Annotated in this window: 94 protein-coding genes, 1 tRNA gene and 4 pseudogenes (2 of these 99 running past the window's edge); 59 read left to right on the top strand and 40 right to left on the bottom strand. The window is 48.4% G+C overall.

The features are described from left to right. A protein-coding gene (gene ilvN / locus IX31_RS07905) for an acetolactate synthase small subunit (RefSeq protein WP_034456867.1) crosses the window boundary here: on the top strand, positions 1–90 show its end. 192 nt of this gene lie to the left of the window's left edge; 90 of the gene's 282 nt are visible here — the last part of the coding sequence; its start codon lies off the left edge, out of view; its stop codon occupies positions 88–90. Positions 91–301: 211 nt separating this feature from the next. Further along, positions 302–496 carry a hypothetical protein gene (locus tag IX31_RS07900; protein ID WP_051880606.1) on the top strand — a complete coding sequence of 65 codons (195 nt, stop codon included), beginning with the start codon at positions 302–304 and terminating at the stop codon, positions 494–496. Here the strand turns inward: IX31_RS07900 and IX31_RS07895 are convergent. The 3 genes from IX31_RS07895 to IX31_RS07885 form a co-directional block, all read right to left on the bottom strand. Next, on the bottom strand, positions 486–1,238 hold the full coding sequence (locus tag IX31_RS07895) for an anti-sigma factor family protein (RefSeq protein WP_034456866.1): 753 nt from the start codon (positions 1,236–1,238) through the stop codon (positions 486–488). The two genes, IX31_RS07900 and IX31_RS07895, sit on opposite strands and share 11 nt — an antisense overlap. After that, positions 1,235–1,684, bottom strand: a complete 450-nt coding sequence (locus IX31_RS07890; protein WP_232864287.1) for an RNA polymerase sigma factor — start codon at positions 1,682–1,684, stop codon at positions 1,235–1,237. The genes IX31_RS07895 and IX31_RS07890 overlap by 4 nt, the downstream gene beginning before the upstream one ends. Positions 1,685–1,771: 87 nt before the next feature. Continuing rightward, on the bottom strand, positions 1,772–2,305 hold the full coding sequence (locus tag IX31_RS07885; RefSeq protein ID WP_034456865.1) for a tetratricopeptide repeat protein: 534 nt from the start codon (positions 2,303–2,305) through the stop codon (positions 1,772–1,774). Positions 2,306–2,461: 156 nt separating this feature from the next. Between IX31_RS07885 and IX31_RS07880 the strand changes: the two genes are divergently transcribed. The 3 genes from IX31_RS07880 (at position 2,462) to IX31_RS07870 (ending at position 3,725) form a co-directional block, all read left to right on the top strand. After that, positions 2,462–2,890 carry an OsmC family protein gene (locus IX31_RS07880; protein ID WP_034456864.1) on the top strand — a complete coding sequence of 143 codons (429 nt, stop codon included), beginning with the start codon at positions 2,462–2,464 and terminating at the stop codon, positions 2,888–2,890. 213 nt (positions 2,891–3,103) lie between these two features. Next, positions 3,104–3,433, top strand: coding sequence for a type II toxin-antitoxin system RelE/ParE family toxin (locus tag IX31_RS07875; protein WP_034456863.1), 330 nt, complete (start codon positions 3,104–3,106; stop codon positions 3,431–3,433). Continuing rightward, a complete protein-coding gene (locus IX31_RS07870) occupies positions 3,423–3,725 on the top strand; it encodes a helix-turn-helix domain-containing transcriptional regulator (RefSeq protein ID WP_034456862.1) in 303 nt (100 codons plus the stop codon). Before IX31_RS07875 ends, IX31_RS07870 begins: the two co-directional genes overlap by 11 nt. A 43-nt stretch (positions 3,726–3,768) precedes the next feature. Here the strand turns inward: IX31_RS07870 and lldD are convergent, their stop codons facing one another. From lldD to IX31_RS07835, 7 genes and pseudogenes are all read right to left on the bottom strand, one after another. Next, positions 3,769–4,950: an FMN-dependent L-lactate dehydrogenase LldD gene (gene lldD / locus IX31_RS07865; protein WP_034456861.1), complete on the bottom strand. Its 1,182-nt coding sequence runs from the start codon at positions 4,948–4,950 to the stop codon at positions 3,769–3,771. Continuing rightward, on the bottom strand, positions 4,947–5,732 hold the full coding sequence (gene lldR / locus IX31_RS07860; RefSeq protein WP_034456860.1) for a transcriptional regulator LldR: 786 nt from the start codon (positions 5,730–5,732) through the stop codon (positions 4,947–4,949). The genes lldD and lldR overlap by 4 nt, the downstream gene beginning before the upstream one ends. Next, a complete protein-coding gene (gene lldP / locus IX31_RS07855; RefSeq protein ID WP_034456859.1) occupies positions 5,732–7,387 on the bottom strand; it encodes an L-lactate permease in 1,656 nt (551 codons plus the stop codon). Before lldP ends, lldR begins: the two co-directional genes overlap by 1 nt. 274 nt (positions 7,388–7,661) lie before the next feature. Then, a pseudogene (locus IX31_RS07850) lies at positions 7,662–9,014 on the bottom strand (PepSY-associated TM helix domain-containing protein); the annotation flags it as partial. A 41-nt stretch (positions 9,015–9,055) separates the two neighbouring features. Next, positions 9,056–9,475: a DUF2946 domain-containing protein gene (locus IX31_RS07845; protein WP_034456857.1), complete on the bottom strand. Its 420-nt coding sequence runs from the start codon at positions 9,473–9,475 to the stop codon at positions 9,056–9,058. Positions 9,476–9,573: 98 nt separating this feature from the next. Continuing rightward, positions 9,574–10,629, bottom strand: coding sequence for an NAD(P)-dependent alcohol dehydrogenase (locus tag IX31_RS07840; protein WP_034456855.1), 1,056 nt, complete (start codon positions 10,627–10,629; stop codon positions 9,574–9,576). A gap of 19 nt (positions 10,630–10,648) precedes the next feature. Continuing rightward, on the bottom strand, positions 10,649–11,071 hold the full coding sequence (locus tag IX31_RS07835) for a (R)-mandelonitrile lyase (protein WP_034456853.1): 423 nt from the start codon (positions 11,069–11,071) through the stop codon (positions 10,649–10,651). A 256-nt stretch (positions 11,072–11,327) separates the two neighbouring features. On the opposite strand from IX31_RS07835, the gene IX31_RS07830 reads away from it, so the two are divergent. Continuing rightward, positions 11,328–12,221: a LysR family transcriptional regulator gene (locus tag IX31_RS07830; protein ID WP_034456851.1), complete on the top strand. Its 894-nt coding sequence runs from the start codon at positions 11,328–11,330 to the stop codon at positions 12,219–12,221. A gap of 117 nt (positions 12,222–12,338) precedes the next feature. Here the strand turns inward: IX31_RS07830 and IX31_RS07825 are convergent, their stop codons facing one another. Then, positions 12,339–13,457: a YbdK family carboxylate-amine ligase gene (locus IX31_RS07825; protein WP_034456849.1), complete on the bottom strand. Its 1,119-nt coding sequence runs from the start codon at positions 13,455–13,457 to the stop codon at positions 12,339–12,341. A 226-nt stretch (positions 13,458–13,683) separates the two neighbouring features. Between IX31_RS07825 and IX31_RS07820 the strand changes: the two genes are divergently transcribed. After that, positions 13,684–14,967 carry a mechanosensitive ion channel family protein gene (locus IX31_RS07820; protein WP_051880603.1) on the top strand — a complete coding sequence of 428 codons (1,284 nt, stop codon included), beginning with the start codon at positions 13,684–13,686 and terminating at the stop codon, positions 14,965–14,967. A 496-nt stretch (positions 14,968–15,463) separates the two neighbouring features. On the opposite strand, the gene IX31_RS07815 is transcribed toward IX31_RS07820, so the two are convergent. From IX31_RS07815 to fdnG, 4 genes are all read right to left on the bottom strand, one after another. After that, positions 15,464–15,718 (bottom strand): DUF1158 domain-containing protein, encoded by a 255-nt coding sequence (locus IX31_RS07815; RefSeq protein WP_034456847.1) that lies wholly within the window; start codon positions 15,716–15,718, stop codon positions 15,464–15,466. 115 nt (positions 15,719–15,833) lie between these two features. Continuing rightward, a complete protein-coding gene (gene fdnI, locus IX31_RS07810) occupies positions 15,834–16,490 on the bottom strand; it encodes a formate dehydrogenase-N subunit gamma (protein ID WP_034456845.1) in 657 nt (218 codons plus the stop codon). Then, positions 16,483–17,367, bottom strand: coding sequence for a formate dehydrogenase subunit beta (gene fdxH, locus IX31_RS07805; protein ID WP_034456843.1), 885 nt, complete (start codon positions 17,365–17,367; stop codon positions 16,483–16,485). The genes fdnI and fdxH overlap by 8 nt, the downstream gene beginning before the upstream one ends. 11 nt (positions 17,368–17,378) lie before the next feature. Continuing rightward, a complete protein-coding gene (fdnG, locus tag IX31_RS07800; RefSeq protein WP_157837363.1) occupies positions 17,379–20,429 on the bottom strand; it encodes a formate dehydrogenase-N subunit alpha in 3,051 nt (1,016 codons plus the stop codon). A gap of 305 nt (positions 20,430–20,734) precedes the next feature. Between fdnG and IX31_RS07790 the strand changes: the two genes are divergently transcribed. Next, positions 20,735–21,634 (top strand): acetamidase/formamidase family protein, encoded by a 900-nt coding sequence (locus IX31_RS07790; RefSeq protein WP_034456836.1) that lies wholly within the window; start codon positions 20,735–20,737, stop codon positions 21,632–21,634. Positions 21,635–21,695: 61 nt separating this feature from the next. Here the strand turns inward: IX31_RS07790 and IX31_RS07785 are convergent, their stop codons facing one another. Continuing rightward, positions 21,696–22,625: a LysR substrate-binding domain-containing protein gene (locus tag IX31_RS07785; protein WP_034456834.1), complete on the bottom strand. Its 930-nt coding sequence runs from the start codon at positions 22,623–22,625 to the stop codon at positions 21,696–21,698. Positions 22,626–23,019: 394 nt separating this feature from the next. Here IX31_RS07785 and IX31_RS07780 point away from each other — a divergent pair, with 394 nt between their 5' ends. The 7 genes from IX31_RS07780 (at position 23,020) to IX31_RS07750 (ending at position 31,510) form a co-directional block, all read left to right on the top strand. Further along, positions 23,020–23,625 (top strand): ankyrin repeat domain-containing protein, encoded by a 606-nt coding sequence (locus IX31_RS07780; protein ID WP_034456832.1) that lies wholly within the window; start codon positions 23,020–23,022, stop codon positions 23,623–23,625. A gap of 131 nt (positions 23,626–23,756) precedes the next feature. Continuing rightward, positions 23,757–24,560 carry an oxamate carbamoyltransferase subunit AllH family protein gene (locus IX31_RS07775; protein WP_034457248.1) on the top strand — a complete coding sequence of 268 codons (804 nt, stop codon included), beginning with the start codon at positions 23,757–23,759 and terminating at the stop codon, positions 24,558–24,560. Continuing rightward, positions 24,538–26,088 carry an acyl-CoA synthetase FdrA gene (fdrA, locus tag IX31_RS07770; RefSeq protein ID WP_034456830.1) on the top strand — a complete coding sequence of 517 codons (1,551 nt, stop codon included), beginning with the start codon at positions 24,538–24,540 and terminating at the stop codon, positions 26,086–26,088. Before IX31_RS07775 ends, fdrA begins: the two co-directional genes overlap by 23 nt. Then, complete coding sequence (locus tag IX31_RS07765) at positions 26,085–27,497, top strand: YlbE family protein (RefSeq protein WP_034456829.1); 1,413 nt, start codon at positions 26,085–26,087, stop codon at positions 27,495–27,497. Before fdrA ends, IX31_RS07765 begins: the two co-directional genes overlap by 4 nt. An 11-nt stretch (positions 27,498–27,508) precedes the next feature. After that, positions 27,509–29,047: a xanthine permease gene (locus IX31_RS07760; RefSeq protein WP_034456827.1), complete on the top strand. Its 1,539-nt coding sequence runs from the start codon at positions 27,509–27,511 to the stop codon at positions 29,045–29,047. Between the two features lie 108 nt (positions 29,048–29,155). Beyond that, positions 29,156–30,106 (top strand): carbamate kinase family protein, encoded by a 951-nt coding sequence (locus tag IX31_RS07755; RefSeq protein ID WP_034456825.1) that lies wholly within the window; start codon positions 29,156–29,158, stop codon positions 30,104–30,106. Positions 30,107–30,121: 15 nt separating this feature from the next. Beyond that, positions 30,122–31,510: an amidohydrolase family protein gene (locus tag IX31_RS07750; protein WP_034456823.1), complete on the top strand. Its 1,389-nt coding sequence runs from the start codon at positions 30,122–30,124 to the stop codon at positions 31,508–31,510. Here the strand turns inward: IX31_RS07750 and IX31_RS07745 are convergent. The 8 genes from IX31_RS07745 to IX31_RS07710 all read right to left on the bottom strand — a co-directional run bounded on the left by IX31_RS07745 (position 31,500) and on the right by IX31_RS07710 (position 41,962). After that, positions 31,500–32,492 carry a helix-turn-helix transcriptional regulator gene (locus tag IX31_RS07745; RefSeq protein WP_051880595.1) on the bottom strand — a complete coding sequence of 331 codons (993 nt, stop codon included), beginning with the start codon at positions 32,490–32,492 and terminating at the stop codon, positions 31,500–31,502. The two genes, IX31_RS07750 and IX31_RS07745, sit on opposite strands and share 11 nt — an antisense overlap. Before the next feature lie 74 nt (positions 32,493–32,566). Further along, entirely contained in the window at positions 32,567–34,915 is a 2,349-nt protein-coding gene (locus IX31_RS07740; protein WP_034456822.1) for a glycoside hydrolase family 3 C-terminal domain-containing protein, read from the bottom strand. 17 nt (positions 34,916–34,932) lie between these two features. After that, positions 34,933–36,297 (bottom strand): MFS transporter, encoded by a 1,365-nt coding sequence (locus tag IX31_RS07735; protein ID WP_034456820.1) that lies wholly within the window; start codon positions 36,295–36,297, stop codon positions 34,933–34,935. 372 nt (positions 36,298–36,669) lie between these two features. After that, positions 36,670–38,130: a TrkH family potassium uptake protein gene (locus tag IX31_RS07730; protein ID WP_034456818.1), complete on the bottom strand. Its 1,461-nt coding sequence runs from the start codon at positions 38,128–38,130 to the stop codon at positions 36,670–36,672. Positions 38,131–38,409: 279 nt separating this feature from the next. Further along, entirely contained in the window at positions 38,410–38,688 is a 279-nt protein-coding gene (gene yahO, locus IX31_RS07725) for a DUF1471 family periplasmic protein YahO (protein ID WP_034456816.1), read from the bottom strand. A 217-nt stretch (positions 38,689–38,905) separates the two neighbouring features. Further along, on the bottom strand, positions 38,906–40,264 hold the full coding sequence (gene celB, locus IX31_RS07720) for a PTS cellobiose transporter subunit IIC (protein ID WP_034457245.1): 1,359 nt from the start codon (positions 40,262–40,264) through the stop codon (positions 38,906–38,908). Positions 40,265–40,337: 73 nt separating this feature from the next. After that, positions 40,338–41,639 (bottom strand): 6-phospho-beta-glucosidase, encoded by a 1,302-nt coding sequence (locus IX31_RS07715; protein WP_034456814.1) that lies wholly within the window; start codon positions 41,637–41,639, stop codon positions 40,338–40,340. A 17-nt stretch (positions 41,640–41,656) separates the two neighbouring features. Continuing rightward, positions 41,657–41,962: a PTS sugar transporter subunit IIB gene (locus IX31_RS07710; RefSeq protein ID WP_034456812.1), complete on the bottom strand. Its 306-nt coding sequence runs from the start codon at positions 41,960–41,962 to the stop codon at positions 41,657–41,659. A 272-nt stretch (positions 41,963–42,234) separates the two neighbouring features. Between IX31_RS07710 and IX31_RS07705 the strand changes: the two genes are divergently transcribed. Then, positions 42,235–43,320: a MurR/RpiR family transcriptional regulator gene (locus tag IX31_RS07705; RefSeq protein ID WP_051880592.1), complete on the top strand. Its 1,086-nt coding sequence runs from the start codon at positions 42,235–42,237 to the stop codon at positions 43,318–43,320. Between the two features lie 845 nt (positions 43,321–44,165). On the opposite strand, the gene IX31_RS07700 is transcribed toward IX31_RS07705, so the two are convergent. Further along, the gene (locus IX31_RS07700; RefSeq protein ID WP_034456810.1) at positions 44,166–45,386 is read right to left on the bottom strand and encodes an amino acid deaminase; all 1,221 of its coding nucleotides are present in this window, start codon (positions 45,384–45,386) and stop codon (positions 44,166–44,168) included. Positions 45,387–45,588: 202 nt separating this feature from the next. On the opposite strand from IX31_RS07700, the gene IX31_RS07695 reads away from it, so the two are divergent. The 5 genes from IX31_RS07695 to IX31_RS07675 all read left to right on the top strand — a co-directional run bounded on the left by IX31_RS07695 (position 45,589) and on the right by IX31_RS07675 (position 50,501). Beyond that, positions 45,589–47,019 (top strand): N-acyl-D-amino-acid deacylase family protein, encoded by a 1,431-nt coding sequence (locus tag IX31_RS07695; RefSeq protein WP_034456808.1) that lies wholly within the window; start codon positions 45,589–45,591, stop codon positions 47,017–47,019. 18 nt (positions 47,020–47,037) lie between these two features. Continuing rightward, positions 47,038–47,433 carry a RidA family protein gene (locus tag IX31_RS07690; RefSeq protein ID WP_034456806.1) on the top strand — a complete coding sequence of 132 codons (396 nt, stop codon included), beginning with the start codon at positions 47,038–47,040 and terminating at the stop codon, positions 47,431–47,433. A 146-nt stretch (positions 47,434–47,579) separates the two neighbouring features. After that, positions 47,580–49,070, top strand: a complete 1,491-nt coding sequence (locus IX31_RS07685) for a sodium:solute symporter family protein (RefSeq protein WP_034456804.1) — start codon at positions 47,580–47,582, stop codon at positions 49,068–49,070. Next, positions 49,067–49,921, top strand: coding sequence for a 2-dehydro-3-deoxygalactonokinase (locus tag IX31_RS07680; protein WP_034456802.1), 855 nt, complete (start codon positions 49,067–49,069; stop codon positions 49,919–49,921). Before IX31_RS07685 ends, IX31_RS07680 begins: the two co-directional genes overlap by 4 nt. After that, entirely contained in the window at positions 49,908–50,501 is a 594-nt protein-coding gene (locus IX31_RS07675; RefSeq protein WP_034456800.1) for a 2-dehydro-3-deoxy-6-phosphogalactonate aldolase, read from the top strand. Before IX31_RS07680 ends, IX31_RS07675 begins: the two co-directional genes overlap by 14 nt. A gap of 809 nt (positions 50,502–51,310) precedes the next feature. Here IX31_RS07675 and IX31_RS07670 read toward each other — a convergent pair. Further along, entirely contained in the window at positions 51,311–52,174 is an 864-nt protein-coding gene (locus IX31_RS07670) for a MurR/RpiR family transcriptional regulator (protein WP_034456798.1), read from the bottom strand. A gap of 820 nt (positions 52,175–52,994) precedes the next feature. Here IX31_RS07670 and IX31_RS07665 point away from each other — a divergent pair. From IX31_RS07665 to IX31_RS07640, 6 genes are all read left to right on the top strand, one after another. Beyond that, positions 52,995–54,107 (top strand): AI-2E family transporter, encoded by a 1,113-nt coding sequence (locus tag IX31_RS07665; protein ID WP_034456797.1) that lies wholly within the window; start codon positions 52,995–52,997, stop codon positions 54,105–54,107. Then, positions 54,097–55,620 (top strand): efflux transporter outer membrane subunit, encoded by a 1,524-nt coding sequence (locus IX31_RS07660; protein ID WP_034456795.1) that lies wholly within the window; start codon positions 54,097–54,099, stop codon positions 55,618–55,620. Before IX31_RS07665 ends, IX31_RS07660 begins: the two co-directional genes overlap by 11 nt. Then, the gene (locus IX31_RS07655) at positions 55,617–56,711 is read left to right on the top strand and encodes an HlyD family secretion protein (RefSeq protein ID WP_034456793.1); all 1,095 of its coding nucleotides are present in this window, start codon (positions 55,617–55,619) and stop codon (positions 56,709–56,711) included. Before IX31_RS07660 ends, IX31_RS07655 begins: the two co-directional genes overlap by 4 nt. Before the next feature lie 8 nt (positions 56,712–56,719). Further along, a complete protein-coding gene (locus IX31_RS07650) occupies positions 56,720–57,733 on the top strand; it encodes a DUF2955 domain-containing protein (protein WP_034456791.1) in 1,014 nt (337 codons plus the stop codon). 10 nt (positions 57,734–57,743) lie between these two features. Beyond that, positions 57,744–58,169 carry an ion channel gene (locus IX31_RS07645; RefSeq protein ID WP_034456788.1) on the top strand — a complete coding sequence of 142 codons (426 nt, stop codon included), beginning with the start codon at positions 57,744–57,746 and terminating at the stop codon, positions 58,167–58,169. Positions 58,170–58,405: 236 nt separating this feature from the next. Beyond that, a complete protein-coding gene (locus tag IX31_RS07640; protein WP_034456786.1) occupies positions 58,406–59,809 on the top strand; it encodes a diguanylate cyclase in 1,404 nt (467 codons plus the stop codon). 60 nt (positions 59,810–59,869) lie between these two features. On the opposite strand, the gene IX31_RS07635 is transcribed toward IX31_RS07640, so the two are convergent. Continuing rightward, on the bottom strand, positions 59,870–61,294 hold the full coding sequence (locus IX31_RS07635; RefSeq protein ID WP_034456784.1) for a sugar porter family MFS transporter: 1,425 nt from the start codon (positions 61,292–61,294) through the stop codon (positions 59,870–59,872). 407 nt (positions 61,295–61,701) lie between these two features. On the opposite strand from IX31_RS07635, the gene IX31_RS07630 reads away from it, so the two are divergent. The 5 genes from IX31_RS07630 to IX31_RS07610 all read left to right on the top strand — a co-directional run bounded on the left by IX31_RS07630 (position 61,702) and on the right by IX31_RS07610 (position 69,797). Next, positions 61,702–62,283, top strand: coding sequence for a sugar O-acetyltransferase (locus IX31_RS07630; RefSeq protein ID WP_034456779.1), 582 nt, complete (start codon positions 61,702–61,704; stop codon positions 62,281–62,283). A 54-nt stretch (positions 62,284–62,337) separates the two neighbouring features. Further along, the gene (locus IX31_RS07625) at positions 62,338–63,948 is read left to right on the top strand and encodes an FAD-NAD(P)-binding protein (RefSeq protein WP_034456777.1); all 1,611 of its coding nucleotides are present in this window, start codon (positions 62,338–62,340) and stop codon (positions 63,946–63,948) included. An 803-nt stretch (positions 63,949–64,751) separates the two neighbouring features. Continuing rightward, complete coding sequence (locus tag IX31_RS07620; protein ID WP_034456774.1) at positions 64,752–66,887, top strand: EAL domain-containing protein; 2,136 nt, start codon at positions 64,752–64,754, stop codon at positions 66,885–66,887. A gap of 57 nt (positions 66,888–66,944) precedes the next feature. Beyond that, the gene (locus tag IX31_RS07615; protein WP_051880590.1) at positions 66,945–69,155 is read left to right on the top strand and encodes a sensor domain-containing phosphodiesterase; all 2,211 of its coding nucleotides are present in this window, start codon (positions 66,945–66,947) and stop codon (positions 69,153–69,155) included. A 30-nt stretch (positions 69,156–69,185) separates the two neighbouring features. Then, entirely contained in the window at positions 69,186–69,797 is a 612-nt protein-coding gene (locus tag IX31_RS07610; protein WP_034456772.1) for a helix-turn-helix domain-containing protein, read from the top strand. 66 nt (positions 69,798–69,863) lie between these two features. Here the strand turns inward: IX31_RS07610 and IX31_RS07605 are convergent, their stop codons facing one another. Then, positions 69,864–70,535, bottom strand: a complete 672-nt coding sequence (locus tag IX31_RS07605) for a class I SAM-dependent methyltransferase (RefSeq protein WP_338390762.1) — start codon at positions 70,533–70,535, stop codon at positions 69,864–69,866. Positions 70,536–70,936: 401 nt separating this feature from the next. Here IX31_RS07605 and yedE point away from each other — a divergent pair, with 401 nt between their 5' ends. The 12 genes and pseudogenes from yedE to IX31_RS23585 form a co-directional block, all read left to right on the top strand. Next, positions 70,937–72,148 carry a selenium metabolism membrane protein YedE/FdhT gene (gene yedE, locus IX31_RS07600; RefSeq protein WP_034456770.1) on the top strand — a complete coding sequence of 404 codons (1,212 nt, stop codon included), beginning with the start codon at positions 70,937–70,939 and terminating at the stop codon, positions 72,146–72,148. Further along, positions 72,145–72,381, top strand: coding sequence for a sulfurtransferase-like selenium metabolism protein YedF (gene yedF / locus IX31_RS07595; RefSeq protein WP_034456769.1), 237 nt, complete (start codon positions 72,145–72,147; stop codon positions 72,379–72,381). The genes yedE and yedF overlap by 4 nt, the downstream gene beginning before the upstream one ends. A gap of 842 nt (positions 72,382–73,223) precedes the next feature. Continuing rightward, positions 73,224–73,760: a fimbrial protein gene (locus IX31_RS07590; protein WP_034456767.1), complete on the top strand. Its 537-nt coding sequence runs from the start codon at positions 73,224–73,226 to the stop codon at positions 73,758–73,760. 69 nt (positions 73,761–73,829) lie between these two features. Then, complete coding sequence (locus tag IX31_RS07585; protein WP_034456765.1) at positions 73,830–74,372, top strand: fimbrial protein; 543 nt, start codon at positions 73,830–73,832, stop codon at positions 74,370–74,372. A 70-nt stretch (positions 74,373–74,442) separates the two neighbouring features. After that, positions 74,443–76,908, top strand: a complete 2,466-nt coding sequence (locus IX31_RS07580; protein ID WP_034457241.1) for a fimbria/pilus outer membrane usher protein — start codon at positions 74,443–74,445, stop codon at positions 76,906–76,908. A gap of 15 nt (positions 76,909–76,923) precedes the next feature. Further along, positions 76,924–77,685, top strand: coding sequence for a fimbrial biogenesis chaperone (locus tag IX31_RS07575; protein ID WP_034456763.1), 762 nt, complete (start codon positions 76,924–76,926; stop codon positions 77,683–77,685). A gap of 108 nt (positions 77,686–77,793) precedes the next feature. Beyond that, positions 77,794–78,864 carry a fimbrial protein gene (locus IX31_RS07570; protein ID WP_051880589.1) on the top strand — a complete coding sequence of 357 codons (1,071 nt, stop codon included), beginning with the start codon at positions 77,794–77,796 and terminating at the stop codon, positions 78,862–78,864. A gap of 8 nt (positions 78,865–78,872) precedes the next feature. Beyond that, positions 78,873–79,421, top strand: a complete 549-nt coding sequence (locus tag IX31_RS07565; protein WP_034456761.1) for a fimbrial protein — start codon at positions 78,873–78,875, stop codon at positions 79,419–79,421. After that, the gene (locus IX31_RS07560; protein WP_198528557.1) at positions 79,375–81,099 is read left to right on the top strand and encodes an O-antigen ligase family protein; all 1,725 of its coding nucleotides are present in this window, start codon (positions 79,375–79,377) and stop codon (positions 81,097–81,099) included. Before IX31_RS07565 ends, IX31_RS07560 begins: the two co-directional genes overlap by 47 nt. Before the next feature lie 77 nt (positions 81,100–81,176). Further along, complete coding sequence (locus IX31_RS07555; protein WP_122973991.1) at positions 81,177–81,470, top strand: hypothetical protein; 294 nt, start codon at positions 81,177–81,179, stop codon at positions 81,468–81,470. Between the two features lie 333 nt (positions 81,471–81,803). Further along, the gene (locus tag IX31_RS07550) at positions 81,804–82,187 is read left to right on the top strand and encodes a hypothetical protein (protein WP_034456758.1); all 384 of its coding nucleotides are present in this window, start codon (positions 81,804–81,806) and stop codon (positions 82,185–82,187) included. Between the two features lie 70 nt (positions 82,188–82,257). Next, positions 82,258–82,391 (top strand): annotated as a pseudogene (locus tag IX31_RS23585) (DUF4942 domain-containing protein); the annotation flags it as partial. 83 nt (positions 82,392–82,474) lie between these two features. Here IX31_RS23585 and IX31_RS23780 read toward each other — a convergent pair. From IX31_RS23780 to IX31_RS07535, 4 genes and pseudogenes are all read right to left on the bottom strand, one after another. Next, positions 82,475–82,617: pseudogene (locus tag IX31_RS23780) on the bottom strand (IS3 family transposase); the annotation flags it as partial. A gap of 106 nt (positions 82,618–82,723) precedes the next feature. After that, the gene (locus tag IX31_RS07545) at positions 82,724–83,686 is read right to left on the bottom strand and encodes a hypothetical protein (RefSeq protein WP_051880587.1); all 963 of its coding nucleotides are present in this window, start codon (positions 83,684–83,686) and stop codon (positions 82,724–82,726) included. Positions 83,687–83,859: 173 nt separating this feature from the next. Next, entirely contained in the window at positions 83,860–93,516 is a 9,657-nt protein-coding gene (locus IX31_RS07540) for an autotransporter-associated beta strand repeat-containing protein (RefSeq protein WP_072009416.1), read from the bottom strand. Positions 93,517–93,584: 68 nt separating this feature from the next. Next, the gene (locus IX31_RS07535; protein WP_034456757.1) at positions 93,585–94,373 is read right to left on the bottom strand and encodes a bestrophin-like domain; all 789 of its coding nucleotides are present in this window, start codon (positions 94,371–94,373) and stop codon (positions 93,585–93,587) included. Between the two features lie 372 nt (positions 94,374–94,745). Here IX31_RS07535 and IX31_RS07530 point away from each other — a divergent pair, with 372 nt between their 5' ends. The 3 genes and pseudogenes from IX31_RS07530 to yahO (IX31_RS07520) all read left to right on the top strand — a co-directional run bounded on the left by IX31_RS07530 (position 94,746) and on the right by yahO (IX31_RS07520) (position 97,787). After that, on the top strand, positions 94,746–96,725 hold the full coding sequence (locus tag IX31_RS07530) for an alkyl/aryl-sulfatase (RefSeq protein WP_479682198.1): 1,980 nt from the start codon (positions 94,746–94,748) through the stop codon (positions 96,723–96,725). 36 nt (positions 96,726–96,761) lie between these two features. Then, a pseudogene (locus tag IX31_RS07525) lies at positions 96,762–97,415 on the top strand (mechanosensitive ion channel family protein); the annotation flags it as partial. Positions 97,416–97,517: 102 nt separating this feature from the next. Further along, the gene (gene yahO, locus IX31_RS07520; protein WP_034456756.1) at positions 97,518–97,787 is read left to right on the top strand and encodes a DUF1471 family periplasmic protein YahO; all 270 of its coding nucleotides are present in this window, start codon (positions 97,518–97,520) and stop codon (positions 97,785–97,787) included. 311 nt (positions 97,788–98,098) lie between these two features. Here yahO (IX31_RS07520) and IX31_RS07515 read toward each other — a convergent pair. Then, positions 98,099–98,175, bottom strand: a tRNA-Arg gene (locus IX31_RS07515). Positions 98,176–98,362: 187 nt separating this feature from the next. Between IX31_RS07515 and folD the strand changes: the two genes are divergently transcribed. The 5 genes from folD to malI all read left to right on the top strand — a co-directional run bounded on the left by folD (position 98,363) and on the right by malI (position 102,872). Continuing rightward, on the top strand, positions 98,363–99,229 hold the full coding sequence (gene folD / locus IX31_RS07510) for a bifunctional methylenetetrahydrofolate dehydrogenase/methenyltetrahydrofolate cyclohydrolase FolD (RefSeq protein ID WP_034456755.1): 867 nt from the start codon (positions 98,363–98,365) through the stop codon (positions 99,227–99,229). 1 nt (position 99,230) lies between these two features. Continuing rightward, the gene (ybcJ, locus tag IX31_RS07505; RefSeq protein ID WP_034456754.1) at positions 99,231–99,443 is read left to right on the top strand and encodes a ribosome-associated protein YbcJ; all 213 of its coding nucleotides are present in this window, start codon (positions 99,231–99,233) and stop codon (positions 99,441–99,443) included. Positions 99,444–99,532: 89 nt separating this feature from the next. Next, positions 99,533–100,060 (top strand): metal-dependent hydrolase, encoded by a 528-nt coding sequence (locus IX31_RS07500; protein WP_034456752.1) that lies wholly within the window; start codon positions 99,533–99,535, stop codon positions 100,058–100,060. 206 nt (positions 100,061–100,266) lie between these two features. Continuing rightward, positions 100,267–101,766 (top strand): PTS transporter subunit EIIC, encoded by a 1,500-nt coding sequence (locus tag IX31_RS07495; RefSeq protein ID WP_034456750.1) that lies wholly within the window; start codon positions 100,267–100,269, stop codon positions 101,764–101,766. Positions 101,767–101,855: 89 nt separating this feature from the next. Next, a complete protein-coding gene (gene malI / locus IX31_RS07490) occupies positions 101,856–102,872 on the top strand; it encodes a Mal regulon transcriptional regulator MalI (protein ID WP_034456748.1) in 1,017 nt (338 codons plus the stop codon). A 39-nt stretch (positions 102,873–102,911) separates the two neighbouring features. Here malI and rnk read toward each other — a convergent pair whose 3' ends face one another. Beyond that, positions 102,912–103,322, bottom strand: a complete 411-nt coding sequence (gene rnk / locus IX31_RS07485; RefSeq protein ID WP_034456746.1) for a nucleoside diphosphate kinase regulator — start codon at positions 103,320–103,322, stop codon at positions 102,912–102,914. Between the two features lie 149 nt (positions 103,323–103,471). Then, positions 103,472–104,848 carry a GntP family permease gene (locus IX31_RS07480; RefSeq protein WP_034457231.1) on the bottom strand — a complete coding sequence of 459 codons (1,377 nt, stop codon included), beginning with the start codon at positions 104,846–104,848 and terminating at the stop codon, positions 103,472–103,474. A 290-nt stretch (positions 104,849–105,138) separates the two neighbouring features. On the opposite strand from IX31_RS07480, the gene IX31_RS07475 reads away from it, so the two are divergent. Continuing rightward, positions 105,139–105,969: an alpha/beta fold hydrolase gene (locus IX31_RS07475; protein WP_034456744.1), complete on the top strand. Its 831-nt coding sequence runs from the start codon at positions 105,139–105,141 to the stop codon at positions 105,967–105,969. Positions 105,970–106,012: 43 nt separating this feature from the next. On the opposite strand, the gene IX31_RS23485 is transcribed toward IX31_RS07475, so the two are convergent. The 3 genes from IX31_RS23485 to idnO all read right to left on the bottom strand — a co-directional run bounded on the left by IX31_RS23485 (position 106,013) and on the right by idnO (position 107,509). Beyond that, complete coding sequence (locus IX31_RS23485; RefSeq protein WP_167350259.1) at positions 106,013–106,162, bottom strand: hypothetical protein; 150 nt, start codon at positions 106,160–106,162, stop codon at positions 106,013–106,015. 98 nt (positions 106,163–106,260) lie between these two features. Continuing rightward, entirely contained in the window at positions 106,261–106,734 is a 474-nt protein-coding gene (locus tag IX31_RS07470) for a NanQ anomerase/TabA/YiaL family protein (protein ID WP_034456742.1), read from the bottom strand. A 10-nt stretch (positions 106,735–106,744) separates the two neighbouring features. Beyond that, positions 106,745–107,509, bottom strand: coding sequence for a gluconate 5-dehydrogenase (idnO, locus tag IX31_RS07465; RefSeq protein WP_034456740.1), 765 nt, complete (start codon positions 107,507–107,509; stop codon positions 106,745–106,747). A 193-nt stretch (positions 107,510–107,702) separates the two neighbouring features. On the opposite strand from idnO, the gene IX31_RS07460 reads away from it, so the two are divergent. From IX31_RS07460 to IX31_RS07450, 3 genes are all read left to right on the top strand, one after another. After that, positions 107,703–108,695, top strand: coding sequence for a LacI family DNA-binding transcriptional regulator (locus IX31_RS07460; protein WP_034456738.1), 993 nt, complete (start codon positions 107,703–107,705; stop codon positions 108,693–108,695). Between the two features lie 144 nt (positions 108,696–108,839). Next, positions 108,840–109,787, top strand: coding sequence for a 2-hydroxyacid dehydrogenase (locus IX31_RS07455; RefSeq protein ID WP_034456736.1), 948 nt, complete (start codon positions 108,840–108,842; stop codon positions 109,785–109,787). 56 nt (positions 109,788–109,843) lie between these two features. Beyond that, positions 109,844–111,157, top strand: a complete 1,314-nt coding sequence (locus tag IX31_RS07450; RefSeq protein ID WP_034456734.1) for an MFS transporter — start codon at positions 109,844–109,846, stop codon at positions 111,155–111,157. Between the two features lie 3 nt (positions 111,158–111,160). Here the strand turns inward: IX31_RS07450 and rna are convergent, their stop codons facing one another. Together rna and dcuC are read right to left on the bottom strand one after the other, a co-directional pair. Beyond that, the gene (rna, locus tag IX31_RS07445) at positions 111,161–111,967 is read right to left on the bottom strand and encodes a ribonuclease I (protein ID WP_034456732.1); all 807 of its coding nucleotides are present in this window, start codon (positions 111,965–111,967) and stop codon (positions 111,161–111,163) included. An 85-nt stretch (positions 111,968–112,052) separates the two neighbouring features. Then, positions 112,053–113,429 (bottom strand): anaerobic C4-dicarboxylate transporter DcuC, encoded by a 1,377-nt coding sequence (dcuC, locus tag IX31_RS07440; protein WP_034456731.1) that lies wholly within the window; start codon positions 113,427–113,429, stop codon positions 112,053–112,055. A 471-nt stretch (positions 113,430–113,900) separates the two neighbouring features. Between dcuC and IX31_RS07435 the strand changes: the two genes are divergently transcribed. The 3 genes from IX31_RS07435 to IX31_RS07425 form a co-directional block, all read left to right on the top strand. Further along, a complete protein-coding gene (locus IX31_RS07435; RefSeq protein ID WP_051880584.1) occupies positions 113,901–114,254 on the top strand; it encodes a hypothetical protein in 354 nt (117 codons plus the stop codon). Positions 114,255–114,382: 128 nt separating this feature from the next. After that, the gene (locus IX31_RS07430) at positions 114,383–114,730 is read left to right on the top strand and encodes a copper-binding protein (RefSeq protein ID WP_051880582.1); all 348 of its coding nucleotides are present in this window, start codon (positions 114,383–114,385) and stop codon (positions 114,728–114,730) included. Between the two features lie 11 nt (positions 114,731–114,741). Continuing rightward, positions 114,742–115,343, top strand: the 5' portion of a protein-coding gene (locus IX31_RS07425; protein ID WP_034456729.1) for a TolC family protein. 655 nt of this gene lie beyond the right edge of the window; the window shows 602 of its 1,257 coding nt (coding positions 1–602); it begins with the start codon at positions 114,742–114,744; its stop codon lies off the right edge, out of view.

Raw genomic sequence — 115,343 nt, 5'->3', positions numbered from 1 at the left:
CAGATCGACAAGCTTGAAGATGTGGTGCAAATCAGGCGTGATGCCGATGGCGCAGGTGTATTTGGCAAGCTGACTGCTTTAGTTCAGTAGCATTTAAGGGTGGGTAAACGGTTAGTTTATCCACCTCATTTTTAATGTCAGATGCTTTTTTACTGCAACGTTTCTTCATTTTTTCACAATCCTGAAAGCATCTCGCAAAACAATAATTTGCCTGAAAAAAAGACATACCATATTCAGGAACCCAGGGTAGATTTGGTTTTATAGATACAGTATTGATAAACGTAAGGATAAGGAGATCAACATGATTCTTGAAAAACTTCCAGCAGAACCAGAAAGTTGGGATAACGTTCTTGCTCTAGTGAAGAAAGCAAAAGTACCGGGCACATTCCTTGATGAACAAGAGCGTAATCAAGGCATTGTGCAAAAAGATCTTTTTGCAACGATGGATTTACCACCTACAAGCAGTGACTATCTTTTCCGTCAAACTAAACGCTAAAACTTCGCTGCAATCGCCCGGCAATCTCATTCATCTGCGCCTCAGAACCATGCCCAATGACCATAAACTGATGGTTCGCACTTGCCCAATAAACAATATTCATGCCGAGCCGTTGTTCGTTCTTTTTTTGCATCCCGCGGCCTGTATTTTTTGTAATACATAACGCCATTGGGCCGTGTACTTCATCAAGCCAGGTAATTTGCGCAATTTGCTGGTCGTCATAAGCCAGTATTCGCGCGTTCTTTAATACAGCACCAGGTAAGGACAGACTCGAAGAGGAAAGAACAAGGCCTAACTGCTCGCCAGCTGTGCGCAGTTGCGCATCCATAGACTGGTTCGATGGCGTTTCCGCCAGCGTCTCCGGCGTATAAAGCGCCATATATTGCGCCACTAATTCGCGCCAGTTATCTTCGGGTTGTGTTAAGTAAATAATCACCCGGTCACCCATTACGCCAAGTGCCAGAAAACTGACGGCGGCAGCAATCAGATGCCGTCGTGATACTGCAGGTGTTTGGTGAGTGTTGGGATAAAGGGTCTGCTGTAAGCGTTCAATTGGGGCCATCTGCAGCAGCGGTTCAAAAGCCTTTTTAAATGGCAGATTGCTACGCTCAAGTAGCGCCAGACGCTGAGCCAGAGCGTCGTCCTCAAGCAGCCTGCTTTCCAGAACGTTGCGCTGTTCTTCACTCAACTCATTATCCAGATACGCCACCAGCATTTCGTCCGAACCGAGGGGAAGTCTCATGATTTCTCTCCTTTGATTTGCGGCGAATTTGGCTGGAGTGCGCTGTCCCTTGCAAGCGTGAGACGCGCCGTGGAAAGGCGGCTCATTACCGTTCCAACAGGCACATTCAGCACTACTGCTGCTTCCTGGTATGACAACTCTTCCACATATACCAAAAAAACGGTATTCCGCTGTGCTTCGGGTAGGCGATTAACGCGTTTCATCACATCGTTTGACCAAATAGGGTCATCACTGTTTTCAGTTCCGGGCAACTCATCAACATCGACAAAACCTTGCCCACGGCGAATCTGCTGGGCCCGAACTTCGTTAATCCAGATCGAATGCAAAATAGAGAACAGCCAGCGGTCCATACGACTGCCAGCAACATATTGCGAAGCGCGTTCCAGTGCCCGCACACAAGTAGCCTGAACGAGATCGTCCGCCACATCCCGTTTATGTGAAAGCACCAGGGCGTAACGCCACAAACGGGAGAGGTAGTGGGCAATTTCGTTGCGTATTGTCTCGCTGCTGATTTTTGCCTCCAGAGGCGAATATCAGGATTCCGGATGACCGTCGATGGCTGCCGCAAGGTCACGATATTCTTCGCAACCGACACCGCACAGCGTTTTGATAGTCGCTAGCTGTTCGCGTGCTAAATCAGGACGATTTTTGATCATGTAGGCTTCGCCCAGATATTCACGAACCTTTGGATATTTGGGATCAAGCGCCACAGATTTTAAATAATAGCTGATGCCTTCATCGGTGCGGCCAAGCTTGCGAGTGGCGTAACCCCGATAGTTCAGCGCTTCGGCAGTGTTGGGATCTTTTAGCGTGTTGAGCATGTCCAGAGCTTCTTGATAACGGCCTGCTTTTGCCAGTGCGTAGGCGTAATCGGTACGCGCTTCATCGCCAATCATCCCGCTTTTATCGACCATACAGGTTTTGGTTTTTGAGTCATAAATTTGCCCTTTCGGGCAGGTTGGCGGAACGGGTTCATCATTGCTGCCACCCATTGCCTGCGCATAGCCTGAAAGTAATAAGAAGCTGCTCGCAACGGCAGGTAACAACCAGGGAGAGAAACGGTTCATGGTAAAGCCCTCGTGGTGTTCGGTATGCAGTGAACAGTTGAGGGTGAGGATTTATTCGATTTATTTTTATGCGTTAAGGATTGCTCTTAGTTACCAGGCAGACCTGCATTCAACTTCTATACTTATGCTTTGCATAAATAAAACAGGAGCACAAAGATGACGATTCATAAGAAAGGGCAAGCTCACTGGGAAGGTGATATTAAACGCGGTAAAGGCACCGTTTCTACAGAGAGCGGGGCATTGAAAGAACAGCCATATGGTTTTAATACCCGCTTTGAAGGGGCCGCCGGGACCAATCCAGAAGAGTTAATTGGTGCTGCGCACGCTGCCTGTTTCTCGATGGCGCTCTCGCTGATGCTTGGTGAAGAGGGCTACACAGCAGAAAGTATTGATACGGTAGCCGATGTTTCACTGGATAAAACCGATGGTGGTTTTGCCATCACCAAAATAGCGTTAACCAGCACGGTAAAAGTGCCGAATGCTGATAGCGCGAAGTTCGACAAAATTATTCAGAAAGCCAAAGCCGGTTGTCCGGTTTCACAATTGATGAAAGCTGAAATTACCCTCGATTACAAACTCAATTAACGTTCTACAAACGCTGTCCCGATGAATTTCGGCGGCAGCGTTGCTCCATTCATTTCCATGCTGGAAGGCATGCCGCAAAGCTGAAACACTTTCCAGAACAACCCTGCCAATTTTCTTTTCTATGCCATAGTCTGCACCCACAAGAGATTATTTTGCTCAAAATAAAGTCATTGACTGATGTGGTATAAAAGCTACAATTGTGGGGTTTCAAGGATGAATATTATTAAGTACTTCAAACTGCAAAACGGTAAGACCCCTTTTAACGAGTGGTTAAGAGCATTAAAGGATGCGCGGGCAAAATTTAAAATTGTGCGGCGCATTGACCAGTTAGCGCTCAATAACCCTGGTGACCATAAGTCTTGCAGGCAAGGTGTATGGGAAATGCGAATTGATGAAGGTCCTGGTTACCGGATTTATTACGCGCATGAAGGCAAGAATACTTACCTATTATTGCTCGGTGGCGATAAACGCAAGCAGCAAGCGGATATCCGCCAGGCAGCAGCGTGGTGGCAAGAACATCTGGAGTTAAAAAATGAAATTTAATGAGTTCGACCAAACTGTTATTGAAATGCTTCAGGAAGATCCCGCCTTTGCCGTTGAATATATAAAAGGGGCATTTGCGGGTCTGGATGAAGAAAACGGTGAGGTGTTATTCCTGCTCGCATTACGTCGTCTCGTTGAAGCTCGAGGCGGGTTTAGCAAAATTGCCGCCGAAACCAAACTGAACCGTGAAACGCTCTACAGAACGCTTTCCGAACGCGGTAACCCGACCATCAGCACCACTAAAAAAATAATTAATGCTGCTGGTATCAGTTTTGCGGAGCTGACGAATTAAGTGAAAATGCTCGCCACTTACATCCTGGCGAGCATCAGTTTCTTTAAAACCCAACAGCCATGCCTTGTGGGGAAAGAATATCTTTCAGCCCTTCGCGCACCAGCAATTCAGGGCTGATTTCAGAGATAGATTTAGCACCAGTTAGCGTCATCGCTACACGCATCTCTTTCTCGATTAAGGTCAGCAAGTTGGTGACACCTGCCTGGCCGTGGGTTGCCAGCGCATACAGATAAGCGCGGCCTAACAGGCAAGTATCGGCTCCGAGCGCAATCATGCGCACCACGTCCAGCCCGCTGCGGATACCGCTATCGGCAAGAATCGCGATATCGCCTTTGACAGCATCAGCAATGGCCGGCAGGGCGCGGCACGATGAAAGCACGCCGTCGAGCTGGCGGCCACCGTGGTTTGATACAACAATCCCATCGGCCCCGAAACGTACCGCATCTTTGGCATCCTGCGGGTCGAGAATGCCCTTGATGATCATCGGGCCATCCCAGAACTCACGAATCCACTCCAGGTCACTCCAGGAAATTGAAGGGTCGAAGTTATTTGCAAGCCAGCCAATATAATCTTCAAGCCCGGTCGGTTTGCCCAGATAAGTTGAGATATTGCCCAAATCATGCGGGCGACCGTTCAGGCCTACATCCCACGCCCATTGCGGATGCGTAACGGCCTGCCAGTATCGGCGCAGTGCGGCATGTTGCCCGCTCATACCGGAATGCGCATCGCGATAACGCGCGCCTGGGGTCGGCATATCAACGGTAAACACCAGCGTCGAACAACCTGCGGCTTTGGCGCGCTCCAGCGCATTGCGCATAAAACCACGGTCTTTTAAAACATACAGCTGGAACCACATTGGCCGGTCAATCGCAGGTGCCACCTCTTCAATCGGGCAGACAGAAACGGTGGAAAGTGTAAACGGAATGCCTTTTGCGGCTGCCGCTTTTGCCGCCTGCACTTCACCACGGCGGGCATACATTCCGCACAAACCAACTGGCGCGAGCGCTACCGGCATTGATAGGGTTTCATTAAACAGTTTGGTCTCAAGGCTCAATGCCGACATGTTTTTCAATACGCGCTGCTTTAACGCCACCTGTGCCAGGTCATCAACGTTGCGACGTAGCGTATGTTCGGCATACGCGCCGCCGTCAATATAATGGAACAGGAATGGCGGCAGAATACGTTTTGCCGCGGCGCGGTAGTCTGATGCAGCTGAAATAATCATGGATTTTCGTCCCTTGTTACGTCGGTATCTTCATCGGGCAGGCGGGTGATTCGCGCCTGTCGGGCTTCATCTTCATGCAGGGTTTTAATCGTGGTATGGACAAACCCAAGGTGTGTTTTTGCGGCAAGGCGCGCACGTTCCGGGTCGCCTGCCAGAATGGCCTGCAACAGTTCGTTATGTTGTTCGGTAAGCCCGGCAAAAATTGCCGGTACGGTGTACATGCGCTGGCGGCTATGCATCACAGATGATTGCAGCAGGTCAAAAAAACCGCGCATGGTCTGGAGCAGCACGATATTGTGCGAGGCTTCGGCAATTGCCAGGTGAAAGCGCACGTCGGCCTGGGCTGCCAGATCCGGGTCATCGCTCTCTTTAAATTTCACCGTCGCATCAAAGCAGGCAATGAGCTTCTCTTTGTCGGCAGGGGTGGCACGCTGAGCTGCGTACCACGCAGTGCTGGCTTCTATCGCGTGGCGCGCTTCTAAAATGTCGTAACGGTAATTCGGGTCATCTTCCACCAGAGTTTTTAGTGGTTGTACGATGCGTTGTTCAGACCATGCCTGAACTTCATAGCGCACAAAGGTGCCGCCGCCGCGACGGCTAATCAGAATGCCTTCGCTAATCAGCTTTTGAATCGCCTCGCGAATCGATGAGCGTGATACGCCCATTTCAGCTGCAAGCTGGCGTTCGGCGGGCAACCGCATACCCGCCTCCAGATTACGTTCGCTAATCAGTGCTTTTACGCACTCGACCAGATGGTCGGCCAGGCGCAGGTGCGTCGTCATTAAGGGATCATCCAGGTTAAGACATAAGCCTGTAGTGTAGTAATGACGCCAACCATGCAGGTGAAAATCAGGCTGTGTTTAACGGTAAAGCGGAACAGGTCCGACTCTCTACCCACAAGCCCTACGGCTGCACAGGCGATGGCGATGGACTGTGGTGAAATCATCTTCCCGGTAACGCCACCAGTGGTGTTGGCGGCAACCAGCAGCAAGTCCGACACGCCAATCTGCTGTGCAGTCGTAGCCTGCAACGCGGCGAACAGGGCGTTTGATGAAGTATCTGAACCCGTCAGGAACACGCCCAGCCAACCGAGGAATGGCGAGAAGAATGTAAATGCGTGGCCGGTGTGAGACAGCGCCAGAGCGAGTGTTGCCGAAAGGCCAGAGTAGTTGGAGATAAACGCGAATGCCAACACCATGCCGATGGAGTAAATCGGCAGCGCCAGCTCCCTGATTGTTTCACCGAAGGTTTCGATGGCCGCTTTCGGTTTCATGCGCAGATAAACAATGGAAATAAGTGCTGCAACCAGAATCGCGGTACCGGTGGCGGAGAACCAGTCAAATTTATACACCGCCGCGTAGGCCATGCTTTGCGCTACAACCGGTGGCATTTTGGCGACCATTTTATCGAGGAATGGCACCGAGACGTTAAATACCCAATCAGCCATGGCGCCACCTGGTGCAAACAGTGCTTTAAACGGCGGAATGCTCCAAAGTGTGACGGTTGCGGTCAGGAAGATAAACGGCATCCAGGCACGAACCACCTGGCCTGCGGTGTAGTTTTTGCGAGCCAGCGTCTGATCGGTAACCGATGCGCCAATATCACCAAAACGGAAGATGCGAACCGGCTTCCAGACGCGCAGAAATGCGGTCAGACATACCAGCGAAACCAGCGATGAGATAATGTCCGGAAGCTCTGGCCCTAAGAAGTTTGAGCTGAGGTACTGCGCGATAGCGAACGAGCCACCAGCCACGATAACTGCAGGCCACGTCTCCTTAATGCCGCGCCAGCCGTCCATAATCGCCATAATCCAGAACAGCACAATCATGGTCAGGAACGGTAACTGGCGGCCTACCATTTGGCCGATTTCAAAGCTATCAAGCCCGGTGACCTGGCCGGCGACAATAATGGGAATCCCCATCGCACCAAACGCTACGGGGGCGGTGTTCACAATCAGGCAAAGACCTGCGGCGTATAGCGGGTTAAAGCCTAGGCCAACCAGTAATGCGGCGGTAATCGCCACTGGTGCACCAAAACCCGCAGCCCCTTCAAGAAACGCGCCGAAGGAAAAACCGACGATCAGCATTTGCAGGCGCTGGTCAGGCGTAATGGAAAGAATCGACGAACGGATAATGTCGAACTGCCCGGTTTTTACCGAGATTTTATAGACGAAAACAGCGGCGATAATAATCCAGGCAATCGGCCAGAGCCCGTAGAAGAAGCCGTACACCACTGACGACAATGCGCGGTCAACCGGCATACGGTAGAAAAGTAACGCGACTAATAGCGCCAGGACAACGGTAATGGTGGCGGCGGTGTAGCCCTTCATACGCAGCTTAATCAGTGCGAAGAAGAAGAAAATAATCGGAATAGCGGCGATGAGGCTTGATAGCCATATGTTACCTGCGGGGTCATAGACTTGTTGCCAGGCTTGCATGCAGGACTCTCCAGAACGTGATGTGCTTATTATTTTTCGCTTAATTGGTAGGACCAATATGGCGATGTAGGGTAGGTGATGTGTAAATGGTTAATTAGTTGTTAACCAATGGCAATGCTGGTGTTGCGCTTTTTTACCGTTATGCACAAAGAGGTCACGTTTTTTCTGGGATTGGTAGGACCAATATTTGAAGGGAAGATCCTGGAGAATACGATTTCCCCCTCATCAGAAAGAGAGGGGGAGGGAATTACGAAGTCTGCAATTTCAACGCGTTTTTGCGCCAGCGGCCAATATCAGCAATGATAAACAGCACCAGGCTGGCACCCATTACCGGCAGGCAGTAGCCAAAAATCAACGCGATAATGACTACACCTGCACGCCATGTACCGGGCAACGCAAGCCACGCTTCACTTAGTGTTTGTGCGGGGTTGCTCGCAGAAGCCGCCGGGCGTTTTAACCACCACATCCGGTAACCGAGAATCACCATCGTGCACAGACCCATGCCAAATGCCGCCAGCAGCAGCTGGTTTGCCAGCCCGAAAAGCACACCCATATGAGCATCAATTCCCCAGCGCGTCAGTTTGGCAACCAGCGGGAAATCAGCGAACCAGGTACGATCAACCACCTTAAAACTTGTTGGATCGACGGCTGCGGTATCGACGTGCGTCGGCCAGGCGCGGTCAATTTCGGTCACGGTCCAGGCTTTATCTGCCGAGCGGGCTGGGCGAATTTCGATTTTACTCGATTCAATTCCAGCGCCACGAGCAGCTACAAGTACCTGATCCCAGACGGTATCGTCTGTTTGCGGCATTACCATGCCCGGCATCATGGCGTGGTGTTCCGCATGAGGGTCGTGTTGCTGATGCCCGGTTTGTGGCACCAGCGCAGTGTTTACCTGTGGCGTCATCCAGCCGAGCGAGCTGCGCATTTTGTCGATATTCCCGCCTGCCCACTGCGACCAGGTGAGCCCAGTGGCTGAGAAAAACAGCAGGCCAAGCAGCAATGCAACACCCAGCGTAATGTGCCAGTGCCGCGCTTTTCTTTGCGGGGTTTGCCGCACTTTAAGCTTTCTTTTGGGCCGAGAGGTCAGCCATAACACCACGCCGCCAAGTGCTGCAACCCATAGCCAGGAAGCAGCAAGCTCACTGTAAATTCTTCCGGTATCGCCCAGTAGCAATGCGCGATGAAATTGATCAATCCAGGTACGCAGTGGCAGCACACCGCTCGTGCCATACACCGTCAAATCACCCTGAATGGCAAGTGTTGCAGGTGAGACAAAAATGGCACGAGATTCAGATTCACCCAGCGCCGGATCCATAAACTGCACGCGCGTGGTGTCACCGGGATAAGGGGCAGGTCGCACGGCCGCTATACGAGCATCATCGCCAATATATTGGCGAGCAGCCGCTATTTGCTGTGAAAGTGGCAGGTTTTGGCCGGTGTCTGGCGTGCGTAAGGCCTCATGATAAAGCGCATTCTCAAGCTGTGGTGTCAGCACATATAGGGTGCCGGTAAGTGCTGCGACGAAAATAAATGGGCCGATGAACAGGCCAATATAGAAATGCAGACGACGCAAAAGCGTCAGCAGCGCGCCACGGTGGGCGAGCTGAGATTGATTCACAGACATGGTTATCTCCAGTGAAGCTGTGACGTTAAATGATGTATGTATTAACGAGACAGTTCGACAGGAGGCGCGCGTGGCAGCGCTTCGGCATCGTCATGCTGGGGCACAAGCGCTGCGATAACCGGAGGAGGTGGCGCACGCGAAATACGCCACGCAAGCCAGATAAATGGGATAAATAGCCAGACGATCAGTGGGATATGCAGCAGAAGTTGGCAGTACCCACAGGCGATATCATCCATCAAGGACGCGCCCGGCATCAAATGGGATGCGGTGGGCATTTCCATGTTGCCCATCTCCATCATCATGCCGTCAGAATGGCTCATTACATGGTGCTCGCCATTGGTCGCCGCACGCCGTTGTTCCAGTGATTTTGAAATCACCGGGGCGATAAAAAGCATCGCCATCGCCAGTAAAGCGAGAGCAAAAGGCCATTTATGGCGTGAAAGGGAGAAGAGTGATGGCAACAGGGCTTTCTACCAAATACAGCGAGTGTTGCGCGATTGTATATGAAATGTGATGTTTGAAGAAATACCCTCTCTTTTTACAGAGAGGGTTTAAGCAATCAGGCTTTCAGCGTTGCCATATCAATCACGAAACGGTACTTCACATCGCTTTTCAGCATCCGCTCATAGGCTGCGTTGATATCCGGCATATTGATCATTTCAATATCTGAAACAATCCCGTGCTCACCGCAGAAATCCAGCATTTCCTGGGTTTCTTTGATGCCGCCAATACATGAACCGGCAACCGAACGACGGCCCAGAATCATCGGCAAGGTACTGACCGGCGGCTCAATATTGCCCAGTAAACCGACATACACCAGCGTGCCATCTAGTGTCAGCGTTGGCATATACGGGTTGATATCGTGGTCGTAAGGCACGGTGTCGATAATCAGGTCGAACTGATTTCTTACCGATGCCATCTGCTCATCATCGGTGGAGAGCACAATGTGATGTGCCCCCAGACGGCGAGCATCTTCCTCTTTGCTCGCAGAACGGGTGAACAGCGTGACTTCCGCCCCCATCGCATTTGCCAGTTTCAGTGCCATATGGCCTAAGCCACCCAGCCCGATAACAGCCACATTGCTACCTTCGCCTACATTCCAGTGGCGCAATGGCGACCACGTGGTAATACCCGCGCACAGCAATGGGGCCGCGCCTTTGAGATCCATACCCTCAGGCATTTTCAGCACAAAATCTTCTGAGGCGACAATCGCCTGTGAGTAACCACCGTAGGTTGGTAGATGATCGTGGCGATCAACGCCGTTGTAGGTCTGCACGTTGCCTTCTTCACAATACTGTTCAAGGCCCTCTTTACACGGATGGCAGATACGACACGAGTCCACCATACAGCCGATACCTGCATAATCGCCTGGCTTGAACTTTGTCACCTCACTGCCAACGGAGGCCACACGCCCAACGACTTCATGGCCCGGCACCAGCGGATATTGACTGAAACCCCAGTCATTACGCGCCTGGTGAAGGTCTGAGTGGCAAACGCCGCAGTACATCACTTCGATCACGACATCATCAGGACGCGGTGCGCGTCGCATAAATTCGAATGGAGCAAGCGGAACATCAGCGGATTGCGCCGCATAACCGAGCACTTTCATCGTCATGTTTGTTCTCCCAGGCAACTTAAGAATGAAGGGTGTTTTTTTTGTACTGATCGTCGCTGACGTGTTCCAGCCACTCGACAGGGCTGCCATTGAGTGACTCGGCAATGGCGATATGTGTCATAGCGTTGTCTGGAGTCGCGCCATGCCAATGCTTCACACCTTCAGGTATCCAGACGATATCGCCTTGATTCATTTCGCGGATTTCACCACCCCATTCCTGCAACCAGCCGTGACCATGGGTGATAATCAGAGTTTGTCCGAGTGGATGCGTATGCCAGGCGGTACGTGCGCCGGGTTCAAAGGTGACGGTGGCACCACCGGTACGAGCAGGAGGCGTGGTCTGGAAAGGTGCATCAATACGGACTCTACCTGTGAAGTAACTTTCCGGACCCGTTTGAGATGGCTGTGATCCAGCCTTGATGATTTTCAGCTTTTCTTCCATTTTTTCCTCTACTTCGGCATTCAATGCCGGGGTTAACAGAGATAACACCAGTCAGAAGTATAGGTAACTGAGCGCGACTGACAGATAAGTTGGCCTTGGTTTGATTCCCCCACGCTTCGTTGTGAGGACCGGGAAAGCTATGTTAGCGCCTGTTATTACTGCTGATTAGCCCGGTAAATACGCAAGGAGCTATGAGTTGAATTCATGAATCGGCGTATACTGTTCACCTGTTAATGCACCGACGGCAGAATTGCATATGTTAAAAGAGAACTTTAACGACCTGATTTCATTCCTGGTGGTAGCCCGTGAACGCAGCTTCACCAAAGCTGCCGCTAAATTAGGCGTATCGCAGTCGGCTTTGAGCCATGCTATTCGCGGCCTGGAAGAGCGCCTCGAATTACGCTTACTGACGCGCACAACACGCAGCGTTGCCCCAACCCAGGCCGGTGAAAAGCTGGTGGAAAGCCTTGGGCCTCTTTTCGCAGAAATTGAAGGTGAGCTGGAAGCGCTGATTGAAATGCGTGAGAACCCGGCAGGCAATATCCGCATCACGGCAGGCGAACACGCGGTGGATTCGGTACTGTGGCCGGTGCTGAAATCATTTCTCGGAAATTACCCGGATATAAAAGTGGAAATTACCGTTGATAACACCCTGACGGATATTGTTGCCGGGCGGTTTGATGCCGGAATTCGTCTTGGTGAGCAAGTCGCCAAAGATATGATTGCGGTCCGCATTGGCCCGGATATGCGCATGACAGTGGTGGGTTCACCTGATTACCTCGCGAAGCAAGGCACGCCGCACTCCCCGCAAGAATTACAAAACCATAATTGCATCAATATGCGCCTGCCAACTATGGGTGGCCTGTATGCCTGGGAATTTGAAAAAGAGGGTAGGGAATTACGTGTGCGCGTCGACGGGCAACTGACATTTAACAGCCTGCGTCAGCGAATTGATGCCGCCACAGTCGGGCTGGGCCTGGCCTATGTTCCGGAAGATTCGGTAGCAGCAGCCGTTGAACGCGGCGAGCTGGTAACAGTACTCGAAGAATGGTGCGCCCCATTCCCCGGTTATTACCTGTATTACCCAAGCCGTAAACAACATACCACCGCATTTTCTTTATTTGTTGAGGCGCTAAGATTTAAGCGTTAATCGATATTTAGCTGTAGTTAATATTTCGTGAAAAGAGATATTACCTAAAATATAAAATAGATATTTTTAGCATTAGCAGTGGCCTGGTTCCAACAGGCCATCAGGCGGTAAATAAATTTACTCAGTTGCCCAGATTTCACAATGTTCTCGCATCAATTCGGTCAGAAGCCCTCCGTCAGCAATAAACTGCCGAATGCGGCGTGTATCACTGTCGTTATTACGCACATAACCTTCAATGGCCTCTAAAGCAGATGATGCCCGGAGTTGGGCGGCATAAGGCGCAAGAGTATCCAGCAATGGCAAAATATCTTCTGCCATTGTGCGTTGCTCGCCAGTACGCACGTCAGTCAGCACCCCTTCGAGTCCAAAGCGGCAGGCCTGAAAGCGATTGAAACGGTAAAGTAAGTAGTCTTCAGATCGCGGCACAAAGGGGCGTTCGCTCAGCAACCAGTGTGCCAACGCCTGAATAAATCCGGCGATATGGATTGCCCGCGTAATAGTCAGCGGCGTATCCATTACGCGCACTTCAATGGTGCCAAATTTGGGGCTTGGGCGAATATCCCAGTGCAGGTCTTTCATCGATTGAACGATGCTGCTGGACTCAAGGCGTTGGTACATCCATTTAAACTCGTTCCAGTCGCCAACGAAAGGCGCAGGCCCGTTATCGGGGAATGCCGAGAAGATATTCAAACGTGATGAGGCGTAGGTGGTATCTGCACCCTGAATATACGGCGATGATGCTGATAGCGCGATGACGTGTGGAACAAAGCGCGACAGGCCATGCAGCAAATATATAGCGTCCTCTTCATTCTCACAGCCGACATGCACATGCTGGCCAAATACCGTCGCCTGTTTCATTAAATAGCCGTATAGCTCGAGAGTTTTGTTATAGCGCTCGCTCTGGCATACCTCCTGGCGCTGCCATTTTTGAAACGGATGCGTACCGCCACCACAAATTGCCAGATGATGTTTGCTTGCTGATTGCAGAACATACTGGCGCAAACTTGAAAGTTGGGCCTGAGCCTGCGCGATATCGCCACACACCCCGGTGGCGATTTCCAGCATGCTTTCTGTGATGTCATGTTTGACTTCACCTTCTGTCACAACGTCTTTCAGAGAGTCAATCAGCAGCGATGAGTCCTGGCTGAGATCGTTGGCTGGCGGATTGACGATTTGCAATTCCAGCTCAATACCGAGGGTGTAGGGGTCAGAATGATTAAAATCACTTAGTGGCATGCTGGGCTCTCACTGTTCTGACAATTATTGAATTGAGTATAGCCAGCCGCCTGGAAATGATCGGGTGTGGAAACAGTTTTTATCTCATTATTCCCAATAAGAATTATCTGCTGCTCATAAATGCAATGATAATATTGTAAAGAATGTTCAGTGAATTAAAATGCTCTCAACGTTGCACTGAGAATCATCTCCCTCCATTATATGCGTTGTTCAGGAAGGAGTTATTATGAAAGATTTGGTTTCATTTCTAAGTGCTTTTGGCATTGTTCTTGACCCAACAACATCGATATTAGTGGTGCTGGGTATGATTTTTGTGTTTGCGTTAATCGTGCATTTTATTCTACACCGGGTTGTCCTGCGTACTTTTGAGAAGCGAGCACAGACTAGTCAGCATTTATGGCTGCAAATTATCACAGAAAACAAGCTATTTCACAGGCTTGCTTCAACCCTGCAAGGTGTTATCGTCAATATTCAGGCGGTGCTGTGGCTGCAAAAGGGTAGTGATGTTAGCGAGATATTAATTATCGCCGCACAGCTATGGATTATGCTCTATTCCTTACTGTCGTTATTCTCTTTGCTGGATGTTATTTATAATTTCTCACAGAAATTTACTATTACGTCGGATATTCCATTGAAAGGAATATTCCAGGGCGTGAAGCTTATTAGTTCCCTGATTATTGGCATTATGATGATTTCCAGGATTATCGGCCAATCTCCTGCGATTCTTATCAGCGGCCTCGGTGCAATGGCTGCGGTATTAATGTTGGTATTTAAAGATCCGATTCTTGGGCTGGTGGCCGGTATACAGCTCTCGGCAAACCGTATGTTAAAGCTGGGTGACTGGCTGGAAATGCCTAAGTTTGGCGCTGACGGTGCGGTAACGGATATTGGCTTAACAACTGTGAAAGTGCGTAACTGGGATAATACCATTACTACCATCCCAACTTATGCTCTGGTTTCAGATGCATTTAAAAACTGGAGCGGAATGTCGCAGTCCGGCGGTCGCCGTATTAAACGCAGTATTAATATTGATACCACCAGTATTCATTTTCTTTCTGCCGATGAAATACAGCGCTTAATGAATGCGCGATTATTGAAGCCCTATATCGACTCGCGTAGCAAAGAAATTGAAGAATATAACCGCACGCATAATAGCGATGGCGTTTCGGTATTAAACGCCCGCAGTATGACGAACGTCGGGACGTTTCGAGTGTATCTCACCGAATATCTGCAAAACCATCCACGTATCCGTAAAGATATGACGCTTATGGTGCGCCAGTTAGCGCCAGGGGCTGAAGGATTGCCGATAGAAATTTATGCGTTTACCAATACAGTCGCCTGGCTTGAGTACGAAGCCATTCAGGCAGACATTTTCGAGCATATATTTGCCGTGGTTGATGAGTTTGGGTTGCGTATTCATCAGGCGCCAACCGGCAATGATATTCGTACCCGTCATACTTCAAGCTGCAGGTGCGTTGGCAGCTCTCAGTCACCCGAATCACTTACTTGAGTAAGCTCATCGGGATTCCTTCGTTTGCCGCCTTCCTGCAACTCGAATTATTTAGGGTACATACCCGTCATACTTCAAGCTGCAGGTGCGTTGGCAGCTCTCAGTCACCCGAATCACTTACTTGAGTAAGCTCATCGGGATTCCTTCGTTTGCCGCCTTCCTTCAACTCGAATTATTTAGGGTATACACCCGTTGTACTTCAAGCTGCAGGTGCGTTGGCAGCTTTTAGTCACCCGAATCACTTACTTGAGTAAGCTCATCGGGATTCCTTCGTTTGCCGCCTTCCTGCAACTCGAATTATTTAGGGTATACACCCGTCATACTTCAAGCTGCAGGTGCGTTGGCAGTTCGTAGTTCGGTTAAGCGCAGCGCCAGGCGGCAGAAATGGTGGATGGCTCTAGTCGCTTATCCACCCTACCAAATCCCGTTCGTAGGTCGGTTAAGCGCAGCGCCAACCGACAAAAATAGAACGGCATTCCCATCCTACAACTGAACCTCACGCATCCCGCTCAATCGAAAACCAGCGCTTCCAGATAAAACGAATCACAAAGTATTCAATGGCACCCAACGCCAGGAACCACAGACAGAAAATGATGGTGTAAAGCTGGTTCATATCCAGCAGGTGGAACATTTTGATGAGTTTTTGTGCAAGCTCAATGGTTAGCGCAGGGGCGGGGAGTAGCAGGCAGGAAAAGAAGGCCAGCAATAAAATACCGCCAGCCGTCATCAGGGTTTCCAAAGGGTGTTTCATGCGGTCGTTATCCCCGGACTCAATTGTTGCGTTAAAAACATATTGTCCGGGAAAACATCTGCTGATTCAAATCCCTGCTCTCCCGAACGTAATTCGGGAAAGCAGGGCAGGATAATTACAGCCCTTCGGTACTCTCTTTCTTCGCTTCTTTGGCAACAATGGCACGATACCAGCGCGGATGGTGTTTCTGCGCCCAGCGGCGGCTAACTTTGCCGTCGATCATCCCTTTTATCGACCCTTTTACCCAGAACGCCATATACATATGCACCATAATCGCAAGGAGCAAAATAATGGCTGATGTAGCGTGGATAAGCAGGCCGTAGCGCACGACCTGAATTGGGAAGAACCCAGCAAAGTACGGACGCCAGATGATAACCCCACTCACCAGTAGCACAGAAATCATGCTCATGATGGTCCAGAACATCATCTTCTGCCCGGCATTGTATTTGCCAACTTTCGCCACTTTATGCTCGTTGCCTTTAAGCACTTCAACAATGCCCTTCACCCACGGAATATCGTGTTTGTCAGGAATGTTGTGGTGCACAAAGCGCACAAACATAAACATCAGCATCACAAAGATCGCCACACCGAAGAACGGGTGCAGAACGCGGCCCATTTGTGGCGTACCGAAGGTTTCCGTGAGCCAATGCAGCGTCGGGAAGAACAGCGCGATGCCGGAGAGCGACACCAGGAAGAAGCAAATCACCATCGTCCAGTGACAGGCGCGGTCGATAAACTTCGTCCTGACAATCATCTTGCTCTGCTTAGTCATGATGTTCCTCCTCGTCTTCATCCACCTCTTCGTTCGGCCCGACGCCAATGTAATGGAAAATCAGCCCGGCGAAGGTGGCGATGAAACCGGCCGCCGACAACGGTTTGAGGATCCCTTTCCACAGGCTGACCGAGGTATCAATTTGCGGTGCTTTCGGCAGGTTGTGATACAGCTCCGGCTGGTTAGCGTGGTGAAGAACATACATCACGTGCGTGCCGCCAACGCCTTCAGGGTTGTAGAGCCCCGCGTGTTGATAGCCGCGCTTTTGCAGCGTTGCCACGCGTTGGTCAGCCAACTCCAGCATTGCCTTCTTGGTGCCAAAGTGAATGGCACCGGTCGGGCAAGTTTTCACGCAGGCAGGTTCCTGACCTACGCTCACACGGTCCACGCACAGCGTGCATTTGTAGACGCGGTTATCGTCTTTATTCAGGCGCGGAACGTTGAACGGGCAACCGGCAATACAGTAGCCGCAGCCAATACAATGTTCCGACTGAAAATCGACGATGCCGTTAGCGTACTGAATAATGGCTCCGGCAGACGGGCATGCTTTCAGGCAGCCCGGATCTTCGCAGTGCATACAGCCGTCTTTACGAATGAGCCACTCCAGCTTGCCGTTCTGAGTGGTTTCGCTAAAGCGCATAACCGTCCAGGATTTGGCACTCAGATCGGTGGGGTTGTCGTAGACCCCCAAGCAGTGTCCCACCTCATCGCGGATGTCGTTCCACTCGGAACAGGCGACCTGGCAGGCTTTGCAGCCAATACAGCTTGAGACGTCAATCAGCTTTGCGACTTCATCTTTGTAGTCACGAGCCTGCGGCGGTGGCGTAAAGCTGTTAGTAGCCGAACGCTTGATAATATCCTGAGATTGCATGGACATGAGTTCGCTCCTTACGCCTTCTCAATGTTAACCAGAAACGCCTTGAATTCCGGCGTTTGCGAGTTGGCATCGCCTACGCCAGGCGTCAGCGTATTGGCCAGATAGCCCTTCTGCGTCCTCCCTTCAAAGCCCCAGTGCAGCGGAATACCAACGGTTTCCACCTGCTGACCATTGACGTTTAGCGTCCTGATACGCGGTGTCACTACCGCTTTGGCACGAATAAAGCCGCGCTTGTTGCTGACTTTCACGGTATCACCGGTGGTGATGCCTTTCGCTTTTGCCAACCCTTCGCTTATCTCCACAAACTGTTCTGGCTGCGCAATGGCATTAAGCCGTGCGTGTTTGGTCCAGGTATGGAAGTGCTCTGTGAGGCGGTAGGTTGTACCGACATAAGGGAAGTCCTTATGCGTACCCAGGCGCTTCGCATCGGCTTCAAATATGCGTACCACCGGGTTAGACACCACGTTCGGGTGCAGTGGGTTAGTGCCCAGCGGCGTTTCATACGGCTCGTAGTGCTCAGGGAACGGTCCTTCTGCCAGCTTATTCAGCGCGAACAGACGCCCCAGCCCTTCCTGCTGCATGATGAACGGCCCTACGTTGGCTTCCGGCGGTGAGTTGTTAAAGTCCGGGATGTCGTAGCCGACCCATTTTTGCCCGTTCCACTCGATAAGCGGACGCTTTGGATCCCACGGTTTACCTTGCGGGTCTGCTGACGCGCGGTTATACAGCACGCGGCGGTTCATCGGCCATGCCCAGCCCCAGCCAAGCGTGGTGCCCAATCCAGACGGATCCGCGTTATCGCGGTTCGCCATGCGGTTGCCATTCTCAGTCCAGCTTCCGGCGTAAATCCAGCAGCCTGAAGAGGTGGTGCCGTCGTCACGCATTTGAGCGAAGGAGTCCAGCAGCTCGCCTTTTTTACGCAGCAAATTGCCTTTGTCGTCGTACAAATCCGCTAGTGCATAGCCGTTGTTTTCTTTCGCCACTTCTTCAGCAGAAGGGTGGAAGAACTGGTCATAGTGCCAGCTCATATTCATCAGCGGCTCGATGCCTTTGCCGCCTTCCTGGCGATAAAGCTCGCGCAAATGATGGAGCAACCCGGCCAGTATTTGCCCGTCGGTACGCGCTTCGCCCGGCGCATCTGCGCCCTTCCAGTGCCACTGCATCCAGCGGCCTGAGTTGACGATACAACCGTCTTCTTCGGCAAAGCAGGTGGACGGCAGGCGGAATACCTCGGTCTGAATGCTCGCGGAATCCACGTCGTTCATCTCACCGTGGTTCTGCCAGAAATTAGAGGTTTCTGTGACCAGCGGATCGATAACGACCATGTATTTCAGCTTGCTGAGCGAGGCAACCAGCTTGTTTTTATCCGGCGTGGAGGCAATCGGGTTAAAGCCCTGGCAGATATAACCATTCACTTTGCCCCGATGCATCATGTCGAAGTATCGCAACACGTCGTAAGGTTGATCCCACTTCGGCAACCAGTCATAACCCCACTGGTTCTCGCGGGTCGCAGCGTCGCCGTAGAGATGCTTCATCAGGCTAACGAAGAACTTAGGATAGTTGCTCCAGTAGTTAACCTGCCCAGGCACCACCGTTTTTGGCGTATTGGCATCCAGATAGCTTTGCAGATCGACATGTTTCTCGTTCGGCAGTGCCAGATATCCCGGAAGCGTGGTAGCCAGCGGGCCGATATCGGTCATGCCCTGCACGTTGGAGTGGCCGCGAAGCGCGTTAACGCCGCCGCCAGGCATGCCCATATTACCGAGCAGCAACTGGATCATCGCCATGGAGCGAATGTTCTGCGCGCCTACGGTGTGGTGAGTCCAGCCCAGCGCGTAGAGGAAGCTTGTGGTGCGATCAACCGCACTGGTGGAAGCCAGCACTTCGCAGACTTTCAGGAAATCTTCCCGCGGTGTGCCGCAGATATTCTCCACCACATCCGGCGTGTAACGGGAAACGTGCTCTTTCAGCAGATTCCAGACGCAGCGCGGGTGCGTGAAGGTGTCATCGCGAAGCGGAATGCCCTCGCTATCAAACTGGTAGTTCCAGCTGGTTTTGTCGTACTGACGCGCCTCGGCGTCAAAGCCACTAAACAGGCCATCGTCAAAGCTGAAATCGTCACGTACCAGCAGGCTGGCATTGGTGTAGTGCTTAACGTATTCGGCGTTAATTTTATTGTTGTTAATCAAATACAGAATCACGCCCAGCAGGAACGTAATATCGGTGCCCGAACGGATTGGGGCATAGACATCTGCAATTGAAGCGGTACGGGTAAAGCGCGGATCGACAACGACAATTTTTGCATCGTTGTTTTTTTGCGCTTCCAGCGCCCAGCGGAAACCAACGGGATGAGCTTCTGCCGCATTACCGCCCATCACGACGATAACGTTGGCATTTTTCATGTCGATCCAGTGGTTCGTCATGGCACCGCGACCAAATGTTGGAGCAAGACTTGCTACCGTTGGTCCGTGTCAGACGCGTGCCTGGTTATCTACGCCAAGAATACCCAACGACCGAACAAATTTGTTGGTCAGCGCGCCGTTTTCGTTACTGGCGGCCGAGGCGCAGAGCATCCCGGTAGTCAGCCAACGGTTCACCGTCACGTTGTGTTCGTTTTTCTCAACAAAGTTTGCGTCGCGGTCGTCTTTCATCAGGCGGGCGATGCGCGTTAAGGCATCATTCCAGCTGATGCGCTGCCACTTGTCGGAGCCTGGCGCGCGATATTCCGGGTAAGTCAGGCGGCTTTCGCTGTGAATATAATCGAGAGAACCTGCGCCTTTCGGGCAAAGGGCACCGCGGCTTACCGGGTGATCCGGGTCACCTTCGATGTGGAAAATACTGGATTTGACATTGCCTGAACCATCCCCGGCCATGCTGTACATTAATAAACCGCACCCAACGGCACAGTAGGAACAAGTATTACGCGTCTCTTTGGCACGCAGCAATTTATAGTTGCGTGTTTCCGCGAGCGCCATTTTCGGTGCAAAACCAAGAGCGGCTACTGTTGTCCCTGCCATCCCGCCTGCACAGATTTTAAAAAACTTTCTGCGACTGACGTCCATCCTAACCTCATTGTTATGACGTATGAATGACGGCGAAAATAGCAACTAAAAAAGAAGGATTATTGAGTAAAATCAAATCGCTAAACATTGGGTAACAAACCGCTACTTAATGAGTAGAGTTTTGTTTTTTTAAATAACCATAAATAGAGTGTGTGCATTTACTGTGCGGAGTAAGGCCGTTTTGCGAGGTATTTGCCGGGTGGAAATGGATTGACTCCTGACAGCCGCGCGCTAACTTGCTATAAAAATCAGACTAAAACAAAAGCTGTATCGCTAACACTTCAGACACACAATCAGGATTCACTATGTTAAAAATTGCCAACACCCAGGTCATTTACGCTATGAGCCGTGAAAACGCGCCTGTGGCGACGATTTCAACCAATACAGACGTCAGCTTTGCTACCTGCGACTGCTTTTCTGATCAGATTCAGACGGCTGATGCTGTATTTAACCAGCTTGACTGGCAGCGCATTAACCCCGCCACCGGCCCGGTGTTTATTGAAGGCGCACAGTCAGGTGATGTGCTGAAAGTTGAAATTAAAAGCATCGAGCTACGTGGCAATCAGGCGGTGATGGTGACTGCTCCACAACTTGGCGTGATTGGTGATGAGCTTACCGAACCGCGCATTTTGGTGGTGCCGATTGATAACGGTGAAGCACAATTGCCTGGTGGGGTGAGCGTGCCGATTAACCCGATGATTGGCGTAATCGGTGTAGCACCTGCGGGTGAGGCGATTTCTTGCGGTACGCCGGATAGCCACGGCGGCAATATGGATTGCAAGATGATCACCGCCGGTAGCACCCTCTATTTGCCGGTTAACGTCGAAGGGGCGTTATTTGCCTTGGGTGATCTGCATGCGGCAATGGGCGATGGGGAAGTGTCGGTGTGTGGCCTGGAAGTGGCTGGTGATGTGGTGGTGAATCTTAGCGTGATTAAAAACCGCCGCTTACCAACGCCAATGCTGGAAAACGGTGACTCCATCTTCACGCTGGCATCAGCATTAACGCTGGACGACGCTGCCGCACTTGCTACGCGCAATATGGCGCACTTTATTGCCGACAACACTGATGTGACATTGCCTGACGCCATCAACCTGCTGAGCATCAGCGGCGATTTGCAGATTTGCCAGGTAGTTGACCCACTGAAAACCTGCCGCTTTGCGCTGCCAAAACGTGTGGCGGAGCAGCTGAAGCTGAAGATTTAATAAGTTTGCAGGGTGGACGAGCTTAAGCGACATCCACCTTTGTTTCTCGGTGTGTTATTGCTCAATCCCGATGCAACAAATCCTGATAAATCTCCGTCAGCAACCCGCCCGGCGCAAACTGCTTTTTAATCCAGCGGGTTACCTGCCCGGTGGCTGCGTGCTGGGTTGCCAGCAGCATTCGTGAATCCTGGCGTGGGTTGTTTATCTGGCGTGTCACCAACAGGCCGCTATCCTGAGCCTCGCGCACCATATAGCTTGGTAAAAAACCAACGCCTTCTCCCAGAATCTGGCACTGACACTTGGTGTTGAAGTCGGGCACCAGAATCGCTTCTTGCCCATGCAGCAGCCATCCCACCTTTTTATTGAGCGTCAGCGCCGTGTCTTCAACCATGATATTGGGATACAAGCGCAGCTGGCTTTCAGAAATGGGCTCCGGCATAAATGCCAGCGGGTGGGTTGGGGCGATAGCAAATTCCCAGTGAATCGCGCCGATTTCCGTGTAATCAATCCCACCACCGTCGAGCAACGTATCCGGCGCACCAATCGCAATATTTGCCTGGTTATTGATAATTGAGTCCCACACCCCGTTGTACACCTCGGTGGTGATAGTAATCAGGCAGGTAGGGAACTGCTTTTTGAGTATTTGCAGCAGCTTTGCCGTGTGGCGCGGGGTGTAAAGCAGTTGGTTGATGCAGATACGTACCTTCACCTCAATGCCTTGCGAGATGGTATCGACACCGCGTTTTATGGCATGGAAATCGTTAAGCAGTTCGGTCGCTTTGCGATAGAAATAGAAACCGGATTCGGTCAGTTCAATACTGCGGGTATTGCGCACAAACAGCACCACATCAAGGTACGTCTCAATCCGCTTAATGGTGTAGCTGATGGCGGAGGTCGTGACATCCAGTTCGACCGCGGCCTTACTAAAACTTGAAAGCCGCGCCGTGGTGGTGAAAGCCAGCAGGTTCTCTTCGGTAAAAATGGAATTCATGCGCCACTCCCGTCGGTCGGATAAGTGCAGCGTCATCCGACAGCTACCCAATCCTATTGTTGAATGTATTTGTATTCCTTATGATCCGCGACTTTTACTTGAACCATATTTAACACTGCCGTTACAACTGATTTGAAGAACATCACACTTCTTGGATCTCATTTATCCCGCTATCTGCAAGGGCTGACGGCGTTCCTCATAGTGAGAGATAAAGGGCGCTGAAAGCTCTTCTATCATAGGTAAAAGATTGCTCTATCGCACATTTTGCTCACATTGTTGAAAGTTATTCAATAATGCTGTCATTAACGATGAATGAATTTTAAACGGATGTTAAAGCGGTCATAGTGTTGCTATTCTCAATTCATCAGAAATAGCAAAGTATGGGAGTATGGATATGTCTCAGAAAGAACTTATTGCAGAATTTCTAAGTGCAGCAGAGCAGGGGCATCTGGAAAATCTAAAACAATGTCTCAGTGATGGTGCAGATATTAACGCCACCAATCGCCAGGGGCGTACCGCAATTACACTGGCCAGCCTTCACAAAAAATATGACTGTGTGGAATATTTAATTGGAGCCGGTGCTGATATCAATAAACAAGATCAAACCTGTTTTAATCCCTTCTTGCTGAGTTGTCTTAATAACGACCTGACATTATTACGTTTGGTATTACCAGCAAATCCCGATCTGAATTGTTTATCCCGCTTTGGCGGCGTGGGAATTACTCCTGCCAGCGAAAAAGGTCACGTTGAAATTGTCCGTGAGTTAGTTACACGCACTGAAATTAACGTTAACCACACTAATTTTGTTGGTTGGACGCCATTGCTTGAAGCCATCGTGCTCAATGATGGTGGGGCGAAACAGCAAGAGATTATCAAACTACTGCTCGATCACGGTGCCAACCCACACATGACCGATAAATATGGCAAATCGCCACTGTCTCTTGCGCGAGAAAAAGGTTATCACGAGATTGCCGAGCTGCTGGTTAACGCCGGGGCCTGAACAGGAGATGCACTATCGCCGGATATCTTCAGCGGCAGTGCCTTTTTGCACAAACGGCAGATAGCGTTTTTTTCGCCCCGGATTTATACGGTGAAACAAAAGGTTATGTTGAGCAGGTGTTTGGCCGGGCGGTGAATATTCAGCTCCCTGCCAGGCAACAAATCTTCACTCTGCTCAGTACCGATTGTGATAACGCACCAAATAGCTGTCGTTTAGCAGTAGAGCATTGTCAGAGCCATTTTAAGCCCGGTGAACGGGTTAGTTTTCACAGTAACGGCATTGATATTGGCACAGATAAGCGCATCGATTTCTCGCGCTGTACACGCTGGGAACCTGAAGCGCTTTTTCTAAGCCACACACGAATAAAACAGACCGACTGGCAAAACCTTGCACAAATGACACAGGCCAGTGTCATACAAAGTTCGTCACTATTTTATTTTCATGGCGATAATATTTTTTACCAGGAAACGAGTCGCCTGCTGCAATTACACCGCAAGCAGCTTATATCAGCGCTAAATAAAGGGAATTGCGCTGCGATTGAAAATGAAATAAGTGGATTGCTGGGTTTAGGTATTGGGCTGACACCATCCGGTGATGATTATCTGGCGGGATTAAGTGCGGTTTTATTTATTGCCGGGCACCCCGCGCGGAAATATCGTGAGGTTTTTATTTCCGTGCTGGAGAGAGAAAAACATAAAACCACGCAGCTAAGCGCTATTACGCTGCGTGAAGCTATTGACCAACGTTATCGTGAAACTATTTATGGTTTTATTTATCAGGTGGTCAATGGTGATTTAGACAATATTCAGCGATCTATTAACGAAATTAAAAAAATAGGGTCAAGTTCAGGATGCGACATGCTTTGCGGCATGGCGGATGCCTTCTTTTTGACCCGAAATAACGGAGGAAATTATGTCGACCAGGATTGTGATTAAAAAGAATACCTATTTTGATTCTGTCTCACTGATGTCTATTTCAACCAAAGCTAACCAGCTTGAGGGTGTGGAACAGGCGTTTGTCGCGATGGCGACCGAGATGAACAAAGGGGTATTAAAAAACCTCGGCTTGTTAAACGATGAGCTGGAACAGGCGAAAAACGGCGACCTGATGATTGTGATTAAAGGCGCGAGCGATACGGCGAACGACGCCACGCTTGAAGCCATTGAAGGGCTATTCACCCGCAAAGACAGCGGCAATTCCCGCCACGAAGCGCGTTACGCAACCCTTGCTAGTGCACATAACAATATCCCGGAAACTAACCTTGCGGTGATTTCCGTCAACGGTGCATTCGCGGCCCGTGAAGCGCGCCAGGCGCTGGAAAATGACCTCAACGTGATGCTGTTTTCCGATAACGTTTCGCTTGATGACGAACTGGCGCTCAAGCAACTCGCTCACAGCAAAGGGTTGTTGATGATGGGGCCGGACTGTGGCACTGCAATTATCAACGGTGCCGCGCTGTGCTTTGGCAACGCTGTACGCCGTGGTTCGATTGGTATCGTTGGTGCGTCCGGTACTGGCAGCCAGGAATTGAGCGTGCGCATTCATGAGTTTGGCGGCGGTATTTCACAACTCATCGGCACCGGTGGGCGCGATTTAAGCGAGAAAATCGGCGGCATCATGATGCTCGATGCAATCCAGATGCTGGAAGATGACGCACAAACTGAAGTGATTGTTCTGGTTTCCAAGCCACCAGCTGAAACCGTAGCACGTAAAGTGCTGGAGAGGGCCAAAGCTTGCCGCAAACCGGTGGTAGTTTGCTTCCTCGGTACTACAGACGCTCGTGAAGATGAAGCAGGTTTGCAGTTTGCCCGTGCGACGAAAGAAGCCGCGCTGAAAGCCGTTCTGCTGACCGGAATTAAAAAAGAGTCGCTGGATTTACACCCGCTCAACTGGCCGTTGATTGAAGAAGTCCGTGCGCGCATGAAACCTGAGCAAAAGTACATTCGTGCGCTGTTCTGTGGCGGCACGCTGTGTGACGAAGCGATGTTTGCGGCACTGGAAAAATACCCGGACGTTTACAGCAATATCCAGCCGAATCCTGAATACCGCCTTAAAGACGTGAATGTCAGCATCGCCCACACCTTCCTCGATTTTGGCGATGACGATTTCACCAACGGCAAACCGCACCCGATGATTGACCCAACCAACCGTATTAGTCGCCTGTTGCAGGAAGCGCGTGATCCGGAAGTCGGCGTGATTGTAATGGACTTCGTCCTGGGCTTTGGCTCCCATGAGGACCCGGTTGGTGTGATGCTTGACGCCATCAAAGAAGCGAAAGCCATTGCCGCACGCGAAGAGCGTAACCTGGAAATCCTGGGCTACGTGTTGGGCACCGATTTGGATACCCCTTCGCTTGAAAAGCAGTGCCAGATGCTGACGGATGCGGGCGTTATCTGGGCAAGTAGCAGCACCAACACCGGTTTGCTTGCGCGTGAGTTTGTTTGCAAGGAGAAAGCACAATGAGTTTATTCACCCAACCGCTAAACGTGATTAACGTTGGCATTGCAATGTTCAGCGACGATTTGAAAAAGCAGAACGTTCCCGTTACACAACTGGACTGGACGCCACCGGGGCAGGGTAATTTAGCGGTCGTTAACGCGCTAGACTCCATCGCCGCTCCGGCACTTGCCGAAAAAGTAGCAGCAGCAAACAAACTGGCCGTCGAGCGCATCATCCAGTCGCAGCCTGTTCTGGTGGGTTACGACCAGGCGATTAACGTGGTTCCGGGTATGACGCGCAACACCATTCTTCACGCCGGGCCGCCTGTTGCCTGGGAAGATATGTGTGGCGCGATGAAAGGAGCTGTCACCGGGGCGCTGGTGTTTGAAGGCCTGGCGGCAAATATTGATGAGGCCGCGCAGCTGGCAGCATCAGGTGAGATTATCTTCTCACCATGCCACGAGCACGACTGCGTGGGTTCGATGGCGGGCGTGACTTCCGCATCGATGTTTATGCATATCGTCGAAAACAAAACTTACGGTAACCGCGCTTATACCAACCTCAGCGAGCAGATGGCGAAGATCTTGCGCATGGGCGCTAACGACCAGAGTGTTATCGACCGCCTTTTCTGGATGCGTGATGTGCTCGGCCCAATGCTGCGAGATGCCATGAAGCTTGCGGGTGAAATCGACCTGCGTTTGATGCTGGCGCAAGCACTGCATATGGGCGACGAGTGCCACAACCGCAACAACGCCGGCACCACATTGCTGATTCAGGCGCTCACGCCGTGGATCATTCAGACCAACTTCACCGTCGCACAACAGAAAGAAGTGTTCGATTTTGTCGCCAGCAGCGACTACTTCTCCGGCCCAACGTGGATGGCGATGTGCAAAGCAGCAATGGACGCGGCGCACGGCATCGAATACAGCACCGTGGTTACTACAATGGCGCGTAACGGCGTGGAATTTGGCCTGCGTGTTAGTGGCCTGCCGGGGCAGTGGTTTACCGGCCCGGCTCAGCAGGTGATTGGCCCGATGTTTGCGGGTTATAAACCGGCAGATTCTGGCCTGGATATCGGCGATAGCGCGATTACTGAAACCTACGGCATCGGCGGCTTCGCAATGGCAACGGCTCCGGCAATCGTTGCGCTGGTGGGCGGCACGGTAGATGAAGCTATCGATTTCTCGCGCCAGATGCGTGAGATAACGCTCGGCGAAAACCCGAACGTCACCATTCCATTGCTGTCGTTTATGGGTATCCCAACCGCCATAGATATTACGCGTGTGGGCAACAGCGGCATTTTGCCGGTTATCAACACGGCCATTGCCCACAAAGATGCGGGCATCGGCATGATTGGCGCCGGGATTGTCCATCCGCCGTTTGAATGTTTTGAGAAGGCTCTGCTCGCCTTTGGTGAGCGTTACTCTTTCTGAGGGATACCCCGATGACAAACGTTAAGCTTGAGTGGAAACGCGGTGACTGGGCGGCATATTTCGGGTTGATGACTAACAACCTGACCAACTTGCTAACCATGATGGGGTTACTCATTTTTGTGGTGGGTATCCCGACAGAAATTGTTTACGGGCGCATTGCGCCAGCCTTCGGGCTGGCGGTGCTGGTCGCGAGCGTTTGCTACGCCTGGTTTGGTTTGCAACTGGCAAAAGAGACAGGGCGCAAAGATGTGACGGCGCTGCCCTCCGGGCCAAGCGCACCGTCAATCTTTACCGTGACGTTTTTGGTGCTGATGCCGGTCTACCAGCAAACTGGCGACGCTGAGTTTGCGATTCAGATTGGCCTGGTGTGGTGTTTTGTTGAAGCGATGATTCTGGTGGGCGGTTCGTTCCTTGGCGAAACCATCCGTAAGATGATCCCGCGTACTGTATTGCTTTCATGTTTATCGGGTTTAGGTCTGCTGTTACTGGCGATGAACCCGATGTTGCAGGCATTTGAAGCACCAACAGTTTCCTTCATCGTGCTGCTGCTTATCTTCATCAACTGGTTTGGTAAAAAGCCGATTTTTGCCCGTATTCCGACCGGCTTATTACTGCTGGTTGCCGGGACTGCGCTGGCGTGGATTTCCGGCCTGCAAAGCCCGGAAGCGATTAAAGCGTCGATGTCATCATTCGGTTTTAACCCGCCATCGATTCATGTTGATAGCTTCCTGCAAGGCTTACCTCATGCGCTGCCTTACCTGGCATCGGCCGTTCCGTTGGGGCTTGCGAACTACATTTTCGACCTGGAAAACATTGAGAGTGCCCACGCAGCGGGTGATGAGTACAACACCCGTAAAGTGATGCTGACCAACGGCCTGGCTTCAACGCTCGGTTGTCTGATGGGCAACCCATTCCCGGTGACGGTGTACGTTGGCCATGCGGGCTGGAAGGCGATGGGCGCGAGTATCGGCTACACGCTGGCGTCAGGTGTGACGATGTTTATCGTGCCGCTATTTGGCCTCGGTGCATTCATGCTGGCCATTATTCCGATGACTGCCATTGTGCCGATTCTGGTATTTATCGGCGTGGTAACGGCAAACCAGGTGGTGCGAGAGACGCCGAAAATAGAGGTGCCGGTTATCTTCATCTGCCTGTTCCCGTGGATAGCCAACTGGGCGCTGACCATGGTGAATAGCGTGATGGCAGCGGCCGGGACATCGGCTGCGAAAATCGGCCCGGAAGCGCTGGCTCATAAAGGGGTGTTTTACCAGGGACTGGTGCATTTGGGTAACGGCGCACCGCTCGCCAGCATGTTGTGGGGTTGCGTCGCAATCTTCGCGATTATCAACAAACCGTTACGCGGCGCGGTTGCGGCGGTAGTCGGGGCGTTGCTGGCGCTGTTTGGCGTGATTCATGCGCCGATGGTCGGTTTTGCCCAGGGCAGTTCGCTGATGTTTGTCACCGCCTATTTGATGATGGGCGCGATGTTTGTCGTGAAGCATGTGCTCGACCGTCGTGAAGCGGCATCTGAGGTTGTGACTTCTGTTTAAAAAAATGGCGGATGACGCGGTGCTTATCCGCCCTACGTAAATCATCAATCGTAGGGTGGATAAACCGCAGGTGTCATCCACCGGCCCTTGCCCTAAAGGATAAAAATAATGAAACAACTTGTGGTAGTGGCAATTGGCGGCAACAGCATCATCAAAGACAACGCCAGCCAGTCGGTTGAACATCAGCAAATTGCGGTTAAAGAAGTAGCTCAGACGGTGCTGGAAATGCTCTCGTCGGATTACGACATCGTACTGACGCACGGCAATGGCCCGCAGGTGGGGCTGGATCTGCGCCGTGCGGAAATCGCCCATGAGAAAGAGGGGTTGCCGCTCACACCGCTGGCTAACTGTGTGGCAGATACCCAGGGTGGCATCGGCTATCTGATTCAGCAGGCGCTAAATAACCAGTTGGGTAAACACGGAGACAAAAAAGCGGTCACCGTGATCACTCAAGTGGAAGTGGACAAAAACGATCCTAACTTTACCCATCCGACCAAGCCGATTGGCGCGTTCTTTAGCGAACAACAGTGCGAAGCGCTGAAAGTCGCCCATCCGGACTGGCAGTTTGTTGAAGATTCCGGGCGTGGCTATCGTCGGGTTGTGGCGTCTCCTGAGCCAAAACGTATTGTTGAAGCAGATGCGATTAGCGCGCTGATTAAGCAAGGTTTTGTGGTGATTGGCGCAGGCGGTGGTGGCATTCCGGTGATTCGCAGCGAACAGGGTGATTACCAGAGCGTGGATGCGGTTATCGATAAAGACCTTTCTACCGCGCTGCTGGCACGCGAAGTAAATGCTGACATTCTGGTTATCACCACCGGTGTGGAGAAAGTGTGTATTCACTTTGGTAAACCAGAGCAACGAGCACTTGATGAAGTCACGGTTGAACAGATGGCGCATTTCAGCGAAGAGGGCCATTTCCCACCGGGCAGCATGCTGCCAAAAATCACCGCAAGCCTTGCATTCCTGCGCAATGGCGGCAAACGCGTGATTATCACCACGCCTGAAAAATTACCTGCGGCCTTACGTGGCGAGACGGGCACTCATATTGTTAATGCTTAAGAGTGGGAGAACTCAATGAATAATGCAGAAAAAAGCCGCCGTGAATTTTTAAGTGGTGGCGGCAAAGTGGCTGCTGCCTGCGCACTCTTTGGCGCGACTGGCTCAATGGCGTATGCTGCGAAACCAGCCTCCCTTACCTGTGAGACGGACAATCGCATGAGCGCCATTAAAGAATCGCATTACTACCTCGACAACGTGCTGCTGGAGGCGGGTTTTAACCGCGAAGGGCAGACTATTGTTGGTACGCAAACCGAGCTGAAAACGCTGGAAATTAAAGACGGCAAAATTGCGGCACTGCTCGCAAATAAACAGCATCCCGATGCCACCCTTGCCCATTACGATGCGTCCGGGAAACTGCTGCTGCCTGCGATGCGCGATATGCATATCCATCTTGATAAAACTTTCTACGGTGGCCCGTGGCGTGTGCACAACCGCCCGGCGGGAACCACCATTCTGGACATGATTGCCCTTGAGCAAAAATTGCTGCCAGAACTGCAACCGGTCACTCAGGAGCGAGCAGAAAAACTGATTGATTTGATTCAGTCGAAAGGCTCGACTATCGCCCGAAGCCATTGCAACGTTGAGCCCGTTTCCGGGCTGAAAAACCTCGAAAATCTGCAAGCGGTTCTGGAACGCCGTAAGTCTGGTTTTAGCTGTGAAATTGTCGCGTTTCCTCAGCATGGTTTGCTGCACTCTAACTCCGTTGCGTTGATGCGCGATGCAATGCAAGCGGGCGCTCACTACGTGGGTGGGCTTGACCCGACTAACGTTGATGGGGCGATGGAAAAATCTTTAGATGCCATGTTCCAGATAGCTATCGACTACAAGAAAGGTGTTGATATTCACCTGCATGAAACAAGCCCTGCGGGGATTGCCGCAGTGAATTACATGGTTGAAACGGTGGAGAAAACCCCTGAGCTGAAAGGCAAATTGACCATTAGCCACGGTTTTGCACTGGCGATGATGAACGAACAAGAGGTTGATGCGATTGCTACACGAATGGCGGCGCAACAAATTACTATCGCGTCAACCGTGCCGATTGGCACCATGCATATGCCACTCAAGCAGTTACAAGAGAAGGGCGTGTTTGTGATGACGGGCACCGACAGCGTGATCGATCACTGGTCGCCGTATGGCCTGGGCGACATGCTGGAGAAAGCCAACCTTTATGCGCAGCTCTATATGCGTGTCAGTGAATTGAATCTTTCACGATCCCTTGCGATTGCCACCGGCAACGTGCTGCCGCTTAATGACAATGGCGAGCGTGTGTGGCCAAAAGCGCAGGATGAAGCAAGCTTTGTGCTGGTGGATGCCTCATGTTCTGCCGAAGCCGTGGCACGCATCTCTCCACGAACCGCGACCTTCCATAAAGGGAATCTGGTCTGGGGTGAACTTAGCGTGTAGTGAGTAGTGATTGTTGTTGCGGGCAGGGATGCCCGGACAGCGCAATCAGTTGTTTTAGCAGCGCCTCATTTAACGGCAGGCAGCGGCAATCTTCGGTCATTTCCGGCTGCGGTACATTAAGGCTGCTTAAATAGCGTTTGCGAAAATCGGTTGGCGTCATTGAACAGTATTTATTAAAGGCGAATATCAGGTGCTTATGTTCCCGAAAGCCACAAATCTGACTGATTTCGGTAATCGGAATATGGGTGTCTTTTAATAATTGCCGTGCTTTGTTGGTTCTGATCAGGGTCAGATATTCTTTGAAATTATGGTTACTGACTTTCTTGAAGGTACGCGAGAAATGGTGGTAACTGACTCCCGCCTGTTCCGCAAGCTGGCCCAGCGTTAAATCCTCCTCGTAGTGCAGGTTAATAAACTCAATACACTCCTTAATCATCACGACATCGCGGGCGTGAATTTGACTTTGCAGGGCAGGAGATCCGGCTTTTTCAAGCGCATCCAGCAGCAGATAAACAGCGGCGATGCGGCTAAATGGGCTGGCTTGTTGAATCAAATGCGCAACCAATGACGCCAGCGCGCGATAAACGTGGCTGTCACTTGAGGTGAGTGAACTGCGCATGCTGCGATATTCAAGGCGTGGAACAGGGTGTGTTTTATTAAACAGCCCAGGGGAAAACTGCACGGTCAGCAGGCTGCTTGCTGTGGCGTGAGCTTCGAGCGAATGCACCTCTTCGGCATTGATATAGAGCATTTCCCCTGCCGCAAGCTGGTGGGTATCCTGGCTGACTGCAATAGAAAATGAACCTGAAAGTACCAGAATCAACTCCGGTGCCGGGTGCCAATGCGGCTCGCAATAACGAACTTCTGCGGAGAAAACGTTAAGCTGCTCGGCGTCGAATGCAATCAATTCGCAGCCTGACTGGCCAGCCGGTTGTGGCTGGGGTGAAGCAGCAAACTTGCGAGTGACCGAAAAAGGAAACATTCATTTTGCTCCGGCGTTGTCCGGGCTTTGCTCCATCCAATTGCAAAGCCCATTGCGTGGATAAACCGAGAATATCAGATTTCGGCCAGCGCCGTGTTCAGCTCATCCAGGCTGATTTCCAGTGCCAAAAACTCCGTCAACGTAATGAACAGGCCGAAGATTAAATCGGGCGCCATGACGGTTAGTTTTTCCTGGACCGCTTCAGGTGTTTGCCCATTCTTACTGGCAATCAGCTTTGCGACACGCGCGAAAACAGGCGGGTTTTTGATCAACTGCTGTACTGAGCTGTCGTTGCGTATTGGCAATAAAACCGGCTCGCTGATGACCTTAACTTCGCTTGCAAGGGCAATCTCCCTGGAGGATTTACCGATTTTTATACGGTATACCCCAGAGTCGATTACCCAACGGTTCAGCACCGGGTTGTAGTAAGCCAGATCTTCCCGGTTAAGGGTTAGCGTGACGGTGCGCGTTTCGCCCGCTGCCAGTGCGACTTTGCCGAAGGCTTTCAACGCCTGAGGCTCACGCTGTATCTCGCCCTGCGGCGCGCTCAGATACAACTGCACAATCTCTTTGCCCGCCCGTTTCCCACTGTTAGTCACATCCACCCTGACTTCAAGCGGTGCATCTGTTGCCCACATGGATTCGGATAAACGCAAATTGCTGTAGTCAAACTGGGTGTAGCTCAAACCAAAGCCGAAGGGAAACAGTGGCGTAATATTGCGCTTGTCGTAATAACGATAGCCGACAAATAACCCTTCGCTGTAGTGATGGCGCAGATTTTCTCCAGGGTAGCTAAGCCAGGCTGGCGTTTCTTCAAGTGAGTTCGGAAGCGTAGTGGTTAATTTGCCACATGGGTTGGCATTGCCGAACAGAATATCGGCCACTGCACGCCCCATTCCTTGTCCGGCAAAGAAGGTTTCCAGCAGTGCGCCACAGTTAGAAAGCCACGGCATGACCACCGCATCGCTGTTAGACAGAACCACAACCACATTTGGCTGAACTTCAGACACAGCGCGGATAAGCGCCTCATGCGACGGCAGAATATTAAGATCCTGACGATCGCCATTTTCACCGTCCTCACCAATTGCGGTGCTGACAAAAACCACGGCGACATCGGCGGTTCTGGCGGTTTCAATGGCGTGGTCCAGCGCTTGTTGGTCAACGGCGTTGTCATCCGGTGTGCCTATGGCATAGCGAATCTGGAAGTTGTCTCCCGCGACATCAAAGATTTCATCAAGTGGTCTGTCGAGCAAATACGGCACCGTTGTCGCACAGCCTGAACCCTGAATAACCGGCTCTTGTGCTGGTTTACCCAGAATGGCGATGCTGCGGGCGGTAGCTGGCGTTAACGGCAGTAAATCATTCTCGTTTTTCAGCAGCACGATAGATTCCGCCGCCAGTTTTTGGGCCAGACGGTGGTGCTGATTAAAATCGGCGCGAAAACCTGGGCGGCGGTTTTGGTGCACTTTATCGAGCAGCTCCAACATGCGCAGGCAAGCCTGGTCCAGACGTTCGGTTGGGATCTCACCACGGTCAACTGCGGCCTGTAATTGTTGCTTGTCATGCAGGGTTTCAGGCATTGCCAGATCGTTCCCCGCCAGCAACGACGCAGGGCGGTCTTTGATTCCGTACCAGTCGGACATCACTAACCCGTTGTATTGCCACTCATCGCGTAAAACCTGGGTGAGCAAGAACGGGTCCTGCGAGGTTTGCACGCCGTTCAAACGATTGTAGGAAGACATTACCGTCCAGGGTTGGGATTTATCAATCGCACGTTTAAAGCCCGCAAGGTAGATTTCACGCAGTGCGCGTTCGTCAACGATCGAGTCCATTTCGGTGCGGCGAAACTCTGAGTTATTACAAGCAAAGTGTTTAAGACTGGCACCCACGCCTTCGTCTTGCAGGCCGTTGATAAGTGCCGCCGCCGTGTCACCACTGATGACCGGGTCTTCGGAGTAATATTCATAACTGCGCCCGGCAAGCGGTGTGCGGCGAATATTAATACCCGGCCCAAGTAAAATCCCGACGCCCATTTCCTGGCACTCACGCCCCAGAGCCTGGCCCATTTGATAAACCAAATCGGTATCCCAGCTACAGGCGAGAGTAGAGCCGTTTGGGAAGCAGGTGGCCGGTTTGGAATGGCTAAACAACGATTCACTGCCGCCACGCGCCTGGTTTTCAATTGGGGTAGCATCTGCGGCACTTTGGGAGATAACCGAAATAAAATCGGTCATGCTCCATTTTTCGCCCTGTTCAATTTGGCTGGTACTGTAGCGCACGCCATAAGTCCCGTCGGTCATCACGATATCTTCAATGCCGTGTTGAGGCAGTGAAGCGGTGCGCCACAACCCTTTACCCGTCAGTAAGGTGACTTTTTCTTCGGCCGACATCGCGGCAATAATAGTTTGAAATTTATTGTTCATTTCCGTCATCCTCGGGATTAAAGGGCGTGCTCTTTGCGCTGGGTAATTTTAACGACGATATCGCGATAGGTTTTTTCATCGAGCGAATAGAAGATGATGAATACGGCAGCCAGCGCGAACATGGTTGCGGGGAATAGCGTCATCATAATGTTGATGCCTTTAAGCGCATTTGGACTAATGCTTGCGGCGTTGTAATCAAAATAATCCAGCACCCAGCCGGCACAGCCGCCGCCAATCGCCATCGCGATTTTGGTAATAAAGTTGAAGAAGCCGTAAATCGCGCCTTCGGTACGAACACCGTGCTTCCATTCAGCGTATTCAACGGTGTCGGCAATCATTGACCACATCGTGACAAAACCCATGCCCAGCGTGATGCTATACAGGCAAACCCCGCCCATAATCAGCCAGATATTGTCGCCAGCAATAAAGTACTGCACCAGCAGGCCAACAATCCCAATCAGCATCGCCAGCAGAGAAGTGTTCTTTTTCCCCATCCGGGAAATTAATTTTTCAGTCACTATCGTGCCTGCAATATAAGCCGCAGACTGAATGGCAAAGAATTGCGCAGTGAAGTTTTCATCGTGGATAATATATTTAATGAAATATATCGCGATCGCCATCCAGACCGTATAGCCGATATAAACAAATACCGTGTATGCCGATAAATGAATTAATGGTGTGTTGCTTGAAACGGCAGCCAGCATCTCTTTGAGTGTTGGAGCTGCCTGGCCATCGTCTTCAGTTACACGTTCTTTGGTGGTGGCAAAACAGGCCAGAAAGAAGAAGGTGGCAAGCAGTGCAAAACACGAAACAACAAACACATAGCCCATATGGTTATCGGTGAAGCGCGAAATTAAGGCATCCGCAGTGGTGGAAACCAGCAGATAACCAAAAATAGCCAACACAAAACGGTAGACCGATAACGATGCTCGCGAACCTTCATGCTGAGTCATCCGGTTCGTCAGCGCAGAGTAAGGCGTATTCACTGCGGTGTAGGCCAGGCAATAAAGAGTGTATGAAAGCAGAGCGTATAAGAATTTAAAGTCGCCCTCGACGGTCAGGAAACATAATACCGTCAGCAGGCCAAGTGGAATTGAGCCGTATAATAACCATGGCCTTAATTTCCCGTAACGGCTGCGGGTTTTATCCACGGCATAACCAATGAAGATATTAAAAGCTGCATCGGTCACCCGGGCGATAACAAAAATCAAACTGGCCTGAGCCGCCGAAATACCATAAATGTTGGTATAAAAATAAAGTAGAAATAGAGAAACAAATCCGAAGGATAAGTTAGAAGCAAAGTCGCCAAATCCGTAGCAGATTTTTTCGCGGGTGCCGATTTTCACGTAACTGTCAGAAAGCTTTGTAGGTACAGTTGTCATTATTTTTACCATCTGTTTGGCTGGTGTAGAGCCAGTATACGTTGGTAGTTTTTTTATCACTTTCCGTTATTTGTTTGGTGAATTGCTGTTTTTTGTTGTTCCCGAAGTTTGGCGGGGAAGTGTGAGATGAGTCACGGGGAAGTGCCATACCCAGGGTGGGGAGGTGATTTCTTGAACTACCGTTCTTGCTGCTTTCCGTTCCCCTGGATGTGATTCGATCCCGCATATATCAATGAACGGTGAACGTGCCAGGGGGGGAACCCCTTGATACGTTCACGTTTACTGAACTGTGTGGCAGCAGAAAGTTTTAGGGTAAACGGAAAATAGCAATCCTTGCTTATTCTCTTTGAAGAGCACAGGTTGCCAACAACATTAGCTCCGCCAGAAAGTCCTCGAAAACAAAATCAACACCGGATAGATCTCCAGTCGACCCAACAACATCGCCGCACACATTAAGTATTTTGCACTATCGCTCAACGTGCCAAATCCTGCGGCAGTTTCGCCAAACCCCAACCCCATGTTGTTAATACAGGCGGCGACGGTGGCAAAAGATGTGAGCAGGTCATATCCCTGCAAGTTCAGTATCCAGATAAAAAAGCAGGTACACACGACGTAGAGGAAGAAAAAACTCCACACGGAACGCAAAACTCTGTCGTTAACGGGCGAGTTGCCAACCCGAATACTCATGATGGCGCGCGGGTGGGCCAGTTGATGTACTTCATGGCGGGTTTGCTTAAATAATACCAGGAAACGCAGCGCTTTAATCCCGCCGCAGGTTGACCCCACGCAGCCGCCAAAGAAACTGGCTGACAGCAACAGAACAATGGTGTGTACCGGCCATGAAGCGTAATCGCTGGTTGAAAGGCCGTTATCGGTAATCATTGAGCTGGTCAGGAAAAAGGCATGAACGAACGATGCGGGTAGGGCGTACATACCCGCGCGCCAGACTTCCAGAGTAATGATTAAAATCACAATGCTTGCGACCATCAGGAAGAATCGCAACTCTGCACTCTTGAGAAAAGGTTTAATGCTGCGACGTGCCAGGGCGACAAAATAGAGGGTGAAGTTGATGGCGGAGAGCAATGAAAAAGCCCCGGCGACAAGCTCAATAGCATAGCTGTTGTAAAAACCGATACTTTCGGTGCGTGTAGAAAAGCCACCTAATGAGACGGTGGAAAGGCCATGACAAAGCGCATCAAAGAACGGCATTCCGGCAAGTTTGTACGCAATCGTGCAGGCAGCACCCAGCAGCAAGTAAGTCAGCCATAAACTTTTGGCTGTATCCGCAAGACGTGGCGTGAGGCGCTCTTCTTTAAATGGGCCGGGCATTTCGGACTGATAAAGCTTCATGCCTCCGATACCCAGAAGCGGCAATACTGCTACAGCAAGCACAATGACACCGAGACCGCCGATAAAATTGAGCTGGGCGCGGTAATAGAGGATTGATTTTGGTAATAGGGAGACATCGTTAAAAACAGTGGCTCCGGTAGTTGTAATACCCGAAACCCCCTCAAACATAGCATCAGCTAAAGAGACGTTGTAGCTATCATCCAGCCACAGCGGCATGGCGCTGATAACTGAAAAAAGCAGCCAAAACAGAACGATGATAATAAAGCCATCGCGGGTTTCGAGTTGAATATTAGACCGGCCAGTCATCACCCAGGCCAGGCTTCCAAGCGTAAAAGTGATGATAAAAGTATAAAGAAAACCAAACAGGCTGCGTTCTTTTTCAATTAATGCCAGCAACATTGGCGGGATCATCGTCAGGCTGTAGAGAACAACCAAAAAAGCGCACAGATGAATCACAATTCTAAAACGGGTTGATATATACATCAGAGACACCCAGATACCCGTGTTATTCAGGTATATCAATCAGGTACGGATGGCAAAGTATAGGGTATTTTGGGTTGGAAAGGTTATTTGGCTTTAATGTGAAGGGAAATGATGTTAAATGGGCAACCCAAGGGTTGCCCATTTATATCCGTCATACTTCAAGTTGCATGTGCGTTGGCTTTCATCACTCACCCCAGTCACTTACTGGAGTAAGCGACAGGGGATTTACTGCGTCGCCGTATTCATGCAACTCGAATTATTTTGGCTAGAGAAGACAGATTATTTCTTTTTATAAACTTCTGCTGTGCCGTGAATTTTATTCTCGGTATCTGCAGACGTTACAACATAAAACTGACCACCCAGCTCATCAGCTTTCTTGGAAAGTTCTGCTTTCGCATCAGATGGTGACAATTCACCACTGGTGGTGATGCTGCCGACTTTTACATACTGATCTTTATGGTCGTTATAGGCTTCTTTCGTCAACAGTTCTGCTGACAATGCACTGAATGAAACTGCACCCAAAGTTAACGCTACCAAAACACCCTTAGCTATCTTCATGACGAACCTCATCTTTGCTTATGGTAGATAAATTGTTTTCCCTACTTTTAGACTATGGCTCACAACTGTATTTCTCGCCAACTTTGGCAAGTAAAAATTTTGTTCAAAAAGAGATGCATAAGAGATTGTTCAGTATTGAAAAGTATGATTGTTGCTAACCTTATCTGAGAAAATCAGATGCAGGGTGGATGGGATGCCATCCACCTTTTCGCCGGTTCTACAACGTTATTTGTTCTGTTACGGGTGCTACTGAAGCTTCTTTTTGCGATTTACTGGCCTGTTCTTCGCGATATTTCAGGTTATCCCAGATACGGAAGAACGGGTAATACATCACCAGCGAAATCCCGAGGTTGACGATTTGTAGCACGGAACCTGAAATATGCCCGCCGGTTGCCAGGTATCCACTGACCACGATCGGTGTAGTGAACGGTAAGGCAATACCCGCAGGTTTGGCGACAAGCCCGGTGGTCATTGCTATATAAGAAACAATCACTAATACAACAGGAGTAAGAATAAACGGCACGACCAGATACGGGTTCATCACAATGGGAATGCCAAATACCATCGGTTCGCTGATATTAAACAGGCTGCCGGGGGCGGCGATTTTACCCAATTGTTTCATCTGCGCGCTGCGACTGCGGATAAGCATAAATATCACCAGTCCGAGCAGGGCACCTGTGCCGCCAGGGGCAATCCACAAGTCATAAAATTGTTGGGTGATAATATGAGGAATAGGCAAACCGTTCTGGAAGGCTTCGAGGTTCTCCGACATATTGCTTAACCATACCGGGCGGATAAACACCAGTACGATAGTGTCGCCATGCAGGCCCAGCATCCACAGAATACCAATCAGCAGCACCGAGATAATCATACCCGGCAGTGAACCGCCGACATGACTCATAGGGATGCCCACCAGTTCGGTAATCATCGTATTGATGTCGCCAAATGGTGTTGCTTCAACCAACAGGCGCAGCGCCAGCACTACCGCTAAAACGCAGAAGCCTGGGATCAACGCAAGGAAGGATTTGGCTACCGCTGGCGGCACGCCTTCCGGCATACGGATAACCAGATTACGGTTGTTGATAAAGCGGTAAATTTCGGTTGAAAGCAGTGCGATAAGAATGGCGACGAACAACCCCTGACTGCCAATTTGCCCCATCGGCATTACGCCTTTCACTAACTGTGCAGCACCGCCTGTAGCAGGTGTAAACATGATGTGCTGCGGAATAGTCATGATAAACGCAACCAGAGACACAGCTCCGGCAGTCAACGGGTCGATAGTGCGGTACTTTTCTGCCAGGCGATAAGCGATACCAAAGGCGGAGATAATCGCCATGATGTCGTAGGTCGCTTTAACCGGATAGAGCACTTTTTCCTGCCAGGTTGGGCCGAAAAAGTCACTCATCATTTGGGCATAACCCGGTATCGGTAGATAAGCAAAAATAAGGAAGAACGAGCCAATCAACATAAATGGCATGTTCAGAATGATACCGTCACGCACAGACAGCACATGCTTTTGCCCGGCAATTTTTAGCGCGGTTGGCAGTACATATTTTTCGATAATAGATTTGTTTATAGACACAGACACCCCCTGCCCGGATACGGATCTGCCGATCCGGGTATTATTATTGCTTTGGTGAATTGCTTATTTATTTGCCGAACTGCGGCAACCACGCTTTGTTGATACTTAACACTTCATCGACCAGTGCAGACGCCAGATTGACATCAGCCACCAGCGGGTTTGCGACCAGCGCGAGTAACGCTTTTTGCTTATCGCCATGAACCGCGGCTTCAATGGTCAAACGTTCAAAATCTTTAACTTGCTGAGTCAGGCCGTTCATCAGCGGTGGCAATTTCCCAAATGCCAGCGGATGTGCGCCCAGGGCGTCAATCAGGCAGTTGGTTTCAATCACCGCGTCGTCCGGTAACCCCTGAATTGCACCGCTGTTGGCAGTATTCACCACCATTTCAATACCGAGATTATTATGTAAGGCGTTAATCAATTGCACCGCGACCTCGGAGTAGAACGAGCCGCCACGCTGGCTGAGTTCTTCCGGTTTTTTATCGAGGTTTGGATCGGCATAGAGTTTAAATAGTGACTCTTCCACCTTCATAACTAGCTCGGCACGAGTGCCTTTAGTGGCGGCATCCGAGAGTTCATCTTCCAGCATGGTGCGCGTTTGCCAGAAGTAACGGTGGTAAGGGCAGGGAATGGCGCCTAACGCGCGCAGCAAATCCGCAGGCCATGGAATCGCTTTAATGTTGTTCATCGAAAGCTGCTCGCCATCGCACAACATTTCGATTACCTCATGGGTGGCATCATGACCGTTTGCCAGAACTTTATGCACCCAGACCATGTGGTTCAGCCCGGCAAAATGCAGTTTTACTGCGTCGTGAGGTAATTTCAGCATGTCGGCAATCATATGGTGCATAGTCACCGGTACATTACACAGGCCGATGATTTTTGCTTTGCTATAGCGTGATACCGCTTCTGTGACGATGCCTGCTGGGTTAGTGAAGTTGATAATCCACGCATCCGGGGCGAGGCGCTCCACACGGTGGGCAATATCGAGCATCACTGGAATGGTACGCAACGCTTTCGCAAAACCGCCAACCCCAGTCGTTTCCTGACCGAGAAGCTTGTGGCTTAAACCCAGGCGTTCATCAGCTGCGCGGGCTGGCAGTTGCCCCACGCGCAACTGTGTTAAGACAAAACTGGAACCTTTGATGGCTTCGTCGGCATCAAAGTGTACTGATACCTTAACGGACTCCAGCCCATTTCTGTCGAGCATGCGACGGGCGAGGGCGGCAATAATATCGACTTTCTGGCGGCCCGCTTCTACATCCACCAATGCCAATTCCGCCATTGGCAGTGAAGCATGGCGTTCAATCAATCCTTCAATCAATTCCGGGGTATAACTGCTTCCCCCGCCAATAACGGTAATTTTCATGTTGTTCTCCGCCTGTCTTAGGCCATTAGGGCGAGGGCTTTATCCAGCACGCGATCGCCGCGCATGGTGCCGTAATCCATCATATCTATCACCGCGACAGGTTTCCCCAGCGGTGTGGAAAGCTCAGTCAGGCGCTGTAATTCGTACTGTACTTGTGGGCCAAGCAATACCACGTCGGCATGGCGCAACTGGCCTTCAATTTCGGATACCGGGATGGCGTCTATTTCGATTTCAAGAGAACGCTTCGTCGCTTCGTTACGCATTTTCTGAACCAGCATGCTGGTGGACATCCCGGCAGCACAGCACAACATGATTTTTTTCATTACAACTTTCCCCTCATTTGAAAACATATTTCATACATTAGCTGTTTTAATTAGCATGTATGAAAATTATTTTCATGAGTGTGATCCTTGTTGGATTATTTCCCGATGGCACTCAGAGCGGATGAATATGTGATCTCCATAGAAAAATGGATATATATGGTGAGCGTTGCAGAGAATAATGTGTACGTGAATGAGATGGATTGAAAAATAATTTCAAACATTTATGATGTTTTTAACGAGCAGTTAATGCCGATATTAGGACGCCTCCTGTTATGGATATTGTTTACCAACTGGTACACGGGTTATCTGGCCTGCCTGCACAAGAATCTCGTCTGGCACGCTTTTTCCTTGATAACTTCGCGCAAATACCTGAAGCAACGATGGAAGAGTTAGCGGCAAAGGCAGGGGTGAGCCCTGCCACGTTGCAGCACTTTGCGCGCAGCATTGGCTGTAACGATATCAATGATTTTATCGGCCAGGTGCGCCATCAACAGCAGGAGAACAATCTGCAAGTCCCTGCCGCCCCTATGTTGGGCGATGCGGCGTGGGTCGATCCGGGGGCACTGAAAGCGCTGGCACTTAACGCCGGTATCGGCAGCGAAATACTCGAGAGGTTTTCGCACTCAATAGGCCGTGAAAATAACGGGGATATTCTCGGCCAGATCCGCAACCGCCTGAATGACTTCAGCCAGCAAGAATCTCGCGTGGCGCAGACCATACTTGATGATGTCTCTTTTGCCGCATCTGCCACCATCGACCAGCTTGCGACGGCTGCGGGGGTTAGCCCGGCAACCATTACCCGATTTGCCCGAGCAGCAGGGTGTGACGATATCCGTGATTTGCGCATGAAACTGGCGCAAGCCAGCACACCGGTCGCCGGTGGCGATATGGCTCTGCCATGGCGTGAAAAACTGAACGGGCTGCAAAATGCACTAAATTCGCAGTTATGCGAACTACAACCCGCAGTTATAAATCAGGCAGTTAATCGTTTGAAGCAGGCAAAAGCGGTGCATATTTTCAGCGCCAGTGCGGCAGATACACCTTTTGCAAGCCTGCTGCAATATCGCCTGCTGACTCAGGGTTATCCGGCCAATATTTGTCAGGACCCAGCGCTGATGAGTATTACTGCATCGATGCTCGGTGCCGGACAAGTGCTGGTGATTTTCGCAGGCTCTGCACCGGAAAATGCACTGATTGCGGCGGCGCATCAGGCGCGTCGGCTGGGTGCTGAAATCATTTTCATTGGCCGGGATAGCGGCTCATTTATTCACCGCGACGATATTCTTTTGCCGCTAACAGAAGTGCGCTACGGTTCGTTGTTAGTTATTGATTTGCTTTGCGAAGGGATTGATGGTTGAGGTTTTGGGGTGGCTGAGATGCCCCCGCCCAAACTCCTCCTTGCCAGGGTGAGATCTGTAAGGTGCGGAGGTTTTCCGTTCACCCGTGCGTTCAGCTTTTCCATGTGATTACAACTAACGGTGAACGTATCAAGGGGATTACGCCATCCCCTTGATAATCCCGGCGCCCGGCAAATAAATCGCCGCTAAAGCGGTAAACCCCAGTTTTTCCCCAACATTCAGGGTCGTTCGCGATTCGTTCCCGACGATCGCTCTCTCACGTGGTTCCCGACCACGTGACCCTGACTGAAGGGGAAAAACTGGGGCGATTTAAGCCGGGAACAAGGGCGTGGCTGCACGTTCTGGGAATAATGTTACCTTTGGTTTTGCTGAAGAATCTAAAGCGATACCTTGCACAAGTAATAATGCTGAGTGGAAGCGAGGGTGTTGGGTCCGGCTTAAATCGCCTCCATTTTCCCTCATTTTTAGGGTCGAGCCGTCGGGAACGGCGAGAGGTTGTGATCGTCGGACAAAAATGTCTGGAACATTTTTGAACAATGCTTGCGTTGGCCACGAAGTGGTTCGTCACAGGGACGTGACGAATCAACGAATCGCAACCGACCCTAAAAATGAGGGAAAATGGAGGTTTACCGCTTGCGGCGATTTGCTTGCCGGGAGTCGGGGTTCTTAGGGGAGTGACGGTGAACTCCCCTAAGACGTTCACCGGTTCGGTAGCTGCATAAATCACATATCGCCTGGTGAACGGAAACTTCACGGTACTGACAGAGTGAATACTCACTGCACTGAACTCAAAGAGGTGACTAAGAGACATCCCCTGGAAAGGGGAGGGATGGCCCTGACCCGTTCTAAAACGCCGTCTCTAATGTTTCCAGCACGTTGTACTCATCGTCAATCAAATACAGCGCTTTCCATTTGTCGAACGTCAGGCAAGGATGGGAAGTGCTGAACACCAGAATATCCCCCACCTGCACATCTGCTCCGGGTTTAAGTTTCAGCATGGCATGCTGATCCATGATGCCGGTGGTTTCGATGGTATTAGCCAAAAGTTCCAGCGGTTTGCCTGCCCGATAATGCGCAACAGGTTGTGGCAAACCTGCATCAAAAGCGCTGTCACGTTTGCCACAATTCACAATAGCGCGGTCGCTTTCTGGCACCGATTGCACCATCGCAACCAGCTCCAGAGCCGAGACTAAATCCCCGCCAAGATCACAGGCGACTTTATCGCGTGCCATAAGCTCGTCCTGCGCTTCCTGATAAATCCCTGCATCGTGCGTGATGTAACAACCCGGGCGGATAACAATGCGGCAGTTTGCCGGTTTTTGCTCGGCCAGCCAGACATTACACACCACGTCATACCAGACAGAACCGGCACCCGTGAGGATAAATTCCCCATCAACGTATTGCTCAAGCGTGCAGGCCAGTACCGCGGCGTCGCGCAGTAAGGCTTCCACTTTTGGCTGTGGGTTTTCGCCGTGCAGCACGCCTTCATACAGTTCCAGACCACGTAAGCGCAGACCCGGGAGTGTAGATATTTCCTCGGCCAGGGTTTGTGCCTGTTCAGTCGTGCGACAACCACAGCGCCCACCTGGCACACCCAGCTCAATCAAAATATCAAGCTGCTGGTTATTCGCGCTAAAGAAAGCAGAAAGCGCTTTTGCGTTGGCAAGACTGTCAACGCAGCACAGATAATCAACATCCGGGTACTGTGTTTTTAGCTGTGAAACCAGCTGCATATTCGCTTTGCCAACCAGTTGGTTAACCATCAATACGCGTTTGATACCGCTGACCATCGCAATACTTGCTTGCCAGGCACTGCCAACACCTATCGCCCAGGCTCCTGCTTGTTGCTGCTGCTGGAAAATCCACGGCGTCATGGTGGTTTTCCCGTGGGGGGCCAGGGAGACACCGCGCGTATCGGCATAGCGCTGCATCCACTGGATATTGTTCTCCAGTGCATCTTTTTTGATAACGGCTGCGGGTAAACAAATATCTTCGTTGAGGATATTGGCAGGGGTAAACATCAGGGCTGATTTGTGTGGAACGAGGTTACTGTTCTGGTATTTCATAACATTATTCCTTTGGTTTTATCTTTTGCATCACGATGGATATCATATTTAATTTAATGAAAAATAAGGTTTTTATTTGTTATTTTGATATTTTATGAATAAAAGTATCACAAATTCATATGCGTTTTGCGTAGTCTTCCACTGTTTTTTACGCTTGTAAATGGTTAACTTTAGTCCAGCACATAACGGGGGTAAGGATGAGATGAAGTTCGACTATCTGTTCAGGAATGTCACAGTCATTGATGGTAGCGGCGGCCCGGAATACCGCGCTGATGTTGCCGTGCAGGGTGATCGCATTGCACAAATCGCACCGGCAATTAGCGGCTCGGCACAGCATGAAATTGATGGCGCAGGCCGTGTACTGGCCCCAGGTTTTATTGACGTTCATACCCACGATGACATCAACGTTATCCGTATGCCGGAATATTTGCCGAAAATAAGCCAGGGCATCACCACGGTGATTGTCGGCAACTGCGGCATCAGCGCGGCGACGGCGACCATGAAAGGCAGTGTGCCAGATCCGATGAATTTGCTCGGTGAAGTGGAGCACTTTATTTACCCAACGGTTGCTGCTTACGCGCAGGCTGTAGAGCAGGCTAAACCTGCGATCAACGTCGGCACGCTGATTGGCCACACGGCGTTGCGTAACAATCATATGGACGACTTGTACCGCGCGGCCACTGGGGAAGAAATCGCCGGAATGCGCGAACAGCTTCGACTGGCGTTGCAGCAAGGCGGGCTGGGGTTAAGCACCGGCCTTGCCTATGGCAGCGCGTTCCAGTCCACCACCGAGGAGGTGATGGCATTGGCGGAAGAACTGGCGGCGGGGAAAGGTATTTACACCACCCATTTACGCTCTGAGTTTGAACCGATTCTGGAAGCGCTTGATGAGGCGTTTCGCATTGGTCGCCACGGCAAAGTGCCGGTTGTGGTTTCGCACCATAAATGTGCCGGAGCAAAAAACTGGGGCCGCACCGTCGAAACCCTGAAATTGTTCGACAAAGTGCGCGAACAGCAGGATGTTTCCTGCGACTGCTATCCGTATTCCGCCAGTTCCTCGACGCTGGATATGAAACAAATTACCGAAGATTTCGACATCATTATTACCTGGTCGGAACCGCACCCTGAAGTTGCCGGGCAATCGTTGAAACAAATTGCGCAAAGCTGGTCGCTGTCGCTTCAGGAGGCAGGGAAATTGCTGATGCCCGCTGGCGCGATTTACTACAACATGGACGAGCAGGACGTGCGGCGCGTGTTGAGTTACCCGGTGACGATGGTCGGTTCCGACGGTTTGCCGAACGACCCGATGCCGCATCCCCGCCTGTGGGGCGCATTCCCACGCGTGCTGGGGCACTATAGCCGCGACGAGAAATTATTCCCGCTCACGGTTGCGGTTCACAAGATGACGGGCATGTCAGCGGCACGTTTCCAGCTCCCCAGCCGCGGCCTGGTGAAATGTGGCTACTATGCTGATCTGGTGATGTTCGACCCGCAAACCGTGCGCGACGTGGCAAGCTTTAGCGATCCTCAGCAGCCCGCCGCCGGTATTGAAGCCGTGATGGTTAACGGCGTAATGAGTTATGGTCGTGATAAGAAAGTGATTGGGCGTGCCGGACGTTTTCTACGTCGGTAAACAAATTAAGGAGCAACAATGAGCATTAAACGTTATGGAGTAGGTGGCAGCACCGGTACGGGCGGGCAGCGTCTGCCGTTTGCTAAAGCGGTGGAAGCGGGTGGCTGGCTGTACGTTTCCGGGCAAACTCCGATGAAAGACGGTGAAGTGGTCGAGGGCGGCATTATCGAGCAGTCCCGCCTGGCGATTCAGAACTGCGTGGATATTATGGAAAGCGCGGGTTACACCCTGGAAGACGTGGTGCATGTGAAGGTTTTCCTGACCGATGCGCGTTATTTCCAGTCGTTTAACAAAGTGTTCAGCGAGTTTTTTGCCGACCATCCGCCCGCTCGCGTGTGCTGCGTGGCTGACCTGGTGGTCGATTGCAAAGTGGAAGTGGATTTGACCTGTTATAACGCCGATCGCGCGAAATAATCTGACTTAGGGTGGATGGTGCCTGCGCATCCACCCTACAAAATAACTATTACGACATAACTCCGGTACGCCAAGAACGTGCCAACGGGTTTTCTGCGCCCTTTTTTCAGAAAGCCAATGTAACTTAATTAATCTGGAAGTAAGCCATGAATAATTATTCTTTCCTTATTTGGTTTGGAATTTATGCCTGCGCGATGATAACGCTGGGTTGGTATGTTTCGCGTAACCAGAAGAATGGCGACGACTTTTTATTAGGTGGCCGTTCATTACCGATGATCCTCACACTCGGTTCGACCGTGGGCACCATGGTCGGAACCGGCTCAAGCGTGGGTGCCGTGGGTTTTGGCTACACCAACGGCTGGGCGGGAATGCTTTATGGTCTTGGCGGTGCAGTGGGTATTTTGTTGGTGGCCTGGTTATTTGCGCCCGTGCGTAAAATGCGCTTTATGACCATGAGCGAAGAAATATCTTATTACACCGGCGGCAGTAAAATTATTAAGAACGTGGTCGCGATATTAATATTCATCGCTTCCATTGGCTGGCTGGGTGCTCATATTTTAGGGGGCGGTTTATATCTTGCCTGGGCCAGTGGCATCAATATTAATACGGCGAAAATTATTATTGCTGCAGCCTTTATCGTTTACGTGGGCATTGGCGGTTATTCTGCCGTGGTCTGGATTGATACTGTTCAATCGTTAATTCTGTTTATCGGCTTTATTTTAATGGCGGGGCTGGCGGTTCACCACGTTGGCGGCTGGAGCCACATTCAGCAAACGGTTGATCCGGCAGCACTTAGCCTGTTTGCGGTAGATAAACTCGGCATTTTGCCTGCTTGCTCTCTGGCGATAGTAATTGGCGTCGGCGTAATGGCGACACCGTCTTACCGCCAGCGTATTTACTCTGCAAAATCAGTAGGTACAGTGCGTAAATCCTTCGTGATTACCGGCCTGCTGTATCTGGGCTTCTCCTTCCTGCCTGCGATTATCGGCATGGCGGCGTACACCATGAATCCGGCGCTGGAAAACAGCGGCTTTGCGTTCCTCTTTGCAACTCAGGTTCTGCCGCCGGTACTGGCGATGGCGGTGCTGATTGCCGGGATGTCGGCCAATATGTCTTCGGGTAGTTCCGATGCTATCGCCGCAGTTTCCATCATGCTGCGCGATCTTTACACGCTGGTCACCGGCCATATGCCTGCACCTGAAAAAGCGATTCGTATGTCGCGTATTTTCCTCGTGCTGGTGATTGGCCTGGCGCTGCTGTTCGCGCTGACTTCCAACGACATCATCAGTTACATCACCAAAATGATCTCGATGATCATGTCCGGGATGTTTATCTGTTCGATATTGGGCCGCTTCTGGAATCGCTTTAACTGGCAGGGTGCATTGGCTGCGCTGATTGGCGGAGCGGGTACCTCGATGGTGATGCTGGCGAATGATAGCTGGATGAGTGTTTGGGGAAATCCGGTTGTGCCTTCGGTGCTGGCGAGCCTGGGCTTTGCAGTTGTGGTTACTCTGGTGACACCAGCCAGCAAAATGAGCCGTGAAGAAGCGCTGGAAATGATTACCCGCGAACGTGAAAGCCAACCGGATGCCGTACCGGTGCCGCTGGGTAAACGCGCTACGGGGAGCGCACGATGAGCGAGAATTATATCGCCATCGACTGGGGCTCCACGCACCTGCGCGCCTGGCTCTATCGCAACGGGCAGTGTGTAGACAGCCTGCAACTGTCTTATGGCGTCAGCCGCCTGGTTGAGCAAACCGCTCGCGAAGTATTTGATAAATATATTGAGCCGTGGCGCAAACGCGAAGCACTACCCGTGGTAATGGCGGGAATTATTGGTAGTGATGCGGGCTGGCAGACCGTGCCGTATCTGGCGTGCCCGGTGTCGTTGCATGAACTGAGTGCGCAACTCTATGAAGTCGCCCCGCTGGTGTGGATTGTGCCAGGTTTGCACACTTCACGAAACGTTATGCGCGGCGAAGAAACGCAGTTGCTGGGCGCGATGCAATTGGCTCCAGCATCCTGCTACGTTCTGCCGGGCACGCACAGCAAATGGGTGTGGGTCGCGAACGGTGCGGTGAGCGATTTTTCCACGGCGATGACCGGCGAACTGCACCACGTGCTGATGAGCCACTCGCTGATTGGCAAAGGGCTGCCGGAACAAAGTGAAGATCCGGCAGCGTTCCAGGCTGGCCTGCAATACGGGCTGGATTCCCCCTCGCTCGTCACCCGGCTTTTTGAAGCGCGTGCGTTGCGAGTGCTGGGTGAACTAGCGCCGGAATCCGTTAGTGAATGGCTTTCTGGCCTGCTGATTGGCGCGGAAGTCGCGGCAATGGATGCAGTCGACAATGTGACGCTGGTGGGCGGTGAATCGCTTTGCCGCCGCTATCGGCAGGTATTTGAAAAGGCTGGCGTCACGGTCAGTGAAATTGCGGGCGATACCGCATTCCAACAAGGGATAAGGAGCATTCTCGATGCAAGACGCTAAACCGTTAGTTGCCATTTTGCGCGGCATTCAGCCTTTTGAGGCCGGCAGCCATGTAGCGGCGTTGATTGAAGAGGGGTTCCGCTACATTGAGATCCCGCTGAACTCGCCGGACTGGCAGCAAAGTATCCCACAAATGGTGAGTCGCTACGGCGAGCAGGCATGTATTGGCGCGGGAACGGTGCTGAACGTCGGGCAAGTCGATTTTCTGGCGCAGGCGGGTGCAAAACTGGTGGTTACGCCGAATACCAATCCAGCCGTAATTCGCCGGGCTGTTGACGCGGGAATGCTGGTTTGCGCCGGTTGCGCCACAGCAAGCGAAGCCTTTACTGCCCTGGAGGCCGGTGCGCAGTGGTTGAAGATTTTCCCATCATCGGCATTTGGGCCAGCCTATATTTCCGCGCTGAAAGCAGTATTGCCACCTAGCGTGCCGGTACTGGCTGTAGGTGGTGTGACGCCGGAAAACCTGCACGAATATCGGCAAGCAGGTTGCGCTGGTGCAGGGTTGGGCAGTGATTTGTACCGCGCGGGGCAGAGTGTGGAAACCACGCGCGTTCAGGCTCGGCGATTTATGGCGGTTTGAAGGCTGGGATGCTCTCATCCTAACTCTCTCCCAGGGAGCGGTCTCTTATGCATATCCTGCTCTGGTAATCTTTCAGGGGGAGATCTGTTATCGCGGAGGTTTTCCGTTCACCCGTGCGTTCGGCTTTTCCATGTGATTACAACTAACGGTGAACGTATCAAGGGGATTACGCCATCCCCTTGATAATCCCGGCGCCCGACAAATAAATCGCCGCTAAAGCGGTAAACCCCAGTTTTTCCCCAACATTCAGGGTCGTTCGCGATTCGTTCCTGACGATCGCTCTCTCACGTGGTTCCCGACCACGTGACCCTGACTGAAGGGGAAAAACTGGGGCGATTTAAGCCGGGAACAAGGGCGTGGGTGCACGTTCTGGGAATAATGTCACCTTTGGTTTTGCTGCAAAATCTGAAGCGATACCGTGTGTAAGAAGTCATGCTGAGTGGAAGCGAGGGTGTTGGGTCCGGCTTAAATCGCCTCCATTTTCCCTCATTTTTAGGGTCGAGCCGTCGGGAACGGCGAGAGGTTGTGATCGTCGGGAACGAATCGCAACCGACCCTAAAAATGAGGGAAAATGGAGGTTTACCGCTTGCGGCGATTTATTGCCGGGAGTCGGGGTTCTTAGGGGAGTGACGGTGAACTCCCCTAAGACGTTCACCGGTTCGGTAGCTGCATAAAACACAGAACGCCTGGTGAACGGAACCCTCACGGTACTGGCAGAGTGAATACTCACTGCACTGAACTCAAAGAGGTGACTAAGAGACATCCCCCTGAAGAGGGGACTGATAGGTATTATCCTGTAGGGCGCACACCTAATCCCCCAACGGCTGCCGATCCACGCCGCCGCGGTGGCTGTCCAGCGCCAGCTTTATGCGGCGCAGGCGGTCTTTGGCCTGGTTTTTATTCGCCATTGCAAGCTCCGTTGCTAACACATCCACCATCGCTAACATCGCGTAGCGGGAAGTGCTCGGCTTAAAGATGTAGTCATTTTCACGCACGATCAGCGGCAGCACGATATCCGCATTTTCTGCCAGCGGCGAATCTTGCGGCGTGATGGCGATAACTTTTGCGCCGTACTGCCGGGCAATAGCTGCGCTTTCAATGATTTCCGGTGTGTAGCCGCCCAGCGAAAGCGCAAGCACCACATCGTTGGGCGCAACAGAAGAACACATCATTCTTACCAGCAGACCATCGCTCTGGCTGACCACCGGAAGACCAAGCCGGAAAAGACGGAACTGCACCTCCTGCGCACAAATCGTCGAGCCGCCACCCATTCCGATAGCCAGAATCTGGCGTGTGTCGCTCAATAATCCCACCGCTTTTTTCAGCGATTCTGGGTTCAGCGCCCGGCGGTTAATATCCAGAACATTAATGATAGTTTCGTAGATACCCTGCACACCTTCGAGGTCAGGCACATCCAGAATAAAGCGTTGCCCTACCGCCAGCGACTGGGCAAGTTTCACTTTTAGCTCGCGGACATCTTTGCAGCCAATTGCGCGTGCAAAACGGGTGATCGACGCCTGGCTGGTATCGGTAAGCCGCGCCATTTCTGAAATCGACAAGGTGGTCGCTGATTGCACATCATCAAGAATAAATTGTGCAATACGCTTTTCTGTCGTGGTCAGCTCCACAAAACGATCGGTGATACAGGAAATAATATCGATGGAAACAGACATGACGCATCCGAAGAAAATGGTTAAAAATTGTTGGTACTTTGTACCACAAAAATCATTTGTTGTGGGATTAGCCTGAGTTCAACTGAGGTTAAGGGGGACTGTGTTTATCCTCACCCCGAGGCAAGAGTATTATCTTGCCGTTGTTAGATTAATGCTGGCTGGCTACTGTTTCTGTGAAAATAGTTTGCAGGCTAACAGTGGCGTTTTTTAGATATGAACTCGTATTATTAATGGCTTGCAATTAATTATTAGCGGTTCGCTATCTTGATATCGCAATTATTCACATTAAGTTAAATAGTCTTTGTTAAAAATAAACAAAAAACCATTTTGTTGTGTGCTAATAAGACTGGTTTAATACTTAGGTATCCCCCGAAGCAATTACTCTGTAGAAGAAATATCACCCGCAATGATGTTGGGGGGATGTCTTTTCGTTCGTTTCTGGTGATGCTTTCATTGGTGAGTGAGGTGTCGCAATCGCTATTGTGAAATTTTCAATTGCACATATGGTTTTTACCAGTGCTAAGTTCTGATTTTTTATTTGTATTTTTATGGAAAATGCTATCGAAAATAGAATGTCGCTATATAGATTATTTTTTTATGTTTGTTTTTAGATGGTAAGCCTGGCTGCTGCCCCTTTTGTGCCATTTTTGCAGTAATGTCTGTTTGTTCTATTATCAAAATAGTTAATAAAAACCAACGGGTTTATATTACTGGGCGCAATCTATTTTTTTAAATGCAATGCCAGCGATCTGCTGTCCCGGCCATTAATACTCAAGGCCTGGATAGTCACGTAGTCTCTATCACCTGGAATAACTGCATCATGGAAATTAATGATACCCCCTTAGCTGAGAAAAGATTGGTTGCCAGATTTCTGGATATGTTCATCAAATTTGGTCTCATCCTCGCACTAGCCTCCTTCTGTTTTACTGTCATTTCACCTTTTATGAATATGCTGCTGTGGGCACTTATTCTGGCGGTGACTCTCTATCCGCTTCATCAACGTTTTGCTGCGCGTATGGGGAATAAACAGGGATGGGCTGCGACCTTACTGGTGTTGCTGGGTGTGTTACTCATCGTTGTACCTACCATCGCGATGATTAGCTCCCTGGGTGATAGCGTCAGTGCTCTTATTACGAAAGTAACCAGCGATAGCCTGGTCATCCCGCAGCCTTCAAATCGCCTGGTTGCAATACCCATTGTGGGCGAAAAAATCTATGTAGTGTGGATGAAGGCCGCGACAGATTTACCGGCCTTAGTTAAAAGCTATGGCCCGCAGCTTGGGGAGATTACCCGCCAGGTTATTACCATTCTGGCTAGCATGAGTGGTGGTTTGATTGGCTTTGTATTCTCCTTTATCGTCGCCGGTATCATGATGGCCTGGGGCGCTTCGGGCGCAGCAAGTGCCACAAATATCGCCACACGTATCACCGATGAGAGAAAAGGCCCGGCCCTGACAAAACTCTGCACCAATACTATTCGTGCAGTTGCTATGGGGGTCATTGGTGTTGCCTTCATTCAGGCGTTGCTGGCCGGTATTGTGATGGCGTTCGCCGGTATTCCTGCCGTGGGGATCTTCTTCGTTCTGGCTCTGATTCTGGGTATTGCCCAGGTTCCGGTAATACTGGTTACTGCCCCGGCCATCGCGATTATGTGGATGACGGGCGACAACGGAACGGTGCTGAATATCATTTTCACTGTTCTGCTGATTATTGCCGGTATGGCGGACAACGTACTCAAACCTTTGTTGTTGGGGCGCGGTGTAGATGTGCCAATGCCTGTGGTGCTGTTGGGGGCGTTGGGAGGTATGGCGACCAACGGTATTCTCGGCATGTTTATTGGCGCGACCTTGCTTTCTATTGGCTATCGAATCTTCATGGCCTGGGTTAAAGAAGGTCCGTCTGGCCCGACGTTGAGCGGGCAAGATGCTCTGTGAAGACAGATTCAGGCGTCTGCTGGTAACAGGGGGCGCAAGTCTGGTCTTGAGCGCGTGTACCACTCTGGGACCCGACTATCAAACCCCGCAAGTTCCGGAGCTGACGCAATGGCAGCCAGTGGCGAAGAGTATGGTATCTGGTACATCCCAGAGCAGTTATGACCAGTGGTGGATACAGCTTAATGACCCGACGCTTACCATGCTCGTCAACGAGGCCTTGCGGAAAAACCCTGACGTTAAAATTGCCGGTCTGCGCCTGCTGGAGTCACGTGCGCAGTTGGGGATTGCAGAAAGCTTACTCTCACCTCAGGCAACTATTGGCGATGGGCAAGTCGTTACTGGCGGTCAACTACATGATGACCGTTACATTACCAGCACCAACTACGGCGCAGGATTTAACCTGGGATGGGAGATTGATTTCTGGGGCAAGTTCAAACGTGGTGTCGAATCTGCCGATGCGAGTTACTTCGCAACTCTTGCTCAATATGACGATATTCAGGTGCTGATGGCGGCACAAGTCGCACAACTGTATGTGAATATCCGTACGCTTGAAGCGCGCCTGCAAATTACCCATAGTAACGCCAAAATTCAGCAGCGTAGCCTGCAAATCACAGAACGTTTATTCCTCAGCGGCAACAGTGCTGAGCTGGATGTACAGCAGGCGAGAACTCAATATCTATCAACACTTTCAAGTATTCCTCAATTGGAAACCAGCCTGCGTCAGAGCCAGAACGCATTGAGCGTGCTGCTGGCGCGAAAACCAGGCCCGTTGCCCGAAATGGTCGATAACACAGGAGTTCTTCCGAAGGGCAATCTCGCGCTGGTGTCGGAATTGCCTGCAGATTTGCTGCGTCGTCGACCTGATGTACGTGCGGCTGAAAGGCAATTAGCGGCACAGTCAGCCTTAATAGGCGTGGCAGAAACTGAACTCTATCCATCTATTTCTCTTATCGGCAGCGTGGGAATTAGCGCCCGAAATGGCGGTAGCAGCACGCTGTCCTGGGCGGCGGGGCCGACATTCAGCTGGAACTTGCTTGATCAAGGGCGGTTGGGTAACCAGGTGCTGGTACAAGATGCGCGGTTCCTGCAACTGCATGAACGCTACCGGGATACGGTATTTCAGGCCGCACGTGAAGTGGATGATGCAGCCGTGGCTTACGCCAATGACAAACAAGAGATCGATCTGCTGATCCAAACTGGGCAAGCGGCAAACCGTTCTTTGGAAATCGCCAACACCCAATATCGTGAGGGCATGGCTGACTTCCAGCGTGTACTGGATTCACAAAGAGCCTTGTTCAATCAACAGGAGCGGCTAGTGAATAGCCGTGGTGCGCTGATGCGCGATCTGATTACGCTCTATAAGGCTCTGGGCGGTGGTTGGGAGAAAGGGCGTGAGCGCCCGCTGGTTGATAAGCAAACCGATGCTCATTTGCGCCAGCGTGATAACTGGGTGCCTTTATTGGATGCCCCTTTGCCATCAGCAACGTTACCCAAAGAAGGTAAACAGCAATGACAGAATCCTCATCTCCGGCGGGGCAAGCCAGTCGACGTGGAGTGATAGGTCTCCTCGTGGTTATTATTTTGTTGCTTTGCTGGTATTTGGCGGCGGACCGCCTCACGCCTTATACCTCTCAGGCGAGGATTCAGGCATTTGTTATCCCTATTGCTGCGGAAGTGGGAGGGCAAATCCAAAAGGTCTATGTCCGCGATAATCAGGAAGTCTCGCCGGGGGATAAGCTGTTTGAGCTTGATCCCGAACCTTATGACATCGCGCTGGCTAAGGCTCGCTCAGACTATGAAACGGTGCTCAGTTCGGTCAAAGCCAATAATGAAACCATTGCCGCGGCCAAAGCAGGTTTACAGGCAGCGACAGCCGCTTATCAAAATGCGGCTAAAGACGCCGAACGTCAGGAGCGTTTGTATCGTGAAGATCCTGGCACCATCTCAGTTCGTCGCCTCGAAGTGGCACAAGCCACGCGGGAAACAGCGCGTAGCCAGATGGCCGCAGCTGCCGCTGATGTGCGTCGAGCGACGGAAGCGGCGGGCATTTCCGGGGAAAATAACTCACAGCTGCTGAGCGCTCGCTCTGCGGTGCAAAAAGCCGAACTGGACCGGAAAAATATCATAGTCGTTGCGACTAACCGCGGGCTGGTGACGGATCTACGGACTGACATCGGCCAGTTTCTTGGTGCGGGAGCTCCCGTTATGACGTTGGTGGCGATAAACGATGTCTGGATCAGCGCGGATATGACCGAAAATAACATCGGCAATGTGAATATCGGTGATGAAGTCGCCATATTGCTCGACAGCATGCCGGGGCATATTTTCAAAGGTCAGGTGCGCAGTATTAGTTATGGCGTAAGTGCTACACAGAGCCAGCCTGCGGGTGTTCTGCCTACGGTCGATAATAGCCGTGACTGGTTACGCCAGGCGCAGCGGTTCCCGGTAAAAATTGCCTTTGTTAAAGACGATTTCCCCCCGGTTAAAAACTTGCGGGTCGGTGGGCAGGCGGATGTATTGGTCTATGCCAATGGTGCTGGCGTAATGAGCTTCTTCGGAAGCATCTACATACGACTGATGAGCTGGTTCTCGTATATCTACTGAGGTAGGCCATGCATAACGGGGATCGTGCGGTACTGAGAATGGGAGTGGGATCGGCCATTGCGGCTCTGGTCTGCTACGGCCTTGCTCTACCGATGCCGCATTTGGGCTGCATTATGGCCTGGATTGTGTTGTGTCAGGGGAAACCTTTGCCTATCAAAAAGGGGATGGTTGTTGGCTTAGTGCTGACGATGACCATGATTGGTGGCGTGCTGATGGTGCCTTTACTGACGCACTACCCGTTTCCTGCACTGCTATTTACGGCGCTACTGCTTTACCTGCTGATGTTGATGGGGCTTAGAGGGAAGGGGACTCAGGCCATGCTACTGACGACGGCCATTACCATCATTCCGATTGCCGGACTTATCGAGCAGTCACTTGCTATTGGTATTGCCCAAATGATGGGGCTTGGCATCATCATTGGTACGGTGGTTAACCGGTTTGCGTTAGTGCTGTTCCCGCCGCAGGCCACACCTGCTTCAGCAGTTAAGGTGCTGCTGCCTCCTCAATCTCCACACCAGCTGGCGTTGCGTGCGGTGCTTATTGTATTGCCGGTGTGGTTGTTAGCGTTAAGCAACCCTGCGTTTTATATCCCGGCGGTGATGAAAACGGTGATGCTGGCACAGCAAACCAACACGCTTGCGGCAAAACAGGTCGGGAAAGAGTTGGTGCTATCGACGCTGATGGGAGCGCTGTTGGCTATGGTGATGTGGTTTGGGCTTAGCATCTGGCCTTCATTCCTGATGCTGGTGCTCTGGATGGCTCTCGTTAGTCTTTGGGTTGCGCGACGTTTGGTTCGATTAGCGGTTAGCCGATTTACCCCCTCTTTCTGGAGTAATGCCTGGGTCACCTGCCTGATTCTGTTTGGCCCAGCAATTCAGGACAGTGCTTCCGGCAAAGATGTCTGGCTGGCATCGCTGATGCGCTGTTCTCTATATGTTGCTGTTGCCCTGTATGGCTGGGCATGTGTGGTGCTGTTTGAACGCTGGCAGTTGGCTGGTCGCCCAACTGCCGAAACCGACTAAGGGGGTTAAAATGTTGTTGGTCTTGATTACTGGGATGCCTGTCATTCTGTGCAATATGTTGCTGCAATCACTTATGTCTATTTGGTGCATTCGCTTTTACATCAAGCGTTTCCACCAGAGAGAAGGGATGTTGTATGGCGTACTGGCGTTGTTCGGCATCATCATTATTGTATTGCTGGGTAATCTGCTGCAAATCATGCTGTGGGGAATTTTGTTTCTGTGGCTGGGGGAGTTTTCTTCGTTGCAAGAGGCTGTTTATCACTCTGGCGTTAATTTTGCCACGTTAGGTTATGGCGATATCGTGATGAGTACGAAATGGAAGCTGCTTGGCCCACTCGAAGCGGTGAATGGTGCGCTGATGATTGGGTTGTCTGGTGCCAGCATGCTGGCAGTGCTACAGCACCATATCCGCAAGCAGTTGGGGAGTTTTAAGTAATCTATTTTTATCTGGCAGCAGGTTTTTTAGTATTGCGGCAATACTGGGTTCCATGGCAGTAGAATTGACGCATTTAAAACAGTTTAGCTTGTTGAAATGTGGTGAGTTTAAGAAAGGATATTATATATACCTGGAAAGGATAATATTATACAAAAAACAGAGGTTGATATAATATTCAGAACACTTGGGAATTCCTTAATAGAATTAATATCTCGCGAAGAATAAATGTTACACTTATGAAAAACATCCAACCTCTTAATTACGATATTATTAAAAATGAGTGGCAGTTGTTAATTAATAATACAAATACTGCAACTCATCAGATCCTTATGAACCTTAGTGATCAGGAGGTCTGGCAACTGGTTGATGCGTATTATCAATATATGTTGCAGGATGAGAAGGCAAAATTATTTCTTAGCACCGCTCAAGTTGAGGAGAGACTTAGCGCCAGTATGAACAACTGGTTGCGAAAAGTGCTGGGTAGTTCGTGTGAAGATTTATCTGAGTTAATTACTCATCAGCGCAATGTTGGTGAGGTTCACGCTCGTATCGGTCTGCCTATCGATCTTGTCGCCCGTGGCGCCAGAAAGCTCAAGTATGAGCTGTTTCAATTGCTACTAAATAAACCGCTACTCTCAGAAAAAGAAATCAGCGATGCTATATTTTTCAGTGGCATGGCAATTGATTCGGCAATTGAAGTCATGACTGTTGCTTTTACGCCATCACATCAGAAAATGATGCACGATCAAGAGCATTTTCGCCTGCTGACGGTTTATGATGATATGAGCGTTGAACGTGAACGTCAGTTAGGTGCTTTGAAAGATTGGGAAAATCAGTTTATTTATAACATTGCGACCGAATTGCCCTTTGAAGAGCGTGTGCTACTCAGTGATTCTGAATTTGGGCTATGGTTTTCTCATAAAGGCCAGCATATTTTCAGGCAACCTGATTTAATTAAAAAAATCGACTCTCTGATCCAAAAAATAGACAGGCTTATTACCACTGAGTTTGCAAATGAATCATCAAATACTTTTAGTCGTATTCATCTGTTACGCCTGTTAAGGCAAGATATTGAACAGGTTAATATGATTCTTAGCTCTATATTTGAAGAGATAGTGAAAAGTGAGAATGGTAAAGATCCAATGACCAAACTACTCACTCGTCGCTTTATTCCGACGATTATGAGACGTGAGATCGCATTATCCATTAGTTCCGGCAAGCCTTTTACAATCGCTTTATTGGACATAGATTACTTCAAAAAAATCAATGATAACTATGGTCACGCCGTTGGTGATAACACTCTCAAAAGTATTGCGGTGTGGTTACATGAGTATGCACGCAGTAGTGATTATGTCTTCCGCTACGGTGGTGAAGAATTTATGTTATTGCTGGTGGAAACGACACTGTCTCAGGCTCAACTCTTAACGGAGCGCCTGCGCAATTATATTGCCAGCCAGAAGATTGAAGTCGATGTGGATACTTCATTTAATGTCACCATCAGTGCAGGTTTGGTCGAGTTTGATAACCATCCTGACTACCAGCGACTTATTAATAAAGCAGATAAAATGTTATATCAGGCAAAAAATAATGGTCGCAATTGTATTGAGAGTTACCCATTCGGCATGGATAACTCACTTTAATTGCCAGATGAAATAGATAAACCCTGACTGATGAGGTCAGGGTTTATTGCTCTGGCGGAGTTACTGCCCAATATGACGCAGCTTTTCACCTGCCATCAGTTTCTTCTCAATGTGTTCGAGCGTGACATTTTTTGTTTCTGGAATTAGCCAGAACGTAACGCCAATAAATGCAATATTAAGTCCGGTATACAACCAGAATGTGGCCGCCGGGCCTACTGCATCTAACAGGCTCAGGAACGTTGCACCAATTATCATGTTCGACACCCAGTTAGTGGTGGTTGAACAGGTAATCCCAAAATCACGGCTTTTCAGCGGCTGAATTTCGGAGCACAGAATCCAGACTACAGGTGCGGCACTCATCGCATAACCTGCGATACACATCATAGTCATACCTACCGACAGGTAAGACAAACCTTCTGAAGCATTGCCATTATCAAACTGCATCAGGCAGTAACCTAACACCAGCGTACCAACAGCCATAACGCTAAAACCAATTTTCAGTGCTGGTTTACGTCCTGCTTTATCGACCATGAAAATAGCAATGAAGGTGGCGAGCATAAACGTCAGGCCGACAACAATGGTTGCCATCATCTGTTCATGCGTGGTTGTGAAACCCGCCATTTCAAAGATTTTTGGTGCGTAATACATAATGATATTCATGCCGGTGAACTGCTGCATCGCTTGCAACAACATGCCCAGGAATACGGCGCGGCGCACATTGCTGTTCATTTTGAACAGTTCCCAACCGTGCTGTTTTAGCTTGAGGCTTTCACGGATATCCTGCAATTCCTGGCGCGCTTTCTCGGAAGTGTCTCGCAATTTACTTAATACTTCTTCGGCTTCAATATGTCGCCCTTTAGCTGCCAGCCAACGTGGGCTATTAGGCAAAAAGACGACCAAAATCAGCAGCAGGAATGCCGGAATTGCCAGTATGCCAAGCATCATTCGCCAGTCGCCGCTGTAGCTCAGGGCCGTATCTGATAAGAACGCCAGCAAAATACCCAGAGTCACCATCAGCTGATACATGCTGATCATTTTCCCACGAATATCTTCCGTTGCCATTTCAGAGAGATATAGAGGAGCTGTGTATGAAGCAATCCCCACAGCCATCCCAAGGACGACGCGTGAGATCATCAATATTTCAACCGTTGGCGCCAGGGCTGAGCCGAGTGAGCCGATAATAAATAATATTGCTCCTGCCATAAGACTATATTTGCGACCCAACGCAGATGAGAGCCAGCCGTTTGCGAGTGCCCCCATTGCCGCGCCTAGCATCATGGTACTCACAACCCACTCTTGCTGTTGGCTATTTAAAGTAAAGTGCTGAGTAATAAAGGGTAAAGCACCAGAAATCACTCCGATATCAAGTCCAAATAACAGGCCCGCCACCGCCGCAGAAACGGAAACAAACAGTGTCATTCGGCGCGAGTCGCGCGCTCTGGTATTGAGGTGACTGGGGTAACCAGGCAGTACTTCATTAGACATAATAAATCTCCAAAATCCCGCAAGCTCAATGTAGTTTCCGAAAACGAATGACTGCACTTTATAAGATCTTTTCAGAAAGTGTCTGACTCCGGGTAGGCAGATATATGGATTATTTTGCTGTGGTGATCATTTGTGTGATGAGTGCGACATAATTGATAAATTCAGTGAATAGCAAGGTAACTATATAAATAACAATAAGATGGTTTGGTTTTTTAGATGTTTTTATCAGGTGGGACCATAGCGATACAAAAAAACAGTATGGATAAATTTTGTGCTACTTTTCGGTGTTGTAAGAACCAACTGAATATATTGACGTTTGTGCTGACTATGTAGTTTGCGGAAGGTCGTTATTTATCAGCGCTAAAAAATATGATTTAACAACATCAATAGCCTGTGAGGAGTTGAGAATGCGCGAATTTAGCAAAATGGTGAGTGGTGAAAATTATAATATTAACGACCCAGAGTTACGTGAAATTCGTTACCGGGTACGCGATATCGTTGATGAGTTTAATGCGTTGAACGCCCGTGCAGTTACTGAAAAAGAGAGGCTAATTCGCACAATATTTGGCAGTGTTGGCGAGAATGTTCATTTCGAAAAAGGGATGCGGATTGATTACGGCTGTAATACCCATATTGGTAATAATGTATTTATTAATTTCAATTTTGTGCTCCTGGATTGTGCGCCAGTGACGATTGGTAATAACGTATTTATTGCTCCTGATGTACAAATTTATACCGCTCAGCACCCACTGGACCCTGAGATGCGAAACCAACATATTGGCAGCGCACGTCCGGTCGTTATTGGTGATGATGTATGGATCGGTGGGGGATCTATTATTTTGCCGGGTGTCACTATTGGTAAAGGCAGCACTATAGGTGCTGGAAGCGTAGTGAAACATGATATTCCTGCCGGAGTCATTGCCGCAGGTAACCCATGCCAGGTAAAACGAATTTGTTTGGCCGATAAATTGCCAGAATCCGTTGAATGAGCCTAATCTCAACAGAGAGATGGAAGACTTTATAACAACGGTGGGTGCAGATTGATGAAAAGAATCGCTATTGTCGGCGCGGGCCCTACGGGCATTTACACTCTTTTCTCCCTTCTTAAGAAGCAAGTGCCCCTCTCCATTTCTGTCTATGAGCAGGGGAGTGAGGCAGGGGTTGGTATGCCTTACAGTGATGAAGAAAACTCGCGAATGATGCTGGCCAATATTGCCAGCATCGAAATCCCGCCTATTTTTTCGACCTACATCGACTGGTTGCGCAGCCAAAGTGAAGATCATCTGGCGCGTTATGGTGTTCGCCATGACTCACTTCATATCAGACAGTTTTTACCGCGTATTCTTCTTGGCGAGTACTTCCGCGATCAGTTTATGGAGCTGGTTGTTCAGGCAAAAGAGCAAGGGTTCCATGTGGAGGTTCATGAATCGTGCCAGGTCACCGATCTGGAGGCGACTAACGAGGGTGTAAAACTGTGGGCGGAAGGCGAACCTTCGCCTGCGTTGTTTGATCTCGCCGTGATTGCCACCGGGCATGTCTGGCCTGATGAGGAGAAGTCGACTCGCACCTTTTTCCCAAGCCCATGGTCGGGGCTGATGGAGGCAAAAATAGGCGCGTGTAAGGTTGGAATTATGGGGACATCGCTGAGTGCTCTGGATGCCGCAATGGCAGTGGTTATCCAGCATGGCGAGTTTGTTGAATCGGAGCGAGAGCAAATCCATTTCAATCTCGATGAGGGGAGCGAAAAGCTTCGCATTGTGCTTATGTCCCGATCGGGTATTTTGCCGGAAGCTGATTTTTACTGTCCAATTCCTTACGAGCCATTAACTATCGTGACGCAAGAGGCGATTGATCACGAAATTTCAGCAGGAGCCGATGGCCTTCTCAATCGGGTTTTCGGCCTGATGGTTAAGGAAATTGAATGTGCTGACCCGGCCTGGAGCAAACATCTGGCGCTCAATACCCTGGATGCCGATAGTTTTGCTAAGGCCTGGTTTGCTGACAGAAAAATGAACGACCCGTTTCACTGGGCTGAAGCCAATCTTTATGAAGTTGAACGCAATAAGCGCGACAAGCGAACGGTTCCCTGGCGTTACGTGATTCTTCGCTTACATGAAGCCGTCCAGCCGATTGTGCCTTATCTGGACGAGCAGGATCGGGAACGTTTTAACGTGGGACTTGCACGAGTGTTCATCGATAATTACGCCGCAATACCATCGCAATCAATTCGACGTTTACTGGCGTTACGTGAGGCCGGGATAATCAGCGTCCTTACGCTCGGGCCGGATTATAAGATGGATGTAAAAGAGCAACAGACGGAGATTTCCGTCGGGCAAAATGTTTATAAGTTTGACGTTTTTATTGATGCCCGAGGGCAAAAGCCGCTTAAGACCAAAGATCTACCGTTTCCTGCTTTACGAAAACAGCTCGAGTCTGGCGGCGATGATATTCCCGATGTCGGTGAGGACTACACATTACTACAACCGGAATCTGTACGTGGGCGCATTGCTTTTGGGGCGATACCTTATCTGATGCACGATCAACCCTTTGTTCAGGGGCTGACTGTCTGTGCGGAAATAGGAGAAGCTATGGCTAAGGGGATATTTGAGTCTGCGCCCAATACGCGCAGGCGATTACCGTATTCGGATGGGTAATTTTAAAGCAAGGGCTGCTATGTCGGCAGCCCCTGAATATCATCTATACGCATCTCAAACATTGGCTGAAATGGGCCATAGCGACGAAACCATTTTTTAATGATGCGTATTTTCCTGCCCATAGACCCTTCTGTGGAAAATACCTGGTACCACCACGAGCTGGTAAGCCAATTAAACAGATAACGGTAATCACACAACTTTCGTGATCGCCAGGTCAGGGGTTATAAACTAATTCATTGTTACAATAAATTGATGCTAACCATCAAGGCTTTCTGGTTAGACGCTATATTCATTCCAAATAAACAATAGTAACAAACACTTACATTGTTGTTTGTTTATTATTCGCCTGTTCGTTATATCACATGTTTTCACTCTTAAATTATGCAAAAAAATATTCTATTTTAATTTTCTGTAATTAAAAAAACATCGCAAGGCAAATTAACATTTTATTAAAACTTAATCATATAACTAAACAATCTGATAGGTTTTATCGATCTATTGTTGGTGAATGATCTATGTGACCTATTGATTAAATCTATCGAAATTAATTTATTGATCGTTTATATCGATCTGTGTTTATATATTAAGCATGCTAATGGCTTTCGCGCTAACACCCTCATGATATGTGAGATTGGTTGCATCATAAGCAGTAAAATATATGCATCTTTCCAGTAACATGAATTAGTAAGAAACTCTGATGAATTAAAGTTAGTAAATTAATTTCCGTGGTTGGAAATATTCATAATATTTATAAATATAGTTGCCAGTCAGGTAATAAATGTCCAAAAAAGAGTATTTTTGAGATGAGTACATGGTTTCAGAACACTTTTATTTATCAGCTCAATAACAGTAGGATTTTGTTATTTAATAACCGAATTATAAAATCTATTGTTGCAAGCTCATTAGCTATTGTTCCCTTTGCCATCATCCGTGCGCTACTTCTCGTGAGCTCAATTGTCTGTAACCAGTTGGGATGGGGGAGTTTTTCTGTACAGCTGTTCCAGCTACAAGAAACGCTTACAGACTTTATGCCGATCGCAATAAATGCCTTTATGGCCTTGCATTGGGCAATTCGTAATCGCTATTCAGTTATCCACTTTCTGACCATTAATTTATGTAGCTTGCTATTTATTAGCAGGGTTATCAGTAATGACAAGCTTTTCTTCTTTGATATAACTGTTCCCTTGGCATTACTTTCCGGCATCACAGTCAATTTTTTGCTGGAAAAGGCCATAGCATTAGTCGATTCAATTCATTTCCTGAAAAGTAAAAGCCGAAAAACATCGGCTCTTTTCTTCGGTTCTGTACTCATCATCACCTTTGTGACACTGATTATTGGCGTGCTGGCTCATTCCATATATCTTTCAGTCTTCCCCGTAATATCTCAAACGCTACTGCACTCTTACCCTGATAACTTTGTAGATGGACTCATATATATTGTTCTGCGCTGCATACCGTGGTTCTTTGGAATTCATGGATATTTTATCTGTGCGGATATTGATGCCGGATTTATTGCCGATATGAATAGCAATATTGCAGCCTGGCATGCGGGACAAGCACAGCTAAATGTCATTAGCCCCGTTTTTTATAATATCTGGTGCACGATGGGTGGCACAGGGAACACCCTGGGAATGCTGTTGTGCATACTGTTGAATAAAAAATCACCGCATCGGCATATGCTTGGTTTGTCGCTTCCATTGTCACTATTTAATGTGAATGAACCACTGATCTTTGGCTTGCCGATAGTCATGAACCCCTTGCTGATTATCCCATTTGTTCTGGTGCCGGCTGTTTCCTATACGATAGCCTACACAGCAACGGTCTGGCATCTGGTGCCACCTGTTTCTGAAGCGGTGAACTGGAGTGTGCCACCTATTTTGAGCACCTGGCTTGCTACCGGGGGATCGGTCTCAGCTATTGTATTGAATATCGTTATTATTGGGATAAGCGCGCTTATCTACACACCCTTTGTTAGAAAATGGTCTATTAGCAAAACAAAAACGCCTGAGTTTAATTTGTTTTTACCCCCGACAAATTTGGACCTGGTTCCAGGGCATACGCTTCAGTCAGAAGAAAAATCTTATCTGGAGGCACTAAACAATGTGCAACAATTACAATCTAGTGGTCATTTCATTCTCTATTTTCAGCCTCAGGTACGGATTTCCGACCGTCGGATTATTGGTGTTGAGGCATTAATCCGCCATCAGGGTGAAGATGGGAAAATTACACCGCCCATTTTCCTACAATACTATGATCGCCTCAACGCGATGGCTGATATAGATTTCTGGGTTATTGAGCAGTCTGTTAACTATCTACATCATCATCTTCAAGAATTTAATGAAATGACACTGTCGGTCAATGTCTCGGCACAAACACTATTAGACAAGAGACTATTTAAAGTCATATCCCAAGTGCTGGATAAACCTTTACCTCCAGGTTGGACTCTTGAGATGGAAATCACCGAGTCGCAAGCTGTTATCGACCCGGTTAATGTAACCTCGGTGCTGACAAAATTAAAATCAATGGGGATTCGTATTGCTCTTGATGACTTTGGGGCAGGGTACTCAACATTAAATTATCTGACACGTTATCCACTCGACAAGATAAAGCTTGATCGTTCACTTGTGCAGGGGCTTTCTGAAAATGGCGGGCTTCAATTTTTAAAACAAGTCACCAGGCTGTGTCGACTCACGCACTGCAATCTTGTTATTGAAGGTGTTGAAACTGAAGATGAGCTGCGGCAGGTTCTTATTGAAGGGATTGAAACTGACCAGGAACTTGCCCAGGTTTGCTCTGTTGGAATCGAACTTGCACAAGGATTCCTTTTCTGGCGTCCGTTGCCGGTAGAGAAATTATGTCAGGTGCTGAAAGAAAACCATCATTGCTCTAATAAGATTTCAACCTATGAAAAGGAACTTCAATTAACATCATCATGTTAATTCGAGCCTTAATCTCACACGGATGTTTTTTATATATTGAAAGATGGAAGTTTTTTAATGCAAATAAGTGCAGAGACCAGAAATACGACTAAACGCATGATTGAAGCGACTGTCTTGTTGTTTCTGTTTTATCATGTCTTTAGTTTACTGACGAGTAGTGCTGAAGTAGATGGGTTTGCTCTGACATTCTATGATCTTCGACTACCCTTGTTTACAGCACTGCTGGTTTTATATGGCGTCAGAGCTATACCTGCGCTCGGGTTGCTTTTTATCTATACTTTAAACACTCAATCAGTGTTGCAAAATCTCACTGTTTATTCACAGTTATTGTCTGCCACAATCAGTTGTCTGATATATTTTATTTCTGTTGGCAGCAAAGGTGCAGTCAGCTTTGGGCGCTACAAATTAAGATTTCAGCGGATCGGCTGGTTAGTTGTTTTTAATTCTGTAATGTTTGAGTGTATTCATCAGTTAATATTGTTTTTATTTCATTTTGATGAAGTTCTTTATGGTGACTTTTTTACCACCAAAAACTTGATTAACACTCAATGGGTGCTGACATCATGTCTTACTGGGGTGCCGTTCTGTTATCTGATTCTCAGATGTATAAGTAATACTGCATGGTGTTTACGATATGTTAATGAACAAAGAAAAATAATATTTTCAGGCTCACCTATAATCTATCGAATTTTATGGCTATGCTCTCTCATAGGCATCATGTATTGCTTACTATCAACTAAGCATATATTTCTATTATTTACAGGGTATGGTTTGTTATTGTTACTTCCGATAATGGTTTGGGGAACAGTAACTATTGGTCATTCTTTTATTGTTCCGATCTGGAGTGCTATTTTAATTCTGCTTGGATTCCACAGTGTCGGCTATTTAAATTATAATTACTCCGGTAGTGAACTGGAAAAACTTGAACCTTTGGCTACGGCCTCTGCCACAATATTAGTTGTGTCATTTTCTTTGGTTTTATCCGGGGTACTGGTTTCAAGTAATCGCTCATATATCAAAAAGATCACCAGGCTCATGCAGACGGAGTATTATACTGGTCTGCCTAATGTTTATGCACTCAAGAAATCTCTTATTGATTATCCAGGATCAGGGCTTGCTTTAATCCATTGCCCTGAGCTTTGGTCTTTGACGCAAACGCATGGTCTTAGTATTAGATTTATGTTCGTTAAATCATTGGCTGCTTATCTTCTTCCTCATCTTCAGGATAATGAAGATATATATTATCAACCCGGTTACGGCCTTTATATTCGACTTGGCACACCTGATAAAAAACATATCCAGGATATCTATTCATTAGTTAAGGTGTACCGTTTTTCGTATGGGAAAAATATATTCGGTATTAACTCCGGGCTGACTTATATGCAGAGTTTGCCAGAAAAATATAATTTATTAATGATTGTCGGTAAATTGTCTGCTGTCGCCGCGGAATCTCTAAATAGTGAAGTTCCGGTGATGGTGACCTGGGATGATAAAGACTGTATGAGTGTGGGAAGTAACATAACAAGTAATGACAATATACGGGGTGAGCTTCAAAGTGCTGTAGACAACCAGTCGTTTATACTTATGGCTCAGCCAATAATCTCATCACGCACAGATTCATATTATCATGAAGTTCTGATCCGTATCAGAAACAAAAATGGAAAGCTGTTATTCCCTGACGCTTTTCTACCTATTGCAGCGCAGGCGGGCATCCTTGCCCAACTAGATATGACCGTTATTGAACAAACGTTTAGATTTATACAGTCACTTGATGAATCTAAATCTGAGAGCAAGTTTAGTATTAATTTAGCACCGCGCACACTGCATCACATTCATTTTATTGACCAACTGACGATGTTATTTAAGAAGTATCAAATATCGCCGCACAGAATTATTTTTGAAATTGTCGAAACGGACATTATTGATACTCAGGTAGCTGCTTTAAAGCTTGAGAAGATGCGCAGTCTTGGTTGCAAGATAGCCATTGATGACTTTGGTACAGGTTGTTCCAGCTATTCTCGCCTTGAAGAAATAGATGCTGATATCCTTAAGATAGATGGTTCATTTATCCGCAAGATTCTTCATGACGACTTAAATCACTTTTTGGTGAGATCGTTTTGCACCGTCGCAAAAATTAAAAAAATGCAGGTTGTTGCCGAATTTGTGGAAAATGAAGAGATCAAGCAAGAGCTCATAAGAATGGGTGTGGATTGGCTACAGGGATACCATACAGGTAAGCCCGTACCAATTGAACAAGTAATAAATTAATCAAAAATATATTAATAGGGCGCTTATAATATGAACTATCGGTCGGATGTCGGACACTCAGTTAAAGTAGTCGGCGAAGAGATAGAAAAATGTAAACATGCATTTTTTGCGGTTAGAAAAAAGGGGCAGCATATAGAGCTCATTCAGGATAATCAGGTCGCATTCCTTAAGTCGGGCGTTGTTACTATTCACCGTATTGAAGATGGGCTATTGACTAACTCTATTAAAGCCCCCGCAGTTATTGGACTGGGGCATATACATGATATTGGGTTGACACATTTCATTCAGTGTAAAAGTGAATGTTCTATGTGGATCCTTGATTCAAATATTGCGTTTGATTTATTTACAGAAAAAAACTTATGGCAAGATGCTTTCTTTATCATCAGAAAGTATTTATATATTTGTATGCCTAAAGGAAAACTGATTCATAAATCATCGGCCAGGGAGATCGTTGTTGAACATTTAAAAGAAATTTGGGCTTTAGATGAATCTGAACGATACACAACATCTGTATACAATTTCATATTATCCAGGAATAATATATCGAGGAGTGCCATTCAAAAAGTAGTTAGAGAATTAGAAGATTCAGGTGATATAAAATTTTATCGCGGGAAATTGATTGAGTTGAATGAGATGGCTTGATTTTTATCACTAGCCATCGTAAGGAGGGTATCTGGCGATAAGAATTTCTTCTATAGAAAATAATAGTTAAATCGGCTTACAACAAATAGTCGCATGATCCCACCACGGGTTATGATTCAGATGGGTATAAATAATTGAGAACCCCTGAACGCTAATCTCTTCTTCCAGCAGCGTAAGAGGTTTTAATGTTCGCCATGGTTGACCATTTCTCATTAAATGGTAGTTATCGCTATCAAAATCTTTTAAGTTTTCAGGATCTTTCGGTTTTCCCGTCATTGTACTAATTACAGCGATACCTTCTGGTTTTATCAGGCGCCTTATTTCTGCAAGACATAACTCACGCTGTTTACCAATAAGGCAATGAAAGCAACTGCCATCAAAAATGACATCATATGAATCTGCTTTGAACTGCTGAAGATTACAGACATCGCCCTGGATAAAAATTCCTTTAAGTCCCAGAGTTAAAAATCGCTCTTTAGCCCACTTAATTGCAGTTTGTGAAATATCAACACCAGATACTTCATAGCCTCTCTCTGCCATATATTGAGAAGACATAGCACCATTTCCACAACCTAACTCCAGAAATGAAGCTCCGGGGGAGGGGAGGATATTACATTGTTCTAATTCTTGCAGAATGATACCTAATTGTTGATGAGCTCGCTTATAACCTTCGCCAGCCCATGCCTGCGCACCATTTTGCTTTAATAGTTGATATTGCTCTTCATAGATATTCATCATAACCACCGTTTTTCCAATTAATTACAGGATACGTTGATGGTACTATCTCTAAATTGGCACTCTGTGTACAACGGTGATCTCTTGAAATTTGATCTGGATTGCTTTGGTTGTGAATAGACTAATAAAGGAGATTTTTAGAAGGTGGAAAAGCTAATCAAAACAAATGCGTTTGATAGAAGGCCCGGCTGACAGCTTACTTAGAATGGCGTGGCATCATGCGTTTGCGCCTGGCTAAATTTTGCCCTTCCAGGATTCGAAGCGAGGTACTTTTACTTGATGAAGGTCATTAAAAATAGCAGTATTTTGCTGAAAAATTTGCGGAGAGTGTTGGGAACAGAATAAAAGTTTTATATTGCTGCCTCTTATTATGTTACTCACCTTCTGAGTTCAGAGGCGAAAAAATGTCCTGGCAACAATTCAAACTAAATTATCTGGTTAAATTCTGGGCTCCTATGCCCGCAGTTATCGCGGCTGGTATTCTTTCAACTTATTATTTCGGCCTGACAGGAACATTCTGGGCAGTTACGGGGGAATTTACCCGCTGGGGTGGTCAACTCCTTCAATTAGCTGGGGTTCATACCGAAGAATGGGGATATTTCAAACTTATTCATCTTGATGGCAACCCCCTTACCCGAATTGACGGCATGATGATTATCGGTATGTTCGGCGGTTGTTTTGCTGCTGCGCTGTGGGCAAATAACGTGAAATTACGCCTGCCACAACATCGTATTCGCATTATCCAGGCCGTTCTGGGTGGCATTATTGCAGGATTTGGCGCACGTCTGGCTATGGGCTGTAATCTGGCTGCATTCTTTACGGGTATCCCTCAGTTTTCTTTGCATGCCTGGTTCTTTGCCTTAGCGACCGCGATAGGATCATGGTTCGGTGCGAAATTCACTCTTCTGCCCATGTTCCGCATCCCTGTCAAACTGCAAAAAGTTTCAGCCGCTTCACCACTCACTCAGAATCCAGGGCAAGCACAACGCCGTTTCCGCGTTGGCATGATGGTGTTTGCAGGAATGGTGGGCTGGGGTGTGCTTACCGCAATGAATCAACCAAAGCTCGGTATTGCTATGCTGTTTGGTGTCGCTTTTGGCTTGCTCATCGAGCGCGCGCAAATCTGCTTTACCTCGGCATTCCGGGATATGTGGATAACCGGGCGTACTCATATGGCAAAAGCGATCATTCTGGGTATGGCGGTCAGTGCAGTGGGAATTTTCAGCTATGTTCAGCTTGGTGTTGCCCCAAAAATTATGTGGGCTGGCCCCAATGCGGTCATAGGTGGGTTACTGTTTGGTTTTGGGATTGTGCTGGCTGGCGGTTGCGAAACGGGCTGGATGTATCGCGCCGTGGAAGGACAAGTTCATTATTGGTGGGTTGGGCTGGGGAATGTGATTGGTTCCACCGTTCTGGCGTACTACTGGGACGCTCTTTCCCCCGCGCTCGCTACTGGCTGGGACAAAGTCAATCTGTTGAACACCTTTGGCCCACTCGGTGGATTACTGGTTACCTATCTACTCTTGCTGGCAGCATTTTTACTGGTTATCGGCTGGGAAAAACATTTCTTCCGTCGTAAAAATCTGCTTAACCAGCCGCTTAAGGAGAATGTATGAGCCACAATTATATACCTGATTTCCGCCTGGATATGGTGGGCGAACCCTGTCCTTACCCCGCAGTGGCTACGCTGGAAGCCATGCCGCAATTAGCAAAGGGCCAAATTCTTGAAGTGGTTAGCGACTGCCCGCAGTCCATCAACAATATCCCATTAGATGCACAAAACCACGGCTACACCGTGTTGGATATACAGCAAGATGGCCCAACAATCCGTTATTTAATTCAGCGCTGAATGCTGAATAACTTAAGCAAGGGGTAACCCTTGCTTTATTAGTATCCCGCAGCAACCTGCCCATTCTCTTTTAGAGCACTTCCGACAAATCTAAAGCTCAATTCACCGAACAACATATCATCGTTGTTCTGAAGTCCGTCGAAGATGTCTGCCACGAGGCGGGAACATCTGAGGCCTCTTACAACAACTCGAAATCACACTCTTATCGCAGGTGATTGGCTCTTTAGATCACTATTTATTTTGTAATGATAAAAGCAGATTCACTGCAAAAAATTATAAAAAATAAGTCAGTTTTTTAGTCGCCTATAGCATTTTTACAATGTGATATTAGCTTTATTTGATAAATATTAAATATATGATAATCATGATTACTATATATTTAATTCGTCAATTATAGTAATCAAGGAAACAATTGGACTCTATTTATTTATTTAAATGATTTCTTGTTATATGGTTGTTGCGCTAATGCTATTTTGTTTAAATTAAAGATTGTAAATGGTTTTCTTATTGCTTTATTGTGTTTTCCTGGTTGTGATATTTGCCCTCGCAAATTAACATTGATTTTCTTAATTACATTAGCGATAGAATGGTTTTCTAGATAAATTATTTGATACCGGATAATCAGGTTTAACAATTAGTGTCACCTCGGAAAAACCTACACATTAAAAAAAGTAGATTTTTATATTCCTTAAATGCAATTAATATGCGCCTCGCTTTACTGGATGTTTTAAACAATGGATTGTGAAGATAATAATGAGTGGGGAAATGAAATTTCTCTTGGGTGTTAAATTAATTGCTTTAGTGCAGGTTTGACGCCAAATATTAATTTGCAAGGAAATTGTATGAAGCTTAATAAATTCGCAATGGCTGCAGTTATCGCTGCTGGTATTACTTCTGCATCTGCATTCGCAGTTGTTGCTCCTACTAATGGTGTAATCCAGTTAAAGGGTGAGTTAGTTGAATCTGCATGTGGTTTAGCAGCGTCATCAAGCCCAGTCACTGTTGATTTTGGTCAGATTCCAACATCTGCATTGGCTAAAAATAAGCAAGCTGGCAATGTTCATAAAGAAATTGAGCTGCAGGATTGTGATACTACGACAGCTAAAACAGCAAAAGTAACATATACGCCTAACACGGTTGACGTAGATAACTCAGCATTAGCTGCATTTACTTCTGGTACTGCCAAAGGTGCTGGTATCGGTTTGATTGATAATGGTAACCAGCCAGTTGTATGGGGACATGCTTCTTCTCCGGTAACATTGGTTAATGGTACCAACCACATTCCATTCGTTGCATATGTAAAAGCTGATACAGCTTCTACTACTGTAACTCCTGGTACTTTCCAGTCTGAAATTAACTTCCAGATCGACTATCAGTAATCTCTGTGCTGGCATAAACGCAGGGATACTCCTGCGTTTTTTCTGCAATGAAAATGAGCGGAGGGAACTATGAATAGATGGGTTTGGTTTTGTCTACTGACCGGATTATTTCTGGCCGATTTTGCACAAGCTGACACTATTCAAATTAGTACTCCAGGGAGGATGAAAGTATCTGGTGAAATAATTGAATCTACTTGTGCAATAGATAATGAAAAAAATTATCAACCCGCAGAGTCTGTGTTAGATAAGAAAGAGCTCATAACGAATAATAAAAATATTTTATCAGCCCAGGCACTGCATATTCACTTGATTGATTGCTCACTCAGAAGCAAGGTTTCGCCTGCGATCTATTACCATAACGCCGAGATTACATTTGTCAGTGAAGGTGTCAGTAACCATAGTAAGGTTGGTAATACTGATAATAAAGCACTAGGGATTAGTCTTGAACCCAAATATGGCACTTTGGTTGAATTTGGTAAGTCCTCACCCGATTATCAATTTATTGATGAAGATAATAATATAAATTTACAGCTGTTATTGGTTTCAAAGGAAAATCGGTCACAAGAAAGCTTGTTCCATGCGACGTTGCGAATATATATGGCATACATCTAAGGATTGACCATAAGCAATGGTATCTGATGGCCTGAAAATTCAGGAAACGATAAATACGCAGAGTAATAATATGATCTTCTCATGTAAGGTGAAAATGAAAGCGCTGGCAATACAAATTGCCTTGCTTTGCTATTCTCAATGTGTCATCGCAGGTAAGTCCGTTGAATTCAACTACGCGGTGTTAGATGCAGAAGACCGAGATAACGTTGATCTCAATCGTTTTTCTGAGGCTAACTATATCTTACCAGGTTCTTATTTACTTGATGTTAAGGTGAATAATCAACCATTACCGCAGCAGACGATAACGTATATTATTTCGCCGGAAGATAGTAAAAGCTCTGTAGCTTGTTTATCTGAAGATTTAGTTAAGTCGTTGGCGTTAAAAGAAGATGCTCTCAAAAAAATTAAAACAATAAATGCATCCTGTTTTGATATATCAACTCTTCCCGGTACAGAAATCAATAATCACGAAGGTATTCTGGATATAACGATTCCTCAAGCGTGGATGAAATATTCAGATCCTGACTGGGTACCGCCTGAACGCTGGGATGATGGCGTGAATGGGTTGATTTTTGATTACAGTGTCAGTGGGCAACAATCTAAACAACTGGATTACAATGAGAGCCACGGGAGTGCCTCAGCGTATGGGCAAGCCGGTGTTAACCTTGGCGCGTGGCGTTTTCGTAGTGAATATCAGTCAAATTTCTCTGAAGGAAATTTTGACTGGACCCGTATTTATGGTTTTCGCCCGCTACCTACTATGGCTGCCAAATTAACCGTTGGTGAAAATTATTTAAACTCACAAGTATTTGATAGCTTCAGATTTATTGGGGCTAATATGGCCAGTGATGAAAGAATGCTGCCGCCTGATTTACAAGGCTATGCGCCCGAAGTCCGTGGAATAGCAAAAAGTAACGCTAAAGTCACGATTAGCCAGGATGGCCATGTTATTTATGAAACAACAGTGCCTGCTGGCCCATTTAATATCCAGGATTTACGCAGCGCTGTACGTGGTACTTTGGATGTAAGAGTAGAAGAGCAAAATGGGAGCGTATCAACATTCCAGGTAAATACCGCATCCATTCCTTATCTTACACGTCCGGGTTATATTCGCTATAACACGTCAGTCGGTCAAGCTCTGCAATATCAACACCGGGCTGAAGGCAAGATTTTCTATACAGGTGATTTATCCTGGGGTTTAAGCAATGCGGTTTCATTGTATGGCGGATTATTTGCTACAGGAAATGAGTACAATGCCTGGTCACTAGGCATTGGGCGTGATTTATCTCAGCTCGGTGCGTTATCAGCCGATGTGACTCAGTCACTAAGCAAATTACCTGACCAGCGTGCACAGCAAGGAATGTCATTTAAGCTTAACTATGCAAAAACCTTTGATGAACTTCATAGCGCAATAACTTTTGCGGGTTATCGTTTCTCACAGGAGAAATTCCGAAGTTATTCCCAGTACATGAATGAACGCTATCAGCCGTCTACGGCTATTGGCCGTGAAAAACAGATGTACACCCTTACGGGTAATACAACATTGTGGGCGGATGAGCCAAAGGGTTCAGTAAATCTTTTTTTGACATATACACGTCAAAATTATTGGGATAGAAGTGTACAAAATCATTATGGGCTGTCTATAAGCCGCGCATTCGATATTTTAGGTGTAGATGTCAATGCTAATTTATCAACATACCGCTCTAATTATCAGGGTAAAAATGATAATAGCGTTGCGCTTTCCTTATCTATGCCATTGGGGAATAGCAGTTGGTTAGGTTACGACATGCAGGCGAGTTCTGGGCAGCATACGACCAATATGGTGTCATACAGTAATAATCATGATGATAATAATTTATGGCGCTTACGGGCTGGTTCTAATTCCAACAGTAAAGCCGCTGCTGATGGCTATTATATGCATCGTTCGGAAGTTGCGGATATTGATACTAGCATTAGCTACCAACAGGATGAATATGTTGCCGTCGGTGGCACAATGAGGGGAAGTTTTACAGCCACCCGCCACGGCATGGCTTTACATAATGGTGGCTCAATGGATGACTCTTCTCGAATTATGGTCGGAACCGATGGCGTCAGTGGTGTGCCATTGAATAATAAAAAAGTGACTACCAATATTTTTGGCGTCGGTGTTGTGCCTGACGTTATCAGCTATCAAAGTTTTGACACAAGAATTGATGTTGATGCAATTGATGATGATGTAGAAGTCGCACAAGCTATTACTACCAAAACCTTAACGGAAGGCGCCATTGGATTTGAACACTTCTCTGTGGCAAAAGGAGAAAAATTAATGGCGGTGCTAAGAACAAAAGAAGGTTTGTCCCCTCCTTTTGGTGCAGAGATACATAACGAAAATGGTGTAAGTGTTTCCATGATTATGGATAACGGTCTTGCTTATATCGCGGGTGTCAAACCGGATGAACAACTCGATGTAATCTGGAGTGGTAAAACGCAATGCCATGTTCACGTGCCGGCGAAAATTAACCGTGGGCAGGATAAAAACTTATTGCCTTGCGAATAGAAATAGAGGTTTGAAATGAAATTAAAGATAACTTTCCGTCATGCTTTAGTTGGGTTATTCGCTTCAGTCTGGACCCTGAATACTGCCTTTGCGGGTATTTCTTTAGATCGCACGCGTATTATAGTTAAAGGTGATGAAAAGTCGGCCAGTGCTAATTTAACCAATACAAATAGTGATATTCCTTTTCTTGCTCAATCATGGGTAGAGGATGCGAATGGCAAGAAAATTACAGAGCCATTATTGGTCTTGCCTCCACTGCAACGTATTGATGGCGGGCAAAAAGGGGTTATACGAGTCACTAAAACGGACGGTATAAATGCGCTACCACAAGATCGTGAGAGTTTGTTTTATCTGAATGTCAGAGAAATTCCACCTAAACCAGACAAGCCGAATATATTACAGTTGGCTATGCAGTCACGTATTAAACTTTTCTACCGCCCGGCAGGGATTGTGCCAGAAAACAATGAAGAGGTTTGGCAGGATCAAGTCATATACCATAAGCAGGGTAACAAGATGCTAGCTGAAAACCCAACACCTTTTTATATTACACTAATTGGTTTGACTCGTAATATTACCAAGGAAGGTGGGGAGAAATTAACTGACTTTAATGGTGTAATGATTCCCCCTAAATCAAGTATTAACTTTCCTCTCATTGCTAGCAATATTGAACACTTTGCCGTGATGTACGTTAATGATTATGGTGGCCATCCTGAGCGTTTATATCGCTGTGCAGGTGATGTATGTAAAGCACTACCAGAATCAGAGCAGCCTAAGTAAACGAAGCTTATTCACTGCTTGCCATTTATTTTAGATGATGCCAGATCCAGCACCATGTTCCATATGGGTTGGACTAAATTACCAGACCATAAGCTGTGGAGCAATGCAATGAAATTAAAACAGAGAATGAGATTAAAAAAATGGCAAGCGATCTTGATGACCTGTTTTTCATTGCTGCCTGCGATTGCCAATGCGACAATTATTGGTGAAATAACAACAAATAATGCGCATGTGTATGCTTACACTCTGGGTACATCTAATATCCCGGCGAATACACCCGGAAGCTCAGTGGAGATGCCAGTGAGTGATACAGGAATATATAGTGCGACACTTAATTGCCATGGAGCAAATTTTAGTGGTGAGCCAACATATTATATGTCAACAGCGCCAGGGTTAACGGCATCTACTCTTAATCAAGGATACCTTAAGCTCAACGATTATATTGATGTCAAAATTGAAGTATGGATCGCAGGACATGTTAATCAATACTTTACGGTACCATTTGGCAGTACCTCTAATAATTATGCTGGTTTCGTGTGTAGTTCCCGAAATCCTGTTCAACAGGGGTCTTTCTCAACTGGGTCAAAAGTTCGGGTTACATTTAAGATAACTAAGCCAATCATTAATGGTATGTCGATCCAAAATGTAAATGTGGCGCAATTGTTTGGCCGTGCAGGACATCATTCTGCAGGATTTGGTACTTCTGCTATGGCTATTGTTCAGATAAAATCAGGTATTATTACCGTCCCCGATAAATGTACTGTCAATAATGGTCAACCTATTGCTGTTAATTTCGGCGATATTCCAAATGATGATAAATCACTTGATGGTAGCCAGCATGCACAAAATATTCCAATTCATGTGAATTGCACGGGAGGGAGTTTTACCTCGGGTAATGTCAGTATTAAACTGGCTATACAACCGGCAGCCGCAGGTATTGCAAGTTTTGATTCAAACTATTTAGGAACGACGGGCACGGTTGATAGGAAAGATTTAGCTATTAAATTAACCGATTCCAGTGGAAAAATCGTTAAACCGAATACTTTTGTCCCTTTTACCGGTTTTCAAAATAATCAGGGCGACTGGAATTTAATTGCGTATCCTGTTGCAAAGCCTGGAGCGAATATTCCTGAAGGGGATTTTGACTCATCAGCAACTGTTATCGCTGATTTCCAGTAAGGCTAACCATGAAAAAAGTCATAGCATTCAAAACCATAATACTTACGCTATTCATGACTGGAACAGCCTGGTCTACGGGGGTTTTTACCGGGACTAATATCACCTTTCATGGGCGTGTAATTGCGCCAGCGTGTGTTGCAATACCTACTCCAGGAACGCCAGATATTGATTTTCACCAGGTTTCTACCAGGGATTTGTATTCGTCTCAAAAGACAAAACCTATTCCTTTTGTTATTCATTTGCAAAGTTGCAATGCGAGTGTCATGAAGACGGCTACGGTTACCTTTAGTGGTAGTGAGAATCTTGCTCTACCCAATCATCTCAAAATTACCCCTCAAGGTGCAGGTGGCGCCTCAGGTGTAGGTATTGCACTTGAAGAAAATAATGGTACGCCGATTCAGTTAAATAAACCGACGAGCGCGACAAACCTGGCGACGGCTAATGCGGAGATTACTTTCAACACCTATCTTGAAGCCGAACCTCAAGCGCTGAAAAATAGCGCTATTCACGTTGGCAAGTTTACGTCATCAGTCAATTATATTGTTAATTATCAATAATATGATTATTAATATTTTTTCCAGAAGAAATTTTTCTCGCCGTAATATTTTTGCTTTTTGTGCATTCGGTTATTGGGCCGTTTTGCTTCACATTTACCAGGCAAACATGGGCGGGAGTGGGCTAAATTTGCCGTTTAACATTCTTGCATGGTCAGCTGTAGCTATCGTAATTTTAACAATTTGCCTTTGGCCTGTTGGTCGTCGGTTTGTACGGATATCGTCTGCCGCATGCTACTTTCTGTTGGGATCATTTGTCCTTTCGTTGTTGTGTTTATTTACTCAGCCCCAATGGCGTTACGATGCTTTTTTGCGCGCGGGAGCAATATCCGGGGGAGGGGTATTTTATCTCTTATTACTACAAATAAAATTTAATAATCATTCTATTAGTATTTTGCTTAAGGCTATTTTATGCGGTGTAATACTTGAGTGTTTTATCGCATTGATTCAATTCTTCCATTTGCCAGTATTGTCCACATGGTGGGAGTTTAATGATAATTTCCCGCTTCGAACCTATGCCATATTTCAGCAAGCTAATGTTTTTGCAAGCTTCCTGGCAACAGGTGTCGCGATAGCTTTTTGGCTTGGTGTTTTTTCTAATTATCGTTATCGAAAAAATGAGATGATAATTATTTCATTTCTTCTTATGTTAATGGGTTGTGTATTATGGCTTTGCCAATCACTGAGTGGCTATATTGCAATATTTTTTGTTATATTATACAATTTAATAATTAATTGGGGTGTTCGAAGACGTGTGCTGATACTTTGTTCAGCACTGTTATGCGGTATGGTTTGTGGTTTTTTTATTCGTTTTTTTAATCATATACCAAACGTACCTCATATAAGTAGCTCGTTAACTCGCTGGTCCATCCTTCGCAACTGCCTGTTGATGCTCCATGAAAAACCATTATTAGGATGGGGAGTTGGTAGTTTTGATTATAATTATTTACACCACTTTAGCGGTGTGGATTCTTGGGTTGGGAAGCGGACAATTAGTCATCCACATAATGAAATTGCATTATGGTTGGTAGAGGGGGGGATCGCCGGTTTTTTGGGCATTAGCCTTATAGTTTTAGGGGGATGGCAACTGATCACCCGGGTGAAAGAGAAAAAAAACCTCGCACTATTATCACTCCCGATACCAATTATTTGCCATATGATGACTGAATATCCACTTTACCAGTCTGCACCACATTGGTTGTTATTGATTTTGCTATTACGTTGTTGCGATAAGCCAATGATTTATTGTAGGTTTAATTTGTCGATATGTTGGGGGATGCGCATTATAACCTCAGCATTTGCATTGGTATTGCTTCTACTATTAATTAACGCCTATTTTCTTCAATACAAACTCACATATGTAGAGAGGAATAGTACGCAACAGACACTACTATTAAAATCCTGGACTGAAGTTTTCTTTCAGAAAGATCGTTATGAGTATGACTATTATATTGGTAAGTTAATGAAATTTAATGAAACTGGTAATTGGGAGTTATTAACCCAGTTTCAGACATGGGCGAAAAAATACTCTCTGATTCACCCAGATGTGAATGTTTATTATTCAAGGTTAGTTATAGCAGAAATGGAGGGGGATAAAGATTATTTCAATGAATTACTTTCGGAATCCAAGAGATTGTTCCCTGGTGAACAACGCTTTAGCATTATGAATGCAAAGCAATAATCAGCGACATAATCCGAATTGCTATTTTCTTTAAGAGAAAGAATGGCCTGGACCATTTTAATAAAAAGGATATTGTTATGATAGATACCGCTAAACTGGCAGAAACAATATTAGAACTACCTTCAACCTCAGGTGAGGTACCAATAAAGTGTTATACTCCATTGGCAAAAGCCAATAATGAGACTACCACTGGCCATTTGAAACGTGATGGAAGAACAGCCCAAAAAACGCATAGAACTCTTGCGTTTGCTACAAGAGTCACGCCCATCTTCGATCATGACATTCGTGCTATCGCTGAGAATGAAGGCCTTAAGCTTGTTGAAGTGTTAGAAAAGGCAATTGAAGTATATAAAGAGAAACAAGGTTATTGAGTTTGTCAGAACCATGTTCTGTATTTTAATTTGGTAGAAAATAGAGTTATCTGAGTTATCACCATTTTAAATTAAATATAGAGCTATTTGACTAAGAATTCATAACATTGCTACAACGCATTCGGAACCTTTGGCACCAGGATATTCGTTGGTTTACACATTTGTAACCTCCGGTAGCCTATGCCGTAGGGGGTTAGTTATATAATTTGTTCGTTTTACCACCGGAATCCCACGCACGAATTATAACGTTTGTTCATTGCTCTATAGTAATAGTAGTAAGTTTGCACTTATCTTGTCTTGAAAACTCAAAATTATTAATGGAGCACTTAGAATATGAGATTTCAATCGGATGTTAAACACGCAATAAAAGTCATTGGTAATGAAATAGTGAAGTCGCAGGATTCATTTCTGGTGATTAAAAAGAATGGCCAGAGTATAGATCTCATACAAGACAATCAGGTGGCGTTTCTTAAAAAAGGCATGATTACACTTCATCGAGTTGATGATGGGATGTTGACTAATTATATTAAAGCACCTGCGATTATTGGTTTGGGACATGTATGTGATTCAAACTTGAACCATTTTATTCAATGTGAAACTGAATGTTCTATGTGGGTTGTTGATACTAAGGTGATGTTTGATATATTTTCTGAAAAAGATCTCTGGAAAAATGCATTTTTTATAATAAGAAAATATTTATATTTGTTTTTAACGTAATTTAAGTATCTGTGCAATCCGCACCATTCACATTTAGAGATCTCCCGACATACTGATCATGCCCAGTGAAGAGGATGAGTTCTTCAGCATTCGGTTCTGTCAGAAGGGGACCACACATATGGTATTTAAACGCCGGATATAATTGAAAAGATGAATGAGATTATTGCGAAATACTATCAAGGAATGCTCGCTCTCCCACGCTAATGCTGAATAGCTCATCCTCGTCAACATTCCTGTTTATGCAACTTTTCTGTCAATAGCTGTCATAGCGGTGTTCTGACTTCATTGTCCAGTTTTGCGCTGTACCACCGCCAATTTCTGAGGTTATCAACAATCAACTGTGCATATTCAAGCCTGACTCATGGGTGAAAGTACGCTTAGTTTTCTTGTTCATTAAGTCACCTGTTTTATGTTGAGATGAGAATATCACCTTTAATCAGGTGGCTAAATTTGCTGTGTTACTACACATTGAAAAAAATAAGCAGGATGACAAAACATAACCATTTTAATGCCATGCCAAGGGAAGTTAATTCCTTTCAAAAACTCATCGCCAAACCTATACCGTAACCCGTCGTATTATTGCCAAACATATAACGAGCAACCAGACGCGTGCGGCTTATCACTACATCGTATTTGCTACTGTCTAACTCAAGCCCCAGACCTAGTGAATTAAGACTGTCAAATCCGAGCAGGCCACGCTGGCTTCCCAGGTATTCGGTACGTGCACCTTCCATCACATAGCGAACAGGTTTCCCCAACAACGTCCAGTCAAAAATTGGGGCGCGGCGACGCAGATATAACCCCAGGTTATCTGCATAAGCATGCCCCGATACCGCGAATGAGCTACTGGAGAAACTTTGCAGTTTCTGCCACGAGTAACGAAGTTCTGCATCGATATCCTGGGTTTTGGAGAATAATTCGTAATCGAGCATCATGGATCCACCCAGCCCATAAGCATTGAGACGCCCGCCATCAAGAAACTTAAAGTCCGCATCTTTATACTGTTCCAAAGCAAATGCGCCGATACGCAAATCACTGGCCATCGTACCCAGCGTAAAGTTTGCGATAGGGCGTAACACCAGATTACCTCCCCATCTGTCCTTGTTCAGATTGATGTCCCAGCCTATGCCACCGGTTGCGGTCAGGCTGTTCCATTTGACTGGGATTTTACGGCTCTCATTCCCATCTGAGAAAACGAATTGGGGATCGTACCTGCTGTAACCGAGAGTTCCTTCCAGGTAAATCGGCACAGACTCACTGAGCGTTGCGCCGCCACCAAACTGTGTAATTGAAAGCGAGTTTTTCTCATTCGTGCCGCTGCCGATATTCAGGTCGCTGGCGGTAATATCAGGTATGACCGTGTAACTCATTAGCGAGAGAACGGCATTGGCGCGTTGCTTGATGAGGTTGCCGTCAGCAGAAAAGCATAGCGGGCTGGCCAGTATCAGCCCTGTCAGCAAGGTGATGCGAGTACGGAAAGACAAGAAACCGATCGCCATATTTGACTCCACTAAAGCCATTTCCCAAGGGGCTACTTGTGACAAAAAAATAACCAAACAACCGTGGTGATCCCAGATTTAAGGTTATGCGTTTCTTCTGCACTTGCGTAACATGAATGAAATAGTGTTAAAGCAAAGAATGAATTAACGGCCACAGCTTAATTTCTTTACTCTTAGAAACGTATTTTCATACCAATCGATCCACCAAAATCATTACTGATGCTGGTATCGCTGCCGCCGTTGCTCCAGGTTTTACCGATTTCCGTATAGGCTTCGGCATTTTTGGCGATAGTCCAGGTGGCACCCACCGCGGCTTCCGTGCTGCTGTATTGCTGATCCGCCGTTAATACGGATTTGCCAGCGTTATTGGTGGTGTTTTCAAACGTTGCGTTATCCTGACCGTCGGAAAGCTGTTGCCACAAATTCACCCGCACGTAAGGTTTCACTTTGCCGACACCAGTTTCATATTCAGCGCCCAGACGTGCGCCAATGCGGCCAATAATCGCGTCGTCGGCATCAATGGACGCACGCGTTTTCGCATCGCCTTCCAGAATCACGCTGTCAAAATCGCTGTGCTGCCAGATGAGCTGCGCCTGCGGTTCGATAAACCAGGTGGTATCGCCAAACAAAATCGGGTAACCCGTTTCAACCGAGGCGATAAAGCTGTTGCCATCCGGGCTGTAAGTATTTTGATTTTGGCCGTTCTTCAAATCAATGTTGTGATTGCCGTACTGCAACACGTTATCGACGTAGAATCCGCTTTGTGCGGTGTAAGTCGCATAACCGCCGACATAGGTCGACAGGGTAGAGTTATAACCTGCCGTACCGTAACCCCCGGAGTTTGCCCCCTGAATGCTGGTGTCGTTGTCGACAATCGAGGTGTACATCCCGGCACGCCAGTTTTCATCAACATATAAATCGAAACCAATCTGCATGCCGTTAATTTGCGAATCGGCCTGCGAGCCGGTGGCATCATTAAACGACTGGTGAGTGGACTGCGTGATATAGCGCGCCCAGAAACGCTGGTCATTATCCTGCGCCACGGTGGTATTCCACGGCTGCTCGTCGCCCACGCGTTGGTGCAATGTGCCCAGAACCGCTAAATCTGCCTGGCGAATGGTTGATGCGACGGTGGTAAAGATCGGCACTTCAGGGCGATAGCTGGTGCGCAGGAACCAGTCTTCGCCTTGTCCCTGAGCATCTCCGGCAAACAGACGGTATTCCCAGGCACCTGCTTCAAGATGGTCAGCCCCAATAGTGAACGCATCTTTGGTGGTTTGCGCTGTAGTGGTTGCGCCGTTAATCGCTTCTACCACCGCGATGCCGTTGCCATCGGTCTGTTCACCAAGCTGGCTGACGTCAATATTCAGCAATGTTCTTCCCGTTGCGGTACCACCGTTGATGACTAAACGGTCAGCAACTCCGGGGCTGTGTTGCTGTGCGGCAATTTTCAGCACGCCGTTAAGCCCGACATAATCCCCGTTGACCGTCAGGGTTGATCCCACATCGCCGCCACGTAGATTCACTGTTCCCTGGTTTGCCAGTGATCCAACGTTCTGGTTATCGCCGCCGGTATCCAGCGTCGCGCCGCTGCTGACGATATGTGCTGATACTGCGCTGAATTTATTAGCGCCCTGAGCTTTCAGCGTGCCACTTTCTACCAGCGTAATACCCTGGTAATTATTGTTACCCGCAAGAATCGTGGTGCCAGAACCTTGCTGCCAGAGTTGGCCCGTGCCGGAAATATTGCCGCCCAGCGTCAGGGTATTGGAGCGGTTAATTTGCAGCACGCTGTTATCAATAATATTGCCGATAACGCTGCCGCTGGTTCCGCCATTACCCAGTTGCAGATTACCGGCGCTGATGGTGGTATCGCCGGTGTAAGTGCTGTCCTGGCTGAGCGTTAACGTGCCGAGTCCGGTTTTGGTTAACGCACCGCTGCCGCCGACTGAACTGAGCAACGTTGCGTTATTGCCATTGGTATCGATGGTGCCGCCGTTTGCGGCAAGCGTCACCGCGCGTGGGGTATTGAACGCTGCGCCGTAGCGGAATGTGCCGCCGTTCAGCGTAATCCCCGTTCCCGCCAGACCGAGGTTGCTATCGCTGGAAACCTGCAATGTGCCGCCGCTGACAGTCGTGCCGCCTGCATAGGTATTGTTGCCGTTAAGCAGTAGGGTGCCGATGTCAGTTTTATTAATACCGCCGCTACCCGCGATAACCGAGTTAATCGTGGCGATGTAATTTGCGCCAGGCGCGGTGCCATCCCCCACGCGGATTTGTGTATCCGCGGTATTGGTGGTGATGGTTCCGTCGTTAATGACGTAGCCATCGGTGGCAAACTGCATTCCACTGACACGCACTTCTCCGAGGCTGTTATCCACTGTGACCGTGCCTTTCTCGCCGCCAAATACGGCAAACGAACCATCGCTAAAGGGCGCATTGAAACGACCATCTGGCGTGGTGACATCGGTTGACCAGTTGTCATTCCCCGCGCTGTTTTGCCAGACACCGTTCCCGCCGTTAATCTCGCTGTTATTTTTGGATGCGGAAAGCTCGCCATCCCAGAAACGCAGAATTACGCCGGTGCGATTGACCAGGTTGACCTGTCCGGCAAGTGAAGTCTGAACATACAAATCATCTGCAGCATCCGGCGCAACGCCAATATCCATCAGGTTGTCCGTCAGGTTGCCGGTGTAGTTAAACACGCGATAAATACCCACATCGAAGGTCCCGCCGGGCGTTTGCGCGATATTGAGCTTGCCATCGAGATTCAGATCGCCGTTGATATTCACCAGGTCGTTAAGTGCGCCGCCTGCGGTAAACGACTGCCCAAACTGGAAATCTACCTGGGAATTTTGATTCAGCGTCAATCCGCCTAAGGTCAATACGCCGACACTTGCTAAATTGGCTCCCGCAGCAAGATGCCCGTCATCGGCAACCGTTACTTTTCCGCCAATAACCCCTGCGCCGCCAAGAGTGGATAGGGCGCTGACATTCACATCGCCCGTTGCCGCCAGTTGGTTACCGTTCACCAGTAATGTGCCTTGCTGCACAGCGGTGTTGCCGGTGTAAGTGTTAGCACCGGTCAGCGTCAAAATGCCGTTACCAATTTTGCTGAGTGCGCCACCGACACCGCTAATCACGCCGCTAAGCAAATCATCACGATTTAGCGAACCTTCACTGAGCGTTTTGCCTTCTAGTTCGACATTGCCCGCGCCTGATAATGAGCCAATGGTGGTTCCGTTGGTGGAGTTGGCAAGATTGACCACGCCGCCTGCATTGTTGGCGAGCACAGCATTTTCTGCTTGCGCATTATCAGCAAAAGTCACCAGTCCATTGTTGGTGACAGTTGAACTGCCCGCATTGGATTGATTGCCCAGATCAAGCTGCGTTCCGCTAGCAAGATTAATCGCTGCCGCACCGCCAGAAGCGGTGTCACCGAGGTGAATCAACGCACCGTTATTAGCGTTAAGAATGCTGTTGGCCGCCGATGCGTTATCGTTGAAATTAAGCGTTGCGTCGTCAAGCGCCACGGTATGCGTCTGAGCAGTCGCGCTGTTATTGAAGTTTAAAGTGGCCTGATGGTTCACCGTCAGCACGCCGGCATCCGGGCCTAATGCTCCGGTGACATTGGCATTCACCACCACTTGTGCGGTGCCATCTTTGCCGGTGATGGTGGTTGCGCCCTGATATGTCGTCGCATTATTGAGCACCAGATTGCTGTCGTCGGTGCCAGTTGATGTATCTTTCACCGTCAGCCCACCCAGCCCGCCAATCACCCCATTCGGTGTGAACGTATGGCCATAAAGATCGAACTGCCCGCCGCCATTTTCACTGAGGAAAATAGGGCGCGTAGTGGTGTAATCCGCGCCAGTTTGTAGGGTAGAGCCGTTATTAATCAGGATAGATGTGCCAGCCAGCCCGAGGTTTGCATCTGATGAAACGTTAAGCGTCCCAGCGTAGATTTCGGTCCCGCCTTCGTAGTCGTTATTACCGGTTAAAATCAGACGGCCCGGGTCGAGTTTTATCAGTTTCAGGGTATCCAGAGCAGATTGCTGATGAAGCTCGGTATTGATTATCGCGGTAGTATCAGCCCCGCTGGAACCGGCACCCACACGAATGACAAAATAGGCATCAGCCGCAGTTTCCCCCTGGCTTGCATAGTTGATTGAGGGAACCAGGTTTAGGGTACGCGCTATAGTGAGTGCGCCGCCCGTTAACCGATAGCCGTCAGTATCAAACTGCATTCCAGATGTCACCACGGGGCCGTTGGAATTGCTCACCGCTACAACTCCGCTTGCGCCCTGGAAGACGGCAAACGCCTGCTGCTGCCAGGGGGCGTTGCCAACCCCATTTGAGAAGGTCCACTTGTTCTCATTGACACCGACACCGGTGCGCCAGATACCATCCCCACCATCCACCACGCCATTGCCTTGAATGCCATCGGAGCCATGCTTGGAAGCATCATCTCCATCCCAGAACTGCAGATTAACGGTTTCTGATGAGAAACCCTGGACCAGGTTTACCTGCTTGGGCAGGGTGGTTTGAATGTAATAAATAGAGGAGTTTCCCGGCGGGAGTGACGCTATATCCAACCCCTGATTATCGAGTGTTCCGGTGTAGTTAAACAGGCGATAGACGCCAGGAGCAAAAATACCTCCCGCAGAGGTCGTGACATTGAGATTTCCATCCAGCTTCAAATTGCCGTTCACAATCACTAAATCGTTGAGTGCGCCACCGGAAGTAAACGGCAGCCCCAGCTCAAACTGGCTATTGGTGTTTGGGGAAAGTGAAAGATTGCCATTAATGGTAAGGGTGCCTGTGCCGCCATCACCCGGCGATAAGGTCGAACCGGTGAAGATGACGTTTCCGCCAATGGTGCCTTTACCACCCAGTGTGGCATTGGCTCCTACGGTGGTATCCCCAATCGCGGCAGACTGATTGCCATTGACCAACAGCGTCCCCGCATTGACCTGAGTGGCACCCTGATATGAATTAGCCCCGCTTAACCGCGTGACACCGGTGCCATTCTGATGGAATTCGCCGCTGCCAGAGATTACACCGCCCAGGTTAACCGTATCGGACTGGTTGATAATAAAAATGCCGTTATCAAGAATATTGGTGGCTGGCGAAAGGGCACCTGCCGTGCCGCCTGTGCCGAGTTGTAGCGTGCCTCCATTATCAATAACCGTGTTGCCCGTATAACTGTTTTCACCTGTCAGAATGGTTGTTCCGCCCCCAGCCCGTTCAAGCCCGCCTGTTCCGCTGACTATCCCGGTATACAACTGAGAGATGGATGTGCCATCAAAAATAACACTGCTATCAGCACCACTGGTGGTGACGTTGTAGTTATTGATGCTGGCGTTACTCGGTGTCACCAGGTTGTCGCCCGTGCGTAATGTCCCGCCGCCGGTAACGGTAATAACAGGAGTGCCGGATAACACAAGATTGTTTACCACACGCACATCGGCCTGGGTTCCACTTATCGTCAGATTGCTCCAGCCGCTGCCAATATTGGTTGCGGTAGGCTGGTTATCAGCACTTAACGAGCCAATCAGAGCAGGGCCTGTGCCGCCTTCCCATAAATGGGTGTCTGTCAGCGTAAGCTGATTGTTACTCCCGCCTTCACTCAGAAGATGCAGGGTATTGCCCAGATCGACGTTGCCTATCTGCGCTTTATCATTGCCATCGGATCCGGTGAAATCTACCGCACCGTTAAACGTACCGTTGTTCCAGGTGAAGGTGTCGGTACCGCTTCCCGCAGTAATCTGCCCGGTTGTGGCTCCTCCGTTCAGGGTAATGATATCGTTGCCGCTACCGGACAGAATCGCCGTCGCGGTATTACTGGCGGCACTCAGGTTGCCCTGATTGGTGATGGTATTGTTGGCGCTGCCGCTGGCATCAATGACCACCGAATTCTGGCTGCTATCGGACAGGGTACCGCTATTGAGAATGGTACGTGTTGCCGCACTGCCGTTGATACGGATGAGCGGTTGAGCATTGGAGGTGCTGGTGGAATTAATGGTTCCGGTATTGGTAAAGGCGGCAGCGTTATTGGCCAGAACGCTGCTGTTTACCCCTCCGCTGGTCTGAATATTACCGTTGTTGGTGACCGCGCTGGCATCGACCGCTGAAATCGCAGCACCTCCGTTAGCACCTACCGTGATGTTGGCACCGGAGGTCACAGTACCATTGGTTTTCGCCAGAATACCGTTACCGTTGGCAGCCGTACTCCCCGTAACATTGATGGTGTAACCGGTACCGATAGAAAGATTGCCCGTGGTGTTGCTGCCATTGGCTTGTTCAAACGCAAAGCCTGCTCCGCTTCCTGAAACATTGAGAATATTGCCAGCGCCTTCCGCAGCGAAGGTCACCGCCGTGCGGATTGCGGGGCCATTGGACGCGTTAATGGTGACATTATTCAAATTGATATTTGAGGTGGCAGCGTTATTGTTAATCCCGGCTCCGCTGCCAGAAATATCAATCAAGGTGTTGTTGGCGGTAAGTGAAGTTGCTCCCACATCCATTCGAATACCGTCCGCACCGTTGCTGGCGGTAATGTGGTTCCCGGTACCATTAATGTTAAGCGTTGCGCCGTTATCAATCAGCTGTACTGCGGCCAGGCCGCCATCCGCGGTGACGTTGCCCAGTTGCGCCACTTGCGCTCCTGCGCCTTGTACTTTAACGCCGACATTGCCACTGCCTGCCGTCCCGGAGACGTTGATATTCCGTGTGTTGGTCAGCGTGCCCTGGTTCTGAATATCTACACCGATGTTATTTGCACCCGAAACATTAATCGGGGCATTGTTGACGCCGATACCGCCGTTATGCAAACGCAAGCCAGTGCTACCATTCCCGTTGAGGTTAATGCCCGCCCCATTGAGTGTGACCTGTCCTTTATAAGAGACATCGTAGCCAGTAATGCCGCTTTGCAAAATGCCAGAAACAAGCGCGACATTAGAATTAACCAGAGTGGTGAGCGCATCATTCGCCGAACCAATATTGCCATCAATGGTGTAAATGCGTCCGTCGACCACGACACCTGTAGTGTTGTTGTGATCCAGTATAATCCCGCCGTTGTTAATTGTTCCCGTCGCCCCACCAGCCACTTTCACACCCACTGCATTTTCACCATCTACCGTGATGGTTGCCGTACCGGTATCGAGCGCAGAAGGGACATCATCGCTGGTATTTAATTGGCCATCAGGTCCATCATCGCGTCCGTGAGCAAATACGCCAATGGAGTTATCACCAGTGACGGTTAACCGATACGCGCCACCCGTTCCTGAATTACCATCAAAGGTCGCACCATGGTCGATTAAAAACAGTGTGGAATGCGCCTGACCGTTGTCGTTAATCACCGCGTTGGCAAGATTAATTTCAGCATCCTGACCGTAAGCGTAATAACCAATTTGGTTGGTGTTATTAAAGGTCAGGGATGCGTCCGATTGGACATTGATGGTTGCGCTTCCGCGGGCATGAGCCCCAATGGCGCCAGCGGCATACAGGTTTATATCAGAGTCGATATTTGCAGTTGCCTGGAACCCCTGCACCCCTTCAGCAAATACCGCGTAGTTGCGATAGGTTACTGGATTGTTGTCACTCCCGCCGGTATCACCAGCGGCACCCACAGTGATGACACCGGCAGCAGTAGAATTGATCACGGCTGACTGGGTAGAGGCGAGGACATTAATAGCCGCGTTGTTATCACCGTAAACGTTTATTCGGCCAGTGTTGGTCACATTGCTGGTATTGATGACCGATAATCCGTAGTTGGGTGCGGCAGCGCCACCCGCTAACTGCCCGAGTACATTAATGGTGCCATTGTTGGTCACCGCGCCGGTTGCGCCATCAACCAGAATCCCGACGGCGTTGCGAGTCAGGGATCCTAGTGTAATGGTTCCATTATTGGTGACGGTTCCGCTACTTTTGTTATGAATGCCTGCCGACTGCTGTGCACCTCCCACCATCACTACAGGGGTATAGGTTTTGCTGAGCGTTATCGGCGTACTACCGATATATATATTCCCTGTGCTGGCGTTGGTGAAGGTGGCCGCATCGGCAATATCCACGGCGTAACCTGAGGCACGCCCATCGGCATTAAAACTGTTGCCGACCACGGCAATTGAGCCACTATTGTTTGCGTTTGACGTTCCCTGAGCCTGAAGACCTACCGCATTTGCAGAACTACCGTCCGTTAAAGCGACGTTAATAAAGCCGGTGTTAGTTAGTGTGCTGGCACCATCACCCTTGATACCTACGCTGCCCTGGTTATGCACATTTTGGTTTGATTCATCTTTTTCAAGGAACAGACCGGCATTAATGGTTCCGGTATTCAGAGCTGTAGCATTATTCGCACGCATCCCAACTCCCGTTGGGCTGGCACTGGAACTGCTCCAGATATTGATATTACCGTTGTTGGTCAGTACGGCTCCCGTATCGCCGCGCATGATGGCGGAGGCACCGTCTACAGCAAGGCTACCCTGAGAAGTGACAGTGCCGGATGCATTCGTACCCGTGGCATAAATAATATCGAGATTGCCAGTACCTAGCGTGGCGTTATTAGTGTGCGATTGACCATCTTCCCAGACGTGATAAGTCAAATTAACGCGGTTTTGTACTTCCGCATTGAGCAACTTTTGAATAATGCCGTTGTAGGTGTTTTGCGCGATGGTGCTGGAATCAATGACTACGCTGCCATAGGCCGGAGGAAGTTGTACTCCACCGGTTAACCAGAGTTGAACCTGGCTTTGACGGCCTGCATAAGCGCCTTGCCCCAACAAGAAATCATTCACCGTCGCAATATCTTGTGCCGAATTAATGTTAAATGTGATGTTCGGTTGGGTGGGATTCAAAACGACCTGCTGTCTAACCTGAATGTAATTGGGAAGCGTAATGCTGTCGCTGTATTCGGAGCTGACTGCCGTCTGGCCTTGCAAGTCAGTTGAAATCACAGAGGCTGGAATAAAGTGAATGTAGTTATCGGACAGCCAATTCACGTTGCTATTCGCGCTGCTTGTCCCTTGCGCGCGGGCAAGCGTTGAGTTTTTCGCCATCAGTTCGATAGTATTCGTTGTCGCGGATATCGGCGTTGTTCCTGTGGTATTGGCACCAATATTAATATTGGCGGTGCCACCGGTAGGGGCGATATCTACAATGCCAAAATTGTTATAGATACGAAACGAGTTGGGATCGAACACGCTTAGCGGCAGATCCCCCACCAGCGAGGTGCCAGGAGCTGCAAAGGTACTGGAATCATAAACCTTAATAACCGAATAACTGCCTTCAAGCCCTGGCACTTCTACATTGAGTTCCTGATTTTGCTGCGGCGTTGAAGGGTTAGTGGAATAGCTAAATGAATCAATGTTTGCCGAAGTTATCGGCGTGTTATTGCCCTGGGAATCGGTGGCGATAATCGATGTGATACGGCCTGCGTCCGGGCCGGTACTGTCGATTAACCCATTTCGCACCAGAACCTGAGTCGCGCTGCCGTTAACCCCTGGCGCTATTTGCGGAATAGGGCCAAGAATATTGAGCGTGGTGCCTGGTATATAGTGATTTGTGGCGGCATTGGCATCGATCGTGAAGGCAAAACCGGTATTTATCACCTGGTCGTAATTAGTCAGGATAGGGAAGCCGTAAGAGGGGTAGGCATCGGCCCAGTTGATATCGTCAGCCAAAACGGGAGCGGCTGAGAGCAGCAAACTGGCGCTAAGAAGTGTGCTTTGAGCTGCCCGACCCTTACCTTTCTTACGCGTTTTCGTTGTTTCCGAAGCGACCACGAGTGCATTCCGGCTCCGGCTCCAAACCAGACGATAAATACGATTCATATCAACGCTCCAGAAGTATCCAAAATGGCAATATTAAAATTTATGCTTTAAGAGCGGGTTAAACGCTTTTAATTAGCGGTCGGCTCTTTATCTTCATGCTGAATAGATGCTTTAAGCAGTAATAAATTTTGTGGTTCAATGCGTATTAGCCCACCGCGAGGGCTGCTTATGTCAGCAACAAGGGAAAGCGAAATCGCAATAATGGTCGGTAAAATAAAGATATAGACTTTATTGCTTTTTCTACTGTGTGAGCTATAGCCAATAAGAATGTTACAAATTACGGCAATTGAAATAAGTAAAATCCAGGCCGAAGCAGGGAAGTGTTTTATCCAGGCCGCCTGAGTGTAACCCTGTGTGTTAATGACATCATTCATCCCTGCGGCTATTAATGCCGTTACTGGCGTGGTGGATGACTGGGTTTCATTTTTAATAATTTGCCAAAGCTGCGTCTGTGAATTGGCAGTTTTGTTATCAAGATCAGCAAGCTGCTCTTTTTCATTAAGTTGATAAAATGCAATACGTAGATCCAGATACTTTAATAATTCACTGCGTGCGGTAGTCACATTCTTTGCAGAAAGCAAATCGATACGTAAATATTCTGTACCAATTGCATTGGCTTCTTCTGATTCACTGTTCTTGCGTTGATCGTAAAGCCCTACAGCATTGGAAAAACTGAAACCAATCAGCAAGGCAAGTAGCGTAAGGGTTGCCGCCTGGACTACACCAAAATCTTTTAGTGTGTCCTCATCTAACTGCCCCTTGCGTTGTAGGCAATAAACGCCTAGCGCCGAAGCAAGCGGTAATATGATTAGTAATGTAATAAATAAAAAAAAGGGATGGCCCAGTAACATGCTCATATTTCATCTCTTTTATAATTAACCGATTGCCACTGCACGTTTAACCAGTGTTTAAATACTTGCACAATTCTTTGAAAAAGGTAGCGGGTATAAGGATTTTTTTACAGTGCAATGGAACTAAAGTCGTGAGTGGAAATATTCTGTAAATATGCGGTTTACATTTTGAAAAGTCTTGCACTATAGTTTGAAAAAACAATCACTCATCCAGGTTGTGGAGGGGAAGGAGTTTTTAATTATTAAAAAATACTTTTCAACACTGTGCCTGATTATTTCAGGTAGATTTCTCGATATCGCTAAAAACTCTTCTGACATGAAATGTATTATCCCCTTAATTTGGTGAGGAATAGACAAGTGAAAAGTTATAAAAGGCTAATTCTTGGCACAACTTTGCTGCCTGTTTCATTATGGGTAGCATCCGCTTTAGCTGCACCGGGAGAGACCGCTGCGGTGACCCAACCTGGCGAAGCTACTGAAGCGACAAAACAGGCTAATAATGCCGTTCAGCAATTCCTTCCTTTCTCAAATACACAAGATTTTACTGACGCTAAACAAGGTTTTATTGCGGATTTACCAAGCCCGATTATTAAAGGTGAGTCTGGTAACACCGTCATCGATCTGTCTCAGTATGACTTTTTACGTAAAGAAGGCCCAACCCCTGATACGGTAAACCCGAGCCTGTGGCGTCAGTCGCAGCTGTTAGCGATTCATGGCCTGTTTAAAGTGGTCGATGGTATATACCAGGTTCGTAACATTGACCTGGCAAACATTACGTTTATCCGCGGTAAAACCGGCTGGATAGTTGTCGACCCACTCACTTCTGCGGAAACGGCAAAAGCGGCGCTGGATCTTATCAACGAAAAAGTGGAGAAACTCCCAGTGACCGGTGTGTTGTTTACGCACTCGCACGTTGACCACTTTGCGGGGATTCGCGGCATCGTAAACGAAGAGGATGCGAAGTCCGGTAAAGTGCCGGTGATCGCTCCAGAAGGCTTTATGGAAGAAGCGGTCAGCGAAAACGTCTTTGCCGGTAACGTGATGAGCCGCCGCGCTTCGTATATGTATGGCAACTTACTGCCAAAAGATCCTAAAGGTAACGTGGGTGGTGGTCTGGGACTGACAACCGCTGCGGGTACTATCACGTTGTTTGAACCAACGAAACTGATCGACAAAACCGGTGAAAAGCTGACGGTTGACGGCATTGATGTTGTCTTCCAGATGGCGCCTGGCACCGAAGCACCGGCGGAAATGCTGTTCTATTTCCCGCAGTTTAAAGCCATTGATCTTGCAGAAGATGCCAACCATACCCTGCATAACATTCTGACATTACGCGGTGCCAAAGTGCGTAGTGCACAAAAATGGGGTACCACGCTTAATGAAACCATTAACATGTGGGGCAAAGACGCCGTTGTTTCATTTGGTAGCCACCACTGGCCGCAGTGGGGCAATGAAAATGTTGTAACCCATCTTGAGAGACAGCGGGATCTCTACAAATACATCAACGATCAAACTCTGCGTATGGCAAACCAGGGTATGACGATGAATGAAATTGCTGAGAAATTCACACTGCCCGATAGTCTGGCCAAACAGTTCTACAACCGCGGCTACTACGGTGTGCTCAAGCATAACGTCCGTGCGACTTATCAGCTGTACCTGGGCTTCTGGGACGGCAACCCTGCCAACTTCGACCCGTATCCACCGGCTGAAGAAGCGAAGAAATATGTCGAGATGATTGGTGCCGATAAGATGATTGAAACAGCGAAATCCTCTTTCGATAAAGGGGATTACCGTTGGGCTGCAACAGTCGCCAATAAAGTTGTCTTTGCGCAACCCGATAACAAAGAAGCGCGTGAAGTTGAAGCTAACGCTCTCGAGCAGTTAGGCTACCAGGCCGAGTCAGGCCCGGCGCGTAACTTCTACCTTTCCGGTGCGCAGGAACTGCGTGGCGGCGTGCATAAAGTGGCAACGCCGAACACCAGCTCGCCAGATATTATCCGTGGTATGACGACGCCAATGTTCCTCGACTTCCTGGCAATCCACCTCAATGGGCCGCGGGCGGGCGACCAGAAATACACCTGGAACCTCATCTTCCCTGATACCCAGGAGAAGTTTGTGCTGACCATGCAAAACGGCGTGCTGAACTACAACAAAGATGTTCAGCTCCCGGAAGACAAAGTGGATGGCACCGTGACGCTTAATCGCACTACGCTTGATGACATCGCATTGGGTAAACTCAAACTGGGTAACCTGACCGAAAGTGGCGAAGTGACAATCGATAAGAACAAAGACAAATTTAAAGCGATGTTGGATAACTTCGATAAATTTGATTTCTGGTTCACTATTGCCGAGCCGTAACAGTCGTGATGAAGCCGGGCATCTTTTGATGCCCGGCTTTTTTTAACTTATCTGGCTAATGCCGGAGTGGATATCACCGCACTTATTGCCAGCCTTGGCGTGGGAGGCATCGCGATTGCACTGGCGGTGCAAACCATTCTCAGCGATGTTTTTGCCTCGCTTTCTATTGGCATAGATAAGCCATTCGAAATTGGTGACTTCGTGGTTTTCAATAATGTCACCGGCACGATCGAACATATCGGTTTAAAAACCACACGTATTCGTAGCCTGGGTGGTGAGCAGATCGTCTGTTCAAATGCGGTGCTATTACAGCAGACTATTCATAACTTTAAACGTATGCAGTCGCGACGTATTGTATTTAATTTTGGTATCGCTTTAGATACATCCGTGGATAAGTTGCGGGCTATTGCCGATTTGGTAAAGGAAATTGTATTGCGTTTTGAAAACGTTAAATTCGATCGGGCCCATTTTAGCTCTTTTGGTGTAGACAGACTTAATTTTGAAGTTGTCTATATCATTAATACTGCTGATTACACAAAGTATATGGATATTCAGCAGGAAATTAATATCTCAATTATAGAGGGGTTAAAAACAATGGATGTGAATCTTGCCATTCCGGGTATGATTCTCACCCACAAAAATATATCAGCTGAAAAATTACCGGAACCGAACCATAATGCGTTTCATTAAATCAATAGTTATATGTTGGATTTGTTGATTTGTATCTGCTATAGATTTAATGGGCTTTTATTTTTTCTCACAATCAATGATATCAACATCAAGGAAATACAAATGAAAAAAATCATATCTGGCCTTATTTTGTCTACACTGACTTTCAGTGTGTTTGCTGCTGAGTTGATGCCTAAAAATGAATTTGAAAAAGTGAAAGATCAGTATGTGAAAGTTGGAAGCATTTCGACCTCAGGGAAAACCAGCACCGCTGAAGCGAAAGACGTTCTTTCTAAAAAGGCCGATGAGAAAGGTGGCGATATTTATGTGCTGACCTCTGGAGACACTAATAAAAAAGTGCACGGAACTGCAGACGTTTACAAAAAAAAATAATATGAAAATGCCCGGTGCAGATTGGTCTACACCGGGCGTTGTATTTTTCAACCTGACGCACTCAGCCCAAAAATCGTCTCAGCCCTCGTTCTTCTCAACCTTTTTCTGCTTCATATAATGAAATCTTAGGATAGATACCCAACGCCAGTATTTAGAACCATTGATATGAGCCATCATATATACCAACAGAGATTACTTAATGCTGGTAGATGTCGATAGATGCTAAGAGATTTTCGACGCGCTAAAATTAGCCAATTTGCTGAATTTCAGGCATAAAAAAAGACGTCGATTGACGTCTGTTTACTTCGAAATGGTACGCCCTACAGGGCTCGAACCTGTGACCTACGGCTTAGAAGGCCGTTGCTCTATCCAACTGAGCTAAGGGCGCACTGTATTCCTTTCGGAAGCATTGCGGATTCGGATTATACGGTCAGTACCTTACGAGTCAATGGCTTTTGAACTGCCTGCGCGACAATTGAGCATAAAGGCTTAACAATGCCTGACAGCGGGCCGCGCTTCTGACAAAATAGAAACAATCCCCTCCCTTTTCGATTACAGACGGAATCATCTGACTGATGGCAGCAAAGATTATTGACGGTAAAACGATTGCGCAGCAGGTACGGCTTGAAGTTGCTGAAAAAGTGAAAGCCCGAATTGCCGCTGGAAAACGTGCTCCAGGACTTGCGGTTGTTCTGGTTGGCGAGAATCCTGCTTCGCAAATTTATGTTGGTAGCAAACGTAAGGCATGTGAAGAAGTGGGCTTTATTTCCCGCTCGTACGATTTGCCTGATACCACTTCCGAAGCAGAGCTGCTGGAGCTGATTGATACGCTCAACGCAGATAAAGAAATTGACGGTATCCTGGTGCAGTTACCATTGCCTGCAGGTATCGATAACGTGAAAGTTCTGGAACGTATCGACCCGGATAAAGATGTTGATGGTTTCCACCCATACAACGTAGGTCGCTTGTGCCAACGTTCGCCGCGTCTGCGCCCTTGTACGCCACGTGGCATTGTTACGTTGCTTGAGCGTTACGGTATTGATACTTACGGCCTGAACGCAGTGGTGATTGGCGCATCCAACATTGTTGGCCGTCCGATGAGCATGGAACTGCTGTTGGCGGGTTGCACCACTACCGTGACTCACCGCTTTACCAAAAACCTTCGTCATCACGTTGAAAATGCTGATTTGGTGATCGTGGCTGTTGGTAAACCTGGCTTTATTCCCGGTGAGTGGATCAAGGAAGGGGCGATTGTGGTGGACGTGGGTATTAACCGTCTGGAGAGCGGTAAAGTGGTGGGCGACGTAAATTATGATGAAGCCGCTGCCAAAGCCTCGTATATTACGCCGGTTCCGGGTGGCGTTGGCCCAATGACCGTCGCCACTCTTATCCAGAATACCTTGCAGGCTTGCGAGGAATATCATGATGTCGATGGAGAGTAATATGGCGACCTTCTCATTAGGTAAACACCCACACGTTGAATTGTGCGATCTGCTGAAGCTGGAAGGCTGGTGTGAAAGCGGTGCGCAGGCGAAAGCGGTGATTGCCGAAGGGCTGGTGAAAGTAGACGGTGTTGTTGAAACCCGCAAACGCTGCAAAATTGTTGCTGGTCAGACTGTTGTGTTTGAGAGTCTGAGCATTACAGTTCAAGCGTAACCACGCTCCGATAACGGCCCTCTATGGGCCGTTTCTTTTTTCCCAATCTGATCTATTCTCCATTTCTCACCCATCCACCTTCATAACCTATGCCAACGATTATTACTCATGCCGCCGTGCCAATTTGTTTAGGGTTAGGGCTTGGCAAAAAAATTATTCCTCCACGTCTGTTATTAGGCGGGATCATTCTGGCGATGTTGCCGGATGCCGATGTGCTGGCGTTTAAATTTGGTGTGGCGTATGGCAATGCTTTTGGTCACCGCGGGTTCACGCACTCTTTGTTGTTTGCATTTGTGGTGCCGCTACTTTGTCTGTTTGGCTATCGTTGGTTCCGCGCAGGCTTTGTTCGCGTCTGGTTATTCCTGACCGTGTCACTGCTATCGCATAGCCTGTTGGACTCGGTGACTACTGGAGGTAAAGGGGTTGGCTGGCTATGGCCGTGGTCAGATGAACGATTTTTTGCACCATGGCAGGTGATTCGTGTCGCACCTTTTGAGCTCTCGCGTTACCTCGAACCTCGTGGCCAGGCGGTGATTTGGTCTGAGCTGCAATGGGTTTGGTTACCGGGTTTGCTGATGGCGTTCTTGCTGTTTGTCATGCGCAAAAACCTTCGTTAATAAAGTGTAATCCCCTTCAAAAAAGCAGGTCAAAACCTGCTCAACTTCAAATATTCGATAACAGTATGGCTACAACGCATATTTTTGTTGCCGAGAAAAAAACGTTTCGTCAGTATAGGTAGAACGTTCTACTAGAACGTTCTACCTAGCATAAAAACGCGTAAAAACTAAAACGCGTAGGCGGCGTCAACACCGGGGGATTGTTTATGAGTTTGCTATCCAGTATTACAAAATCGTTATCTAAATTGTCGATGATAGGCCGTGCATTAATGCTGCCTATCTCTTTGTTGCCGGCGGCAGGCTTGTTACTGGCCTTCGGCGATAAATTCCATTTGCCGTTGATGATGAATGCGGGTGGGGTGATTTTCGATAACCTGCCGATGCTATTTGCGATTGGTTCGGCAGTGGGTTTAGCGGCTGAATCGGGGATTGCTGCGCTATCGGCAGCGGTGTCAGTATTTATTATTAACGTCACGATTGGCACGGTGATGCACATCACTCCTGAAATGGCGGCAGCAGGCGGGAAATATGCCATGGTGGTTGGCATCCCGACGTTGCAAATGGGCGTGTTCGGTGGCCTGATTTCCGGCATTCTGGCCGCGTGGTGCTATAACAAATTCCACACCATGCAGCTCCCTGAGTTCCTCGGTTTCTTCTCGGGTAAACGCTTTGTTGCCATCGCTACCGCATTTTTATCTTTCCTGCTCGGGATGGCACTGCCATGGATTTGGTCATATATCCAGTCGGGAATTGATTCGCTGTCGGTTATTGTGAATGGTGATAATCAGGCGCTTTCAACCTTTATCTTCGGCCTGGTTGAACGTGCGTTAATTCCTTTGGGGCTGCACCACATCTGGTATCCGTCATTCTGGTATTCATTTGGTGAGTACACGACTACAGCAGGGCAGGTTATCCACGGTGACCAGACAATCTGGTTCAAGATGCTTGAAGAAGGCGTGAAATCCTTTAGCAGCGACAGCTACCATAACGCAGGCAAATTCATGCAGGGTGAATTCCCACTGATGCTATTTGCATTGCCCGCTGCGTGTCTGGCGATGTACCACGAAGCGAACACCAAAAATAAGAAAATTGCCTCCGGTATTCTGTTCTCTGCAGCATTGACCTGTTTCCTGACAGGCATTACTGAACCGGTTGAATTTACCTTTATCTTTGTTGCACCCATCCTTTATGTATTCAACGCAATTATGGCTGGTCTGTCTTACATGTGTATGTACCTGCTGCATGCGCATATCGCTAAGTCGTTCTCGGCGGGGATGATTGACTATATTTCCTTCGGCATTTTGCCATCGTTCAATGGCTATCAAACCAACTTCCTGTCTGCGGTGATTGTTGGCGTGCCGATGGCGCTGATTTATTACTTCACTTTCCGCTACGTGATTCGCCGTTTTGATGTGAAAACACCGGGTCGTGCAGATGTGACAGCCAACGCGAACGATAAAACTGACACCGAACTTGCTGGCGATATTATCGGCTTGCTGGGTGGTGCAGAGAACATTAACTCCGTGGGTTCGTGCATTACGCGTCTGCGTCTGGAAGTCGAAAAAAGTGAGCATGTGGATAAAGACGGCCTTAACAGCCTTGGTGCTCGCGGCGTGGTGTTTGTCGGTGATTCGGGGATTCAGGTTATCTTTGGTGCCCGCGCACAATTTATTGCCCAGACAATGTCGACAATGATTGGTAAGTAGATAAGTTATTCATATCTTTGAAGCCCTCTGTATGTTTACAGGGGGCTTTATGGTATTGATAACAAGGATATTTAGTGCATAGGAACGGGATGAAAAAGGTCAATATAATTGATGTGGCACAACTGGCAGGAGTTTCTGTCTCCACTGTCTCTTTAGTGCTGCGCCAAAAAGGAAAGATCTCTGAGGCAACTATTGAAAAGGTTAACGCTGCGATTAAACAGCTTGGCTATGTCCATAACGTTGCGGCAGCTAATCTGCGTTCCAGCACCTCAAATCTTATTGGCCTGGTTATTCGTGATTTCAATGACTCCTTTTGTGTAAATGTTATGGCAAGCGTCGTCCATTACCTGGAAAAACAAGGCTATATGGTTTTTCTGGGCCATCCTCAGGACGATGATCAACAACTGCAACAGTGTTTAACATCGTTCACCCAGCAAGGTGTGGCCGGTGTTATTTATCTGGATGCTAACCATCGTTTAGCATCTATTCCGGCGTTGATTGCACAATGCCCGTTGCCAACAGTCATCATCGCTGAATCGACTGTAAGCAGCCATCGGGATGTCATTGGTCGAGATAATCGCCAGGCAGGAAACCAGGCAACGCGTTATTTGATTGACCGTGGCCACCGAAATATCGCCTATTTGGGTGGAACAGCATCGAACTTGATGCGCGAAGAGCGTTTGCTGGGTTATCGCAATGCACTGGCGCAGTACAATTTGCCGTTTCGCGAAGAGTGGGCTCCAGTTTGTGAAAACGATACCGAGAATGCTGCGCGTTTAACACGTCAATTGCTTGAGAAAAATAGCAAAATCACCGCGATGCTCTGTCATTCTCCATCAGCAATTATTGGCTGTCTCAATGGTATCCAGCAGGTTGGGCGAACGGTCGGTAAAGACGTGTTTTTGACTCAACAGGTTTCGTTGATTGGTTTCGAAGACATGATGCACATTAATCTCACCTCGCCACGTTTCACTTACGTTTCATCATCCAGCGAGGAAGCAGGCCGACAAGCGGCAACATTGATTGTGAATAAAATTAAAGAGCCGACGATGCCTGCTCAGAAGATTATTATTTCAGGAGAGTTGGTGCTGAGGGAATCAGCCTGACAAATATTATCCCCCTTTAAGAAAAGGGGGACACATCATTTAACGGTGGTACTCGCCAGCGGCTTCCGGCTGGTATTGCAACTCCAGCACTTCCAGATGCGTCTGGTTACCGTTCGGTAACGTCCAGTTAATTGTCGCACCAACACGCAAACCCAGCAGTGCAGCGCCAACCGGCGCCATGACTGAGAGTTGATTGTCGCTGTCCGTCAGATTTACCGGGTAAACCAGCGTGCGAACATGCTCTTCTTTTGAGGATAGATCGCGGAATTTTACGCGGCTGTTCATCGTAACGACGTCGGCCGGAATATCTTCAGGCTTACGCATTTCTGCTCTGTCCAGTTCTGCGTTCAGCACTGTAGCTACCGGCTGGTTAGCAAATTGTGGTTGCTCCAGCAAACGGTCAATACGCTCGGCATCGAGTTCATTAATGATAATGGCTGGTCTGGACATATTTCTCTCCGTGTAAAAAAACAGGCACTCTTGTGCCTGATGTGGACCTTACAAAAGAAAACCCTCACCGGTAAGAGTGAGGGTTTGGTCTGCAGTGATAATACTGAGCTTAACACATAGTTTAAAGTGACCTGAGTCACAAACTGCAGTTACAGAATAATGCTACCTACTAATGCGAACAGGAAAGCGATAGTACCAATCAGCGTTTCCATCACGGTCCAGGTTTTCAGTGTTGTTTTCTCGTCCATTTCCAGGAAACGGCCAACCAGCCAGAAACCGGAGTCGTTAACGTGAGACAGAACCGTCGCACCACCTGCAATTGCCACTACGATGAAGCACAGATCGAACTGGCTCAAGCCTGGCGTTGCCGCAACCATTGGTGAGATAAGTGCCGCAGTAGTCGTCAGAGCAACGGTCGCAGAACCTTGCGCCACACGCAGAGCGGTCGAGATAACAAACGCGGCAACAATCACCGGCATACCTGTATCAGACAGCACACCCGCAAGTGCATCACCAATGCCGCTGGCACGCAGAACGCCACCAAACATACCACCCGCACCGGTCACCAAAATGATGCCGCAGATTGGGCCAAGCGCGCCATCGCACACTTTTTCCAGGTGCTGACGGCTATGACGACCACTAAACACAGCAAGAGCAAAGAACACTGTAATCAGCAATGCTATCGGGGTTTTACCCAACATGCGCAGGAACTGAACTACGGTATTGTCAGCCGTTACCCAACCGAGCACGGTAGCTGTGTTCAGGCCGGTATCAAGGAAAATCAACACCAGTGGCAGTAGCAGAATCGACAATACAGTGCCAAAAGAGGGCGGCTGGTGGTTTGGATCCGCTTCTACATTGCCGAGGAAAGAAGAAGGCAATGGAACGTCGAATTTCTTACCAGCATACAGGCCAAACAGATACGCACCGAGATACCAGGTTGGAATCGCGATAACCAGGCCAACAATGACCAGCAGCCCAATGTTTGCGCCCAGCAATTCACTGGCAGCAACCGGACCCGGATGCGGTGGCAGAAGTGCGTGCATCACAGCGAATGCACCCGCAGCAGGCAGCGCATATTTCAGCGTAGAACCGCCGAATTGTTTTGCTACGCTGAAAATAATAGGCAGCATGACTACCAGGCCCGCATCGAAGAAGATTGGGAAGCCAAACAGCAAAGATGCGACACCAAGCGCCAGTGGCGCGCGGTGTGAACCAAATTTTCCGACCAGTGTGTCAGCCAATACTTTGGCGCCGCCAGAAATTTCGAGCAGACGGCCAATCATGGCACCAAGGCCAACCAGCAGAGCAACGCCCGCCAGGGTACTGCCAAAACCGCCCAAAATCGTTGGGACAATTTTATCGAATGAGACACCGGTAACCAGTGCAACAACAACACTCACTAATGTTAATGCTAAGAATGCATGCACTTTGAAGCGCATGATGAGTATAAGTAGGAGTACGACTGCACAAGCAGCAATCCCAAGAAGGGTCCCTGCGCCGTAATGTGCTGTTATTTCGGTCATATTTTTGTCCTCTGCGCCGAATTTATAGATGAACGATACGTTAAGCATAATTCACCATATTTCTGATACCGGTAACATGATATCGGTAACATTGCGTGTTCGGGAATGGAGTACACCATGTTTATTAACATTTTGAGAGCAACTTCAAACTATCGAAAGAAACAGTCCGTAAGCCTCATTGATTAATTGCTGACCGTAAATAAACCTGCCATGGGCAAATTTTGAATTAATCTGTATAAGCACGTTTCAATCTGGCGCCTTGTGCGGTCATCACCTGAACCGGAGATATCATGAGCCATTACGACAAACTCACGTTAAAGGACGGCAGTTCTCTTTACTTTAAGGATTGGGGAGAAGGGCAACCGATAGTATTCAGCCACGGCTGGCCATTAACGGCAGATGCGTTTGAAGATCAGATGTTTTTCCTTGGGCAGAAGGGATTCCGGGTTATTGCTCATGACCGACGAGGGCATGGTCGTTCGTCACAGTCATGGGATGGAAATAACATGGATCAGTATGCCGATGATCTGGCCGAACTGACCGCGCATTTGAACCTCAAAGATGCCGTTCATGTCGGGCACTCAACAGGTGGTGGGGAAGTGGCGCGTTATATTGGTCGCCATGGCACCAGTCGAGTGGCAAAAGCAGTGCTGATAAGTGCCGTTCCACCGATCATGCTGAAAACAGATTTTAATCCTGATGGTGTGCCTATCGAGGTATTTGATGGTATCCGGGAAGGTGTGCGTGCTAATCGTGCCGACTTTTTCAAAGAGTTGACGATGGCATTTTACGGTTACAACCGTCCTGGTGCGAAAATTTCAGAAGGTGTGCGGGAGAGTTTTGTTGAGCAAGGCATGCAGGGCGGTATCAAAGCACTGTACGACTGTATTAAAGCTTTTTCTGAGACAGATCAGCGTGAAGATCTGAAGAAAATGACTATCCCGACGCTGGTGATTCATGGTGATGACGATCAGATTGTGCCGTTTGAAACCTGCGGCAAGGTGACAGCGGCGACACTGCCAGATGCGACGTTCAAAGTTTATGAAGGTGGCTCACACGGAATTTGCACGACGGAGAAAGACCGGGTTAATGCTGATTTACTGGCATTTTTGAAAGGTTAGCTGTTGTGGGCGGGTAAGTGACAATTACCCGCCATTCAGGCACTCATTTCATTGCTACCGGCAACATAATCTCTTTCAAAATTTCATAGCGCTGTTGGGGTGAAAGCCAAATCAAACCCAACAGCTTATGCGCTTTTTCTTCACGTTCAAATTGAGCTTTTAACTGCATTAAAAAACGTTTCGTTGTGTTCATAATTACCTCCACATTTGATAAACAAAGCATATGTCTACAAACCCGGAACTAACAGTGAACTGATTGTTTTTTGTCTTCCGTATTTAATCGAAAAGGTACTATCTGTTGATCAAACTCACATCGATCTTCGCCACAATTTTTCTCAGCGCAGCCGGTTCATTTAGCGTTGCCATAGGGCGGTGAAGCTCACCGGGAAAAAGAATTGTCAGATCGCCCGGCTGCAATTTTATTAACGTTTCACAGCCCATATTTTTATAGAAGCCAATATCATTTTGCTCATCGAACACGCCGTCTTGTTGCTGCTGCTGTTCCACCGGTGCGGCACCGATTATCTCTTCGCCTTCAAGCACGATATGCACGTCGATATAACGGGCGTGTAGTTCAGGGCGCTGCTCTTCCAATGGTTTGGTTTTGCCATCGAATACCGAAAAATAGATAAGTTCGCCTTCAATCGGGTATTTGCCGTTGGCTAATTGCTGCGGACGGTTTGCGATAATTGCCTGTAACGCATGGCGAATCACCGTTGGGTAAACCGGGTTATGAGCGGCATTCTCAAGTTTATCAATAATCATGTTTCCCCCCTTACACCGCAACCAGCATGCCGCCATCAACAAACAGCAGGTGGCCATTCACGAAGTTTGACGCTTTTGACGACAGGAACACCGCAGCACCAATCAGTTCTTCAGGGTCACCCCAACGTGCTGCTGGCGTGCGTTTGCACAACCACTGTGTGAAAGCTTCGTCGTCGACCAATGATTTAGTCATATCTGTTTTGAAGTAACCTGGTGCAATACCGTTGACCTGAATGTTGTAGCGCGCCAGTTCCACGCACATACCGCGGGTCAACATTTTTACCGCTCCTTTTGCCGCGGCATACGGCGTAATGGTGTCGCGGCCCAGCTCACTTTGCATTGAGCAAATATTGATTATTTTTCCGGCCTGGCGTTTTACCATGCGTCGTGAAACAGACTGTGAAACTAAAAATACGGCGGTCTGATTTACAGCAATAATATCGTTCCATTCATTAACCGGAAATTCAGTAAATGGGTGGCGACGCTGAATGCCAGCATTATTAATTAATACATCAATTGGCCCGATCTCTTGCTCGATATTTTCAATGGCAGCTTCCACTGCTTCCGGGTCGGTAACATTAAATGCAGCAGTCCAGGCGGTGTAACCACAGTCACGTAATTTCATTGCCGCATGTTCGGCGCGTTCAGCAGTAATATCATTGATGATAATTTCAGCACCATGCTCAGCCAGGCCTTGTGCTAATAAAAAGCCTATCCCTTGTGCAGAGCCGGTAATTAATACGCGTTTGTTGTCGAGCGTAAATAAATTCGTCATGGTGAATTCCTGTTATTTTTGCATCGTATTTAATATCCCTTATCAAAGCGGTTCAGAGCGGGTAAAACTGTGAAGTAGATCACTGCGAATGGTGTTACGCCCGCATGATACCTGGAGTGTGAAGTGTGGTAGCTTTTCTTTTGTTAAGGATGCGAGGCATAATCCTTTTCCCGCGGGTTATCAGGAAAACCAGATGAAGTACCAGCGCATTACATTGCAGGACATTGCCGCCCTTGCGGGGGTGACAAAAATGACCGTCAGCCGTTATTTGCGCACACCGGATAAAGTAGCCCCGGAAACTGCCGCCCGAATTGCTGAAGTTATGGCGGAAGTCAATTATATGCCTGACCCTGAAAACAGGGCGCTGGCAAGCAATATGCAGCCGCGAATCGGCGTTATTATTCCCTCATTTAATAACCAGATTTTTGCCGATTTACTGGCAGGTATCGAATCCGTAACAAAGCCGATGGGTTACCAGACGTTGGTGGTTAATTACGATTACGACCGCGAGCGTGAAGAAGAACAAATTGCCACAGTGCTGGGTTTTAACGTCGCGGGGCTGATTCTGACGGAAACCGTGCATACGTTGCGGACCGAGAAGTATCTAAGTGCTGCCGGAATCCCTGTGGCTGAAGTGATGGACCTGGTGCCTGGTAGCGGGCGCATTAATGTCGGCTTTGATAACTTCCGTGCCGGGTTTGATATGACCAATATGCTGATTGCCAGCGGCAAGAAGCGGATTATCTATTTAGGTTCGATGGCCGATGTACGTGATATCAAGCGGTATGAAGGTTATTGTAAAGCCATGTCGGATGCGGGTTTGGCTGACGGTCGGCTGATGCCAAATAAAGTTTCTTCCGTAAGTATGGGTACTGGAATGATGGCGATGGCGCGCCAGATGTACCCGGATATGGACGGTATTTTATGTACTAATGACGATCTCGCAGCAGGGGTGTTACAAGAATGCCAGGCTGCCAACATTCGTGTGCCGGAACAGATGGGAATTGCGGGTTTTCACGGTCTTGAAATCGGCCAGGTTACGGTTCCAAAACTTGCCAGTGTTGTCACGCCACGCTTTGAGATAGGGAAAGTCGCCACAGAAATTTTATTGAAAAAAATCAATAAACAACCAACGATTGAACAAGTCGATTTGCACTATCGCTTATCTCTTGGCGGCACACTTTAGTCGCTTAAATGCTGAAGCGATCACGCTAACGGTAACACGGTTTTCTAACATGAATTGGCGTGACCTGTGTCGCAAAACCCTGCGCTTAAAAAGGCTTTGATGTTAAGCAGAAATATTGACTTAGCTGACTTAACCGGGGGAACCATGTCGCAACCTACCCAACACGTATTACTTATTGCTCCAGTGATGGATGCACTTCAGCAGCAACTGGATACTCATTACACCGTTCATCGCCTTTACCAGCAGTCTGACGCTGTGGCCTGGCTTGCTGATAACGGCGCGCAAATTGGTGCTGTTGTAACGCGGGGTGATATCGGCGTGACTACCGCCGTGCTGGAAAATCTGCCTCAGGTCGGCGTGATTGCCATTTTTGGCGTCGGCACTGACGCGGTGGATCTGGAATATGCTCGCCGCAGGGATATTGCGGTGACCATTACTGCCGGGGCGCTCACTGATGATGTCGCTGACCTGGCTTTCGGTTTGTTGTTGAGTAGTGCTCGCCAACTGTGCCAGGGTGACCGCTTCGTACGAGAAGGGCGCTGGCTCAAGGAAAGCTCCGCATTGGCAACTCAGGTGAGTTGTAAACGTATCGGTATTTTTGGGATGGGAAATATTGGCCGTGCCATCGCCCGTCGTGCCAGCGGATTTGATATGGAAATTTATTACACCGATCGCAAAGTGGATAGCTCACTGCCGTATCACTGGTGTGAAGATGTTTTAAGTCTGGCCAGCAATAGTGACTTTTTTATTGTTGCGGTATCGGGTGGCAAGGCAAGCCATGGCATTGTGAATCGGCAAGTATTCGAGGCATTACCTAAACATGCGTTGGTCATTAATATCGCTCGCGGCAGCATTATCAATGAGCAGGATTTAATTACCGCTTTGCAAAATGGTGATATTTCCGGTGCCGGTCTGGACGTTTTTGCTAATGAACCTAATGTCCCTTCCGCGCTTATTGAGATGGATAATGTGGTATTACAGCCCCACGTCGCCAGCGCAACCCATGAAACCCGTCAGCGTATGAGTAATATCGTATTTGAAAATGTTCAGGCTTATTTTAATGGACAGATATTGCCACATCGCATGAATTAAAATTACCGGCGCCCTTGATAAAAGGGCAATGACTTTTATTGTCACGGAACAATACCATGGAAAAGAAAATACCCGGCACTCGTTGGTGGCGTGTGGTTGCGCCTATTTTAATCGCCTGCATTATTTCCTTTATGGATCGGGTGAATATTAGTTTTGCACTCCCCGGCGGAATGGAAGCCGATTTAGGTATTACCAGCCAAATGGCGGGCCTCACCAGCGGCATATTTTTCATCGGCTATCTTTTTTTGCAGATCCCCGGTGGGCGTGCGGCTGTAAACGGCAGCGGTAAACGCTTTATTGCCTGGTCGCTGGTGGCATGGGCTATCGTGTCCGTCGCCACAGGTTTTGTCACCAACCATTATCAGGTCTTAGTTCTGCGCTTTGTGCTCGGTGTTGCCGAAGGCGGAATGCTGCCAGTCGTGCTGACGATGATCAGTAACTGGTTCCCGGACCGTGAAATTGGGCGAGCTAATGCTTTTGTCATGATGTTCGCGCCCATCGGCGGCATGGTTACCGCCCCAATATCTGGTGCGATTATTCAGAGTCTGGACTGGCGCTGGCTGTTTATCATCGAAGGTTTGCTGTCGATTGTGGTGTTGGCGGTGTGGTGGGTGCTGATCAGTGACCGCCCCCAAGAAGCGCGTTGGTTGCCCGCTGCAGAACGGGAATACCTGCTGGCAGAACTGGAAAGTGACCGTCAGGCGCGAAGTCTGAAACAGCCGGTAAGTAATGCACCGTTGCGCGACGTATTTCGTAATAGCAGTCTAATGAAGCTGGTGGCGCTTAACTTTTTCTACCAAACCGGTGATTACGGCTACACGCTGTGGTTGCCGACAATCCTCAAAAATCTGACCGGCGCGAATATGGCGGGTGTTGGGCTGCTGGCAATCGTGCCGTTTGTCGCAACGATTATCGGTATCTATGTCATTTCGATGCTCAGCGATAAAACAGGTAAACGCCGGCTGTGGGTGATGATTTCACTATTGTGCTTTGCAGCGGCATTGCTGGCATCGGTAGTTTTACGTCATAACATTATCGCAGCCTACATTGCGTTAGTGGTGTGCGGGTTCTTCCTCAAGGCGGCAACGAGTCCGTTCTGGTCGATTCCGGGGCGAATTGCCTCTCCAGAGGTTGCCGGCGGGGCACGTGGTGTGATTAACGGTTTAGGCAATCTGGGGGGCTTCTGTGGGCCATGGCTGGTGGGGATGATGATTTATCTCTACGGGCAGAACATGGCAGTCTGCGCCCTGGCCGGTTCATTGGTGATCGCAGCACTGATAACCCTGACGCTACCAAAGAACTGCGATCTGACTCCTGATAAGGGTAAGCCAGTCGCAGATGAATCGGCTAAACAACCACACGTTGCTTAACGATCAATAACCTACAGCATCCAGGCGAAACTGCTTCGCGCAGTTGCCTGGATTTCTTTGTGTGGCAAACGAGCTTTCATTAAGCGGGCCATTAATTTTTGTAGCATCCAGCGAGATTTGCATTTCCGTCAGGTATGCCGGGTTTCCGTTACAGGTCAGTTTTACCGCCTTCACCGCATCATTTCCCCAGCTCTTCTCCAGCGCTTTGTTGAACGCTTTGCGCGTGACAACTTTGCCGTAGTTTGTTGCCAAAAATTCACCAAAAGCACTTTCTTTAAATTCATGGTTCAGGCGAACCATAGTTCCGAAATAGGCGTTGGGGTTAAAACCAAAACACGCGCCATGTTTTGCGAACTCATAGCGATCAAGGCACGACTGGCCTCCAGCCCCTGGCATGACGCCCGCGAGTTTGCTGGCGATATCTGTTGATAACGCAGGTGCTGGTGCCTGGCATTTTTGCGAACCGCGAACTTCGGCCATGTTGGGCACCGGGCGGGTTGAACAGCCATAGCGCATCCACCGTTTTTCATCCACGCCTCGTGCCGCGACCGATTTTGGTAAACCTGGCCACAGGCCGTGCACGGTTAAGAAAGTGCGCTTGTCATTTTGTTCTTGCTGCGTTTTACATTCGACAGGTTCGTTGCGGTTACGCTCATGCATACTCTGGCAAAACCCTGTTTGCCAGGACAGAGCCAGCACGTAACGGTCGAAATCGGCGTACTGTTTGGCGGCGAGTTCTTCCGCTTGTAACAGATGGCTTGTGGCCAGTAGGGAAGTCAGGATTAGCGTGTTTTGCCACATCAATTTCATCGTTTTCTCGCTTGGGCTTCCAGAAGTCGCTTTATTTAAGCATAAAAAAAGCGCCTCACTGAGGCGCTTATTGCAAAGCTAAAGATTAAGGCAGAATAGCTGCAGAAGGCACAAGAATTTCGGTGGCGATAATCACGACAATCAGACCAACAGCAACGGGAACTGAGGTGCGTTTTACCACTTCGAATGGAGATATTTTTGCCATACCTGCAACTGCAACCACCACTCCGGAAACTGGAGAAATTGTGCGACCAAGGTTGGAGGCTTGCAGCATAGGAATCGCCAGGTATGCAGGGTTAATACCGGATGAGTGAGCCAGTTTTGGTATCATCTCAACAAAGGCATAGAACGGTGCGTTACCGGAACCTGTAGTCATTGCTGCCAGCATGGTGAGAACGACCAGCACCAGCATCAGAATGATACTTGCTGAACCGAACGATGTGGCAATCGATATCAGGCTCTGGATAAAGCCAATGGTGCTAAGACCTTGTGCAAACACACCCGCAGCAACCAACAGCATAACGACGTTTGCGAAGGCATCAGCCATCCCGCGGTAGCAAACTTCCAGGCCGGAAAAGACGGTCTGCGCTTTGAAGCTGCGGAAGAATTCAATCACCGCGGCAATGAGAATACAGATCACCAAAATAGAGATGATATGCAGTTGTGGACCCCATTTGCCGTCGAAAATTAGCACGCCGATAATTGGTGTAAATGGCAAAATGGCATAGAAAGAAGGTGCAGTAGTCTGGATTTCGCTGACATCGAGCATTTCGTGGCTGACGTTTTCTTTTTTATCCAGGTAGCGTTGCCAGAAGAAGTGGGCAATCGCCATGGCAATAATGGCAGCGATAGAAATTGGCACGGTGGTTTTAAAGGCAAAATCAACCAAAGACATTTCAGCAGCTTTTGCCGCTAGCACTACGTCGCCAGAAGTTGGGGACAGGATAATTGCTGCAGGAGAAGCACAAATTGCTGCCGCTGCCCCACGACTAATCCCCACGTTCACCATGACCGGGAACAACGTTGCCATCAACAACACACCCAGGCCGGTTGCAGATGAAACCGCCAGTGACATCAGACAAGCCACGAAATAAGCGGCGATCATCAAAATGTATGGTGAGTTGATTAATTTCAGTGGCTTAGACGCAAGCTTAACCACCATGTCATTGGCGCCGATATGTGTCATGTAAGCTGCAAAACCGCACAGCATCATGATCATCATGCCCAGATCGCCACCACGGCTCATCAGGAGGATTTTGACATATTCAACGATATCGGTTGCGGTGTACCCAGTGCTTTCAGCATTGCCAGGTAAAACCTTGTGGCCCATCAGAGCACTTATAATCAGTAACGTTAAACCACCGACGAATAATACGCCGGTGGCGGAGTAGCCCTTGATGATGTAGCGAGCTACACCGACAATAACCACAACCCCAATTAGTAGTTCAAGAGTAGTTAGCATTTGAGTCCCCTGTCGCGTTCGGCATCTTTACCCATTGAAGGGAGTGAGTAGTACCTGAGCGCAACGCCATGCCTGAAAATAAAAAATAAGACGCTTTGCAGTCGTCGGTGAAAACGGTGCCAATCTGCCTGAATCATTCGAGCAGATTTCTGATGAGCATCAAATTTACTAAGCTTCGTATCTCTGCCATGACACATTTGCAGGCAGCTTTGCAATTATGACATTTACTTATTGAATAGCGTTATTTATTTGTACCACTAATTGTTTTATAAATAGCCATATGGGGGTAGTTAATTTGATTAATTATTATGAAATTGTTAATTAAAATGGCAAATGTAAAACAACCAAAAATCGCTTTAAAATAAAAAGGTCTAATGCTTATACTGCCGCCTCGTATATTTTGGGGTAACCAAGTTGCAATCCACTTTCTGGTCGACAAGCCATTTACGCTTCCTCAGAAAGCATCTTTTGATGCTGCTGTTGGCGTTTGGCTGGCTGTTTATCAACAGTCAGGTCGCAGTGGCATCGCATGACTGCCCGGTAGAAATTAGCGCATCATCCCTTTCCGTTCAGCATAGCGAACATATGCTGATGAAAAACCATTGGGATATGGTGAAAGCGAAAGGAACACTGTGTGATAAACACTGTATTCCAGATGTGATGCAAAAAGATAACGGCTACATTTCTTTGGCCGCATTACCGGTGACCAATACTCTCGCCTTAGTGATCCCCGAATGTACTGAAACGATTACCTCGGTTTCCTTGGTAACTCCACCTGCAACTGGCCCTCCGGCCACAATACGGTTTTGTCGTTTTAGAGAATAACTCCAGCACGGTCCTGGTTCATGCCTATGAATTTCAAGATGCAGGAAGGCAGCTAACGCACCTGTAACTTGAAAGACAAAGGCAGATTGGCATTTCGCCGTCCTTTGACTTTAGTTCTGGAGATTTTTATGTCTGCTATTTCTGCACGTTTCTTCACAGCCGTTGCGCTGTCTGTATCTGCTTTCTTTACCGTGGCTCACGCCGCATCTCACGATATGTCTCATGAGATGTCGATGTCTCAGCCGATGGCTGCCGAGGTTTACCACGGCCACGGTGTGGTCAAGAAAGTCACCGCCGATTCTATTTCCATCGCCCATAAACCTATCGCAGCGCTTAATTGGCCTGCAATGACCATGACCTTCAGCATGCCTGAAGCGGGAGCATTGCCGGTAGTCAAAGCAGGTGAAACGGTTGACTTCACGTTTAGCCAGCAGTCTGAAGGCTACAAAATCGCTTCGGTTACCCCGACTAAGTAACTGAGGCCATCATGAGACAACATTCCCTGAGCTTGTGGCTCGGCGGGGTGCTGTTTGCTGTGTCTGTCTCTGCCGCAAATGCGGCAGAGCTCAGCCTGCAACAGACCCTGAACGCTGCTGAAAACTATTCCGCGGAACTTTCTGCCAACCGTAATCAGAGCGATGCGCTGAATGCGATGGCGGATTCTGCCCGTGAATTACCCGACCCTAAATTGAAATTTGGTATTGAAAATGTCCCGGTGCAGGGCAGTAACAGCCATCGCTTTACGCGCGAAGGCATGACCATGCAGCGTATTGGCATCATGCAGGAGTACGTCAGCGAAGATAAGCGCGACCGTAAAGCCGAAACTATTCTGGCTCAATCCGCCAGCAGTGCGGCCAAAGCCGAGGTGATTCGGACGACATTACAAAGAACGACGGCTCAGGCCTGGCTTGATTTGGCGTTATCGCAAAAAGTGTTGGCGACTGCGCAAAAACTGGTGGACGAAACTGAGCGTCAAGTCGATGTGCAGAAAGCGACGGTTGCCAGTGGAAGTTCACCGGCATCCAGTGTTGTAGATATTCGCATGACCCTCTTAGGGATGCAGGACAAAGTAACGCTTGCACAGCGTGA

The organism is Buttiauxella noackiae, from assembly GCF_000737905.1.
Taxonomy (GTDB): Bacteria; Pseudomonadota; Gammaproteobacteria; order Enterobacterales; family Enterobacteriaceae; genus Buttiauxella; species Buttiauxella noackiae.
This window is presented reverse-complemented; position numbering and strand designations above follow the sequence as displayed.

What these genes read in the sequence shown, in the direction of transcription:
- IX31_RS07455 (WP_034456736.1), top strand. Translation starts at nt 108,840, where the DNA reads ATGTCGCAACCTACCCAACACGTATTACTTATTGCTCCAGTGATGGAT.
- IX31_RS07900 (WP_051880606.1), top strand. Translation starts at nt 302, where the DNA reads ATGATTCTTGAAAAACTTCCAGCAGAACCAGAAAGTTGGGATAACGTT.
- IX31_RS07730 (WP_034456818.1), bottom strand. Translation starts at nt 38,130, where the DNA reads ATGTATATATCAACCCGTTTTAGAATTGTGATTCATCTGTGCGCTTTT.
- IX31_RS07540 (WP_072009416.1), bottom strand. Translation starts at nt 93,516, where the DNA reads ATGAATCGTATTTATCGTCTGGTTTGGAGCCGGAGCCGGAATGCACTC.
- IX31_RS07765 (WP_034456829.1), top strand. Translation starts at nt 26,085, where the DNA reads ATGAGTTTATTCACCCAACCGCTAAACGTGATTAACGTTGGCATTGCA.
- IX31_RS07660 (WP_034456795.1), top strand. Translation starts at nt 54,097, where the DNA reads ATGCTCTGTGAAGACAGATTCAGGCGTCTGCTGGTAACAGGGGGCGCA.
- IX31_RS07675 (WP_034456800.1), top strand. Translation starts at nt 49,908, where the DNA reads ATGCAAGACGCTAAACCGTTAGTTGCCATTTTGCGCGGCATTCAGCCT.
- IX31_RS07550 (WP_034456758.1), top strand. Translation starts at nt 81,804, where the DNA reads ATGAGATTTCAATCGGATGTTAAACACGCAATAAAAGTCATTGGTAAT.
- IX31_RS07475 (WP_034456744.1), top strand. Translation starts at nt 105,139, where the DNA reads ATGAGCCATTACGACAAACTCACGTTAAAGGACGGCAGTTCTCTTTAC.
- IX31_RS07630 (WP_034456779.1), top strand. Translation starts at nt 61,702, where the DNA reads ATGCGCGAATTTAGCAAAATGGTGAGTGGTGAAAATTATAATATTAAC.
- IX31_RS07825 (WP_034456849.1), bottom strand. Translation starts at nt 13,457, where the DNA reads ATGCCACTAAGTGATTTTAATCATTCTGACCCCTACACCCTCGGTATT.
- IX31_RS07470 (WP_034456742.1), bottom strand. Translation starts at nt 106,734, where the DNA reads ATGATTATTGATAAACTTGAGAATGCCGCTCATAACCCGGTTTACCCA.
- IX31_RS07705 (WP_051880592.1), top strand. Translation starts at nt 42,235, where the DNA reads ATGGATATTGTTTACCAACTGGTACACGGGTTATCTGGCCTGCCTGCA.
- yahO (WP_034456816.1), bottom strand. Translation starts at nt 38,688, where the DNA reads ATGAAGATAGCTAAGGGTGTTTTGGTAGCGTTAACTTTGGGTGCAGTT.
- yedE (WP_034456770.1), top strand. Translation starts at nt 70,937, where the DNA reads ATGTCCTGGCAACAATTCAAACTAAATTATCTGGTTAAATTCTGGGCT.
- IX31_RS07500 (WP_034456752.1), top strand. Translation starts at nt 99,533, where the DNA reads ATGCCAACGATTATTACTCATGCCGCCGTGCCAATTTGTTTAGGGTTA.
- IX31_RS07830 (WP_034456851.1), top strand. Translation starts at nt 11,328, where the DNA reads ATGTTAAAAGAGAACTTTAACGACCTGATTTCATTCCTGGTGGTAGCC.
- IX31_RS07450 (WP_034456734.1), top strand. Translation starts at nt 109,844, where the DNA reads ATGGAAAAGAAAATACCCGGCACTCGTTGGTGGCGTGTGGTTGCGCCT.
- IX31_RS07435 (WP_051880584.1), top strand. Translation starts at nt 113,901, where the DNA reads ATGCTGCTGTTGGCGTTTGGCTGGCTGTTTATCAACAGTCAGGTCGCA.
- IX31_RS07790 (WP_034456836.1), top strand. Translation starts at nt 20,735, where the DNA reads ATGTTAAAAATTGCCAACACCCAGGTCATTTACGCTATGAGCCGTGAA.
- IX31_RS07585 (WP_034456765.1), top strand. Translation starts at nt 73,830, where the DNA reads ATGAATAGATGGGTTTGGTTTTGTCTACTGACCGGATTATTTCTGGCC.
- IX31_RS07740 (WP_034456822.1), bottom strand. Translation starts at nt 34,915, where the DNA reads ATGAACAATAAATTTCAAACTATTATTGCCGCGATGTCGGCCGAAGAA.
- IX31_RS07495 (WP_034456750.1), top strand. Translation starts at nt 100,267, where the DNA reads ATGAGTTTGCTATCCAGTATTACAAAATCGTTATCTAAATTGTCGATG.
- IX31_RS07635 (WP_034456784.1), bottom strand. Translation starts at nt 61,294, where the DNA reads ATGTCTAATGAAGTACTGCCTGGTTACCCCAGTCACCTCAATACCAGA.
- IX31_RS07870 (WP_034456862.1), top strand. Translation starts at nt 3,423, where the DNA reads ATGAAATTTAATGAGTTCGACCAAACTGTTATTGAAATGCTTCAGGAA.
- lldR (WP_034456860.1), bottom strand. Translation starts at nt 5,732, where the DNA reads ATGACGACGCACCTGCGCCTGGCCGACCATCTGGTCGAGTGCGTAAAA.
- IX31_RS07645 (WP_034456788.1), top strand. Translation starts at nt 57,744, where the DNA reads ATGTTGTTGGTCTTGATTACTGGGATGCCTGTCATTCTGTGCAATATG.
- IX31_RS07815 (WP_034456847.1), bottom strand. Translation starts at nt 15,718, where the DNA reads ATGAAACACCCTTTGGAAACCCTGATGACGGCTGGCGGTATTTTATTG.
- IX31_RS07715 (WP_034456814.1), bottom strand. Translation starts at nt 41,639, where the DNA reads ATGAAAATTACCGTTATTGGCGGGGGAAGCAGTTATACCCCGGAATTG.
- IX31_RS07835 (WP_034456853.1), bottom strand. Translation starts at nt 11,071, where the DNA reads ATGGAAGAAAAGCTGAAAATCATCAAGGCTGGATCACAGCCATCTCAA.
- yedF (WP_034456769.1), top strand. Translation starts at nt 72,145, where the DNA reads ATGAGCCACAATTATATACCTGATTTCCGCCTGGATATGGTGGGCGAA.
- IX31_RS07610 (WP_034456772.1), top strand. Translation starts at nt 69,186, where the DNA reads ATGAACTATCGGTCGGATGTCGGACACTCAGTTAAAGTAGTCGGCGAA.
- IX31_RS07590 (WP_034456767.1), top strand. Translation starts at nt 73,224, where the DNA reads ATGAAGCTTAATAAATTCGCAATGGCTGCAGTTATCGCTGCTGGTATT.
- folD (WP_034456755.1), top strand. Translation starts at nt 98,363, where the DNA reads ATGGCAGCAAAGATTATTGACGGTAAAACGATTGCGCAGCAGGTACGG.
- IX31_RS07535 (WP_034456757.1), bottom strand. Translation starts at nt 94,373, where the DNA reads ATGAGCATGTTACTGGGCCATCCCTTTTTTTTATTTATTACATTACTA.
- IX31_RS23485 (WP_167350259.1), bottom strand. Translation starts at nt 106,162, where the DNA reads ATGAACACAACGAAACGTTTTTTAATGCAGTTAAAAGCTCAATTTGAA.
- IX31_RS07750 (WP_034456823.1), top strand. Translation starts at nt 30,122, where the DNA reads ATGAATAATGCAGAAAAAAGCCGCCGTGAATTTTTAAGTGGTGGCGGC.
- IX31_RS07655 (WP_034456793.1), top strand. Translation starts at nt 55,617, where the DNA reads ATGACAGAATCCTCATCTCCGGCGGGGCAAGCCAGTCGACGTGGAGTG.
- IX31_RS07615 (WP_051880590.1), top strand. Translation starts at nt 66,945, where the DNA reads ATGCAAATAAGTGCAGAGACCAGAAATACGACTAAACGCATGATTGAA.
- rna (WP_034456732.1), bottom strand. Translation starts at nt 111,967, where the DNA reads ATGAAATTGATGTGGCAAAACACGCTAATCCTGACTTCCCTACTGGCC.
- idnO (WP_034456740.1), bottom strand. Translation starts at nt 107,509, where the DNA reads ATGACGAATTTATTTACGCTCGACAACAAACGCGTATTAATTACCGGC.
- IX31_RS07695 (WP_034456808.1), top strand. Translation starts at nt 45,589, where the DNA reads ATGAAGTTCGACTATCTGTTCAGGAATGTCACAGTCATTGATGGTAGC.
- fdnI (WP_034456845.1), bottom strand. Translation starts at nt 16,490, where the DNA reads ATGACTAAGCAGAGCAAGATGATTGTCAGGACGAAGTTTATCGACCGC.
- IX31_RS07640 (WP_034456786.1), top strand. Translation starts at nt 58,406, where the DNA reads ATGAAAAACATCCAACCTCTTAATTACGATATTATTAAAAATGAGTGG.
- IX31_RS07430 (WP_051880582.1), top strand. Translation starts at nt 114,383, where the DNA reads ATGTCTGCTATTTCTGCACGTTTCTTCACAGCCGTTGCGCTGTCTGTA.
- IX31_RS07690 (WP_034456806.1), top strand. Translation starts at nt 47,038, where the DNA reads ATGAGCATTAAACGTTATGGAGTAGGTGGCAGCACCGGTACGGGCGGG.
- IX31_RS07840 (WP_034456855.1), bottom strand. Translation starts at nt 10,629, where the DNA reads ATGACGATGAAAGTGCTCGGTTATGCGGCGCAATCCGCTGATGTTCCG.
- IX31_RS07605 (WP_338390762.1), bottom strand. Translation starts at nt 70,535, where the DNA reads ATGATGAATATCTATGAAGAGCAATATCAACTATTAAAGCAAAATGGT.
- ybcJ (WP_034456754.1), top strand. Translation starts at nt 99,231, where the DNA reads ATGGCGACCTTCTCATTAGGTAAACACCCACACGTTGAATTGTGCGAT.
- IX31_RS07555 (WP_122973991.1), top strand. Translation starts at nt 81,177, where the DNA reads ATGATAGATACCGCTAAACTGGCAGAAACAATATTAGAACTACCTTCA.
- IX31_RS07745 (WP_051880595.1), bottom strand. Translation starts at nt 32,492, where the DNA reads ATGTTTCCTTTTTCGGTCACTCGCAAGTTTGCTGCTTCACCCCAGCCA.
- fdrA (WP_034456830.1), top strand. Translation starts at nt 24,538, where the DNA reads ATGTCGACCAGGATTGTGATTAAAAAGAATACCTATTTTGATTCTGTC.
- IX31_RS07710 (WP_034456812.1), bottom strand. Translation starts at nt 41,962, where the DNA reads ATGAAAAAAATCATGTTGTGCTGTGCTGCCGGGATGTCCACCAGCATG.
- IX31_RS07880 (WP_034456864.1), top strand. Translation starts at nt 2,462, where the DNA reads ATGACGATTCATAAGAAAGGGCAAGCTCACTGGGAAGGTGATATTAAA.
- fdxH (WP_034456843.1), bottom strand. Translation starts at nt 17,367, where the DNA reads ATGTCCATGCAATCTCAGGATATTATCAAGCGTTCGGCTACTAACAGC.
- IX31_RS07545 (WP_051880587.1), bottom strand. Translation starts at nt 83,686, where the DNA reads ATGGCGATCGGTTTCTTGTCTTTCCGTACTCGCATCACCTTGCTGACA.
- IX31_RS07885 (WP_034456865.1), bottom strand. Translation starts at nt 2,305, where the DNA reads ATGAACCGTTTCTCTCCCTGGTTGTTACCTGCCGTTGCGAGCAGCTTC.
- IX31_RS07670 (WP_034456798.1), bottom strand. Translation starts at nt 52,174, where the DNA reads ATGTCTGTTTCCATCGATATTATTTCCTGTATCACCGATCGTTTTGTG.
- IX31_RS07460 (WP_034456738.1), top strand. Translation starts at nt 107,703, where the DNA reads ATGAAGTACCAGCGCATTACATTGCAGGACATTGCCGCCCTTGCGGGG.
- IX31_RS07565 (WP_034456761.1), top strand. Translation starts at nt 78,873, where the DNA reads ATGAAAAAAGTCATAGCATTCAAAACCATAATACTTACGCTATTCATG.
- lldD (WP_034456861.1), bottom strand. Translation starts at nt 4,950, where the DNA reads ATGATTATTTCAGCTGCATCAGACTACCGCGCCGCGGCAAAACGTATT.
- IX31_RS07820 (WP_051880603.1), top strand. Translation starts at nt 13,684, where the DNA reads ATGAAAGATTTGGTTTCATTTCTAAGTGCTTTTGGCATTGTTCTTGAC.
- malI (WP_034456748.1), top strand. Translation starts at nt 101,856, where the DNA reads ATGAAAAAGGTCAATATAATTGATGTGGCACAACTGGCAGGAGTTTCT.
- IX31_RS07685 (WP_034456804.1), top strand. Translation starts at nt 47,580, where the DNA reads ATGAATAATTATTCTTTCCTTATTTGGTTTGGAATTTATGCCTGCGCG.
- IX31_RS07570 (WP_051880589.1), top strand. Translation starts at nt 77,794, where the DNA reads ATGAAATTAAAACAGAGAATGAGATTAAAAAAATGGCAAGCGATCTTG.
- IX31_RS07680 (WP_034456802.1), top strand. Translation starts at nt 49,067, where the DNA reads ATGAGCGAGAATTATATCGCCATCGACTGGGGCTCCACGCACCTGCGC.
- lldP (WP_034456859.1), bottom strand. Translation starts at nt 7,387, where the DNA reads ATGCAAGCCTGGCAACAAGTCTATGACCCCGCAGGTAACATATGGCTA.
- IX31_RS07735 (WP_034456820.1), bottom strand. Translation starts at nt 36,297, where the DNA reads ATGACAACTGTACCTACAAAGCTTTCTGACAGTTACGTGAAAATCGGC.
- IX31_RS07895 (WP_034456866.1), bottom strand. Translation starts at nt 1,238, where the DNA reads ATGAGACTTCCCCTCGGTTCGGACGAAATGCTGGTGGCGTATCTGGAT.
- IX31_RS07620 (WP_034456774.1), top strand. Translation starts at nt 64,752, where the DNA reads ATGAGTACATGGTTTCAGAACACTTTTATTTATCAGCTCAATAACAGT.
- IX31_RS07875 (WP_034456863.1), top strand. Translation starts at nt 3,104, where the DNA reads ATGAATATTATTAAGTACTTCAAACTGCAAAACGGTAAGACCCCTTTT.
- IX31_RS07625 (WP_034456777.1), top strand. Translation starts at nt 62,338, where the DNA reads ATGAAAAGAATCGCTATTGTCGGCGCGGGCCCTACGGGCATTTACACT.
- IX31_RS07700 (WP_034456810.1), bottom strand. Translation starts at nt 45,386, where the DNA reads ATGAAATACCAGAACAGTAACCTCGTTCCACACAAATCAGCCCTGATG.
- IX31_RS07575 (WP_034456763.1), top strand. Translation starts at nt 76,924, where the DNA reads ATGAAATTAAAGATAACTTTCCGTCATGCTTTAGTTGGGTTATTCGCT.
- IX31_RS07665 (WP_034456797.1), top strand. Translation starts at nt 52,995, where the DNA reads ATGGAAATTAATGATACCCCCTTAGCTGAGAAAAGATTGGTTGCCAGA.
- yahO (WP_034456756.1), top strand. Translation starts at nt 97,518, where the DNA reads ATGAAAAAAATCATATCTGGCCTTATTTTGTCTACACTGACTTTCAGT.
- dcuC (WP_034456731.1), bottom strand. Translation starts at nt 113,429, where the DNA reads ATGCTAACTACTCTTGAACTACTAATTGGGGTTGTGGTTATTGTCGGT.
- IX31_RS07755 (WP_034456825.1), top strand. Translation starts at nt 29,156, where the DNA reads ATGAAACAACTTGTGGTAGTGGCAATTGGCGGCAACAGCATCATCAAA.
- IX31_RS07760 (WP_034456827.1), top strand. Translation starts at nt 27,509, where the DNA reads ATGACAAACGTTAAGCTTGAGTGGAAACGCGGTGACTGGGCGGCATAT.
- IX31_RS07480 (WP_034457231.1), bottom strand. Translation starts at nt 104,848, where the DNA reads ATGACCGAAATAACAGCACATTACGGCGCAGGGACCCTTCTTGGGATT.
- IX31_RS07650 (WP_034456791.1), top strand. Translation starts at nt 56,720, where the DNA reads ATGCATAACGGGGATCGTGCGGTACTGAGAATGGGAGTGGGATCGGCC.
- rnk (WP_034456746.1), bottom strand. Translation starts at nt 103,322, where the DNA reads ATGTCCAGACCAGCCATTATCATTAATGAACTCGATGCCGAGCGTATT.
- IX31_RS07580 (WP_034457241.1), top strand. Translation starts at nt 74,443, where the DNA reads ATGATCTTCTCATGTAAGGTGAAAATGAAAGCGCTGGCAATACAAATT.
- IX31_RS07785 (WP_034456834.1), bottom strand. Translation starts at nt 22,625, where the DNA reads ATGAATTCCATTTTTACCGAAGAGAACCTGCTGGCTTTCACCACCACG.
- IX31_RS07780 (WP_034456832.1), top strand. Translation starts at nt 23,020, where the DNA reads ATGTCTCAGAAAGAACTTATTGCAGAATTTCTAAGTGCAGCAGAGCAG.